We start from the raw sequence: 109,945 nt of genomic DNA, 5'->3' as shown, positions 1-109,945 counted from the left end.
CTGCTTCGTCTTACCCGACTTTAGCGGAGTGTTTCTCGCTTTCGCAATTCGGCGCATTCCGCGCTTTCCCGCTGAAAGTTCGAAGCTTTATCCGCCTCAGTCCTGGAGGACTTTATCGGATCTCGTTTTGTTGTCCAACTCGGCGAATTCTCGCTCTTATCGGATAACGACGATATCCACGCCGACACAGCACAAGACAACTGAACTACGGTTCGTCACGGCCTTGATGTCTGATCCGAAGACCCGACTGAGACTCTGAACCGAGCTGAAGCTCGAGAATGTTGGCGGCCGACTCAGGGGCCGGAAACCCGCTCGAAGACTCGAACTTGCTTCCCGCCGCACCCCGGCGACCAGATGAACATTACGCCTCCGTGACGCCCTTGCCAAATCGAGGAACGCCCCAGCGAAGGCAGTCACCTTCGCTGGGGCGTTCTCGCAGGTCAGGGGCTACTTGAGGCGTACGCCTGCGAACTTCTTCTTGCCCCGGCGCAGGACGACCCAGCCGTCACCGAGCAACTCTTTTTCGCCGAGCACGCCCTCGGCGTCCTCGACACGGACGTTGTTGACGTACGCACCGCCCTCCGAGATCGTCCGGCGGGCCTCCCCCTTGGAGGAGACGAGGCCGGCGGCGATGAAGAGGTCGACGTAGGTCGGCAGCTCCTCCCCACGCTCCAGCTCGACGGCACCGGCCTCCGTGATCGCGGCGGCCAGCGTCGTACTGCTCAGGGTGGCCAGGTCGCCGCCGCCGAAGAGCGCGGCCGCGGCCTGCTTGGCCTGCTCGGTCTCCCCTGCACCGTGGACGAGGGTGGTCATGTGGTCGGCGAGCGCCTTCTGGGCGACCCGGAGGAACGGCTTCTCCGCGTGCTGGGCCTCCAGGGCTTCGATCTCCTCGTGGGAGAGGAAGGTGAAGACACGGAGCATCTCCCCCACCTTGGCGTCCTCGACGTTGAGCCAGAACTGGTGGAAGGCGTACGGCGACATCATCGTCGGGTCGAGCCAGAGGGCGCCGCCCTCGGTCTTGCCGTACTTGGTGCCGTCGGCCTTCGTGATCAGTGGCGTCGTGAAGGCGTGGACGGTCTCGCCGGTGACCCGGCGGACCAGCTCGACACCGCCGGTGATGTTCCCCCACTGGTCCGAGCCACCGAACTGAAGGCTCACCCCGTGCGTACGGAAGAGGTTCAGGTAGTCCATGGACTGCAGGAGGATGTAGGAGAACTCGGTGTAGGAGATGCCGTCCTCGAGACGCTTCTTCACCGTGTCACGGGCGAGCATCCGGTTGACCGGGAAGTGCTTGCCGATGTCACGGAGGAAGTCGATCACCGACAACGACGCCGTCCAGTCGGCGTTGTTGACCATCGTCGCGGCGGTCTCGCCCTCGAACGAGACGAACCGCTCGATCTGGCTGCGCACCTTCCCGACCCATTCCTTGACGGTCTCGGGCGAGTTGAGCGTGCGCTCGCCCGAGTCACGGGGGTCACCGATCATGCCGGTGGCGCCACCGACCAGTACATAGGGCGTGTGGCCGGCCCGCTGCAGTCGCATCGCCATGGTGATCTGGAGCAGGTTGCCCATGTGCAGGCTCGGCGCGGTGGGGTCGAACCCGATATAGAACTTCACACTCCCGCCGGCCAGCGCTTCTCGGAGCGCGTCGCGGTCCGTCGAGTCGGCGATGAGGCCTCGCCACTCGAGGTCGTCGAGGAGTGTGGGATCGATGGACACGTGGTGCCTTTCTCAGGTCGTTCTCAGATGGTGTTTCCGGGGCCCGGAACGGGTTGTCCCGGAAGCAAGGGTAGTAGGCGATACCCCCTAGAGTTGACCACTGGCGCTCGCGACAAGATTTGAGGGGACCTGGGTGATCGCAGGGAGGTACCGGCTCGAGAGGGAGCTCGGCCGGGGAGCGATGGGGGCCGTCTGGCTCGCCACCGACGAAGTTCTGGGGCGTTCGGTCGCGCTCAAACAGCTGATCGCGCTCGACGGCGTCTCGGATGCCGCCGTCGAACGCGAGGCACAGCTCGCCGCACGGCTGGTCCACCCGAACGTCGTCGCCGTCTTCGACCTGGTGCGCGACGACGACAAGCCGTGGCTGGTGATGGAGTACGTCGAGGGGAAGACCCTCGCTCACATGGTGCGCGACGACGGGCCGCTGCCCATCGAGGACGCCGCGAGGCTGATCGGTCAGATCGCCTCCGCCCTGCGCGCCGCCCATGCCGCCGGCATCGTCCACCGGGACGTGAAGCCCGCCAACATCGTGGTCGGCCGCGCCGACCGCGCCAAGCTGACCGACTTCGGGATCGCGCGCGGCGTCGACTCCCAGACCACGCAGACCGGGCAGGTCACCGGCTCGCCGGCGTACCTGGCTCCGGAGATCGCCACCGGTGGGCGGGCCACCCCGGCCAGCGACATGTGGTCGCTGGGGGCCACGCTCTTCCAGGCGCTGACCGGCGAGCCTCCCTACGGGATCGGCGACAACGCGCTGGCGACGCTGTATCGGGTGGTGCACGAGGATCCGCCGCGTACGCCGCTGGCCGGCCGGCTCGCACCGCTGCTGGAGCACACGATGGCCTACGACCCCGCCGAGCGGTGGTCGGCCGCGGACGTCGTCGACTTCCTGGCCGGGCGGCTGGCGGCCGAGAAGCTGGCCCCGGTGGCGCTGCGTACGCAGACGCTCGCCGCGGTCGCGGCTCCCACCCCTGCGCCGGCAGCGCCTTCGGGATCGGCACAGTCGACGAGCACCCCGACCCGGCGTCGCTGGTGGCCGGTCGTGCTGGTCGCCGCTGCGGCGATGGTGCTGCTGGTCGGTGGGGCGCTGTGGGCCAACCGCGGCGAGGAGCCGGAGGCGAAGCCGAAGCCGGCCGCTTCCGGGTCGCCGCTGTCGGAGGCCGGCGACGAGGCCACCGAGGACGCGGCCGACGCCGAGGAGTCGGAGGAGGCCTCCGAGGAACCCTCGCCCAGCGAGACGGCCAGCGAGTCCCCGAGCCAGAGCCCCTCGGCCGAGGAGACCGCCGGCGCGACCGCCGAGGGGATCGACGCCTTCATCCGCAGCTATCTCGCCACCGCGCCCGCGAACCCCGACGCCGCCTTCAGCTCGATGCTCACCCCGGCGTTCCAGGCCAGCAGCGGCGGTCTCGAGGGCTACCGCGCCTGGTGGACCACCGTCGCGAGCACCAGCGTCGTCTCGGTCTCCCCCAGCGTCGACCCCCTCAAGGTGACCTACACCTACAAGTACACGATGAAGGACGGCCGCCAGGACGGCGGCACCGTGACCTTGGGGCTCGTCTACGCCGACGGGAAATACCTCATCAACAGCGAGGGCTGAGGGCCGGGACGCTCGATGGGGTCTCCCGAGATGGGCGCGAGCGCGGGGCGGCTGGAAGACCTGCCCGAGGCGGTCGTGGTCGAGCTGCGCCGAGCCGCTGCCGAGCTGTTGGGACAGGTGTCCTCGTACGCCGATGAGATGCTCGCCTACATCCTGGACCGGATCCCGGAGGCGAGCGCAGATGAGGAGATCCGTGGCCTGACGCTGGGGTCGTGCTCCTCGAATCTGGAGGCCGCGCTGTCGATGGTGCGGCACGGTATCGACGTGAGCGCCGCGTCGGCGCCGGTCACCGCACTCGAGCACGCCCGGGCCATGGCCACCCGCGGCTACAGCGTCGACGTGATGCTGCGCTTCTACCGGGTCGGCCACGCCTACTTCAGCGAACGGATCCTGACCGGGATCACCGATCTGGTGCCGGACCCGGTCCTCGCCCTTGCGGTGGTCGCGCACATGCAGCACTACGCGTTCGCCTACACGGACCGCATCGCCAGCGAGGTCGCCGCCGAGTACATCGCCGAGCTCGACCGGATCCAGACCCAGGCCCGCGCGGCCAGGACGGATGCGGTCCGCACGTTGATCGCCGGCGGACGAACGGACCTCCGCCGCGCCGAGAGCACGTTGTCCCACCGGCTCACCGGGTGGCAGACGGCCTTCGTCTGCTGGACCGACAGCGACGACGTCGATCTGGCGCGGGTGGGTGGGACGGTCGGCGCCCATCTCGGCTCACCTCATCCTCTGCTCGTCCCCGACGGTGCCCGGGCACTGTGGGGCTGGGTCTCCACCACCGGTGCTCCCGACATCGCCCCGACAGACCTCAGGCCTCTGGCCGCGAGGATCCCGGACACGGTCCGGGTCACGCTCGGTACGCCGGCGCAGGGCTCCGCCGGCTTCCGGGCCTCCCATCTCCAGGCGCAGCGCGGTCGCCGGATCATCGAGCTCGCGGGTCGCGGAGCAGCCGTCACGCCGTACGCCGAGCTGGCGCTCGTGGACACGATGAGCGGCGACCTCGACCTGACCCGTGCCTTCGTCGCGACCGAGCTCGGTGGGCTGGCGGTCGCCGGACGCCGCGAGGAGCAAGAGCGACAGGCGCTGCTCGCGGTGCTCGACGCGCAGGGCGGCCTGGCGGCCGCGGCGGCCGCTCTCGGCGTACACCGCAACACCGTGCTGCAGCGGGTTCGCCGGGCCGAGAAGCGGCGCGGTCGTCCGGCGACCGAGCGCGTTGCCGAGCTGCATGCCACGTTGCGTCTCGTCGACGTGCTGGGCCCGCTCGTGCTCGCGCCGGAGCCTGACCGGACCTAGACCGACCCGGGCCTGATCGGGATGTGCTCCGCGCACATCGACATGGGCTGGGCACCTCTCGCGGGGCTCCGCTCGTCGATCGTACGTTTCGGAGCATGTCGACGACGACGGAGCAACCCCCAGCCACCCGCCATGCGCTCCCCGACCCGGGCGAGCGGGTCCCCCCGATCTCCTGGCCCATCGTGGCGATCTTCTCCGGCGCCATCGCGGTCTTCGCGATCTCGACCTGGGCGGCCTTGGCCGAGCGGCTTCCGGTCCCGGTGACCGTCCTGCTCAGTGCGGCCGCGATCTTCGTGCTGTTCACCGTGCTGCACGATGCCGCGCACTACTCGGTCAGCACCCACCGCTGGGTCAACGTGGCCTTCGGCCGGGTGGCGATGTACTTCGTCTCGCCACTCATCTCGTTCAAGTCGTTCGCGTTCATCCACATCGAGCACCACCGCAACACCAACGACGACGACAACGACCCCGACCACTTCGTCAGTGGCGCTCCGTGGTGGCAGGTTCCGTTCCGGTTTCCGCTGATGGATCTGCCGTACCTGTCCTTCCTGGTGCGCAACGTGCGGCGGCGTCCCCGGGCCGAGGTGCTCGAGACGGTCTTCCTGATGATCACGGCGGTCGCCGTGATCGTCGCTGCGAGCCTTACCGGCCACCTGTGGACGCTGGCGGTGGTGTATCTGATCCCCGAGCGGGTCGCGATCTTCGTGCTGGCGTGGTGGTTCGACTGGTTGCCGCACCACGACCTCGAGGACACCCAGCAGGAGAACCGTTACCGCGCCACCCGCAACCGGGTCGGCTCCGAATGGGTCCTGACTCCCCTGCTCCTCTCGCAGAACTACCACCTCGTCCACCATCTGCACCCCTCGATCCCGTTCTACCGCTACGTCGCGGCCTGGCGCCGTAACGAGGAGGCCTATCTCGAGCGCGAGGCGGCGATCGGCACCGTCTTCGGCCATCAGCTCGACGCGGACGAGTACCGCGAGTGGAAGACGCTGAACGGGAAGATGGCCCGCCTCCTCCCGGTTCGGATGCCGACGCGATCCTCGGCTCGCGCCGCGGAGTTCCACCCGGTCCCCGTGGCCGGCGTCGACCGGCTGACCGACGACAGCGTGCTGATCCGCTTCGACGTGTCGGACGACCTGCGCGAGAAGTTCGCCTTCGAACCCGGTCAGCACGTCACCGTGCGTACCGACCTCGGCGGTGAGGGCGTACGTCGTAACTACTCCATCTGTTCCCCGGCCACCTCTGACGCCCTGGTGATCGCGGTCAAGCACATCCCCGGCGGAGCCTTCTCCACCTTCGCGATGGAGCAGCTCGGAGCCGGCGACACCCTCGAGCTGATGACTCCGACCGGGTCGTTCGGGACGGCGGTCGACCCGCTCCATGCCAAGAGCTACGTCGCGATCGCCGCCGGCAGCGGTATCACCCCGGTCCTCTCGATCCTGCAGACGACGCTTGCCGTCGAGACCGAGAGCCGCTTCACCCTGATCTACGGCAACCGCGACGCGGACAGCACGATGTTCCGCGACGAGCTCGACGAGCTCGAGGAGCGCTACGCCGACCGCCTCCGAATCGTTCACGTACGCTCCCGCGACCCGCAGCACCCGGCCCACCTGCGCGGCCGGATCGACCGGGCCAAGCTCGAACGCTGGCTCGGGCCGCAGCTGACCGCGGCCTCGGTGGACGAGTGGTTCCTGTGCGGACCGGTCGAGATGGTGGCCGACCTGCGCGACCTGCTCCTCGAAGGCCGCGTCCGGCCGGAGCACGTCCACGTCGAGCTCTTCCACGGCTACCCCAAACCCAAGGTCGGCGACGGCTTCGCCCCGGCCACCGTCACGCTCGGCCTGCGCGGCCGCCAGCACGAGATCTCCCTGGTTGCCGGCGACACCGTTCTCGAGGCCGCGCTGCAGGCCGGGCTGGACGCGCCGTACGCCTGCCTCGGTGGGGCCTGCGGCACCTGCCGGGCGAAGCTGGTGCAGGGATCGGTCGCCATGGAGCAGAACTTCGCCCTGTCCTCGGCCGAGGTCGAGACCGGCCACGTGCTGACCTGCCAGTCCCGCCCGACCACGCCGGAGGTCACCGTCGACTACGACGGCTGAGTCGACCGGGCCAGCGCTGCCCACGGCTAGCTGCCGTTGCGTACGGCTCCGTAGAAGTCACTCAGGCGGGTGATCAGCTCCTCGACCGAAGCCGGGGTGGGTCCTGCGGCGGGTACGTCGAGGATCCAGTCGGCGATGATGTCGAACAGGCCGCCGATCAGGCCGATCGCGATCCCGTGATCGCGCTCGGTCACGTCGGTGCCGTACCCGAGCCACAGGTCTTCGACGAAAGCTGCGGCCGCGCGGCGGTTCTCGCGGCGCTGTCGCTCGGCCGCCGGGGTGATGGCACTGCCCTGACCGAAGGTGACCTGGGCGACCCGGACGTCGTCGACGAAGACGTGCGCCAGCTCCGCGAGCAGCAGGCGGGTGCCGGTCTCCTCGTCGGGTGCTTCGGTGGCCACCGCGGCGAGCCGCGCGAAGGCCCCGTCGGTGATCTGGCGCAGCAGCGCGGCATAGAGGTCGTCGCGGCTGTCGAAGGACTCGTAGAAGGACTTGGTGGCGACGTACGCGTGCTGGCACAGCTGCTCGATCGAGGTGTTGACGAAGCCTTGCGCGGCGAACAGCTCGAGCGCCGCATCCAGCAGCGCCTGCCGGCGCTGCTCACGGCGCTGGTCGGCGTCCAGGCCGCGGATCACCCTCTGCTGCTTGCCCGTGGCCTTGCCGCTGGTGCTGTTGCGTGGCGTCACGGGACCGAGGTTAGAGCACTCTCGTCGACGTGCCCCGCCCGTGGCGGGTCAGGACAGCCAGGGCGTCGGGACGCAGCTGACTGGCCTGGCGTTCGCCGGGTCGAGCGCGTTGGTCACGAGCGCGAACACGTTCGGGTCCCAGGCGAGGCCGATGTGGCCGCTGTGGTCGAGCGCGCAGACGTCTTGGAGGACGACGTTCTTCACGTTGCTCGCCGGGGCGAGGATGCCGCTGGTGTAGGGCGTGACGGCCTCGTCGTACTTGGTGACGATGGTGGTGTAGCTGGGTCCGGGAACGCTGACGCCACCTTCGTTGAGGTCCTTCATGAACTCCGAGGCGGGCGCGAACTCGTTGCAGGCCGGGCAGCCACCGGCCTCCAGGACCGGCCGGAACCCGAGCAGGTCCGCCAGGTTCTGCAGACCCGCCAGACTCGTCCCCTTGAAGTTCGAGCCGAAGCCGACGAAGTGCTTGACCACCTCGTCGCCGCCGAGGAACTTCAGGTAGTACGCCGGCACGGTCGTCCCCTCGGAGTGCCCGGCGATGCTGACCTTCGCCGCCCCCGTCGAGGCGCGGACCTTCTCCACGAACGCGTCGAGCTCGGCCGCACTCTCGCGCATCGAGGCGAGCCCGCCGGTGAACGGGCCCCAATGGGTGGTGCCGTACGTCTTGTAGAAGACGCAGTAGCCCTTGCCCTTCAGGTGCTGGGAGAGCAGCGCCATGCCGACGTCACCACTGCTGCCCAGACCGTGCCACAGCACGACCGGCTCCGGATGCGCGGCGCTCGGTTGACAGGTCCAGTCGTTGATGCCTGACGTGGGTGCGGCGGTGGCCGGCGTGGCCACCGCGAGGCTGGCGAGAACCGCGACGAGCGCGGTTCCCAGACAAGCGACGAGTCTCTTCATGGGTCCCTCCCGGGTGGTTAAACGTGACGACGGTCACCCCGAATTGGAACATGGTTGCTGCTTTGGAACAAGAGATCTTTTCCAAAAAGGGTCGCGTCGACAACCTGCCGAGATCGAAGGGGCCGACTGGTGCCTGCGTGGTATCCACGCGGCGCCCGCTAGGATCTGCGCGGGCCGTTAGCTCAGTCGGTTAGAGCAGAGGACTCATAATCCTTGGGTCGCGGGTTCGAGCCCCGCACGGCCTACCAACGATCGGTGCGCTGGACCTCGTGCATGAGCTCGATCTTGCGGAAGCCGAACTGTCTGTTGATGCGCTGCATCACGTCGTTGGACGGGTCGGTCCAGGTGTGGATGGTGGTGCGCTCGGGGTGGTCGCGCTGGACGGCGGCGAGGGTGGCGACCTTGAGGGCGAGGCCCAGCTTGTGGCCGCGGTGGGCGGACTTGACGAAGGTGTCGTCCTGGATGGCCTCGTCGCTGCCGTGGGCCAGGAAGATGACCGAGTAGCCGACGAGCTCGCCGGTGAGGATCTCGCGGGCGGCGGCGGTGATGCGGTCGTAGGAGCGGGCGGTGCTCTTCTCGGCGGAGCGGATGCGGTCGGCGGTGTGGGCGACCGTGTCCTGCTCGGTCTTGCCGGGCATCTCCTTGCCCATCTGGTTGCGCAGGCCGACGAACTGGGCGAGCAGGTTCTCGGGGGTCCGGTCCTCCCACATCAGGATCTCGTAGCCGAGCACGTTGAAGGGCTTGTGGGGCAGCGGGAGGTCGGCGGCGAGGTGGTCCTCGCGGCGTACGGACTTGAAACCGAGCGCCCGGGCGAAGGCCAGGGACGACTTCGGGGGGATGGTCACCTCGGCGGTCGTCAGGGTGCGGCCGCTGGTGCGGCGTACGTCATCGGCGGCTCGCCACAGCTCGGTGCCGACCCCGCGCCAGCGGTGGACGGGGAGGACGTGGATGCCCAGCTCGACGACGTGGCTGCGCTCCTCCTCCTCGGGGAGATCGAGCTCGGCGATGCCGATCGTCTCGCCCTGCTCCTTCGCGGCGAGGAGGACGCGGCGGCCGTGGTCGTGCGGGGTGCGCACGGAGTTGGCGAGCGCCTCGAAGGTGCGATGCGACGCGTAGGGTCGATCGAAGGCCATCGATGCCGCCTCCACGGCGTACCAAGCCTTCAGAGCGGTGTCATCGTGGACGTCGACGGGGGCGATCACAGACACGGGCTCTATCTAACCGTGTCGGGCAAGGTCGTGGGAACTGAGGTCCCCCACCAAGCGTTGACACGTCATCTGTTCGGACCGGAGCCGCCTCAGAGCGGCCCGGGTTCCGTGGAGGGATCTTCGGGATCCGGGTCCGGCGGACCGGGCGTCTTGGTCGGCGTCGGGGTCGGCGTCGGAGTCGGGGTGGGCGTCGGCGTGGGAGTCGGTGTCGGCGTGGGCGTCGGTGTCGGCGTCTTCGACGGCTCCGGCTCCTTGGTCGGCTCGGGGTCGGGGCTCGGCGGGACGTAGGGCGCGTGGCCGGTCTCGGGGGCGTCGCCGTCGAGCCAGGCCGGCGGCGGGAACTCCTCGTAGTCGAGCCCGTCGGTCAGCGGGCCCATGATCTCGACCCAGGTGTCGGCCGGGTAGTCGGCGCCGAAGAAGGTGTCGAGCCAGCCGTCGAGGGCGCCGCTGCCCTGCCCGCGGCTGTAGGCGACAGCGGTGGAGAGCTGCGGGGTGTAGCCGACGAACCAGGCCGAGGAGACCTCGTCCTTGTCATTGGTCGCGGTGCCGGTCTTGCCCGCGGCCGGCTGGACCACCGCGTTGGCGGCCTGGCCGGTGCCGCTGGCGACGACCTGCTGCAGGGCGTAGGAGGTGTCGGCGGCGACGTCCTCGTCCATCGCCCGCCTGCTGCTCTCGGTGTCGTCGTGCTCGTAGAGGACGGTGCCGTCGGCGTCGACCACCTTCGAGACGACGAAGACGTCGTTGTGCTGGCCGCCGTTGGCGATCGTGGCGTAGGAGTTGGCCATGTTGATCGGGCTGACCGTCGAGTTGCCCAGGGTCAGCAGGAAGTTGTCGGGCTGCATGTCGCCGCCCGACTTCATCGGGATGCCCGGATAGGCGGGGTCGAGGCGGTCGCCGCGCGGGATGCCGGAGCGTACGGCCATGTCGTAGACGTCCTTGCTGCCGTTGGGCAGCGAGTCGGACATCTCGACGAAGGCGGTGTTGATCGAGTCCTCCATCGCGGTGAGGCTGCTGACGGAGCCATAGCTGTGGCCATTCGGGTCGGCGGCGCTCTGCCCGGAGTTGCGTACGGGCAGGCCGTTGAAGTCCTTGGGGCTGTTGCCGTCCCAGCTGTCCTTGAGCGAGTAGCCGGCCTTCAGAGCCGCTGCCATGGTGAACGCCTTCATCGTCGAGCCGGCCATGGTGGAGCTGCTCGAGGCCCAGTTGATCTGGGAGTCCAGGTAGTCCTGGCCGCCGTAGAAGCCGCGCAGGGCGCCGGTCTTCACGTCAACGGTGGCCGCACCGACGTGGAGCTCGTCGGAGACGTCGCCCTCGACGTAGGCCTTCTTGTCGTCAGGACGTACGTCGGTGACCGCGTCCTCGGCGGTCTTCATCGTCTTCTTGGTCAGCGTGGTGGTGATCCGGAGGCCGCCGCCGTTGATCTCGTCCTCGGTGACCAGCGGGTTGCCCTGCTCGTCCTTGAGCTTGAGGAGCTCGTCGCGGACCAGCTTGAGCGCGTGCCCCTTCTGGCCGCCGTAGCGGCTGTCGGAGCGCGGCTTCTTGAACTTCGGCAGCGAGGCCTTGGCCTTCTCGCCCTCGGCTGCGTCGACCATGTCCAGCTTGACCATCGAGTTGATGACGTAGCGGTAGCGGCCCTCCAGGTCGGCCACCGACTCCTCGCCGTTGCTCGGGTCGAGGTCGTTGGGGTCGTTGAGGATCGCGGCCAGCGCGGCGGCCTCCTGGAGGGAGAGCTTCGCGGCCGGCTTGTCGAAGTAGGCGTTCGACGCGGCCTCGATGCCGTAGGCGCCGCGGCCGAAGTAGATGGTGTTGAGGTAGCCGGCGAGGATGTCCTCCTTGGACTTCTGCCGGCTGATCTTCAGCGAGATGACCGCTTCCTTCACCTTGCGGGTGTAGGTGCGCTCCTGGGTGAGGTAGAGGTTCTTGACGTACTGCTGGGTGATCGTCGAGGCGCCGGACTGGGTGCCGCCGGTGTTGTTGTTGACCACCGCGCGCAGGATGCCCTTGACGTCGATGCCGCTGTTGGTCCAGAACGTGCGGTCCTCCGCGGCGACCGCGGCGTCCTTCATCAGCTGCGGGATCTCGTCGTAGGGCAGCGAATCGCGGTCCTGGGAGTCGGCGATGTAACGCCCGAGCTCCTCCTCGCCGCCGCGGTAGTAGACGAAGGAGGTCTCCTTCTCGTACGCGGCGTTGGCGTTGGGGATCGAGATGGCGTTGTAGGCCACGATGACGCCCAAGGCGCCGATCAGCACGCCCACCAGAATCACCGTGAGGAAGGCCTTCAGGACCTTCCTTCCCCGCTTCTTCTTCGGTGTCGGCGTGGGTGTGTAAGGCGGATTGCCCTGCCAGCTCAAGATGTCCCCTCCCGCGGTCACAAACGTTCCTAGAGTACGGCGGGCGCCCAGGCCCGACGCGATCGTCGCCTTCGTGTCCAGGACGTTTCAGCGGCGTCTCAGGTTGCCTGTGAGATGGCGGCGGGCCTCCGACCTGGGCCGGCGATGCCGTGTCTGCCCAGGTCAGAGGCCCGTTGCGGAGAACTCAGACCAGGAAGTAGAAGGTGCTGTAGTGGTCGGGTGTGAAGTAGACGTCACCCGTTGTGGTGTCGACCACGAGCCGGTAGGCCTGGCGCTGCGCACCGCACTCGCGCGGGGTCACGTCGAACTCGAGGTAGGCGTGGCCCGAGGGCAGCTCGCCCTCGTAGTTGTTGTAGGTGCCACCGGAGAAGTTGCAGGTGCCGGTCGGCGGCCAGTCGTGCCAGCCACGGTTGGACGGGTAACCCAGCGAGGCCCACACCTCGTTGGAGTCGAGGGCCTCGGCGCAGCCCTTGTGGGTGCAGCTCTCGACCCAGTCGGCCTGGGCGGCGGGGGCGAGCGCGACGCTCCCCCCGAGCAGGCTGGTGGTGGCGACGAGGGCTGCGAGGAGCAGCTTGAGCATCGTGAGCACGGAGCGGTTCTTCCCGGACATGAATCCTCCAGTGTGTGCGTTACGGACGGTTGGTAATTCTGCTACCTGAGGCGTCCGGATGGGGGCTCCGAAGGTCACGAACCGGTGAACTCTGGGGTGTGGGCGCGTCTTCAGACGAGGCCCGCCTCGCGGGCGAAGATCGCCGCCTGGACCCGCGAGGCGACGCCGAGCTTCGTCAGGACACGGGAGACATGGGTCTTCGTGGTCGCCTCGGAGATCACCAGCCGCCCGGCGATCTCGGCGTTGGACAGGCCCTGTCCCAGGGCAGCGAGCACCTCCCTCTCCCGGGGTGTGAGGTCGGCGGGAAGCGGTACGCCGGGCGTGGTCGCCGGGTCTGATCGGTCCGGCGCACCGGCGAGCTCGGCGAGCACCCGGCGGGTCACCTCGGGAGCGACCACGCCGTCGCCCGCGGCGACGTGCCGGACCGCGTCGACCAGGTCGGACGCCTCCGCCGACTTGAGTAGGAACCCGGCCGCGCCGGCGCGGAGGGCACCGAAGACGTACTCGTCCAGGTCGAAGGTCGTGAGCACTAGTACGTCGGCGAGCCCCTCCTCCACGACCTGGCGGGTAGCGGTCACGCCGTCGGTGCCGGGCATGCGTACGTCCATCAGCACGACGTCGGGGCGCAGCGCTCGCGCGTTGGCGACCGCGGTCGCTCCGTCGGCGGCCTCCCCCACCACCTCGATGTCACCGGCGGTGGCCAGCAGCATGCGCAGACCCGCGCGGATGGCGGCGTGATCGTCGGCGAGCAGGACGCGGATCATGCGTTTCCTTCCCGTGTGCCACCGGTGGCGTAAGCGGGCAGCGGCAGGACCGCCCGGACCCGCCAGCCGGGCCCGTCGGGGCCGGCCTCGAAGGTGCCGCCGAGGGCCTCGGCGCGTTCGCGCATCGACACCAGCCCGGTGCCGGTGCCGGGCTCCGCTGCCGGCTCCTGCGCGCCACCGGCGTCGGTCACCTCGACCTCGAGGGTGTCTTGGGGGATCAGGCGCAGGTGGGTCGTGCCGCCACCGTGCTTGAGCACATTGGTGAGGGACTCGCGCACGATCCGGTAGACGGCGTGGTCGACGGCGACCGGCAGCGCGAGGTCGGCACCGTCGAGAAGCCCGCCGGGATCGTCGATCCGCAGCGGCAGGCCGGCCAGCCGCGCCTGCTCCAGGACGGGGCCGAGGTTGGCGGCGCGGGATGCGGCGGTGAGGTCCTCGGCGTCGCCGGGCCCGCCGTCGGAGCGCAGGACACGGATCATCGCGCGCATGTCGTCCAGCGAGGCCAGGCTCTCCGCACGCACCGACCGCAGCGCCGCCCGGTCTCGCTCCGGGTCGTGCTCACCGGCCAGCGCCGCACCCGAGGTCAGCGCGATGGCGGACAGGTGGGAGGCGACGACGTCGTGCAGGTCCCGGGCCACGGCGGAGCGCTCGGCGCGGACCGCGTCGTGCCGCTCCGCGTCGGCCAGGCGCAGCAGCGCGGCGCTGCGTTCGCGCTCGAGCCGGGCCCTGTCGTCGGCCGCGTCGGCGAGCTCGCTGCCCTGGCGTACGTTGCTGCCCCACCACATCGGGGTGACGACGAGCGCCACGAGAGTGAGGGCGAGCACGGCGGGGGTACGTGGGTCGGAGGTGGCCGCGGCGGAGGCGATGACGGCGGCTCCGATGGCCATCGCGACGGCAACCGTCGCGACGCGCCGCGCGACCGGCGAGCCGTGCAGCTGGCCGGCGAAGAGGGCGTCCCAGAGCACCACCACCATCGCGACGCTGCCCCCGATCAGCAGGTCCGCCCCGAAGCAGAGGGCGACGACGGTCTGCACCGCGAGCGGCCGACGCCGCTTGAGCACGAGCGCCCCCGCCGCGAGGGCGAGCGGGACGAGGTGCCACCAGGTCGCCACGCTGTCCGCGTCGATGCCGAAGGGGTGCAGGCCGCGTACGCCTCCGACCTGGCCCAGCGCGTGCAGCGCGAGGCCGGCGGCGAGGACGACCACGGCATCGAGCCAGGCCAGCCGGCGGTCCGCGGCGCGAAGGCTCGTGCCACCGCCGAGAAGCGCCGCCGGCAGCTGCTGCAGCAGGGTCGGGCGGTCCACGACACCATCTCAGCACGTACGCCGCCTCCCCGGGGTCATCCGAAGGATGTATCCCCGCGCCGAAGGATCACCGGTTCGACCGACGCGCGCGAGGCCGGCCGCACGCGAGCCTCGGGGCATGGACATCGATCTCGGCCCGCTGACCGGCGACCTCGGCGGCACGGCGACGTACGTCGCACTCGCGGTGCTGGCGCTGATCGACTCGACCAGCTTCGGCACCCTGCTGATCCCGGTGTGGCTCCTGATGGCGCCGGGACGGGTGCGGCCCGGACGGATCCTGGTCTACCTGGGTGCGCTCGCCGGTTTCTACGCCTTGCTCGGCATCGCGATCCTGCTGGGTGGCTCGGCCATGGCAGACGTGCTCTCCGGGCTGCGCGACTCGCGTCCGTTCCTGTGGGCGCAGCTGCTCGTGGGGGTCGGTCTGTTCGCGTGGAGCTTCAAGCTGGACCCGCCCGGGTCGGACAGGCAACGGACCGACTCCCGCCAACCCCCGAGCCGCCTGCGCCGCTGGCGCGAGCGAGCGGTCGCCTCGGAGTCCGGCTCGGCCTCGGCACTGGCCGCACTGGCGGTGCTGGCCGGGCTGGTCGAGGCCGCGTCGATGCTCCCCTACCTCGCCGCGATCGGGGTGATCGGGACCCAGGGACCGGACTGGCCGGTCTCAGGACTGTGGGTGCTCGGCTACTGCGTGGTGATGATCGCTCCGGCGCTCCTGCTCACCGCCGTGCGCGTCTTCGCCGCTCCCCTGGTGGCACGGCCGCTGGCCCTTCTCGACGGCTGGCTGGTCAAGCACGCGGCGAGCGCGACGGCCTGGGCGGTGGGCATCGTCGGGTTCCTGCTCGCCCGGGCAGCGCTCGGGCCCCTCTTCGGCTGAGCCCCTCACTCCCAGCCGCAGTAGCCGGGCAGGAAGTCGTAGAGGGCACGCTTGTGCGCCTTGTCGAGCGGGAGGAAGTAGCTGGCGCCCTTAGGCACGTCGGGACCGCCGACGTGGACCCGGAAGAGGCTGCCGACCTTGTCGTCGGCCAGGGCGTGCGGGTCGCACCGGGCGGGCAGGGCCCGCAGCTCGAGCGTGGTCGGCTCGCCCGTCATCGGGTGCGGGGCCGACCTCGGCCAGGTGGGTGTCTCGGCGGCGAGCTGGAAGAGCACCGTGCCCTCCCAGCCGTCGAAGGTGACGTCCGGGAGGGCCTGGGTCGGGGTGAAGGTGACCGGGAGGACGAAGACGCTCTGTCTGCCCGCGCCCTCGACCCGGGGCTCGCCCACGGTGATGTCGGCGGCCTCGGTCAGGGTGCGCTCGGCGCAGTCGCGGTCGAGGAGGCGGTCGATGTTGGCGTATCTGTCCTCGGCGGTGCCGGTGCTGGTGCGCCACTCCCCCGCGTCGTCCCCGGCCTCGCCGGTCTCGCGCCAGGTGATGGTCAGGTCGGCGTCGCCGCCCTCGCCGCACTTTCCGCGGGGCATGTCGAAGTCGAAGTCCATCTCGGGGTCGACCGGTTCCGAGCCCGTCCATCGGGCCCGGAACCGGTCGCTGCTCACCTCGAGGTGCGAGACCTCGATCGAGGAGCCGGTGTCGTTGACGAGGCGTACGAACGCCTCACCAGTGTTGCGCTGGAGCCGGGTCTGGTCGACGTAGGCCGTCAGCCCCTCGGGCCAGGCCGTCTCCCGCGGCTCGCTGGTGCCGCAGGCAGCCGGCAGCGACCCGATCAGGAGACCCGCGGCCAGCGCGGCGATTCGGCGCACTGCCGCAGGCTAGCGGAGTCAGCACCTGCTCACGCTCCCTTCGTGAAGGTCCACGCCCCGGAGCCGATCCGGTAGGAGGTGATGCCGTTCTCGGTGCCGAGACGCTCCGGGGCGGCTCCGCCGGGCCCGGTGGCCAGGTAGGAGCCTGCGGGGAGGCGTACGACCGCGGTGACGTTGACCGGGACGGTGGCGCGGAGGGCGAGGGCGCCGGAGTCGCTGCGGGTCCAGGCGGAGGCGACGCGCCCGCGCTGGGTGACCACGGAACCCTTGGCGTGGGTCAGGCCGGTGGCCGGCACGCTCAGCTCGACCTCGGCGGCGCCGGGGGCGGTGGTGCGGATGCCGAGCACCGACTCGGTGACGTCGACGATGCCGCGCGAGCCCCAGCCGTGAGAGGCGCTGTTGGCCGAGCCGCTCAGCTCCCACGCCTCGGGCGTGAAGGTGCCGCCGTCGGCGAGCCAGCCGGCCCAGCCGTAGTCGTCCTCGTCGGTCAGCAGGTCGAGGACACCTGCGCCGGCCCCGGCATCGGCGAGGGCCTCGAGCAGCACGTGGGCGGTCATCGGGCCCTGCTTCATCCCCTGGGAGGCGATCTGCTCACCCAGCGCGGCGACGTCCTGCTGCGGGGCGACGCCGAAGGCGATGGCGTACGAGGTCGCGTGCTGGCCGGCGTGGGCGGACTGGGTGCCGTCGGCGAGCAGGCCGTCGACGTAGGTGCCGTCGGCCTTCCGCAGGGTCTGGTTCATCCGTGCCGCGAGCCCGTCGGCGTCGGAGCGGAGGGCTGCCACCTCCGCGGCGGGACGGTCCAGCTCCTCGCCGACCAGCGCGACCTTGCGGAGCACGTCGACGCCGAGCGCGTTGACCGTGGTCCGGGCAGCGGTGGTCATGTCGTAGCCGAAGCGGCCGTGGGCGGGCCAGTCGACGATGCCGTAGAGGTACTGGCCGGAGCCTCCGGACAGGTTGGTGACCAGGCCCTGGGTGGGACCGCTGGTGGCGATGTGGCGGCGGATGTAGCCGGCGGTGGCGGTCAGGTTGTCGTAGGCGTCCTCGAGCACGGCCTTGTCGCCGGTCTCGAGGTAGTAGCGCCAGATCCAGTCGGGGACGACCTCGGTGAAGTCGGGGATGTCCCGCTTGCCGTCGCCGTTGGGGTAGACCGCGTTGTAGCGGCCCGCGTCGTTGCCGGTGGTCCAGTAGCGCTCCTGGCTGAGCAGGAACTCCCGGATCGCCTGGCGGGACGCGACCCGCTCGCGCTGGGAGGACATCAGGCCGATCGAGATGTTGGCGGTGTCGTGCAGGAACTGGCCCTGCTCGCGCGTCGGGGTGTCGACGAAGGTCTCCTGGACGGAGTAGCGCAGCGAGCGGTCCATCAGGTCCCAGACGTCGTCGAGGGTGGCGTCCGAGCTCTCGAAGGTGGCGGCGCCGTCCTCGTCGTAGGCGGTGTGGACGACCGTCGCGGTCACGTCCTCGGCGGTGATCTCCTCGCCGGCACCGGGGACCTCGAGGTAGCGGAAGCCCAGGTGGCCGACCGCCTGGTAGTCCTGCGCACCCGCGGCCTGGGTGTAGGGGAAGGACATGTTCGTGCTCTGCGTCGAGAGGCCCGTGGTCGAGACCCGGCCGGTGTCGGCGAGCTCGTAGCCGGCCCGGATCGGGACCTGTCGGCCGGCCACGCCGTTCTCGAAGTGCACGCCCGGTCGGGCCGGGATGATCTTGCCGAAGTCGGCGACGGGGGTGCCGTCAGCGGCCCGCAGGATCCGCTCGGGGTGCACGAGCGTCTCCTCGAGCCGGGTCTGCTGGCCCTCGAGGTGGGTGAACGGCGCCACCGGATGCCGTCCGAGGACCACCGCGTCGGACCATGCCGCGTCGTCATAGCCTCGCGCGGTCCAGTCGCCGATCGCCCGGGCGGCCTGGCCGTCGAGGTGCTCGATCCACAGGCCCTCGCCGTTGCGGGTGCCGACGGTGACGTACGGACCGCGGCGGACCTTCCAGGAGCCGTCGGTGACGATCGTGGCCGTCTGGCCGTCGGCGTAGGTGAGCTCGAGCTTCAGGAGTACGCCGGGGATGCCCGCGGCGCGGCCCTGACCACCGCTGAACCAGTGCAGCTTGACGCCGAGGGCGAGGGTCTCGCCGGGCGTGACCAGGTCGGTGACGTCCGCGGCCTGGTAGTAGCCCTCGCTCGGGTAGCCGAAGTTGCTCATCCGGTCGGCCTGCTCCCCGCCGAGATAGAGCTCGGCGGTGTGGCTGGCGGCGAGGTAGCTGCGGGCACGCACGATCTTGCCCTCGGGGACCTCGACCTCGGTGCGGGCCAGAGTCCACTCGTCGCGTTCCTGGGCGGGGTTGTCGGCGGTGCCGGTTGGTCGCCGGATCCAGCTGGCGCCGGCCCAGTCGGTGTCGTCGAGACCGGTCTCGAACGCCGCGTCGGACGACCAGCGTGACGGCTGCTTGCGACGGTCCCAGGTCTTGACCCGCCAGGTGTAGCGGCTGCCGGGCTCGAGCCTCTCGCCGGCGTAGTCGATGTAGGACTGCTGCGCGGAGGACACCTTGTCGGAGTCCCAGACGATGTCGCCGGCGGCGTCACGTACCTCGATCTTGTAGGCGCTCTGCACCTCGTTGGGGTCGCGGTCCTGGGGCAGCCAGCCGAATCGTGGGGTCAGATCGGTGTTGAGGGGGCGGCTGAGGTCGTCGACGGTCAGGCCGACGGGCCGGTCGGGCGCCGTGTTGCCCGCGGCCGCCCCTGATGGGGAGGCAGCGGCCGAGAGGCTGGTGGCGACGAGGGCACTGGTGACGATCGCGGCCAGACGGAGCTTCATGGGTCCTCCGAGCGAGTTGATACGTTCTGCGACCGGGTCCGGCCGCAGCCTTCAGGTTCAGCAGACGGCGCGAAGCCGTTCGAGCTCCGGGCTCTGGCCCGAGCTCGTGCTGAGCACGTGGCAGCCGGAGGGCACGCCCTGGACCACCAGGTAGTCGCCCTCACGGGTCGCGGGCACCGGGCGCCCGTCGAGGAACACGCGGTCTCCGGACGTCGACGGCACGAAGACCTCGGCCCGGGAGTTGCCCGGGACGCTCACGCCGACGTCGGTGCCGCGCGCGGTCGTGGCGTACGCCGCACCGATACGGCCGCGCAGCGTGGGGAGCGTGACATGCGCCCAGGGGACGCCGCCGGGCTGTGGCCGGACGCGGAACTCCTCGTATCCGGGCACCAGCGGCTCGATGCCGAACATGCCCTGCGGCACGTTGTAGGCCGGTGAGGCCGCCCAGGGGTGCGACCACGTCATGTTGGACTTCAGCGAGGTGTCCCAGGCCTCGGCGGTGGCGCCGGCTCCCTTGGCGATCATGTTGAGCCAGCTGCGGAGCCCCGTGCTCGTCAGCAGCTGGTGCGCGACGTCGCCGCGGTCACCGTCGTAGAGGGCCTCCAGGACGAAGGCGGCACAGTAGACGCTGCACGCCATGCCCCGGGTGCCGATGTAGTCCGCGGCGCGTTGCGCGACCTCGCCCTGGGCGAGCCCGAACGCGGTGGCGAAGACGCTCGCCTGGAGCGCCCAGTGCTGGATCGGGGTGCCGTCGGCGTTCAGACCGTCTCGGAAGGCGCCCGTGGCCGGGTCCCACAGCCGCTCGTTGGCCGCGTTCCGGAGGCGGTCGGCGATGGCGGTGTACGTCGCCGCGTCCTTGTCGTGGCCCAGTGCCGTCGCGATCTCCGCCATGTCGCGGAACGACCGGTGGCCGATCGCGTTGATGACCGTGTTGTAGGGGCGGAAGACATAGCCGTCGCGCTCCGAGGCCGGCCAGTCGACGATGTCGCAGTCGGTGCAGGTGCCGCCGGTCAGGCCGGTGTCCTTGCGGATGAGGCCTGTCGACTGCTCGACCCACTCCAGAGGCAGCTTCTCCTGCAGGGCGGTGTAGTTGCGGGCCAGGGCCTCGGTGTCACCGGTCTGCTGCCACGAGTCGTGGAAGGCCAGGATCGTGTACATCGGCCACTCGGTCGGCCACGTCCTGCGGGTGAGCAGGTAGTCCAGGGAGTAGTTGCCCAGGGTCGGGTCGCTGGAGACGAAGAAGTTGGCCATCATCTGCAGGTAGCTGTCGGCCTCGTAGGCACCGCGTTCGCGGCTCCAGGAGTCGACGTAGAGGTCGTGGTTGGTGGCCTCGATCGTGTTGCGCGAGAGTGCCCACACGCGGTCGAGGTCGTCGTCGGCGGAGTCGAAGACCGCCTCGTCGGTGTCGAAGGGGTAGATCTGGGCGAGGGCGGGGAAGTCCTCGGCCCCCAGCCCCGTCGGGGCACCGACGACCTCGGCGTAGCGGAAGACCCGCATGCCCCAGGTCTCCAGGTGCTGCTGGCCTGCACGCAGCGTCCACCGGTCCTGGTAGGTGTTGCCGGTGCGCATGGCGTACCGCACCGTCTGGGGCGCGGAGAGCTCCTCGCCGAACCGGAGGTCGAGCACCTGGCCGGCGGTGCCGTCCAGATCCAGGGAGAGACCGCCGATCCAGGTACGTCCGTAGTCGATGAAGTAGTGGCCGGGCGCCTTCTCCACCACGCTGACCGGCTTCCTCAGCTGTTGCTCCACCTTCGCGGTGGGGGCGGCGCGGAGGTCGCCGAAGGCCGGGCGCGCCGCGGCGTCGCTCCAGCCGGAGTCGTCGAAGCCCGGCTCGGCGAAGCCCTCGGGCCACTGGGCCGACTGCAGGTTCTCCTTCGGCGCCGAGAAGAACGAGGTCCCGATGCTGCCTGCTGCGGGGAAGACCTTCGCGCCCGCCAGGGCCCGCCACCGGGGACCGCTCACCACCACGTCACGGGTGCCGTCGGCGTACTCGACGACGAGCCGGCCGAGGAAGCGCCGGTCACTGCTCGTCCAGCCGAGCACCCCGATCGCGTTGTCGGCTCCCGGCCGGAGCGCGGCGGTCACGTCGAAGCCGTCGTAGCGGGCCTCGCCGCGGATCGGCTGCGTCGGGCCGAGGCCGACGAACCGGCCGTTGAGCCATGCCTTGTAGACGTACTGCCGGCCCGGTGCGGTCGAGGATGCGGTCGCGTAGAGGGTGGCGGCTGCGATCGGCTTGTCGGGCAGGGTGAACTCGTGCCGGAGGAAGGCCCAGTCCTGCGACTCGACGCCGTAGACGCAGTTGGCGTTGGTGCCGACCTCGAGCCAGCCGCCGGCCACGGCGCCACAGGCGAAGTCGCTGCCGGCGGAGAAGTCGGTGGCGTAGAGGACCTCGCCGGAGGACGAGGTGACGCTCAGGTCGTCCCACGCGTTGCGCTCGGATCCACCGGTGCGGAAGCCGACCGTGCCGGCGGCGAAGTCGGTGAGGGTGCGGGTGTCGACGAGGGTGTCATCGAGCCAGGTGCGGATGGTCGAGCCCTCGGCCTGGATACGCAGCCGGTAGGACGTCCCGCGGACGAGCGGCGCGGGCAGCGGCACCGAGTCCAGCTGGGTGAAGGTCCCGCCGACGCGCTTGTGAGGAGCGAAGGTGTTCACCCCGTCGCCACGGAACTGCCACATGTAGTAGTTGTTCGTGTCCTGGGCGCGGAAGGCGATGGTGGCGTTCTGGGACGTGATCCGGAAGGTCGTGTCGATGGTGACGTCGCCCCAGCTGGTCGCACGCCCGGGGGTGAGCCAGATCGGCTGGGCCTGGCCCCACTCCTGGCCGGGGCCGGTGGTGAAGGTAGAGATCTTCGACCAGTCGGAGCCCTTCCCGGCCCCGTCCCATGTGCGTACGCGCCATCGATAGGTCTGCTCGGGCTCGAGCCTCGGACCGGCGTACGGCACGTTGGTGCTCGCCGAGGACGTGACACGGCCGGAGTCCCAGACACCGGCCGCGCCGATGCCCTCGCTGATCCGGGAGACCTGCACGCGGTAGGCGCTCTGCTCGGCGAAGGGAACCTGCCAGGCCAGCAGCGGCGAGCCGAGATCCTCCACGTCGCGCGGTGAGGACAGCTGCGAGACGGTGAGGTGGGTGGCTGCCGCGCCGTCGACGGCGACGGCCGGGACCGGTGCCGAGACGGCGAGAACGCTGATGACGATCGCGGCCAGGCGGAGCTTCATGGGGGTCCTCCGGAGCGTGATTGATACGTTTCACTGCTCCCCGGAGACTATGACGCCCATCACACCCAAGGGAAGGCTGATGGCCGGATCCGGTCAATCCGCCGAGACGTCGGTTTTCTGACGCCGAAGCGGCGATTATCGAGCGCGAGTGGTCTATTTCCGCTGGCAGTCCTCCTACGCAGAATCGACTCCTCGACGTCATTAATCGACGCGTCGCGGCCAAGAACTGACGCTTCGGCGTCAGGAAGTGACCTTTCGGGGTGCGACGACCAGGACGTGGAGGGTGCGGGGGCCGTGGACGCCTTCGACGCGGTCCAGCTCGATGTCGCTGGTGGCCGAGGGGCCGCTGATCCAGGTCTGGGGGCGGGCGGGGTCCAGGAGCGCGACGGCGTCGGGGACGTCGGGGACGACCTGGTCCTCGCGGACGACGCAGATGTGGGTGTCGGGGACCAGCGAGATGGCTCGGCGACCCTGGTCGGGGGCATGGTCGAGGACGATCGTGCCGGTCTCGGCGATGCCGACCCGAGCCTCGGTGACGACCGCTGCGATCCGGTCCAGCTCCGCGGCGGTGAGGCTGCCGTCGTCGACGATGGCGTCGGGGACATGGACCGACAGCCCCGGCGGGACGACCACCTGGCCGGCGGGCAGGGCCGCGGTGATGCGGCCCGGGAGCTCCTCGACACTGCAGCGCTCGACCACGGCACGATAGTCGGCCACGCGCTCGGCGAAGAGGTCCACGACCTCGGGGGTGGCGACGGGCGCGAGGTCTCTCGGTGCCGACGGTGGGGCGGGTTCGACCGCCGAGCCGGCCAGTGCCTCGCGAACCCGGGCGAGGATCTCGGTGCGTGCCTCGGTCATGCGTCTTCCTTCCGTCCGCCGTTCGTCCGTTGCCACCAGGCCCGGAAGCTCTCCCCCGGCGCGTCGGGCAGGTCGCGGGCGCCGGTCCAGGCGGCAGGTCCGAAGCGGCGCGCGAAGCGCATCCCGAGACCGGTGAGGTGCTCGAGGGCCGAGAGGCGGCGCGAGCGCCCCAGGACGTACGCCGCACCCTTCATCGCCACGGCCTCCGGCTTCGGCACGCCCTGCCGGTGGGCGTCGACCACCTGAGCGCGCTGGTCGACCAGCACGGAGGGGATGTCGATGCGTACCGGACAGACCTCGAAGCAGGCGCCGCACAGCGAGGAGGCGTAGGGCAGCGAGTCGATCTGGTCGTCGTGCCCGACCCCCTTGAGCAGCGGGTTGAGGATGGCGCCGATCGGACCGGGGTAGACCGAGCCGTACGCATGGCCGCCGGTGCGCTCGTAGACCGGGCACACGTTGAGGCAGGCCGAGCAGCGGATGCAGCGCAGCGCCTGTCGCCCGACCTCGTCGGCCAGGGCACGGGTACGGCCGTTGTCGAGCAGCACCACGTGCACCTCCTGCGGACCGTCGCCGGGGGTGACGCCGGACCACACCGAGGTGTAGGGGTTCATCCGCTCGCCGGTCGAGGACCTCGGCAGGAGCCGGAGCATCGGGTCGAGATCCTCCCAGCGGGAGACGACCTTCTCGATGCCGACCACCGAGACCAGCACCTCAGGCAGGGTCAGGCACATCCGGCCGTTGCCCTCCGACTCGACCACGACCAGGGTGCCGGTCTCGGCGACGGCGAAGTTGGCACCGGAGACCCCGACCCTGGCACGCAGGAACTTCTCGCGCAGGTGCGCGCGGGCGGCGGCGGCGAGGACGGCCGGCTCGTCGGTCAGGTCGTCGGGCGCCGGGCGGCCCGCGGCCGCCATCTTCGACCGGAAGATCTCGCGGATCTCGGCCCGGTTGCGGTGGATGGCCGGCACCAGGATGTGGCTCGGCAGGTCGTCGCCCAGCTGCACGATCAGCTCGGCCAGGTCGGTCTCCCAGGCCGCGATGCCCTCCTCGGCGAGCGCCTCGTTGAGACCGATCTCCTGGGTCACCATCGACTTGACCTTCACGACCTCCTCGGCGGCGTGCGCCTTCGCGATGCCCGCGACGATCGCGTTGGCCTCGGCGGCGTCACGGGCCCAGTGGACGGTAGCGCCGTTGGCGGTGAGGGTCTCCTCGAGGCGTACGAGCTGGGTGTCGAGGTCGAGCAGCGCACGCTCCTTGACCGCGGCACCGGTCAGGCGCAGCTCCTCCCAGTCGGGGACCTCGGCGACGACCTTGGCCCGCTTGGCGCGGATCGTGCCGGTCGCATGGGCGAGGTTGTGGCGCAGCTGGGAGTCGGCGAGGGCCTCGCGCGCGGCGGTCGGGAACGCCGGCATACCGACGAAGGTGCCACTCATCGGAGCGTCTCCTCGATCGAGCGTGCCTCGGTCGAGGCGAGGATCTCGGCGAGATGGACGGTGCGTACGCCCGAGCGCTGCCGGGAGAGCACGCCGCCGATGTGGGTCAGGCAGGAGTTGTCGCCGGCGACCACGATCTCGGCGCCGGTCTCGCGGATGTGGCGGGCCTTGTCAGCACCCATCGCGACCGAGGTGTCGGCGTTCTTGACCGCGAAGGTGCCGCCGAAGCCGCAGCACTGGTCGGCACCGGGGAGATCGACGAGGCGGATCCCGCGGACCGCCTCCAGCAGCCGCCGCGGCCGGTCCCCCACGCCCAGCATCCGCAGGGAGTGGCAGGTCGGGTGGTAGGTCACCCGGTGCGGGTAGTAGGCGCCGACGTCGGTCACGCCGAGCACGTCGACGAGGAACTCGGAGAGCTCATAGACCTTCGGGGCCACCTCGGCGACGGCCCGCTCCAGGGCCTCGTCGCCGGAGCGGCGGGCCACGATCGAGTGCTGGTGTCGCGCCGAGCCCGCGCACGACCCCGACGGCGTGACGACGGCGTCGTAGCCGGCGAAGGCGTCCACGAACGTACGCACCACCGGGACCGCCTCGTCCAGATAGCCGGTGTTGACCATCGGCTGCCCGCAGCACGTCTGCGCCTGCGGGAAGTCGACCTCGACCCCCAGCCTGCGCAGGAGGCGTACGACGGCCTTTCCTGTGCTCGGGTAGAGCGCGTCGTTGATGCACGTGACCATCAGCGCGACTCGCATCCGGCTACCTCCTTCGTGTGTCGTGCCCATCAGATCAGTCCAGCATCGATCAGTTCTCAGATGAGGCCGGTGCGTACAGCCTGCACGACCGCCTCCACGCTCGTCCCCGCTCCCAGCGAATCCGCGGCCGCCCGGAGACGGCGCCGCACGGTGCGCTCGGAGATGCCGAGCGCCCGCGCGATCCGCTCGATCGTGTAGCCCCGCGCGAACAACGCCAGCACCTCCACCTCGTCCGCGGGAAGATCGGTCGAAGGGGAAGGACGTACGCCGCCCGAGGCCACCACGGTTCACTCCTGTCTCAGCATGACGCTGCTCATCGGAAGGACTGTCAGCCGGGGTCGCGGCCGCGACACGGCGCTCACCCGGCCACCACCTTCTCGACGTAGGGCACCAGGCGCACCGGTCCGGCGAGCCCGTAGCTCTGCCTGGTCGCCACGCCGTAGACCGACGGGGTGACGGTGCGCAGCCGGTTGAGCAGCGTCGAGGCCACCTCGATCTCGATCGTGTTGGCGCCGGGGACCAGGGTGTGGCCCAGGTCGACGACCGGGTCCATCGGGTCGCACGGCGCCAGCAGCTCACCGTTGACCCGCACCCGGAAGGTGTCGTTGACCTCGCCGAGCTCCAGGTAGGCACCGTCCTGCTCGGTCCAGTCGGCGCCGAGGTCGACGCTCGTGCGGTAGCGGCCGATGCCGGAGACGTTCTCGAGGCCCGCGACCTTCGACCAGGACTGCGGCGAGGCGAGATCGCTGGTGACGACCTCCTTCGTCGTGGCGAGGTCCTGGGGGTCGGCCGGGTTCGCCGGCTTCCAGTCCTCCAGCGCGAGGGCCCAGGACTGCGGGGTCACCGGCTCGCGGACCCGGTCGACGGCGACCTTCACGGTCCGGCCGTCGGCCTTGGTGAGCTCGAAGGTGCCGGCGGTCGTCGTGCGCAACGCGACGTTGGCGCCCCGCGCCACCACGGCCTGGCCAGCGGTGGCGACGGGGAGAACAGAGCGGGCGACGCCCGCGCCCGGGGCCGCGAGTGCGACCACGGTGGACTGCCCGGGAACCAGGTCGACCCGCACCCGGACCCGGTCACCGGCACGCTCGTAGCCCGCGATCCGGACGACCTGACCCGTCCACGCGTCCAGCAGCCATGGCACCGCGGCTCGGTCGGTGGCGGTCAGCCAGACGTCCTGCTGCACCGGGTTGAGCCGCCGGTTCTCGGCGTGCCGGGCGTTGGCGAGGTAGTAGAGGTCGACCTTGCCGGTGACGCGTCGCACGTGCATCAGCGTGGAGTCGGCATGCTCGACGTCGCGTACGACACCGAGCGCGGCCAGCGCGTTGCCGACCTCGGCCTCGGGGACGGTGCGGGTGGTCGGCAGGGCTCCGATCTGGGCCATCAGCGAGCGGACCTCAGCGGTGGCCGCCTCGTCGTCGCGCCCGGCGACGGTGACCTGGGACCAGTCGCCGATCAGCACGATCGGCAGGCCCTTGCGGCCGAGCGCGAGCAGCCGCTTCGCGCCGGCGATCTCCATCGTGAACGCGTTGCTGCGCAACGAGTCGGGACCGACGACGACGGCCTTGTAGGCCGGCCCGTCGGGTGCCAGGCGGCCCTTCGCGACGTCGACGCCGTCGAGCGCGAGGAGCGAGGCGCTGACGAAGGAGTGCGACCAGCCGAGCTTGGTGCCGTTGTTGGTGATCCACTGCGGGCCGATGCCGGTCGAGGCCCAGCCCTTGTGACGCCAGAACGCGACGTCGTACTTGGGGGCGCCGGTCTGCAGCACCAGCTGGGTGCGGGCGAGGTAGGCGGCGATGCCGGGGATGTGCTGCCACTGCGGGGTGCGCGGCCCCCAGGCCTCCCCGAAGCCGATCGCGTTGTTGTAGTACGGCGAGAAGGCCGCGAAGCCCGGCCAGGTGACGTCGGGCGCCTTCGCGTACGGGAAGCCGTGGATCATCAGCTGGTTCACGCCGGCGACGAAGATGCTGTTGATCGTGAACAGCGCCTGGTTCTGGGCGGTCGGGCTGGTGCTGTTGGCGCCCCAGGTCGTGTTGTAGGCCGCGCCGTTGTAGCAGATCGCCTCGCAGGACAGGACCGTGTGGCCGGCGAGGTCGCGGCCGGCGGCCATCACCCGGTAATCGTCGAGGTTCTTGAACCCCAGGGACTCGGTCTCCGGTACGTCGACCACGGCCGCGTGCTGCATGGTGTCGGTCTCGAGGCCGTAGGGCTGGATCCGGATCCCCATGCCGAGCGTCTTCGCGAACTCCTGCATCGGGCGCAGGTGGTGGTCGCGGTAGAGGTCGGAGAGCACGATGTTGTAGTCGTCGCGGATCTCGTTGGTGCGCAGGTTGTCGGCGGTGGCGGGGTCGGCGGCCGCCATCGAGAACTGGTACTTCTCGTCCTTCTCCAGCACGAACGGCAGCCACGGCCGCAGGTCGTAGCCGTGCTTCGCCTCGAATTCCTCGAGGAGGTCTCGCGTCCAGATCGTCGCGTCGGTCTCGATCTCGAGGGAGTCCTCGAAGAGGTAGCCGCCCGCGGCCCGCAGCAGCGTACGCAGCTCGCCGTCGAGGACCCGGTCCTGCCACAGCTCGATGACCTTCTGGGCGCCACGGCTGCTGAAGTGGTCGACCACGTAGGCACGCGGCGAGGTGTGCGGGCCGGCCTCGGGCTCCTGGCCCGAGCCGCGTCGCCAGGTGGCGAGCAGGACCCAGGTGGCACCGGCCGGCTCGGCCGGCGCGGTCCAGGTGAGGTGCTCGCCCTCGACGCTCGCGCTGAGGTCGAGGTAGGAGGCCGGGTCGAGGATCGTGCTGGTGATGTTGTTGTTGCGGTCGCGTACGTAGCCGGTGACGCGGTGGGCCTGGACGGTCACCAGCTCTGCGCGGGTCACCGCCGATGCCGGCTCCACGACGGGCTCGGGGAGCGCGGCGTCGTACGACACCCCGGCACCGACCATCGCCTGTCCGTGCACCAGCTCGGTGCAGGCCGCGTCGTCGTCGGGCGTGATCGTCGGGACCGCGGCCGGCCAGGAGGGGCCGACCGTCAGGTCCACCCGTACGTCCCGTTTCGCCGCCTGCGCGAGCGCGGCCTTGACGCCGGCCACCCACGGGGCCGTCCCCCACCCGTGGGTCGCGACGTCGATGTCGATGTTGCGGGCCCGCAGGCTGTGGGTGACGTCGGCGACCTCCAGCACGCCGAAGCCGGCATCGGCGACCTGGTCGACCTCCCGCGCGATCTCGACCGGGTCGACCAGACCGTGCGGCCACCACCAGCGGAAGCCTGCGGCGGTGGCGGTTCCCGGCTTGCGGAACGCCTTGACGAAGGCGTCCGGGAGGCCGGCGGTGCCGGTCGCGGCCCCGGCAGGGGTCATGGCGGCGGTCGTGGTGACGCCGGCGGCGGCGGTGCCGAGGGTGGCGGCCGCGGTGCCGAAGAGCGCGCGGCGGCTGAGCCGGGCGTGGGAGAGGAAGTCGGTCATGGGGGTGCCTTCGGGGAGCAGGGTCAGGAGATGCGGGCCTCGGCGGCGGCCCAGTCGAGGCCGTCGCGCGGCTCGAAGCGGCGTACGTCGTAGGAACGGCGGACCAGGTCCCGCATCGCGGGCAGGTCAGGCAGGTCGGCCCCGAGAGCCCTGCCCTGGACCAGGACGTTGCCGAGTGCGGCTGCCTCGACCGGACCGGCGAGAACCGGCAGGCCGCAGGCGTCCGCGGTGAGCTGGCAGAGCAGCTCGTTCTGGGAGCCGCCGCCGACGACGTGGACGACCTCGGGAGAGGTGCCCGCGAGGGCGGCAGCGGTGCGGACGTGGCGTCGGTAGGCGACAGCGAGGCTGTCGAGGATGCAGCGGGTGATCGCGGCCGGCGAGTGCGGGATCGCCTGGTCGGACTCCGCGGCCAGCGCGGCGATCCGCTCCGGCATCGGGTCGGCCGATGTGCTCGGGAAGAGCAGCCGGGGGTCGTTGATGTCGACCACCGTACGCAGCGGCTCGAGCTCCGCCGCGCCCGCGAGCAGCGGGCGGAGCTCTGCGCCCTGGAGGCGCCGCTCGCCCCACGAGCGCAGCGACTCCGAGAGGACCCACAGGCCCATCACGTTCTTGAGGAAGCGGATGGTGCCGTCCACCCCGACCTCGTTGGTGAAGTCGGCGAGCCGGGCCTCCTCGGTCAACACCGGCCGGTCGAGCTCGAGGCCGACCAGCGACCAGGTGCCCGAGGAGATGTAGGCGAACTTCTTCGTGGTCGCCGGGACGCCGACGACCGCCGAGGCGGTGTCGTGCGAGCCCACCGCGACCACGGGTACGTCGGTGGTGACGCCCAGCTCGTCGGCGACATCGGGCAGCAGCGTGCCGAGGAGGGAGCCCGGGTCCCGAAGGGGCGGGAGGACCCCCTCGGGGATCCCGAGCTCCCGGCACAGGTCGAGCGCCCAGGCTCCCTGACGGACGTCGTAGAGCTGGGTGGTCGAGGCGTTGGTGCGCTCCGCGCCGATCGCACCGGTGAGCCAGTAGCCGAGCAGGTCCGGCAGCAGCAGCATCGTCTCGGCGGCGTCGAGGGCCGCGGTGCCGCGGGCTGCCACCAGCTGGTAGACCGTGTTGAACGGGAGCTGCTGGATGCCGGTGGTGCCGTAGAGCGTGGCCGCCCCGATCTGGGCGACGACCTTCTCCGCGATCCCCTCGACCCGGGCGTCCCGGTGGCTGAAGACCTGGCCGAGGAGCTGGCCGTCGTGGTCCAGCAGCCCGTGGTCGATGGCCCAGGAGTCGATGCCGATGCCGTGCAGCGGCCCGGTCCGGGCCACCTCGCGGATGCCGGTGAGCACCTCGCGATGGATGCCGAGCACGTCCCAGAAGAGCGAGCCACGAACGCGTACCGCCCCGTTGGGGAAACGGTGCCTCTGGTCGATCTCGACCCGGTCGCCACCGATCCGGCCGGACATGACCCGCCCGGAGGTGGCGCCCAGGTCGACCGCCGCGACCCTGACGTCGGGACTCATCGCAAGAACGCCGCCGCGACGCCCGCGTCGACGGGGACGTGCAGACCCGTGGTGTGGGTCAGGTCGGGGCCGCAGAGCACGAAGACGGCGTTGGCGATGTTTTCCGGGAGCACCTCGCGCTTGAGCAGGGTGCGCTGGGCGTAGAACTTGCCGAGCTCCTCCTCCTTGACCCCGTAGACCTCGGCCCGCTTGGCGCCCCAGCCGCCGGCGAAGATGCCGGATCCCTGGACCACGCCGTCGGGGTTGATGCCGTTGACCTTGATGCCGTGCTCACCGAGCTCGGCGGCCAGGAGGCGTACCTGGTGGGCCTGGTCGGCCTTCGCCGCGCCGTAGGCGACGTTGTTCGGCCCGGCGAAGAGCGAGTTCTTCGAGGAGATGTAGACGATGTCGCCGCCCATCTCCTGCTCGATCAGCACCTTGGCGGCGGCCTTGGAGACCAGGAACGAGCCCTTGGCCATCACGTCGTGCTGGAGGTCCCAGTCGCGCTCGGTGGTCTCCAGCAGCGACTTCGACAGCGACAGGCCGGCGTTGTTGACGACCAGGTCGACACCGCCGAAGGCGAGCACCGCGGCGTCGAACATCGCCTGCACCGCGGCCTCGTCGGAGACGTCGGCAGCAAGGCCCACGGCGACATCAGGGCCGCCGATCTCGGCCGCGGCGGCCTCGGCCTTGGCGAGGTCCAGGTCGGCGATCACGACGCAGGCACCCTCGGCGGCGAGCCGCTGGGCGGTCGCCTTGCCGATGCCGGAGGCGGCCCCGGTGACGAGCGCGACCCGGGTGGCGAGCGGCTTGGGTGCCGGCATCCGCTGGAGCTTGGCCTCCTCGAGCGCCCAGTACTCGATCCGGAACTTCTCCGACTCGTCGATCGGGGCGTACGTCGAGAGCCCCTCGGCACCGCGCATCACGTTGATCGCGTTGAGGTAGAACTCCCCCGCGACCCGTGCCGTCTGCTTGTTGCGGCCGAAGGAGAACATGCCGACGCCGGGGACCAGGACGATGAGCGGGTCCTTCCCGCGGATGGCGGGGCTGTCAGCGTCGGCGTGGCGGTCGTAGTAGGCCTGGTAGTCCTCGCGGTAGCCGACCGCGAGCTCCTTGAGGCGGGCGATGCTGTCCTCCACGGAGGCGTCGGCCGGGAGGTCGAGGACCAGCGGCTTGACCTTGGTGCGCAGGAAGTGGTCGGGGCACGAGGTGCCGAGCTCGGCCAGTCGGGGGTGCGCCTCGTGGGCCAGGAAGTCGAGGACGACCTGCGAGTCGTCGAAGTGGCCGACCATCGGCTGGTCCGCCGAGGCGATGCCCCGGATCGTGGGGGCGAGAGCCGCTGCCTTCGTACGCCGCTCCGCCTCGTCCAGGGGCGCGTAGTTCTCGAGCGCGGGGCCGAACGGCTCCGCCTTGCTGTGCTCTTCGATGTAGGCGGCCGCCGTGTCGATGATCCAGAGCGAGTTCTTCTCGGCCTCCTCCGACGTGTCGCCCCAGGCGGTGATGCCGTGGCCACCGAGGACGCAGCCGACCGCCTGCGGGTTCTCCGCCTTGATCTCGGCGATGTCGAGGCCGAGCTGGAAGCCGGGACGGCGCCACGGCACCCAGACCACCTGGTCACCGAAGATCGTGGTGGTCAGCGCCTCGCCGTCGGCGGCCGTCGCGATCGCGATGCCGGAGTCGGGGTGGAGGTGGTCGACGTGCTTGGCATCGACGAGGCCGTGCATCGCGGTGTCGATCGACGGCGCCGCGCCGCCCTTGCCGTGCAGGCAGTAGTCGAACGCGGCGACCATCTCGTCCTCACGCTCGACGCCGGGGTAGACGTCGACGAGCGCACGCATCCGGTCGAGCCGGAGCACCGCGAGGCCGCTCTCCTTCAGGGTGCCGAGGTCACCGCCGGAGCCCTTCACCCAGAGCAGCTCGACGTCCTGACCCGTCACCGGGTCGGTCGCGGTGCCCTTGGCGGAGGTGTTGCCGCCGGCGTAGTTGGTGTTCTTCGGATCCGCGCCGAGACGGTTCGAGCGCGCGATCAGGTCTTCTGCAGTGGTCATTGCTTCCCTTGTTTCTTGGTGTGGGGTCGCGTGGGGCCCGGGCGCTGTTCGTCTAGGTATGCAGCCGAGCAGTCACTTCCCACGCGGAGTTCCGCATGGGAAGTGACGGCTGGTCTGCGTACCTTGACGAACATTCAGCTCCAGCCCGCCTGGGTGCCGCCGACACGGGCGGCCTCGATCTGGTCCTGGTAGCCGCTGGCGAGGTAGGCGCGCATCGGGTCCGCGGGCAGGCCACGGCCCTCACGCCACTCGCCGAGGTCGGCGCGTACGTCGGTGTAGAAGGCGTCCATGAAGATCTCGTTGGCCAGGAGTACGTCGCCGTCCTCCTGCGCCTGGGCGAGAGCATCGGTGTCGAGGAGGAGCGCCCGTGCGGACATCTCCTGGACGTTGAGCACGGACCGGATCTGGCCCGGGATCTTCTTCTCGATGTTGTGGCACTGGTCGAGCATGAAGGCGACCCCGCCCTCCTCGACCGGCTTGAACCCGCCGCCGCGGACCACCTCGACGAGGATCCGGAAGAGCTGGAACGGGTCGGCCGCGCCGACGATCAGGTCGTCATCGGCGTAGAAGCGGCTGTTGAAGTCGAAGGAGCCGAGCTTCCCGAGCCGCAGCAACTGCATCACGATGAACTCGATGTTGGTGCCGGGCGCGTGGTGGCCGGTGTCGAGACACACGACGGCCCGCTCGCCGAGCGCGCTGACCTGGGCGAACGAGGTGCCCCAGTCGGGGACGTCGGTGTGGTAGAACGCCGGCTCGAAGAACTTGTACTCGAGCACCAGGCGCTGCTCCTCACCGAGGCGCTCGTAGATGGTCGCCAGCGACTCCGCGAGCCGGTCCTGACGGCCGCGCATGTCGGCCTGGCCCGGATAGTTGGACCCCTCGGCGAGCCAGATCTTCAGGTCGCGCGAGCCGGTCGCGTTCATCACCTCGATGCACTCGAAGTGGTGGTCGATCGCCTTCTGCCGGATCTTGGCGTCGGCATGGGTGAGCGCGCCGAGCTTGTAGTCGTCGTCCTGGAAGGTGTTGGAGTTGATCGTGCCGAGCGCGATCCCCTGGTCCTCGGCGTAGCCGCGCAGGGCCGCGTAGTCCTCGACCCTGTCCCACGGGATGTGCAGCGCGACGCTCGGCGCCAGGCCGGTGAAGCGGTGGACGGTGGCCGCGTCGGCGACCTTCTCCTCGGGGGTGCGCGGTGTGCCCGGGGTGCCGAAGACCTTGAACCGGGTCCCCGAGTTTCCGTAGGCCCACGAGGGGACCTCGATCTCGAGGGCGGCCAGGTCGCCCGAGATCTGGTCGAACGTCGTCATCGGAGAGCCTCTCTATGTGCGGTTGAAAGGTTTCAAAGCGCGCATCCGACGTTAGTGGCGCACGTCACTTGCGTCAAGAGCAGCGCGAACTTCGTTCCGTTTCAGTGCTCACCGCGAGAGGTCGGTTCCCGACCGCGAGAAGTCAGTTCTTGGCCGCGAGAAGTCAGTTCTTGGCCGCGGCCCCGTTTCGGCGCACAGGAATCGACGCCTCGAGGTCAGGAACTGACCTCTCGGCGTCGAGAACTGACTCCTCGGCGTCAGGGGGCGAGCTGGTCCTCGAGGTGGAAGACCTCCTCGAGGCGGAGGAAGCCCTCGTCGGGAGCGACACCGTCGAGGTCCTCGAAGAACTCCGCCATCTCCGCCTGCCAGCGGGCGTTGACCTCGGTGGCCGCCATCCCGGCCTGAGCAGCCTCGATGGACGGGGTCTCGACGTACCCGATGAGCAGGCCGTCGGGGCGCAGGAACAGGGAGTAGTTGTGCCACCCGGTCGCCGCGAGCGCCTGGAGCATGTCGGGCCAGACTGCCGCGTGGCGCCGCTTGTACTCCTCGATGCGATCGGGCCTGACCTGCAGCTGGAAGCAGACGCGCTCCATGACAACCTCCGATGAAACGATTTAGACACCGACGCTAGTGAGCATGTCCGACATCGGTCAATCCGGGTAGCGTCCCTCCTCGTCACAGCGCCGCCCACGGCCTATGCTGCGATTGAACGTTTCAGGAAGGAGCCCAGGTGGCGATCACCCCCGGCGCGGGTTCACCGCGCAGCGCCTCGGTCAAGGATGTCGCGGCCACCGCAGGCGTCTCCCTCGGCACGGTGTCCAACGTGCTCAACCGCCCCGACCGGGTCAGCCGGACCACGCGCGAGCGGGTCGAGCGCGCCATGGCCGACCTCGGCTTCGTGCGCAACGAGTCGGCGCGCTCGCTGCGCACCGGCAGCACCCAGTCGCTGGCCTACGTCATGCTCGACGCCGGCAACCCGTTCTTCACCGACGTGGCCCGTGGCATCGAGCTGGCCGCCGAGTCGGCCGGGCTCTCGCTGTTCCTGTGCAACAGCGACGGCCGCTCGGCCCGCGAGGGCGCCCACCTGGCCCACCTGCAGCAGCAGCGGGTCCAGGGCATCCTGATCACCCCGGTCGACCCCGACGACCCGCAGCTCGACCAGCTGATCGAGCGAGGCACCCCGGTCGTCATCGTCGACCGCACCCGGGCGGGATCGTCGTTCTGCTCCGTCGCCGTCGACGACGTCCTGGGCGGGCGGCTCGCCGTCGAGCACCTCATCGACGCGGGCCACCAGCGGGTGGCGTACGTCGGTGGGCCGGAGTCGATCGGACAGGTCCGCGACCGAGGCGAGGGAGCCCGGCAGGCCTGGGCCGAGGCCGGGCTCCCGCCCGAGGACCTGATCACGCTCTCCTGCGAGGCCCCGACCGTCGCCGCCGGCCGTGCCGCCGGCGAGCGGCTCGTCGGCCTGCCGGCCCGGCGCCGTCCCACCGCTGCCTTCTGCGCCAACGACCTGCTCGCGCTCGGACTGCTCCAGCAGACGATCTCCAGCGGCCGGACCGTGCCCGGCGACCTCGCCATCGTCGGCTACGACGACATCGAGTTCGCTGCCGCCGCGGCCGTGCCGCTCACCTCCGTCCGCCAGCCCCGCCAAGACCTCGGCCGCCGAGCCGCCGAGCTGCTCCTCGACGAGGTCGGCGACCCCGCCCACCAGCACGAGCAGGTCGTCTTCACCCCCGAGCTCGTCGCCCGCGCCTCCACCCTCGGTCGCCGCGCCTGATCGCCCGAGTCGGCGCAACTGTCCCGCAGCCGACTCCCGAGTCGGCGCTGATGTCTCACGTTCCGGCGCCCACTCGGCGCGTCTGTCCCGGTCATCGGGGCAGACGCGCCGACTCGACCGGTTCTGGCGGGACAGACGCGCCGGGTCGGCGGGGGCGGGTGAGGAGAAGCGGAGGTAGGCGTACGTCGTTGTCGGATGCCTTAGGCTCCAGGAGCGGAAGCCGAAGGAGAGTCAGTTGGCCGGAGAACGCGCAGCGACGCTGAGCGATGTCGCCCGTGAGGCAGGGGTCTCGCTGGCCACCGCGTCGCGCGCGTTGAACGGGAGCGACCGGGTGGTGCGCCCCGAGCTGCAGGAACGGGTCCTGGCCGCGGCGAACAAGCTCGGCTACACCCCCAACGCCAACGCCCAGGCGATGGCGCGCGGCTCGACCGAGACGGTCGGGCTGCTGGTGAAGGACATCTCCGACCCCTACTTCTCCACCATCGCCGGCGGCCTGGCCGACGAGGCCGAGAAGCACGGTCTGCTGGTGATGCTGTGCAACACCGGCGGCCAGCCCGAGCGCGAGCAGAAGTTCCTGGCCGCGCTGCGACGCCAGCGCAGCCGGGCGATCGTGCTGGCGGGCAGCGACACGGCCGACGTACGCCACACCGGCGAGATCGCCGACCTGCTGACGTCCTACCTGGACGGCGGGGGCCGTGCGGCCGCGATCAGCCAGCCGCGGCTGCCGGTCGACACCGTCGTGATCGACAACCACGGCGGCGCCAAGGCGCTGGCCGAGCAGCTGGTCGGCCTCGGCTACCGCCGCGCCGCGGTGCTCACCGGCCCCGAGGACCTCCTGGTCTCGGCCGAGCGCCACGCCGGCTTCGCGGAGGGGTGGCGGGAGGCGACCGGCTCGGAACCGACGTACGTCTCCGACGAGTTCAGCCGCGACGGCGGCCGCCGGGCGATGACCCGGCTGCTCGAGGAGCGCCGCAACGACGGCGCCGAGGTGGACTGCGTCTTCGCGGTCAACGACCTGATGGCGGTCGGCGCCCTGGCCGCCTGCCGGCAGGCCGGCGTCGAGGTCGGGCCCGACCTGGCCGTCGCCGGCTTCGACGACATCGCGACGCTGCGCGATGTGACCCCCGGGCTGACCACCGTACGTCTCCCCTTGGCCGAGATCGGCCGGCTCGCGCTCGAGCTCGTGCTCGGCAAGCCGTCGGCGGAGCTTCGTAAACGGTCGGTCCACGGCGAGGTCGTGCTGCGGGAGAGCACTCCCCCGCGCTCCTGACCAGCCCGACTCGGCGCAACTGTCCCAGCATCCCGTGCCGACTCGGCGCAACTGTCCCGAGGATCGGTAGCGACTCGGCGCTGCGCCATGGAACATACGCGCCGACTCGACGCTCACAGCCGAGACAGGCGCGCCGACTCGGCGGGTCGAGCACCGGCCTGACGGGACGCCCTCTTGCGACGGGCATCACATCTGTCCTACCGTATCGGAAAGCGCTTTCCCCCATCGCTCTCCAGCAGACGAGGATCGATCACATGGCCACACGACGGCTCGGCATCATCATGAACGGCGTCACCGGACGCATGGGCTACCGCCAGCACCTGGTGCGCAGCATCCTGGCGATCCAGGAGCAGGGCGGTGTCGAGCTCTCCGACGGCACCCGGATCCTGCCCGACCCGATCCTGGTCGGACGCAATGCCGAGAAGCTCCAGGACATCGCCAAGGAGCATGGCCTGGACCGTTGGACCACCGACCTCGACGAAGCCCTCGGCAACGCCGAGGACACGGTCTACTTCGACTCCCAGCTGACCAACGTCCGCGAGACCGCGATCACCAAGGCCATCGCGGCCGGCAAGCACGTCTACACCGAGAAGCCGATCGCCGACGACGTCGAGGGCTCGCTGCGCCTGGCCCGGCTGGCGGCCGAGGCGGGCGTGAAGAGCGGCGTCGTCCACGACAAGCTCTACCTGCCCGGCCTGCTGAAATTGCGCCGACTGGTCGAGTCGGGCTTCTTCGGCCGCATCCTCAGCGTGCGCGGCGAGTTCGGCTACTGGGTCTTCGAGGGCGACCTGCAGCCCGCCCAGCGGCCGAGCTGGAACTACCGCAAGGAGGACGGCGGCGGCATCACCGTCGACATGTTCCCCCACTGGAACTACGTCCTGGAGAACCTCTTCGGCAGGGTCGAGGCCGTCACCGCCAAGGTCGTGACCCACATCCCCGAGCGCTGGGACGAGAAGGGGGCGCCGTACGCAGCGACCGCCGACGACTCCGCCTACGGCATCTTCGAGCTCGAGGGCGGGATCGTCGCCCAGATCAACTCCTCCTGGGCCACCCGGGTCAACCGCGGCGAGCTCGTGGAGTTCCACGTCGACGGCACCCACGGCTCCGCCGTCGCCGGCCTGCACCACTGCGTCACCCAGGACCGCAACCTGACCCCGAAGCCGGTCTGGAACCCCGACCTCGTCGAGTCGATCCGGTTCCGCGAGCTGTGGAACGAGGTCCCTGACAACCAGCCCTTCGACAACGGCTTCAAGGCCCAGTGGGAGCAGTTCATCCGCTACGTCGAGGGTGACGGCGAGCACCCCTACGACTTCATGGCGGGCGTCCGCGGAGTGAGGCTCGCCGAGGCCGGTCTCACCTCATCGGTCGAGGGCCGCCGGATCGAGCTCGGAGAGATCCAGCTGTGACCTCCGTACGCCTCCCGCTGCCCGACGGCGGCACCGAGCGGCACACGCTCGCGGCCCCCAGAGAGTGGACGAAGCCGAGTGCGCCGTTCACCTCCCGCACCGCGTACGCCGCCGCCCACGTCGTCCCCCGCACGCTCGCCGAGAACGTGCCCGGGGCGCCCGCGGACATCGACTGGGACCGCACCGTCGCCTACCGGCACGAGCTGTGGTCCTACGGTCTCGGCGTCGCCGAGGCGATGGACACCGCCCAGCGCGGCATGGGCGTCGACTGGACCGCCGCGGCCGAGCTGATCCGCCGCTCGGCCGCCGAGGCGGCCACCGTCGGCGGCTCCATCGCCTGCGGCGCCGGCACCGACCAGCTCCTCCTGTCCGCTCTCCCCGAAGGCAGACAAGGTCTGGCCACCGTCATCGACGCCTACCGCGAGCAGATGAAGGTCGTCGCCGACACCGGCGCGACCACGATCGTGATGGCCTCGCGCGCACTCGCCCGGGTCGCCCGCAGCGCCGAGGACTACGCCGAGGTCTACGCGACCCTGCTCGACGAGGCCGAGGGCCCCGTGATCCTGCACTGGCTGGGCGACATGTTCGACCCCGCGCTGGCCGGCTACTGGGGCTCCGCCTCGGTCGCGGAGGCGACCGAGACGTTCCTCGAGGTCGTCCGGGCCCGCCCCGGCAAGGTCGACGGCGTCAAGGTCTCGCTCCTCGACGCCGAGCACGAGGTCGGGCTGCGCCGGGCGCTGCCCGAAGGCGTACGGCTCTACACGGGGGACGACTTCAACTACCCCGAGCTGATCGTCGGCGAGGGCACCGGCGAGGGCGACTTCTCGCACGCGCTGCTCGGCATCTTCGCGGCGATCTACCCGGCCGCCTCGGCCGCGCTGCAGGCGCTCGACGCCGACGACCCCGACACCGCGCGCCAGGTCCTGGAGAGCACCCAGGCGCTCGGCCGGAAGATCTTCGAGGCGCCCACCTACTACTACAAGACCGGGATCGCCTTCCTCTCCTGGCTGAACGGCCACCAGCCGGGCTTCTCGATGGCCGGCGGTCTGCACGCCGGCCGCTCGGTGCCCCATCTGGCCGAGGTGTTCCGGCTGGCCGACGCGGCCGGCCTGCTGACCAGCCCCGACCTCGCGGCCGCACGCATGCGCGCCTTCCTCACCGTGCAAGGAGTCGACCAGTGACCGACGGCATCACCGGGCTGGAACGCCTCTCGCTCAACACCAAGACGACCAACTCCTGGACCCTCGCCGAGGCCGTCGACGGTGCCGCTCGCGCCGGCATCCCCGCCCTGGGGCTGTGGCGCGACCGGGTGCACGAGGCCGGCGTGGAGAAGGCCGCCAAGCTCGTCCGCGACGCCGGTCTGCGCGTCTCCTCGCTCTGCCGCGGCGGCTTCCTGACGGCGGCCGACGAGGCCGGGATCGCCGGCGCCCTCGAGGACAACAAGCGGGCGATCGACGAGGCCGCGACGCTCGGCACCGACGCGCTGGTGATGGTCGTCGGCGGTCTCCCCGAGGGCGATGTGGATCTGGCCGGTGCCCGGGAGCGGGTCGCCGAGCGGCTCGCCGAGCTGGCACCGTACGCCCGCGACCACGGTGTGAAGCTCGTCCTGGAGCCGCTGCACCCGATGTACGTCGCCGACCGGGCGGTGCTCTCGACCCTCGGCCAGGCGCTGGACCTGGCCGCGCCGCACCCGGTCGACGCGGTCGCGGTCGTCGTGGACACCTTCCACGTCTTCTGGGACCCCGACCTCGCCGCCCAGGTGGAGCGTGCCGGCGCGGAGGGCCGGATCGCGGCGTACCAGGTCTGCGACTTCAACCTGCCGATCCCCTCCGACGCGCTGCTCGCGCGCGGGATGATGGGCGACGGGGTCATCGACTTCGCGCCGATCACCCGGATGGTCGCCGCGACCGGCTACACCGGTGACGTCGAGGTCGAGATCTTCAACGAGGCGGTCTGGGCGAGCGACCCCGACGAGGTGCTCGCCACCATGACGCAGCGCTACCGCGACCTCGTCCTCCCCCACCTGTGATGCCGGCGCGTCCGCTCGTCGTCGTCGCCTGCGACAAGTTCAAGGGCTCCCTGACCGCGCGCGAGGTCGACGAGGCGGTGGCCGCCGGGATCCTCGCGGCGAACCCCGAGACCGAGGTACGCATCGTGCCCATCGCCGACGGCGGCGACGGCACCGTCGCGGCGCTGGCCGGCGCCGGCTTCGACCTGGTGCCGGTCGAGGTGGCCGGCCCGACGCTCGAGCCGGTGGCGGCGCACTATGCCGTCCGCGGCGACCTGGCCGTCGTCGAGCTCGCCGACACCTGCGGGCTGCTCCGTCTGCCCGGCGGCCGGCTCGCCCCGCTGACCGCGTCCTCACGAGGTCTCGGTGAGGCCGTGCTGGCCGCCATCGACGGCGGCGCCCGCACGGTCGTCATCGGGCTCGGCGGCAGCGCCAGCAACGACGGCGGAGCGGGCATGCTCCGCGCCCTCGGCGCGCGCTTCCTCGACACCACCGGGGCAGAGCTCGCGGAAGGCGGAGCGGCTCTCCAGAGCCTGGCACGGATCGACCTCGATCGTCTCGACCCGCGTCTGCGGGACATCGAGATCGTGGTCGCCTGTGACGTCGACAACCCGCTCCTCGGCCCTCGCGGCGCCGTCGCCACCTTCTCGGCACAGAAGGGGGCCGGCCCGCGGGAGCAGGCCATCCTCGAGGCGTCCCTGACGACGTACGCCTCCCTCGTCTCCGACGCTCTCGGCCGCTCCGCCCAGGACGACACCCCCGGGGCCGGAGCGGCTGGGGGCGTCGGGTTCGCCGCCCTTGCGGTGCTGGGCGGACGGGTCGAGCGCGGCGTCGAGCTGCTGCTCGGCCTCGTGGGCTTCGACGAGTCGCTCGCGGGTGCCGACCTGGTCGTCACCGGCGAGGGCTCCTTCGATCACCAGACGCTGTCCGGAAAGGCTCCGATGGGTGTGCTCGAGGCGGCCAGGCGCGCCGGGATCCCGGCGACCGTGGTCTGCGGCCGCACCACCCTCTCCCCTGCCGAGGCCGAGCAGGCCGGTGCCACCGGGGTCCACGCCCTCACCGATCTGGAGCCCGACCCCGAGCGCTGCATGCAGTACGCCGCCGAGCTGCTCTCACAGCTCGGCGGCGAACTCGGGTAACACGTCGTTCGTAGGTCTATCCGGTCGTTCCCATAGGGCGAGTAGTCCTACGAACAGCGTGTTACACGTGCGCGCGACTCAGAAGTCGAAGTCGTCGATGTTCGACTCGTCGAAGACCGTCGGCTCGCCCAGGACGACGACGCCGTCGGCACCGACGGTGTATTCACCCAGGTCACCGGCCTCGAAGGTGTCGCCCTCCTTGCCCTCGATGTCGCCGGAGGCGAGCGCGTCGGCGGTGTAGGCGGCCAGGTAGCCGAGCTGCTCGGGGTCCCACAGCGCGAAGGCCTTGACGGTGCCGTCCTTGACGTACTCCCGCATCTGGTTGGGGGTGCCGAGACCGGTCAGCGCGACCTTGCCCTTGTACTGCGAGTCGGAGAGGTAGCGCGCGGCCGCGGCGATGCCGACCGTGGTCGGGCTGATGATGCCCTTGAGGTTCGGGTGGGACTGCAGCAGACCGGCGGTCTTGTCGAAGGACGTCTGGTCGTCGTCGTTGCCGTACACGGTGTCGACGAGCTTGATGTCGGGGTGGCTGGCAGCCAACTCCTCCTCCATCAGCTTGATCCACTCGTTCTGGTTGGTGGCGTTGGCCGCCGCGGAGAGGATCGCGATCTCGCCCTTGTCGCCGATCTGCTCGGCGATCAGGTCGACCTGGCTCTTGGCGATGCCGGCGGCGTCGGCCTGGCTGACGAAGACGTCGCGGAACTGCGGCTCGGTGTCGGAGTCCATCGTGACGACCTTGGTGCCGGCGTTGCGGGCCTCGTCGAGGGCGTCACCGATGGCGGTCGGGTCGTTGGCCGAGACGACCAGGGCGCCGGCGCGCTGCTGGGTCGCGGTGTTGATGAAGCTGACCTGGGAGTCGGGCGTCGACTCGGTCGGGCCGACCTGCTTCCACTCGGTGCCGATCTCCTCGGCAGCCTTCTTGCCACCTGCGTCGGATGCGTCGAAGTAGGGGTTGCCGAGATTCTTCGGGATGAAGGTGATGCTGGTGGTGTCGCCGCCATCCCCGCCATCGCTGCCGCTGTCGCTCCCGCCACCGCAGGCGGACAGGGCGAGGCCGAGGGCCGCAACGATGGCGACGGCACTGCCGGCGCGTCGGAACTTGCTGGTCATGTCTCTCACTCCGATTTCTTTGAGTTCTTCGAGGATGGTTCGTCCGAGCTCTGTTGCCGGCGATAGGTGCCGACGATGCGACCGGTCCAGCCGAGGACGCTGGCCGCGATGACCGCTGCGATGAGAAGTACGCCGGTGATGATCTGGATGAGGTTGGCGCTGAGCCCGTCCAGGCGCAGCGCGCTGCCGATGGTCCCGATCAGGACGACGCCGGCGATCACCCCGGGGATCGCGCCGCGGCCACCGAAGATGGACACCCCGCCGAGCAGCACGGCCGCGATGACCTGGAGCTCCATCCCGGTGGCGTTGTCACCGCGCGCGCTGCCGTAGCGCAGCGTGAAGTAGATGCCCGCCAGCCCCGAGACCAGCCCGCTGAGCGTGAAGAGGATCAGCTTCGTACGGTCGACGTTGACCCCGGAGAAGCGGGCCGCGTCCTTGCTGAGGCCAGCGGCGAAGATGCCGCGCCCGAAGGGCGTGAAGTGCAGGACCACGGCGAAGATCAGGATCAGGACGACCAGCGGGATCGTCATCATCGGAATCTGGGTGTCGCCGATCCGGGCCTGGACGAGGTCGCCCCAGGCGTCGGGCCAGTCGGTGATCGCGGTGGTGCCGAGCGCGCCGACCGCGATGCCGCGGAAGAGCGCCATGGTGCCGATCGTGACGGCCAGCGACGGCAGCCCGTAGCGGGTGACGAGCACCCCGTTGAGGGCACCCGCGACGGCGCAGGCGAGCAGGGCGAGCACCATCGCGGCGACCATCGGGACGCCCTCACGGTGCAGCACCCCGAACAGGACGCTGGAGAGCCCGACGACGCTCGCGACCGACAGGTCGATCTCGCCGGTGATGATGATCAGCGTCATCGGCAGCGCGATCAGCAGGATCGGCGCGATGTCGAGCACCAGGAAGTAGACCGTGATCGGGTCGGAGAAGTTGAGGATCGCGACCGAGGCGTACGTCCACACGACCACGAGCAGGGCGATGATCGCCGCGTCCCTGGTCATCAGGGTTCGCTGCCACCACGGCTTGGCGTGCGCCGCATACGTCCGCGGCTGGGCCTTCTCGGCAAGCAGACTCATGACTCTTCCCTCTCTGCGAGGAGCTTGTCGTGCTGACGGCGGGCGAAGTAACGGTCCAGGACGATCGCGCCGATGATCAGCGCACCGACGACGGCCTGCTGCCAGAAGTCGGGGATGCCCAGGACCGGGAGCGCCCGGTTGATGGTGGTGAGGAGGTACGCCCCCAGGGCCGCCCCGAGGACGGTGCCGCTGCCGCCGAAGATGGCCACGCCACCCACGACCGCGGCGCCGACGGCCTCGAGCTCGATGCCCTGACCGACACCGGAGCTGATGGTGCCGTAGCGGGAGACGTACAGGATCCCGGCGAGGCCGGCGAGCGCACCCGAGGTGGCGAACGCCTGCAGCACCCGGCGCTTGTCACGCAGGCCGTAGAGGGTGGCGGCGTCGGGGTCGGAGCCGATCGCGTAGAACTGGCGGCCGACGCGGGTGGAGCGCATCAGGTAGATGGCCACGGCCAGCAGCGCGAACGAGATCCAGGCGAGGTTGGGGATGAACAGGAACGATCCGGTGCCGAAGTCGAGCAGCCCCGGCGGGATGTCGGAGGCGTTGATCCGGTCGCTGCCGGCCCACTCGAGCATGATCCCGCGGTAGACGTAGAGAGTGCCGAGGGTGATGACCAGCGCCGGCACCTTGGCGAAGGCGACCAGCGCCCCGTTGATCAGGCCGAGCACGGCGCCCGCGGCGATGGCGATCAGCACGACCAGGATCACCGGGAGCCCGGTGTCGAGGAAGAGACGCCCGGCCAGGTACGCCGTGAGCCCGAGGGTCGAGCCGACGCTCAGGTCGACGTTGCGGGTGACGATCACCATCGCCTGGCCGATCGCCAGGCACACGAGGATCGCGGGGGTCAGGGTGAGGTCGCGCCAACCGTCCGTGCTGAACAGGAAGTTGGGGTTCACCGCCGTGGTCACCACGAGCAGCGCGATGAAGGCGACGGCGATGCCCGTCTCGCGCTGCTTCAGGAGCCAGGTCAGCCGGCTGGCTGCTCGGTGGCGTGGCTGCGGCGCGGCAGGGGCAGGCGCGTCGAGCGTGGTGGTCATGATGCCTCGCTGACGTTCAGGGTGGTGGAGTGGTGGGCGGTCGCCGCGCGCATGACGGCCTCGGGGGTCGCCTCCTCGCGGCTCAGCTCGGCCGTCTGGTGACCCTCGCTGAGGACGATCACCCGGTCGGCCATACCGAGCACCTCGGGCAGCTCGGAGGAGATCATCAAGATCCCGAGACCCTCCTGCGCGAGGGTCGAGAGCAGACGGTGGACCTCCGACTTGGTGCCCACGTCGATGCCTCGGGTCGGCTCGTCGATGATCAGCACCTTGGGCCGGGTCGAGAGCCACTTGGCCAGGACGACCTTCTGCTGGTTGCCGCCCGAGAGCGTGCCGGCCAGGGTGTCGAGCGTCGCGGCCTTGACCTCGAGCCGGGCTGCCCAGTCGGCGGCCGAGCGGTTCTCGATGCCGGTGCTGATCAGCCCGGTGCGGGCGAGCCGGCCGCTCGTCGGGAGCGTGATGTTGCGCGAGATCGGCGCATCCAGGACGAGACCGTGCTGGCGGCGGTCCTCGGGGACGAACGCCAGCCCCATCTCGATCGCGCGTCTCGGGTCACCCGCCGGGACCGGCCGGCCCTCGAGGGTGACCTCGCCGCTCTCGTAGGGGTCGACACCGAAGATCGCCTGCGCGACCTCGCTGCGCCCGGCTCCGACGAGGCCGGCGAGGCCGACGATCTCGCCCTCCCGGACGGTGAGGCTGATGTCCTGGAAGAGGCCGGTGCGGGTGAGGCCCTTGACCTCGAGCAGCGGCTTGCCGACGGTGGCCTCGAGCTTCGGGTAGAGGTCGGAGACCTCGCGCCCGACGAGCCGCTGGACGATCTCGTCCTCGGTGACCGCCGAGATGGGGTCGGTGGAGATGTAGGCGCCGTCGCGCATCACCGTGATGGTGTCGCAGAGCGCGAAGACCTCGTCGAAGCGGTGGGAGATGAAGACCACGGCGCAGCCCTGGTCGCGCAGCGTGCGCGCCACGCTCATCAGCCGCTCGACCTCGTTGCCCGAGAGGGCGGCGGTCGGCTCGTCCATGATCAGGACCTTGGCGTCCAGCGAGAGCGCCTTGGCGATCTCGATGAGCTGCTGGTCGGCGATCGAGAGGCCCTCGGTCGGACGGTCGGGCTCGATCGGGACGCCGAGCCTGGCGAAGAGCTCGACGACCTCGGTGCGCATCGCGGCGCGGTCGATCCTGCCCCAGCGGTTGGTCGGCTGGCGTCCCATGAAGATGTTCTCGGTGACCGAGAGGTCGGGGAAGAGGGTGGGCTCCTGGTAGATGACCGCGACCCCGGCCTGCTTGGCGTCGGCGGTGTTGCGGAAGTCGACCTGCTCCCCGGCGAGCAGGTAGTCGCCGGCGTCGCGGCGATAGAGCCCGGCGACGATCTTGACCAGGGTCGACTTCCCGGCTCCGTTCTCGCCCACGAGCGCGTGGATGGATCCGGCCTCGACCCGGAGGCTTCCGGACCGGAGGGCGCGTACGGGGCCGAACGACTTGGCCACGTCCCGCAGCTCCAGTGCGGCGGGTGTGTCCGGCATGGGCAACTCCTCGAATTGAAAGGTTTCAAGCCTGGTTTACGCTAGTGATGGCAATCACATACGTCAACACTCTGAGGCCGCTAATTTGAGCGAGATCCGGACTTTGTCCTCTGACCGCTTCGCCGCCCGCCCACGCCCAGGCGGGAATCCCGCCGCGTCAGACGGCGTTCAGGGCCCCATGCACGCACTCTGGGTATGGGCACATCCGCACGCGTCATCACTCAACGGACGGCTGCGCGAGGTCGGCGTGAACGCGCTCCGCGCGGCCGGCTGGAGCGTCGACGAGATCGACCTCTATCGAGAAGGTTTCAATCCACTTCTGGTGGAGCAGGGCGAGGCCGACGTACGCCGCCACCAGGAGCGGCTGCGGGAGGCCGAGTTGCTGGTCGTGCAGTTCCCGCTGTGGTGGTATTCGGTGCCGGCCATCCTCAAGGGCTGGATCGACCGGGTCTTCGAGTCGGGGTTCGCCTTCGACGTACCGGACCCGGAGACCGGCAAGCCGCTCAAGTACGGCAAGGGCGGCCTGGTCGGCAAGCGCGCACTGACCGTGGTCACCGCCGGTGACCGGGCCGCGACCCTGGGTCCGCGCGGGATCAGCGGAGACATCGAGGACGTCCTGTGGCCGCTGCTGCACGGCACGTTCTGGTACACCGGGATGGACCCGCTCCGCCCGCACCTGATCACCGACACCGACACCATCGACGCCCAGGTCATGGCGCGGATCGAGGCCGACCTGAGCGTACGTCTCGAGGGTGTGATGACGGAGCCGCGGATCGGCTACCGGCCGATGGCCGAGGAGCACTACGACCACACGATCCGGCTCCACGACTCGGTCGCGCCCGGGGAGGACGGGCTGAGCGCCCATCGCGAGGGCTGAGGTCGTGGCCTGCCGGGGCGGGGTCGCCTGCTACGGTCGTGTGGCCAGCCGCTCGGGACCCGGTCCCGGCACGGGAACCCGGTGAGAGTCCGGGACTGACGCGCAGCGGTGTGGGTGACGGACGGGACACTGTGCCACTGGGCCCTCGGGTCTGGGAAGGCGTCTCGCGCCGGTCGATCCCGAGTCCGAAGACCTGCTGGCCCTGCAGCAGACCGCTGCCGGTCAGCACGGGCGACGCGCACCAGCCCGCGACCCGCTCGAGGACCGACGTGCACCCCTCCCGCACCATCCGACCGACCCTGGCCCGTACGTTCACCGCGAGCACCATCCTGGTGCTCGGCTCCGCGCTGGCCGGCTGCGCCACCGACCAGCGCTCCGGCGCACCGCAGGCGGCCGCAGACGCGGCCGGCTTTCCGCTCACCCTGACCAACTGCGGCCGTGAGCTGACCCTCGAGGCGCCGCCCGAGCGCGTCGTCTCGCTCAACCAGGGCACCACCGAGATCCTGCTCTCGCTCGGCCTCGCCGACTCGATGGCCGGCACCGCGAGCTGGACCGACCCGGTGCTCGACACGCTCGCCGCCGACAACGAGGACGTGCCCCGGCTCGCCGAGAACGCGCCGTCCTACGAGCGCGTCCTGGAGGCCGAGCCCGACTTCGTGACGGCCTCCTTCGCCAGCACGCTGGGTGAGGGCGGGGTGACCACGCCCGAGGACCTGGAGAAGCTCGGCGTGGGCTCCTACCTCTCCCCCGCCGAGTGCCTCAAGGACAACGAGGGCGACGACGACGGCACCCGCCACGATACCCTCGAGATCGACACGATCCTCCAGGAGATCACCGACCTGGCGCGGATCTTCGGCGTCCCCGAGCGCGGCGAGGAGCTCGTCGCCGACCTGTCTCGGCGCCTGGAGGCCGCCGAGAGCCAGGCGCCCGAAGGCGAGGTGAGCGCGATGTACTGGTTCGCCAACTCCGAGTCTCCCTACCTGGCCGGCTGCTGCGGCGGCCCGGGGATCATCGGCCGCACCCTCGGCATCGAGAACGTCTTCGACGACACCACCGACGAGTGGCCGCAGATCAACTGGGAGACCGTCGCCGAGCGCAACCCCGACGTCATCGTCCTCGGCGACCTGACCCGCAAGAGCCAGACCGCCGAGACCGCCCGCGCCAAGATCGACTACCTGAGGAGCAACCCGGTCACCGCCCGGATGGACGCGGTCCGCAACGGCCGCTTCGTGACCCTCTCCGGTGCCGAGCTCAACCCCTCCATCCGCACCGTCTACGCGGTGGAGAGCACCGCCGACCAGCTCGCCGACCTCGGCCTCCGCTGATGTCGGTACGCCCCGAGCCGAGGCGTCACCCCCGTCGGCCGAAGCGTCACCCCGGTCGGCCGAATTGGCAGGGCGGTGACGCCTCGGGCGACGTAGGTGACGCTTCGGCCGACCTGGGTGACGGCTCGGCCGACCTGAGTGACGGCTCGGCCGATGTACGTGACGGCTCGACCGACCTGGGTGACGCCTCGCCCGACCTGGGTGACGGCTCGACCGACCTAGGTGACGGCTCGGCCGACCTAGGTGACGGCTCGACCGACCTAGGTGACGGCTCGACCGACGTAGGCGACGGCTCGACCGACGCGGGTGACGGCTCGGCGATCAGGATCACCGGCCTCCTGCTGGTCCTGGCTCCGCTGCTCGTGCTGGCGTCCGTCGCCGGGGCGATCACCGTCGGACCCTCGGACCTGGGGGTCGGCGACGTCTACGGCGTGGTCGCCGACCGGGTGGGCCTGGGCTCCTCCGACCTCACGCTGCTCCAGCAGAGCATCGTGTGGGACCTGCGGCTGCCGCGTACGTTGCTGGCCGGGATCTGTGGGGCGGGGCTGGCCATCTGCGGGGTGATCCTGCAGTCGCTGCTGCGCAACCCGCTCGCCGACCCGTTCGTGCTCGGCATCTCCTCGGGAGCCTCCACCGGGGCGGTCGCGGTCGTCGTGCTCGGCATCGGGTCGGGCGCGATCGGTCTCTCGACCGGGGCGTTCGCGGGCGCGCTCGTCTCGTTCGCGCTCGTGCTGCTGCTCGCCTCGCTCGCCGGCGGCACCACCGACCGGCTCGTGCTGGCCGGCATCGCCGCGACCCAGCTCTTCTCGGCGCTCACCTCGTTCATCGTGTTCACCGCGGCCGACGCCGAGCAGACGCGCGGGGTGCTCTTCTGGCTGCTCGGGTCGCTCTCCTCGGCGAGCTGGACCGACGTGCTCGTCTGCGGGGTGGTCGTGGTCGGCGGGCTGCTCTGCTGTGTCGCGGGCGCCGGCTGGCTGGACGCGTTCGCGTTCGGCAACGACGCCGCGGCCTCGCTCGGCGTCGACGTCACCCGCATCCGGGTGGTGCTCCTCGTGCTCACGGCGCTGATGACGGCCGTCATCGTCTCCACGTCCGGGGCGATCGGCTTCGTCGGGCTGGTCCTGCCGCACCTGGCGCGAGCGCTGGTCGGGGTCGGGCACCGGCTGCTGCTCCCGGCCACCGCACTGCTCGGCGCGATCTTCCTGATCTGGGTCGACACCGCGGCCCGCACGGTGATCGATCCCGAGGAGCTCCCGGTCGGGGTGGCGACCGCGCTGGTCGGCGTACCCGCGTTCGCGCTGGTGCTGATGCGAGCGCGGCGATGACGGCGCTCGAGGCCGGCCGGGTCCGCTGGGCGCCCCGTGGCCGGCTCGTGGTCGACGACGTGTCCCTCCGGGTCGAGGACGGAACCACCGTGGGGCTGCTCGGGCCCAACGGGTCCGGGAAGTCCTCGCTGATCCGGATCCTGGCCGGTCTCCGGCCGCCGGACTCCGGGGGCGTCCTCCTCGACGGCAGCCCGCTCGCCGGCATGTCCCGGCGCAGGCTGGCCCGCCGGCTCGCGGTCGTGGAGCAGGAGCCGGCGACCAGCCAGGACCTCCGCGTACGCGACGTCGTCGCCCTCGGCCGGGTCCCCCACCGCCCGGCCTGGGCACCCGACAGCGCCCAGGACCGAGGCGTCATCGAGGAGGCCGCCGCCCACGCCGGCATCGCCGACCGCCTCGACCAGCGCTTCTCGACGCTGTCGGGCGGCGAGCGGCAACGTACGCAGATCGCTCGCGCACTCACCCAGGAGCCGGAGATCCTGCTCCTGGACGAGCCGACCAACCACCTCGACGTACGTCACCAGCTCGCCCTGCTCTCACTGGTCCGCCGGATGCCCACGACATGCCTGGTCGCGCTGCACGACCTCAACCTCGCCGCCACCTACTGCGACCAGGTCTTCGTGCTCTCGGAAGGCCGTGTCGTCGCCGGCGGCCCGCCCGCACAGGTGCTCACCGAGACCCTCATCGCCGACGTCTACGGCGTGCGAGCCCGCGTGCACCACGACGAGGGCGTCCTGATCCGCTTCCTCGGCCCGGCGTGATGGTCAGCCGGGCCGAAGCTGCTCAGTCCTCCGCGTCAGACCCAGACCCACTGGAAGCTCGCGGCCGCGCGCGTCTCACAGCCGCGGTACCTGATGTCGTCGTTCCATGGCCAGGTCATGGCCTTGCTGGTGTTCGGGCCGAACAGTCCGTCCTGCTTGAGCCCGTGACGCCCCTGGGCCACCTTCACCGCCGCCTTGGTCGCGTCGCCGTAGATCCCGTCGACGTCCAGGTTGCGCCCGTAGCACTGATTCAGGGCCCGCTGCAGGGTCTTGACGGCGTTGCCCGTATGACCCGGGTTCAGGTAGCACAGCGGCGTGTTCGCGCTGTTCGAGTCGTACACCATCGCCATCCGGTAGTTGTAGTTGTGATACACCCACCCGCTCGCGCTGCCGTTGCACACGCCCGCAGCTGATGCCGGCGGCGAGCTAACGACGACGCTCGCACCGACGACCGCCAGTCCGGCAAGCGCGAAAGTGAGCTTCTTGTTCAATGATCTGAGCAACGTTCCTCCTGTGATCAAGATCGGACGGCTCAGGCTGACAGGACCGGGTGAGCTCTCAGACCCGTACCGAACCCGTAGTGCTCGGGCGCCGGCCGAGACAGAAACGACGGGACGTTCCGGTCGGTCCACCCGCGGGTGACCGATCGGAACGTCCCGTCGTATCCAGGTGGGCCTAGAGCTGTGAGTCGTAGACGCGTACGTAGTCCACGACCATGCTCTGCGGGAACTGGGTCGTGCCGTCGGGGTTGCCGGGCCAGTTGCCGCCGACCGCGACGTTGAGGATGAAGAAGAACGGCTGGTCGAAGACCCAGGGGTTGGCGCCGGTGTTGGCGGTGGTGAAGGTCTGGTAGGCGACGCCGTCGACGGACCAGGTGATCGAGCCGGGCTGCCAGTCGATGGCGAAGGTGTGGAAGGTGTCGGCGAAGGACCAGCCCTGCGGGTGCATGTACTGACCGGTGATGCCGTTGCCGCCGGAGTATCCCGGACCGTGCAGGGTTCCGTGGACCAGATGGGGCTCATAGCCGACGTTCTCCATGATGTCGATCTCGCCGGCGTTCGGCCACGGCGTGTTCGGGAACTGGCCGCCGAGCATCCAGAACGCCGGCCAGATCCCCTGGCCGCGCGGGATCTGGATCCGCGCCTCCAGGCGCCCGAACTTCGGCTGGACCTTGCCCTTGGTGGTGAGTCGGGCCGAGGTGTAGCCGCTCCCGCTCTGCCGGGCGGTGATGACCAGGTTGCCGTTGCCGTCGAGCGCGGAGTTGTCACGGGAGTCGGTGTAGGTCTGCAGCTCGTTGTTGCCCCAGCCCCCGCCGCCGGTCTCGAAGTTCCAGTTGGCGCCGTTGGGGGCACTGCCGGCGGGCCCGTCGAACTCGTCGGACCAGGTCAGGGCGGCGGCGTCGACCTCTCCGGCCCGGGTTGTGCCGCCGGCCTGGGAGTCGGGCACCGCGGCCGGCGCGGCCAGCGGGGCGACCAGGACGAGAGCCAGTGCGGCCGTCGCCGTGAGTGTGGTGCGGATGGTGCGGATCCTCGAGCTACGCATCGAAACGCTCCTTCATGGGGGTTAACTGTAAGGCGACCTTACTGTTATTTGCCCTCCGGCGGAACGGAAACGCCGGGCGACGTCCGGTCACCGCGAGAACGCGGTCGATGCGCTCTAATTGGTCCCGGAGCGGGGCCATCGGGGGCCCTGCAGGTGAGGTGATCGCATTGGCACGGGATCCGTACAGGCCACGGACGCCGATCATCGGCATGACGATGGTGTTCCTCGCGTTGGCGATCGTCGGGGTGACGGCGTACCTGCACCTCGGCTGGTGGTCGCTGATCGGCTACGCCGTCGCGGCGGTCGTCGCCGTGGTCGGCGGGTGGCTGCTGTTCAAGGACGTGCCCGAGCCACCCCACACCGGACCGGGAGCGAGCCGATGACCGACACCGACGACCAGACCGGCAGCCAGACGAGCCAGACCAGCCAGGTCAACGGCCTGACCGACGAGGACGAGGGCTACCACAAGAGCCTCAGCCCGCGGCAGCTGCAGATGATCGCCATCGGCGGCGCCATCGGCACCGGGCTGTTCCTGGGAGCGGGCGGCCGCCTCCACGAGGCCGGACCTGGCCTGTTCCTCGTCTACGCCCTGTGCGGAGTGTTCGTCTTCCTCATCCTGCGCGCGCTCGGCGAGCTCGTGCTGCACCGGCCCTCGTCGGGATCGTTCGTCTCCTACGCCCGCGAGTTCCTGGGCGAGCCGGCCGCGTTCGCCGCCGGCTGGATGTACTTCCTGAACTGGGCGATGACCTCCATCGTCGATGTCACCGCGATCGCGACGTACATGCACTTCTGGGGCACCTTCGAGGTCGTCCCACAATGGCTGATCGCGCTCGTCGCGCTCGCGGTCGTGCTCTCGATGAACCTGATCTCGGTCAAGCTCTTCGGCGAGCTGGAGTTCTGGGCGGCGCTGATCAAGGTGGTCGCGCTGCTGGCCTTCCTCGTGCTCGGGATGATCGTGCTCGCCGGAGGCGAGGACCTCAACGGCCAGGAGACCGGGATCGGCATGATCATCGACAACGGCGGGCTGTTCCCCGTCGGTGTGCTCCCGCTGGTCATCGTCATCTCCGGCGTCGTCTTCGCGTACGCAGCGGTCGAGCTCGTCGGCACCGCCGCCGGCGAGACCGCCGAGCCGGCCAAGATCATGCCCCGGGCGATCAACTCCGTCATCGCCCGGATCGCGGTGTTCTACGTGGGCTCGCTGGTGCTGCTGGCGCTGCTGCTGCCCTACACGTCCTACCGGGCCGACGAGAGCCCGTTCGTGACCTTCTTCGACCAGCTCGGGATCGCGAACTCCGGGACGATCATGAACCTCGTGGTGCTGACCGCGGCACTCTCCTCGCTCAACGCCGGCCTCTACTCCACCGGGCGCATCCTGCGGTCCATGGCGATGAGCGGGAGCGCGCCCACCTTCACCGCTCGGATGTCGAGGAACGGCGTGCCGTTCGGCGGGATCCTGCTCACCGGCAGCATCACGCTTCTCGGCGTCGGCCTCAACGCGATCGTGCCGGGCCAGGCGTTCGAGATCGTGCTGAACATGTCGGCGCTCGGCATCATCGCGTCCTGGGCGACCATCGTGATCTGCCAGATCCAGCTCTACCGGCGGTGGAAGAAGGGGCTGATGTACCGGCCCGACTTCCGGCTGTGGGGATCGCCGTGGACCGGCTACGCCACGCTCGCGTTCCTCGCCACCGTGCTCGTCCTGATGGGCTTCGACTACCCGATCGGCACCTGGACGGTCGCGACCCTGGTCATCATCATCCCGGCGCTGATGATCGGCTGGCGGGTCGTCCGCGACCGGGTCGAGCAGATCGCCCTCGAGCGCGAGGGCTACACCGGCGCGATCCCGATCAGGGCGGAGCGTCCGATCTCCGACGAGGCGACGGGCGGCCCCGGCGACGACGACGGACCGAGCAGCTGACCCTCGCGATCAGGCGACCGGACCCTCGCCGAGGGTGACGGTGGCGCTGTGGGACTCGCCGGAGGCATCGGTCCAGCCGACCGAGATCTCCTCGCCGGGCTCGTGGTCGCTCAGCACCGAGGTGATGTCCTCGATGCCGGCCACGGCGGTCCCGCCGACGGAGGTGATCGTGCTGCCCTCGGTGATCCCGGCGGCCTCGGCGGCCCCGTCCTCGACGACACCGACGACCAGCGTCGACCTGGTCGTGTCGACCTGCACCCCGAGCGCGGCGGCCGAGCCACCGATCTCGACGTCGCCCGACTCCTCCCCGGCGAGGATCTGGGCGGCGATGTCGAGCACGGTGTCGATCGGGATGGCGTAGCCGGAGATCTCGGCCGAGCCCGAGGTCGCGGCGACGTTCATCCCGATGACCTCGCCGTCCTCGTCGAGCAGCGCGCCGCCGGAGTCTCCGGAGACGACGTCGGCGTCGGTCTGGATCAGGTCGCCGAGCTCGGCGGAGGTGCCGTCCTCGTTGCTGACGGTGATCGCGGTGCTCGGGTCGGTGACCGTCCCGTCCGCGGCCGTGAGCGAGCCCTGGCCCTCGGCATTGCCGACCGAGGTGACCTCCTCACCCTGGGTGGCGGCACCCCGGTCGGTCGCGACCGTCGAGAGTCCCGAGGCGTCCTCCAGCTGCAGCACCGCGACGTCATGGACGTCGTCGTAGCCGAGGACCTTCGCGGCGTACGTCTCCCCCGTGCTCGGGTCCGTCACCGTGATCGAGGTGGCCCCCTCGACGACGTGGTGGTTGGTCACCACGATCCCGTCTCCGGTGATCGTGAGCCCCGTGCCCGCGCCCTGCGCGGTGCCGTAGTCGACCGTGGTGTTGATCAGCACGACGCCGGTCGACTCCTCCTCGGTCGCGGGCTCGGAATCGACTGTCGCGGTCGAGGTGCCGAGACCGCGCTGGTAGGGATCCGCGGTTCCGCCGTAGCCGTAGCCGCCGCTGATCCCGCCCTGGTAGCTGTCTCCGCCGTAGGTCCCGAGGGAGCCGGAGGCAGACCCCGGGCCTGACTCGGCGACGTACGTCCTGCTGGCGACCGCCGCCATGGCGAGGGCCGGTGTGGCGACCGGGATCGCGACGAGCGGGATCGCCGCGACGGCGAGAAGTGAACGGCGGATACGACGAGAACGGGACATCGAGTGCTCCTTGAGGCTGTTGATGCCTCAACACTCCGCTCGCCCGCTGTGAGGTTCCTGTGAGCAAGGCACGGGCTGGCTGGGAAAAGTCAGCGGTCCCCCCACGGGTGGTGGGGGGACCGGCCGTCAGCTCTGGCGGCGGAACCTCCCCGCCACCATCAGCCCGCCGATGATCACCAGGCCGATGCCCAGCCCGAGCAGCGCGGCGAGGAAGGTCGGTGAGCCGGTGTTGGGCAGGACCGCGCCGGCGCCCTCGTCGCCCTTGTCCCCGCCGTCGGACCCGGCGGAGCCGCCGGGGTCGGCGCCGTTCCCGGCACAGGCGACCTCGATGACGACCGCGTCCGAGGCCGGCGACGTGACCGTACGTCCGGCAGCTCCCGCGATCCCGCGAGCCGCGCCGCCCTCGGGGGCGGTGACGGTCTGGGTCGCGGTCAGGGTGTGCTCGCCGCAGCCGAGCGCGGGCAGCGTCGTCGACCAGGTGCCGTCCTCGCCGACCGGAACCGTGTCGACGTCCTTGCCGTCGACCTGGACCGTCACGTTCGCACCGGGCTGGCCGGTGCCGGCGACGTCCGGGGTCGTGTCCACGCTGTCGCCGTCCTGGGGCGAGGTGATCACCGGGGCCGCCGGGGTGACGGTGAAGTCGACCGTGGTCGCCGGGCTGGTGTTGCCCGCCGGGTCGGTCTGCACCGCCTCGACCGTGTGCTCGCCCACGGCTAGCGGGTCGGTGACCTCGAGCGACCAGGTGCCGTCCGGCCGGACGACCGCGGTGCCGACCTCTTCACCATCGATCTCGACGGTCACGGTGGCACCCGGCTCACCGGTGCCCTCGATCGTCGGCGTCGTGTCGCTGGTCGACCCGCCATCGGCCGGGGAGGTGATCTCGGGCGCCTCGGGAGCGGTCGTGTCCACGGTGATGATCACGGCGTTCGACTCCCCCGAGGTGTTGCCCAGCGGGTCGGTCGCGGTGGCGGTGATCGTGTGGTCCCCGTCCTCGAGCGGCTCGGTCGGCGTGAACGTCCAGGTGCCGTCCGGGTCCACCGTCGTCTCCCCGACCGGGTCGCCGTCGATGATGACGGTGATGGTGTCACCGGGGTTCCCGGTGCCCGCGATGGCCGGGGTGTCGTCGCCAGTGCTGTCGCCCGACTCCGGCGAGGTGATCACCGGCGCGTCCGAGGAGGCGTCGACGGTGAAGCTCACCGGCTCCGAGACCTCGGAGGTGTTGCCGGCCTCGTCTGTCTGGGTCGCCGTCACCGTGTGCTCGCCGTCGGCGAGCGGCTCGCTCGGGGTGAACGTCCAGGTGCCGTCCGGGTTCACGGTGGTCTCGCCGACGACCTCGCCGTCGATGGTGACCTCGACCGTGGCGCCCGCCTCACCGGTGCCGGTGATCGGCGGTGTCGTGTCGCTGACCGTGCTGCCGTCGGCCGGACCGGTGATCACCGGCGCCTCCGGCGCGGTCTGATCGACGGTGAAGGTGACCGGCGCCGACGGGTCCGAGACGTTGCCGGAGTCGTCGGTCGCCGTGGCGGTCGCGGTGTGCGGTCCCTCGTCGAGCGGGTCGGTGAGGATCAGGCTCCAGTTGCCGTCGCCGTCGACGGGAGCGGTGCCGACGACGGTGCCGTCGATGGTCACCTCGACGGTGCTGTTGGGCTCCGCCGTACCGCTGACGGTCGGGGTCGGGTCAGCGGTCGTGGATCCGTCGGCCGGCGAGGTGATCGCCGGCGCCTCCGGGGCCGCCGCGTCGACCGTGAAGGTGACCGGTGCGGAGGGCTCGGAGACGTTGCCGGCCGCGTCGGTCTGGGTCGCCGTCACCGTGTGCTCGCCATCGGCCAACGGCTCGGTCAACGGCAGCTCCCAGGTGCCCTCGGGGCTCACCGTGGCCTCACCCACGACTTCACCGTCGATCGTCACCTCGACCGTCGCGCCGGGCTCGCCGGTGCCGGTGATGGTCGGGGTGTTGTCCGACGTCGTGGATCCGTCGGTCGGCGAGGTGATCACCGGAGCGTCCGGTGCCGTGGTGTCGACCGTGAAGGTGACCGGTGCGGAGGGCTCGGAGACGTTGCCGGCCGCGTCGGTCTGGGTCGCCGTCACCGTGTGCTCGCCATCGGCCAACGGCTCGGTCAACGGCAGCTCCCAGGTGCCCTCGGGGCTCACCGTGGCCTCACCCACGACCTCACCGTCGATCGTCACCTCGACCGTCGCACCCGGCTCACCGGTGCCCGTGACCGTCGGGGTGCTGTCGTCGGTGACGTCGCCGTCGGCGGGTGAGGTGATCACGGGCGCGGCCGGCGCCTGGGTGTCGACCGTGAACGGGACCGGGTCGGAGGTCGGCGAGAGGTTGCCCGCCTCGTCGGTCTGGGTCGCGGTGGCCGTGTGGCCGCCGTCGGCCAGCGCGGTGGTCAGCTCCAGCGACCAGTTGCCCTGGTCGTCGACCGTGGTCGTGCCGACCGGGACGCCGTCGATGAAGACCTCGACCTCGGCGCCGGGCTCGCCGGTGCCGGTGACCGTCGGCGTGTTGTCGGCCGTGACCGAGTCCGCCTCCGGCGAGGTGATCACGGGCGCCTCCGGGGCGGCCGTGTCGATGGTGAGGATCACCGAGTTGCTCTCGGGCGAGACGTTGCCGAGGTCGTCGGTCTGCGTCGCGACGAAGGTGTACGTCCGGTCCGCGAGCTCCGGCGCGTCGAGCGTCCACGTGCCACCGGGTGCGACGGTGGTCGTGCCGATCTCGTTGTCGTCCTGGTCGTAGACCGTGATCGTGGTGCCGGGGGTACCGGTGCCCTCGATGGTCGGCGTGTTGTCGTCGGTGGTGGTGCCGCTCTCCGGGCTGGTGATGACCGGCGCCTCCTCGGAGGCGTCCACCGTGAAGGTGCTGGTCGCGGCCGGAGAGGTGTTGCCGGCGGCGTCGGTCTGCGTGGCCGTCGCGGTGTGCTCGCCCTCAGCGAAGGGCGTACCGACGTCGATGCTCCAGGCGCCATCGGCGTTGGCCGTGGTCTCGTGGTCGACCCCGTCGACGGTCAGGTTCACCGTCGCGTTCGGCTCGGCCGTACCGGTCACGGTCTGGACGTCCGGGCCGATCGTCGAGCCGTCGGCCGGACCGGTGATCACGGGCGCCTCGGGGCCGGCGGTGTCGATGGTGAAGGTGTTGGAGTCCGCCGGAGACACGTTGCCGGCCTCATCGGTCTGGACCGCCGAGACCGTGTGCTCCCCGGCGGCCAGCGCATCGGTCGTCGGCAGCGTCCAGGTGCCGTCCGCATCGACCGTGGTCGTGCCGATCACGGTCCCGTCCATGCTCACCTCGACCGTGGCACCGGGTTCGCCGGTGCCCGTGATCGTCGGGGTGCTGTCGCTGATCGAGGACCCGTCCGCGGGAGACTCGATCACCGGCGCCTCCGGCGCGGCCGTGTCGATGGTGAAGGTGTTGGAGTCCGCCGGAGACACGTTGCCGGCCTCATCGGTCTGGACCGCCGAGACGGTGTGCTCCCCGTCGGCCAGCGCGTCGGTCGTCGGCAGCGTCCAGGTGCCGTCCGCATCGACCGTGGTCGTACCGATCACGGTCCCGTCCATGCTCACCTCGACCGTGGCACCGGGTTCGCCGGTGCCCGTGATCGTCGGGGTGCTGTCGCTGATCGAGGACCCGTCCGCGGGCGACTCGATCACCGGCGCCTCCGGCGCGGTGCCGTCCTGGTCGACGTTGGGGCCGACCGTGGAGGTGGCCAGGTTGAGCTGGGCACCGGTGTCGTCGAGGAGGGTGACCTGCACGGCCGTGACGCTGTAGGGCCCGGGGCCGGTTCCGCCGACGTCGTTCTGCACGTTGACGTTGACCGCGACGACGTCGGTCAGGCTCTCCAGGACGGGAGCGAGCGTGTTCGTCGCCTGGGTCACCACCTCGTCGATCGCCTGTCCGGCCGTCGCCAGCGCGGTGTTGAGCGCGGTGTCGACCGCACCTCCGATCGCGGGCACCAGGATGTTCGTGATCGGTCCGAGCAGGGCGTCGAGCGGTGCGAGGACGCCGCTGCCGTCGGCGGTGATCGGGGTCGTACCGTCGAGAAGGTCACCGACCGTCCCGGTGTAGCCGATGTTCAGCCCGCCGAGGGTGGTGCCGAAGACCGGGTCCCGCAGCGTGGTGCTCGACGTGATCGTGATGTCGATGTAGTCGTAGGCGTTGGTGATGACGTCGTTCAGGTTGTCCTGCAGCTGGCCCAGGAGCGTCGCCACGTCGGCGGAGACCTGCTGCATCACCTCGGGGCTGAGCAGGGTCGAGTTGGGCGGAAGGTCGTTGAGGTCGATGCCACCGGCGAGGTTCACGGTGACCTGGCCCGTCAGCGGGTCGATCGTGACCAGGTCGGTCGACAGCGGGGAGCTGAGGACCTGGTCGATCTGCTCGTCGATCCGGGAGTTGACGGTGACGGTCGTGTTCGTGCTCGCGGTGCCGGTGACTCCACCGACCAGGTTGATGATCTGGTTGACGCTGCCGTTGACGGCGGTCTCGATGACATCGCTGAGACCGTTGACCTGCGTGTTGAGGTCGGCGATCGCCTGATTGGTCGTGGTGCCGATGTCACCGACGACGGGCGAGTGCAGATCGAGGGTCGCCTCGGCGATGTTGTAGTCGCGGGTGACGATCCACTCCCCCGGGTTGTCGGGGTCGGGCTCGAGCCGCGCGGATGAGTCCACCGCGCCCAGGTCGAGCGCAGCGGCGTCGAGGGCCTGGGTCTGGCCGAGCAGCGCGGTCAGATCGAGACTCGCGCTCGCGGTGCCCGTGCTGGAGCTGGAGGTCGCGTCGTCCGCGGCGGTGGCCTGCTGGGTGACGGCCTCGAGCTGGAGCAGGTCGCCCAGGCTGAGGTCGATGCCCGGGAGGGCGAGCCCGATCGTGCTCAGCGCGGTCACGTCGAGAGCGGCGTCGTCCACGGTCGGAGCGCTCGGGTCCGCACCATCGGTGTGCTGCGCCTGCGCGCCGGCGATGCCGGCGACCGTGCTCAGGTCGAGCCCGTCGAGCAGCGACCCGCTGAGGAACTGCGCCGAGGACTGCGAGGAGTCCCCTTCGTCCGCGAACGCGGCCGGGCCGGCCCCGACCGTCAACGCCACTGCGACGAGAGTCGCGAGTGTCGCTCCCCACGCGCGCGACACTCGCGACCTCGGCACCGACGAACCCATCGAACTGTGCGACGGCATAGATCCCCCAGGTAAATCACTGTGAACAGCCGCATCTCGGCTGATACGCCGCCTCCCGAACGTCGGCACCTGTACCTTTCATCAAAACAGTGATTCTTGTCACCTAAATCGGGGATAAACCTGGTCACTTGTCAAAGAAATGGTCTTTCGACCCTAGTGACCCGGCCCGCCTGAGGAGCCGACGTCGTAGATCGGCCGCAGGTCCACGGGATGCAGCGCACGTGCAAGCCCGGAATGAAAGGCCTCCGAACGGGGTACCTCTGGGCATGGCCGTACGCACCCCACAGCAGGTCGGTGATGACGCTTCCTCAGTCGCGGGCGCGGAGCGCGTCGGCACCGAGCTGAGCGATCGGATCCAGCCTGGTGACCTCGCGGGTGGCCAGGTCGACCATCACCGCGGTGTCGGCGGGTACCGGGGTCCAGCCTGGCTGCCCCAGGCCGCTGGAGACGATCTCGAGCCCGTGGTCGCTGCGGCGGTAGTCCATGGCGAAGTACTCCGTGGTGTGTCGAGGCGGGATGTCGCCCTCGTCGTCGAAGAGCTCGCGCAGCGCGCGCAGGGGCGAGTCGGCACGCGAGTTGATGTGGATCGCGAACATGTGCGTGCGGGTGAGCATCAGTGCGTTCAGGCTGCACCGCGGGAACTTCTGGACCAGCGTGGCCAGCGCCTGGGTGACGCCCTCGGCCTCGTCGCCGTACTCCTCGACGTTCTGGTGGACGAAGTGGAAGTAGCGCTCGCTGTCGGTGTCACCGCGCAGCCGCGACCGGGACTCCGGGGTCAGCAGGGCCTCGAGATCCGCGATCGGGGAGATGTGGCCGTTGTGCGCGAACGCGGCGCCGTCGGTCAGGAACGGGTGGGTGTTCTCCGGACGTACGTCGAGCCCACCGGTCGCCCAGCGAAGGTGCACGAAACCGGCATGGGAGAGCGGGGCCTCGACGAGCCGGCGATAGGTGTCATCGACGTTCGCGGAACGCGGCGAGCTCGTCGTGCAGGTGCCCTCCGGAGCGTGCCAGGCCATTCCCCACCCGTCGGAGTGCACGGAGGTGAGCGAGGTGAACGCGTCCAGGCCCTCCTCCCCGAGCAGGTCGGCCACGGCACACGGCGACTCGGTCACATATCCGAACAGGCGACACATCGTCGAGCTTCTCCTTTCAGAGGTAGGTGCAAACGTTGAACAGACACTTTTCGAGCAGTACCCATCACCAGCGCAGGACAGTCGGGGTCGAGGAGGAGCTTCTTCTCGTCGACGCCGAGACGGGCGCCCCGCGCTCGGTGGCCAGCGAGGTGCTCCGGGTGGCGAGCCGGCGCGGCGACACCGAGGTCGAGACCGACGAGGCCGGTGGTTCGCTGGGACCGGAGATGCAGGAGCAGCAGGTCGAGACCGACACTCCGCCCGAGGAGTATCTCGGGCTCCTGGAGCTCGACCTGCGACAGTGGCGCGACAAGGCTCGCGCGGCCGCGAAGGAGGCGGGCGCGCTGATCCTGGCCAGCGGTACACCCCTGCTGCCGGTGCGCCCTCGGACCTTCGACGACGAGCGCTATGCGGCGATCACGGATCGGTTCGGGCTGACCGCCAGCGAACAGCTCACCTGCGGCTGCCACGTGCACGTCTCGGTCGACTCCGACGACGAGGCCGTCGGGGCGCTCGACCGGATCCGCACCTGGCTGCCCGTGCTGCTCGCGGTGAGCGCCAACTCTCCCTACTGGCAGGGCGAGGACTCGGGCTACGCCAGCTACCGCTCCCAGGCGATGACCCGGTGGCCGACCAACGGTCCGACCGAGATCTTCGGCAGCGCCCAGGCGTACGCCGACCATCTGCGCCTGCTCGTCGAGACGGGGGTGCCGCTCGACGAGGGCATGGCGTACTTCGACGCTCGCCCGTCCCGCAGCTACCCGACGCTCGAGATCCGGGTCGCCGACGTCTGTCTCGACCCTCGCGACGCCGTGCTCGTCGCCGCGCTGTCGAGAGCGCTGGTGGATACCGGTGCCAGGGAGTGGGCCGAGGGACGGCCGCCCGAGCCCGCTTCGGTGGCCGTGCTCCGGCTCGCCATGTGGCAGGCGGGCAAGCACGGGATCACCGGTGAGCTGCTCGACCCGCAGACCCATCGACCGAGGCCGGCTCGTGAGGTGGTGGACCGCCTCCTCGAGCACATCGGCCCGGCCTTGCGTGAGACCGGCGACCTGGTGCGCGTCGAGAAGGGGCTCGACCGGGTCTTCACCAGCGGCACCGGCTCCTCGACCCAGCGCCGGATCCACACCGAGGAGGGTCGTCTTGACCGGGCCGCGGTCCGGCTGGCCGAGCTCACCTGAACTTCCCACCCTGAACAGGAGGCACCTGCTGACATGATCCGATTCGGTCACCTCGACATCGACTTCGACGATCGCGTGCTCACACCGCGTACCTGGACCGCCCGTCAGTCCGAATGGGCGGCCAAGCTCGCGGCGGAGCTGCCCGACGGGCCGATGCTCGAGCTGTGTTCCGGCGCTGGCCAGATCGGCCTGCTCGCCGCCGCGCTGACCGGCCGCCGCCTGGTCTGCGTCGATGCCGACCCGGCCGCGTGCGCGTTCACCCGGGCCAACGCCGAACGCGCCGGCCTGGCCCACCTGGTGGAGGTACGCCAGGGCAGCATGGAGCACGCACTGGACCCAGACGAGCGCTACTGGCTGGTGATCGCGGACCCGCCGTGGGTGCCGACGGCCCAGGTCGAGCGGTATCCCGAGGACCCCCGCTCGGCCATCGACGGCGGGGCCGACGGGATGCTGGTCGCCGAGAAATGCCTGGCGACGACGGCGCGGCACCTCTCCCCCGGTGGCGCCGCCGTCCTCCAGCTCGGCACCGCCGAGCAGGCCGATCGCCTGCACGAGATGGTCGAGGGCAGCGGCCTGAGGATCCAGGAGGTCCGGGACTCGCCGGGCGAAGGGGTTCTCGTGCACCTCGTCGGGGCACCGCGGCCGAGCATGTCGGACCCGGCGAACGGGTACCGGAGAGTCTGAGGGAAAGGTAGGCATAGATGCTGCCGAAGTCGCGTGGCACCCTGAGTGCCGCTGTTTTCACCGCGCTGCAGAGCGGCGCCACTGCTGACCTGGAGCCGGATCCGGAGTCGGCGGAGGATGCCCAGATCGCTCTGTGGACGCTCTACGAGCTCCACTACCGGGGCTTCGACGAGGTGGATCCCGATCTCGAGTGGGACGCGGACCTGCTGCGTCTGCGCCGCGGTCTGGAGAGGTCGTTCGAGGCCGAGCTGTGGCAGCGCTGGGCGCACAGCGGCCTCCAGGAGGATCGCGAGCTGGACATTCCCGGGCTGGTCGCCGGGCACGACGGACCCTCGTTGGCCCGGTTCGTGCAGCGCCGGGCCGAGCGGGAGCAGGTGCTCGAGATCCTCAAGCACCGCTCGCTCTACCACCTCAAGGAGGCCGACCCGACCAGCTGGGTCGTTCCCCGGCTCGATACCCGGCCCAAGGCCGCGCTGATGGAGATCCTCTTCGACGAGTACGGCGACGGTGACCCGAACCGGCTCCATCACCACCTCTTCCGCCGCGGCCTGGAGGCGGCCGGTCTGCGCACCGACCATGCCGGCTACGTCGACGAGGCGCCGGTCGAGATCCTCGAGATGAACAACGCCCTCTCGCTGTTCGGGCTCCACCGCCGACTCCGCGGAGCGGCGCTCGGCCACTTCGCCGCGTTCGAGTCGACCAGCTCGGTGCCCTCGCGGCAGCTCGCCCAGGGGCTGCGCCGGCTGGACTTCCCCGAGGAGATGGCGGCCTACTACGACGAGCACGTCGAGGCCGACTCCGTCCACGAGCAGGTGGCCGTGCGCGACGCGTGCGGCTCGTTCGTGGAGGAGAACCCGAGCGAGCGCGAGCAGGTGCTCTTCGGCGCGTTCACCTGCCTCGACCTGGAGGCACGGTACGCCCGGACGATGCTCACCGAGTGGGGTGCCTCATGACGGACTTCGAGCACGCCTCGGTGGTGCTGTGCCCGGCCGGGCCGATGCTGCTGCGCGGGAAGCACGAGATCCAGGACGCCGACGGGAAGATCCATCACACGGTTCGACCGGTCAGCGCGGTGTGCATGTGCGGCGGGTCCGCGATCAAGCCCTGGTGCGACGGTACGCACCGACTGCTGGCCGCGGCAGCGCGCGACGGCGACCGCGACGAGACCAGCGGCTGAGAGGAGACCCTGGTGGTTCGACTTCGCCGGGTCTCGACGGAGGAGCCGGGGTGGACCCGCCGCCGCGCGGGTCGCGGCTTCGTCTACCTCGACGAGGCCGGTGACCGGTTGCCGGACGACGCCATCGAGCGGATCCGGGCTCTGGCGATCCCGCCCGCCTGGGAGGACGTCTGGATCTGCCCCCGTGAGAACGGGCATCTGCAGGCCGTCGGGACCGACGCGGCCGGCCGCCGGCAATACCTCTACCACCCTGACTGGCGAGCGAAGCGTGACCAGGAGAAGTTCGAGCGGGTGCTGGAGCTCGGGGCGGTCCTGCCCCGCGTACGCGAGCGGACGGAGCGCGATCTCACCACCACCGGGATGAGCGATGCGCGGGCATCAGCGCTCGCGGTGCGCCTGCTGGACCTGGGGTGCTTCCGCATCGGCAGCGACGCCTACGCCGACGAGAACGGTGGCTTCGGCCTGACGACGCTGGAGCGTCGCCACGTACGCAAGCGGGGCGACTGCTACGTCTTCGCCTTCACCGGGAAGTCCGGCGTCGAGCACGCCATCAGCATCGACGACCCGCTCTCGATGGAGGCGATCGCGCAGCTGCGACGCCGGCGCGCCGGTTTCGAGGAGCTCCTGGCCTACCGGCAGGGCCGGCGGTGGCAGCGGCTGACGCCGGCCATGGTCAACGACTACATGCGCGAGATCAGCGGGCTGGCGGTGTCGGCGAAGGACTTCAGGACCTGGCACGCCACCGTGCTCGCGGCGCTCGCGCTGGCCGAGGACCCGCACGCCGCCGGGCGCTCGACCCCGACCGCCAGGTCCCGCCGCAAGCAGCAGGTCGCCGCGATCAAGGAGGTCGCGGAGTATCTCGGGAACACGCCGGCGGTCGCACGCAGCTCCTACGTCGACCCGCGGGTGCTCGAGCTGCACGAGCAGGGGCGCACGATCCGGGTCCGCGAGGCCGTGAGCAAGGACCCGCAGCGGCGCCAAGCCGCGGCCGAGCGCGCGGTCCTGCGCCTGCTGAGGCAGGACGACGCCTGAGCGTCCCTCAGCCCTCGACGCCGGTGGCCTCGTGCGAGGAGCCGACCGGCTTGCTCTCGGGTGACCCGCGCTGCCTGAGGTAGATCGCGAGGACGGCCATCGAGCCGACCGCGAGGAACTCGGACTGCCAGTTCTGCAGGGTGCGCGCCCAGAAGTCCGCGTTGCCCAGGTAGGAGACCCACGGGATCGGGTCGCGCAGCTGTCGCAGCCGGGACTCGTTGTACGTCGCCCACCCGGCCACCGACTGGACCAGCCAGGACATCAGGAAGATGGAGCCCATGACGATCCCGAGCGACCGGGAGTAGAGCGCGGTCCGCAGGCCACCGACCCGGGCCAGCCGGGGAGAGTCGGACCGGGCGAACGCGCCGATCTTCTGCTTCTCGTCGGACTCCTGCCCGGCGTCCTTGAGCGGCTTGGACTCCGGGGAGCCTCGTTGCACCAACCAGACGGTCAGGACGACGTAGAGCAGGAACTGGAGGTACTCGCTCTGCCAGTTCTCCGTCACGTCCACGGCGAAGCTCGACGAGGTGAGGTAGGCGCCCAGCGAGAGCTGATGCAGGCCGTCCGCGAACAGCTCGTCGTTGAGCTGGTGCCAGCCGGCGAACGCCTGGCCGACGAGGCTGCCCAGGAAGAGCGCCCCGAAGACCAGGCTGAGCGAGTTCTCCTTGAGGAACCGGCGCATCGAGGCCCCTCACCCGTGCCTCAGCGCGAGGACGAACGTGTAGAGCAGCCCGATCCCGATGACCGCCAGATAGGTGACGTACATGAGTCGCATCTCAGCCTCCGTGCAGGGCGCAGTCGTAGGGCTTGGGTTGCTGCGGCGTGCAGCCGGCGGCGTGCAGATGCCAGCCGTCGGCGAACCGGGTCAGGAACAGGGTCTCGCCCTGGTAGCGCACCTCGGCCATGGTGCCGAAGACGTCCACGCCGTCGGGCTCGCCCGGGGCGGGCAGGGTCTCCTCGGCCAGCGCCCCGTCGCAGGGCTTCCCGGCCGCGGACTCCAGCTCGGAGCGCGTCTCCGGAGCCAGCAGCGCGCACGCCCGGCCCCAGTCGTGGGCGGCGGCCGCCGCCTGGAAGGCGGCGGCCGTCTCGCGTACCGCGTCGTCCTGCCCCGAGCCGCATCCGGTGAGGACCATCGGAAGGAGCAGGACCAGCGTCGTGGACCACCACCGCATGCGAAGCCCTCAGCCGTGGGCGGCCTGCGCCGCTCCCGTCTCCGTGTTCTGGCCGCTGGTCTTCAGCTGACCGCCCTGGTCCTCCAGGTGGGCGCGTACGAACCAGTGGAAGAGCTCGAGCTGCTCGGTCTGGCCGATCAGGATGTCCTGGGTGACCAGGTCGATGTCATCGAGGGTCTTGATCGCCTCTCGGTAGGAGCCGATCACGCCCTGGTAGGTGACGTCGAGCGCGGCGAGGTGCTCCTGGGTGGTGGCCCGGCCGATGCTGTAGTCGTCCCACTCCCGCTCCTTGACCAGCGCACCCGGGGTGCCTCGCGGGGCACCACCCAGGGTCGCGATGCGCTCGGCGAGCGCATCGGCCATGGCGCGTACCGCGTCGACCTGGGGGTCGATCATCTGGTGGACGGCGATGAAGTGGGGTCCCACCACGTTCCAGTGCACGTGCTTGAGGGTGAGCTGGAGGTCGTTGGTGGCATGAAGACGGGACTGCAGAAGATCGATGGTCGTCCGCGCAGCGTCCTCGTCCAGGCCTGGGATCGTGTAGTGCAGCGTTTCGGTCGTCATGCCGCGATCGGTACCCATAGCCGCCCGATTCATACCAGTACACGGGTGCGAATAAACTTGGCCACGTGCCCGCACTCCTCAGTTCGCCGTCTCGTGTCTACCGGATCGTCGCCACCGCCGAGGCGGTGACCTGGACCGGACTCCTCGGCGGCATGTTCCTGAAGTACGTCACCGAGACGACCGAGCTGGGCGTCAGCATCTTCGGGATGCTGCACGGGATCGTGTTCATCACCTACTGCGTGACCACCGTCGCGATCGCGGTCGACCAGCGCTGGTCCTTCGGCCGCCTGGTCGCCGGCCTCGCCTCCTCGATCCCGCCGCTCCTCACCCTCTGGTTCGAGCGGTACGCCGAGCGCCGCGGTCTCCTCGCCCCGGCGTGGCGCCTCATCGAGGAATCTCCGGCCCGCCCACTCGAGCGCCCGCTCGCCTGGCTCCTCCGCAACCCCGTACGCGGCCTGGCCACCGGCCTCGCCAGCGTCGCCGCCCTGACCGTCGTCGCCCTCGTTGCCGGGCCGCCGGTCGGCTGACCGAAGGCGTCACTCCGCCGTGCAGCGGGTCCGGCCCTGTGAATCGTTCACAGGGCCGGACCCACCCGCCTAGGGACGTACGAGCATCCGGTCGATGCTGATCCCCCGACCCGAGTCCGAGTCGTTGCCCTTGCCTGTCGCCACGATGGTCAGCGTGTGTTCACCGGCTCCGAGGGCGGGGCTGGACCAGATCAGCTGATTGCCGATGCGGGTGCGGCCGTAGAAGTCGGCGGTGCCGACCTCGACCCCGTCGACGAGCACGGTGGCGATGCCCTGGTTGGAGGCTCGCATCCCGTACACCTCGACGGACGAGCCGGCGAACCTGAAGTCGACCGAGTCGCCTGCGACCGTCGTCGAGGTCACCGAGGAGTGGTAGAGGCCGGTCCGATTGATGCAGCCGGGGCAGCTCAACCAGCCCTCGCCCTGATAGTCGAGGCGGCCTTGGCCGGTGCCCTCGCTCTGGTCGTCCACCGAGCTCCGTCCTCCGTTCCCGCGAACCACCTCGACACGGTCGACCGAGACTCCGCCGCCCACGCTTCGAGAGCCGGAGGGAACCTCGAAGCGGAGGGTGTGCGCCCCGTCCACCAGCACAGGGGTCCGCCACTCGACCTCACGCTTGCCGCCATAGGGCAGCATGACGGGCTCGTTCCCGTCGATCGAGACCTTCGCGCTCCCGGGACGGGCACCGGACAGACCGGCGAGCGTGGCCTGGGTCCCGTCGAACTCGAGCTCGAAGGAGCCGCGGTGGCGGCTGACGTCGATCGTCTTGACCGGCTGCAGCGGGGCGACCGTGAGGTCGGCGAACTGCACCGCGGAGTAGTCGCCCGAGAGCCCGACCATGCCGGAGGTCCAGGTGTCGTCGGTGACCTCGCCGACCCGGGTGCCGTCGATCGACGCGGTGATCACCTCGTCGGCGAACGACAGGTCGAGGTCGTGCCAACCCACGCCGGTGGCACCGGTCGTTCCGCTGGTCAGCTCCAACCACGACTTCCCACCAGGTACGCCACGGCCCAGTGACCAGGTCCCGTCGGCGTCCAGGCTCAGCCCGTAGCCGTTCGGCACCGGCGCCATCGCGTCGTTCGAGACGCGGCCGAGCACCTGGGCCGTACCTCCCTCGGGCACGTACGCCTCGACCGAGGCGGTGTAGTCGGACCAGTTCAGGTCGCCGAGGATCCCGGCCGGCTGCTTCCAGGCGGCCCAGGAGATCGCGGGCTGCGGGGAGACCTGGGTCAGGCACGTTCCCTTGCGGCCGCCCTGGCACGGCCGCTCCTCGTAGGCGCCCTCCATCTGGGAGAAGTAGGGCGTCTGACCGCTCGCTCCGCCGTCCGCGAGGGTGTTGCGATACGGGAACGGGAAGGCGGACTCGTGCCAGCCCTCGGCGGTGCCGAAACCCTTGGCCGTCGTGGTCGTGACGGTGACAACCGCGTTCGCCGGCACGGTCACGGCGTACGTGCCGTCCTGGTTCCTGCGCAGGTCGGGCTGGCGGACCAACCGGTCCTCGGCCGTCGAGCGCCAGACGTGCAGGTCACGCGCCTTCAGTCCGCCCTCGACCGAGAGCGTGACCGTGCGGGGCGCGGCAGCACCGATGGTCTCGATCACGGTGCTCCAGTCACCGCCCGACGGTGCCTTGCGCGTGACGAAGCTGCCCTGTGCCGTGTCGGCTGCGTCGAGGTAGCCCGAGGAGGTGTCGAGGTACTGCCAGCCGGGCTCGGCGAACCTCGTCGTCTGCGCGACCGCCCAGATCGCCGACTGCACCTGATAGGCGCCCGACCACGGGGTGTTCGCCCGCATCAGACCGGCGTCGGAGATGCTCAGACCGTCGTAGTAGGACGTGATCAGGTTCCAGAAGTTGACCCCGGTGATGCGACCGTCGATGTAGGCGTGGTTGATCAGCGACGGGACCGAGGCGGACGATCCGCCCGCGCCCCACTCGGCCGACCAGGGTCCACCCTCGGAGATCCACAGTGGCTTGCCCAACGCCTGGGCGGTCGCCGAGCTGGGACCGCGCGAATAGTGGTTGCCGAGCAGGCCGACCGCGTCGAAGAGCTCGGGGTCGTCGGTCATGTCGACGGCGATCGGCCACTCGCCCTTGCGTGCAGCCTCGTCGGAGGCGATGATCCGCACGTCCGCGTAGCCGGCCGCGTCGAGGGCGGCGCGGTAGTCCTTGATCCACTGGACCTCGTACTCGCGCTCGTTGCGTACGCCGACGTTGTCGATGGTCAGGTCGTGCTCACGGGCGCAGTCGAGCCAGTCGATGAAGTAGTCGATCGTGTCCTGCGAGTAGTACTCGCCGTCGCCGAGCCAGCCCGGGGCGCCCCAGGCGAGGCCGCCCAGCTTGATCTTGGGGTTGCGCTTGACCGCCTCGCGCATGAGCCACCATGAGTAGCCGGCGTGACAGCTGACCTCACCGCGAACGTGCTCATGGCTCGACTCGGAGCCGTCGGTCGTGTTGGTGTCGCCGCCGATCTCGACCTTGAGCATCTCCAGCGAGGCGCCGTAGCCGGGCTTGAAGAGGTAGTCGAGGATCTCAGCACGTTCCTCGCGCGGGTAGTCGAGCAGCAGCCGGGATGTCGCCCCGCCCCCGGAGGTCGCCCCTACGCCGTCATAGGTACGTCCCGCGCTCTCGCCGTCGACAGCGATGGTGACGGGCTCGGCCGAGCTCGCCGTGGCGGCGACAGAGGCGGCGACCGGGGCGGCCGCGGCGGTCCCACCGACCAGGGCGGTCCCGGCCAGGAGCGCCGCGGCCGTGACCGACGCCATCGAGAGTCGGCGTCGACGGTTCTGCCTTCGTTCTGGTGGCCCGGAGGGCTCCGGGGCATGGGTGACTCGCATCGTGGTTGCTCCTTGCATCTCAGTGCTTTCCGGGATGGGCTGGTCGTGGATCGTCTTCGGGCGAGATCTGGCTAGAGGCACACCTCGGTACGGCCCGCGCCCACAGTGGTTCTGCGCGGGGCGCCGCCGCCGAATACCTGCAGGCTTGTCGAGGCGTCCGCGTTCACCTCGAAGCAGCCGCGCCGCGCGGAGGGCACGAAGTCGCGCACCACCAGCCGCCCGCCGACGGCCTGGAAGACCTTGCGACCGTCCTGTCGCAGCTCGGTGCGCGCCGGGCTCACCGTCGCGGCGTACGAATGCCCGGCCACCCGCACGTCGTCGACGGTGTTGCGGCCTTCCAGCGCGTGCGATCCGAACGTGACCGCCCCGGGCCGGCCCCACGCGTCCTCGGCCACCAACTCGTGCACCGCCATCAGCGGCATCACGCTCGACCAGGTGTAGTAGCGCCAAGCGCTGTCCACGGCCGCCGAGCTGATGGCCTGTCCCGGCTCCGGGTCGAAGTACTCGGGGAACCAGCCGTCCTCGTCCCAGCTGTCCAGCCACATCGTGGTGCTCTTCTGGGCGAGCTCACCGGCCGCCTCGTCGAGGCCGTACCGTTTGAGGCCGTCATAGACCGTGGCGTTCATGGGCGGCCACACGGCTCCGCGCCACTGCTCGCAGGAGTTCTCCTGGCCCCAGCCGATGTAGTAGCGGTAGCCGGTCGAGGCGTTCGGTCGGTCCAGGCCGTTCGCGCAATACTCCGGTGCGCTCCGGCTGATGCTCGGCACGGCGTACTCGCCCCAGAACTTCTCGGGGTCGAGCAGATTCTCCCGCACGGTCCGCTCCGCCCGCTCGTCGGTGGCCAGTCCCCCGAAGAGCGGGTAGAAGATCGTCGGCGTGATGACCCGGCCCCAGCGGCCGTCGAGGTGGCGGTCGAGGTAGATGCCCTGTTCCTGGTTCCACAGGGTCTTGTTGGCGGCCTTCTTCACTTTGTCGAACAACGCCTGGTAACGGCGCGCGTCGTCGTGGTGGCCCAGGGCGTCGGCCAGTTCGGCCATCGACTGCGCCATGAGGGCGTAGTACGAGGTCAGCGCCACGTCGGTGAGGTCGGTGTTGTCCCGCTCGTCGCCGCTGCCGCCGTCCTTCGGCACCCGGTGGGCGGCAGCATAGAGCGGCAGGTCGTCCAGGCCCAGGTGGTTGCCGACCTTGCTCGGATCGGGGTCATAGGGCGCTTCCAAGAGGCCATCGCCGTCGACGTCCCACTCGGGCAGCTTCGCGATGAAGCCGGCCAGCTCGGGGTAGGCCTGCTCCACGAGCTCCCGGTCACCGGTCGCTGCGTAGATCCGCTTGACGGCGTAGGCGTGCATCGGTCCGGAGTGGAGCTGGTCGTAGCGCGGGCCGCCGGCGTCGAAGATGTCCTTCTCGTGCTGCCTGGCCAGCTCGGGGTCGACGGTGAGCGCGATGATCGCGTCCCACGCGGAGTCCCAGCCGGTGAAGATGTTGTCGTTCTCCGCACCGCCGCGTCCCCAGCCCCACACCAGGAACCTGTTGCGGTGCGTCTCGTCGTAGTTGGCGTTGAGCGCGATGGCGCTGCGCATCGCCGTCGCGGACCGCCCGACAGGCCCGCTGCCGCTGAGCGTGCCGTGGTCGGCGCGGGCCTCGGCGCGGTCGAGCGTCGCGAGGATCTCGCCACGGGGTGCGGCGGCTGCTGCCCGCGAGGCACCTGAGACCGACGTCGTGAAGGTGATGGTCTCGTCCGCGTCGAGCGAGTAACGCAGCGCCGCGGCGGCCTCGCCCGGCTCTGCCGGCTCGCCCTCCATCGCGGCGACCAGGTCGTCCATCGAGGCGTACGCCCCACCGTCGTCGGGTCGCTGCGTGGGTGTCAGTGCGAAGTGCCCGGTCAGATCGGGGTCGTCGAGGCCCTGGCTCGAGGCGCGGATGCCGTCGCCGGTGACGCGGTAGCTGCTCGCCTCGCTCCACGGGGGCGCCGTCTCGAGAAACACGGTCGTGTCGTCCTCGAGCGCGGTGACCGAGCCCACCAGGGTGTTGGGTGCCGTGCGCGCGAACCTGATGACGATCGTCTGCTCGTCCCGGCGGACCTGCTCGTACTTCGCCTCCAGACCAGGCAGGAGATCCCGAGCCTCCCGCACCTGGTCCGGCGACCAGGCATCAGGGTTGGCGAGGATCTCGCGCAGCGCGCCGAGCCGTTCCGGCGTGATCGTCCGGTCATCGCTGCTGATCCGCACCTCGTAGTACGAGCCGTCGGTGGTCACGGGTCCGACGTCCGCGACGTGCGCCAGCAGACCCTGGTTCTCCCGGATCAGCCGGTTGCCCGACGTCAGCAGGTTCACCCGCAGGGCGAACCTGCTCTCCCCTTCCCCGACAAACAGTGCGCCGTTGTCGTCCCGCTCGGTGTAGCCGGGCATGGCGAAGGGGCGCTCGAGCGCGCGGCCGCCCCGGTCGGTCTGGTCCGCAGACACGGCGGCCGGAACGCTGCCGGCCGTATCTACTGCCCTATCCACTGCCGCCGCACCCGACCCTGCGGCCACCGACGCCGCTACAACGCTCGCGACGCCGGCGGTAAGGGCGAGCCGCCTACGCCCGACTTTCACATCACTCCGAGTGTTCATGCCTACTCCTTTGTGAGCGCTAACATTCGCGCCCGGAACAGAGTAGTAAGACATATGACGAGTGACAAGTGTCACATGATGTTCTGTGCCGACCCGGCGGTCGCCCCGGCGTGGCGGCTTACCTCACAGGACCCGGCCCAGCGCCCCGGACCGCCCTCGGCCCGGTCAGATCGCGGCGTCTGCGATCTCGACCTCACCGCTGCGTACGACCTCGCCGCAGGCCTTGCAGGCCAGCACGGGGTGGAACTCCGCGCCGCAGGAGTGATCGAACCTGACCGGCGGACCGTCCTCACCGGCAAGGTGACGGTCGCCGAACTCGCGCATCGTGGCGATGATCGGCGCGAGCGAGCGTCCGAGGTCGGTCAGGTGGTATTCGAACCTCGGCGGACGCTGCTCGTACTGGACCCGCGTCACCAGCCCGTGCGCCTCGAGCCTGCGGAGGCGATCGGTGAGGATGTCGCGCGGTCCGCCCGTGAACCGGGCGATCTCCTCGAACCGGTGACTTCCGAGAAACAGCTCACGCACGACGAGCAGGGTCCATTTGGAGCCGACGAGCTCGAGCGTCCGCGCGACCGAGCACTCACGTACCTGCGTCATCATGAGTTCGATCCTAATCGAGTTGGAAAACCAAACCAACCCGAGTACGTTGGAAAAACCAACTCAGGCGGCACCCCGCCCTCGACACAGGAGAACCACATGCCCACTCTCGCGAACGCGGTCGTCCTGGTGACCGGAGCGAACGGCGGCCTCGGCACCCACTTCGTCCACCAGGCGCTGGAGCGCGGCGCCGCCAAGGTGTACGCGGCCGCCCGCACTCCCCGCGAGTGGAGCGATCCCCGCATCGTGCCGCTGCGACTCGACGTGACCGACCACGACTCGGTCGCCGAGGCGGCCGCGGTGGCGGGAGACGTCACGGTCCTCATCAACAACGCAGGCAGCTCGAACGGCGCCAGCGTGACCGGTGACCTGAGCGCCGCCCGCGACCTCTTCGAGACCAACTTCTGGGGAGCCCTCGACGTCACCAACACCTTCCTGCCGGCGCTGCGCGCCGGCCGCGGAGTCGTGGTCAACGTGCTCTCGGTGCTGAGCTGGTACGGCATCGGGGACGGTTACAGCGCCACCAAGGCCGCGCTGTGGTCGGCGACCAACACCCAGCGTCTCGCGCTGGCGGGCGACGGCGTCCACGTCGCGGCCCTGCACCTGGGATACACGGACACCCCGATGACGGTCCGCATCACGGAGCCGAAGAACGACCCGGCCGACGTGGTCCGCAGCGCCTACGACGGCCTCGAGGGTGATGCGTACGAGATCCTGGCCGACCAGGTGAGCGCCGACGTCAAGGCGGGTCTCGCTCAGCCGATCGAGGTCCTCTACCCCCAGCTGAGCCGCTGATGACCCGCGACTTCGAGGCCTTCTACCTGCCGACCGGCGACGACGGTGTCTTCGAGTCGACCCCGGCGACGGCCAGCCCCTGGGACCACTCGCTGCAGCACGGCGGCCCTCCTGCGGCCCTGCTGGCCCGCGCCGTCGAATCGGTGCGTACGGACCCAGGGCTGTCGATCGCCCGGTTCACGGCCGACATGCTCGGCGGGATCCCGCAGGGCACCATGCGCGTGGAGGCGCACGTGGTCCGGCCGGGCCGCCGCGTCGAGCTCGTCGAGGCCTCGCTCTGGGCCGGTGACCAGCTCGCCGTCAAGGCGAGCGCCTGGCTGATCCGGGCCACACCGGGCTCGACCCGCGAACACTGGCGTCCGGCGGAGAAGGTGCCCGACCTTCCGTCGGCCTCCTCCGAGCGCTTCTTCGAGGGGGTCAGCCCGGACTGGGGCTACGGCCGCGCCCTCGACTGGCGGTTCGTCAGCGGGGGCTACGAGCCCGGGCCGGCGACGGTCTGGGCGCGCCTGCGCGTCCCGCTGGTCGCCGGCGAGCAGACCTCCCCCGTGCAGCGTCTCCTCACCCTCGCCGACTCCACCAACGGCCTGTCCGGCTCCTTGCCGATGAGCTCGTGGTACTTCATCCCCCCGACCGTGACCGTCACCGTCGAGCGACCGCCCGTGAGCGAGTGGATGCTGCTCGACGCCCGCAGCACCATCGGCCCGGACGGGATCGGCCTGGCCCAGGGAAACATGTCCGACGAGCACGGCACGTTCGCCGTCGTCACGCAACCGCTGATGGTTGCACCTCGCTGATCACCCAACCACTCGAACACGAAGGAGAACCACCATGCCGAACGCCGTGATCCTCGACGCCGTCCGTACGCCTGTGGCCAAGGGCAAGCCCGGCGGCGCCTACGCCGAGATCCATGCCGTCGACCTCCATTCCCGCGCCCTCGCCGCGCTGGTCGACCGCACCGGCATCGACCCGGCCGTCGTCGACGACGTGATCAGCGGCGCGGTCGGACAGGTCGGTGAGCAGTCGGGCAACACCGCACGCTGGGCCCTGCTGGGTGCCGGGTTCCCCGAGTCGGTGCCCGGCGTCACGGTCGACCGGCAGTGCGGCAGCTCGCAGCAGGCGCTCCACTTCGCCGCGCAGGGCGTGATCGCCGGCGCCTATGACGTAGCCATCGCCTCCGGCGTGGAGTCCATGAGCCGGATCCCGATGGGCTCGCAGTTCCTGGGCAAGGACTTCGCCGGCCCCCAGGTGAACGCTCGCTACGACGGCGGTCTGGTCCCGCAAGGCATCTCGGCAGAGCTGATCGCCGACAAGTGGGACCTGTCCCGCACGGAGCTGGACGAGTTCGCGGCCGAGTCGCACCAGCGGGCCGCGACGGCGTGGAAGAACGGACACTTCGACTCGCAGGTCACCTACGTGAACGACCTGCGCACCGACGAGACGATCCGCCCGGCGTCCACGACCGAGTCGCTCGCGGGTCTTCGGCCGGCCTTCAGGAACGAGGACTCCGTGGCCCGGTTCCCCGACATCGACTGGCGCGTCACGGCCGGCAACAGCTCGCCCATCAACGACGGTTCGGCCGCCATCCTGGTCGCCTCGGAGGAGGCCGCGGCGCGACTCGGCCTGACCCCGAGGGCACGGGTCCACTCGTTCGCCGTCGCCGGCGACGACCCGATCTTCATGCTCACCGGCATCATCCCCGCGACCCAGAAGGTGCTGGCCCGCGCCGGCCTCTCCATCGACGACATCGACGTTTTCGAGGTCAACGAGGCGTTCGCCTCCGTCGTGCTCGCCTGGCAGCGGGAGACCGGCGCGGACCTCGCCAAGGTCAACATCAACGGCGGGGCGATCGCGATCGGACACCCGCTGGGCGGCTCCGGCGCCCGGCTGATGACCACGTTGCTGAACAACCTGGAGCAGACCGGCGGCCGCTACGGCCTGCAGGTCATGTGCGAGGCCGGCGGCCTGGCGAACGCCACGATCATCGAGCGGATCTGACCCCATGACCCAGAACACGACCTCCGAGCCGACCCGAGCGGTGCGTGAACGCACCTACTCGTGGACCGACCCCCAGCTCTACGCCACCGCCGCCCGGGAGCTCGACGGGATCGACTTCTTCGAGCAGCTCGGAGACGGAGAGCTCGACCCGCCGCCGATCAACGCGACCCTCGGCATGAGCCTGGTCGAGGTCGGCGACGGGCGGGCCGTCTTCGAGCTCACCCCCGAGGAGTGGCACTACAACCCGATCGGCACCGTGCACGGTGGCATCCTGGCGACCCTCGCGGACTCGGCCCTCGGCTGTGCGGTCCACACCAAGCTGAAGGCGGGCACCGGCTACACCTCGCTCGACCTGACCATCAAGTTCACCCGCGCGGCCACGCTGGACAGCGGCACCCTCACCTGCGAAGGCCGTGTCGTGACCATCGGACGCCGCACCGCGACCGCCGAGGCCGAGATCACCGACAAGACCGGCCGCGTCATCGGCCACGCCGTCGCGACCTGCCTCATCATGGCGGGGAGCTGACCGCCTCCCGTCGCAGTGCGTCACTTGTCGGCGTGCTGATCCAGCTCGCGTCGTAGGGCCTGCTTGTCCTTGTCGCCGACGGGGATGTCCGCGTTGGCGGCCTGGCGGCGCATCTCGTCGCGGGTGATGTCCTGGGGCATCTCGCCGAGGTGCTCCTGCCTGCTCTTCAAGAAGGCCTTCCCCAGCTCGGCACGACGGGCGTCGTCGAGCCTGTCGCGGATGCCCGGCAGCACAGTGCTCTCCTCCTCCTCGACATGGTGGCTGACCGCCTCGACCACCTCGCGCAGCTTGTCGGCGTACGCCGTCGAGTAGGGGTCGCACTCGCTGAGCTCGGCGAGGAGGCGGTCTGCCAGCAGGTGCTCCTCCTGGCTGTGCGCGACGTCCTCGGCCTCGCCCGCCTCGTCGCGGGCGACCGGATAGACCTCGGCCTCCTCGGCGCGGCTGTGCGCGGCCAGGAGCGTCACCAGGACCGGGGTCAGCCCGGCTCGTACCTCTGGTTCTCGCTCGAGCTTCTCGAACAGGCTCTCCACCTCGCGGTGGTCCTGCATGATCAGGTCGGTCACGTCTTCGGACACGGCAGTTTCTCCTCTGCGGTGAAGGGATCCAGCCCTGCACCGGTACCCGCGAAAGGTCCGGATCAGCCTCAGTCAGGGGGCTCTTCGACGATGTGTACGGCCGCTTCCTCGGCCGAGGCGCCGGCGCCGTCGATGCCTTCGTCATGCCCGATGAGCCTGCCCTCATCGTCCTCGCGCACACCCTGATCGGGGCTGGTGAGCCGACCGGCACGGGCCTCGCCCACCTCCCCGGTCACCGGCCCGTCCAAGATGTCGGCGTCAGCCTCGGCCTCGGCCTCCTCCCAGACCTCCGGCTCCTCCTGAGCCCGCCGCTCGTCGATGGTCTCGCCCTCGATCTCCTCCCGCGGCGTCACACCCTTCGCGGTGACGCCCCGCGGCCGCTCGGGCGGCGAGTAGCCCTCGTCCAGGACGTCGTCGACACCACGGTCGTCAAGCGTGTCCTCTGGCTGAAGCTGCTCTTCACTCATGACTCGACCGGTAACCGACGACCGGACCGACATGCACCGAAGCCGTTCCCACTTCGGCGTCAGGCGGGACCGCCCTCGCCGCTGTGGGCGGCCAGCAGGTCGACGTCGACCTCCTCCTGGTGCGAGATCTTCTCCGTGACGAGCTCGGTCTGCTCCTGGGTGAGGGTCACCCCCGCCTCGTGCAGCGCCTTGACCAGCTCGTCGCGGATGGTCCCCTCGGGTGCGGTCTCCTGCCAGGCGGTGACTCGTTCGACCACCCCTCGAAGAGCCTGCACGCGGGCGGCGTCCTGGTTCATCTCAGTCATCCGCTCGCGGTACCCGGCCACGCCGAGGACATGCGAGGACCGCTCCCGGGCTCATCGTCCGTCCACGGACCCCTGCTCCGAGGCGGCGAGCCTGCCGAAGGAGGACCGATGGAACACGAGCGGCTGCCCCTGGGCGTGCTCGACGGAACGGACCTGCAGCAGGACGATCGTGTGGTCACCCGCCTCCACCTCGCGATACACGGTCGTGTCGAACCGTGCCAGGCCTTCCGTGAGGGTGAGCGCGCCCGCCTCGGTCTCGCTGACCCGCACGCCGTCGAAACGAGACTCGACCGGTCCGGCCAGCTGACGACAGACGTCGCCATGGTGCTCGGCCAGGACGGTGACCCCGAGGTGCGCGGCCCGCCGTAGGTCGGGCCAGGTCTTCGAGGTCCGTGCGATCGAGAAGGACACCAGCGGTGGGTCGAGACTCACCGACGTGAAGGACGACGCGGCGAGGCCGACGAGGTCGCCGTCGACGACGGCGGCGACCGCGACCACGCCGGTGGGGAAGACGCCGAACGCTCTGCGCAGCGCCGCCGGGTCGAGGTCCTGGTTCGTGGTCAGTGGAGTGGCCGACACGGGGGCCTCAGGCCTCGGTGACGATCTCGGGCAGCTCCGACCCGAGCTTGAGCGACTCCAGGAAGAGCACGATCGTCGCGGCCACCGAACGGTGGGTGACGTCGTTGAGGATGTCGTGGCGCCCTCCGACGACGGCACGTCGCCGGGCGGTGGGCAGACCTGCGTACGCCTCGAACGCCTGCCGGGGCGACGTGACCGGGTCCGCCGAGCCGTGGATCACCAGGACCGGCTTCGCCGTGGCGGGCAGGTCCAGGTCGGCCCACTCACTGGGCAGCGGCGCGGCCAGGCCACCACGCTCGAAGGCAGCGTCGTCCCCGATCACCTGCCGGTGCACGGGGCAGGCGCTGCGAGCCTCGATCTCCTCCTCCCAGTCCTCGACCCGCGCCGAGTCCGGCAGGACGAGGCCGGCGATCACGGCAGCGTCGACGTCGACGTCGTCGACGAGGGTGGCGGCGAGGGTGGCCCCCGAGTCCGCGCCGACGAGGACCTTCGGTGAGGGCAGGAGCTCGTCGGCGAGGATCGCCTCGACCGCGGCCCGGCTGCCCGCCAGGTCGTCGAGATCGACCTCCACCAGACGCACCTTGTAGGCGTCGGCCGAGAGGCGCCGGCCGAAACGCTGGTAGGACGTGGCGGTCTCACCGCGGCCGGGCAGCAGGACGAGGGTGCCGCGGGCCTTGCTGCCCACGGGCTCGTCCCAGGTCGCGGGGCGGGTGTTGCTGGTGATGGTCATCGTGATGCTCCTGTCAGGGAAGTTCTGGCGTGGGTGGCGAAGGCGCTGATCCGTTCGCGGAGTCCCGGGACGGCGACGGACCGGGCGAGCGCAGCCAGCGAACCGTCGGGCTCCGGGGTGCGGCTCTGAGCGAGGAGACCCGGCCGGGCGACCGGGGAAACCTGCTGCCAGCGGCGTACGACCTCGTCGGCCGCCTGCGACGGCGTGTCGGTCAGGGTGGTGAGCAGACCGATGCCGGCTGCCTCGGCGGCGCGGACCGGGCTGTTTCCGTCCAGCGCACGGTGCGCGCCGGCGACCCGGGTCAGGCGACGAGCGCCGAGGACGACTCCGAACCCGGCGCCGGGGAAGCGGAAGGACGCCTGGGCGTTTCCGATGCGGTGGTCGCAGGCGAGGGCGAGGTCCGCGCCTGCCCCGACGGCGGCTCCCTCGACCACGGCGATGGTGAGGAAGGGCATCGACGCGAGACGCTCGAGGAGAAGGCCGATCCTCAGGAACCGGAGGGCGAGGGACCCGTCCGTCTCCTCCTGGAGGCCACCCAGGTCGAACCCGGAGGCGAAGTGCCGGTCGTTGCCGCGTACGACGAGGGCGTCCGGTTGCTCCGCCTCAGCCTGGTCGAGGGCACCGTGAAAGGCCTCGACCAGGTCGACGCCGAGCGCGTTCGCCACCTCGGGCCGGTTCAGCCGGATCGTCCAGACCGGACCTCGGGTGACCTGGAGGCTCATCGCGCGCCCCACTCCGCCAGCACCTCGTCGGTGTGGTGCCCGAGGGAGGGCGCGCCCCGGTCAAGACGGGCGTCCAGGCCGCTGATCCGGGCGGGGTAGACGACGGTCGGAGTCGGTCCGGCGACCGGGATGTCGAGCTCCTGGACGAGCCCGGTCGCCTCGACATGAGGATCGGCGAGGATCTCCCCGACGGTGTTGACCGGTCCGCACGGCACGCCTCGGGCACGCAGCTCGGCGACCCAGTGGTCGCGCTTCTCGGTGGCGAAGCGCTCCTGGAGGATCACCTCCAGCTCGTGCTGATGGGAGACCCGGTCGAGCTGGGTGACGAAGCGCGCGTCGGTGACGAGGTCGGGCCTGCCGACGACGTCGGTGACGGCGGCCCAGAGCCGGTCGTTGCCCGCCGCGACCGTGAAGTCGGCGTCCTGGGCGCTGAATCCCTGGTAGGGCGCGTTGCGCGGATGGGCGGTGCCGAGCCGCCGGGGTTCCTCCCTCGACCCCCAGTACTCGCTGGTCTGGAGCGCCGAGACGCCCAGGAGGCAGTCGAGCATGGGGCAGTCCACCCGGACCGATCGGCCGGTGCCGCGGGTCTGCGGCAGGAGCGCCGCGATCGTGTAGGCGGCGTAGAGGCCGGCGGTGAAGTCGCCGACCGGGACACCCGCCTTCACCGGGGAGGCGTCCGGATGGCCGGTGACGCTCATCAGCCCGGACATGCCCTGGATGACGACGTCGTAGGCGCCGTCGTTGAGATACGGGCTGGTCAGGCCGTATCCGGAGATCGAGCAGTACACGAGCCCCGGGTGAGCGTCGCTGACCTGGTCGTAGCCGAGACCGAGCCGGTCCAGGACGCCGGGACGGTAGTTCTCGACGACGACGTCGGCCGCGGCGATCAGGCCCTGGACGTGGACCAGCTGCTCGGGATCCTTCAGGTCGGCGACGACCGAGCGCTTGTTGCGGTTGACCGAGGCGAAGTTGTGACTGAACCTCTCCTCCCCCGCGTCGGTGGCCACCGACGCGAACGGCGGCCACCCCCGCATCTGGTCACCGCTCGGCGGCTCGACCTTGACCACGTCCGCGCCGAGGTCGGCCAAGAGCATGCCCGCGAACGGGCCGGCGGCGACATGGGTCAGCTCCACCACGCGTACGCCTTCCAGGGGGCGTCGCAACGGCGCCGGTGGACTCTTCTCGTACGTCATCTCTGCTCTCGTGTCCCGCGGCTCAGACCGCGACGACCCGAGCCCGGGCCGCGCGGTGCGCGAGCTCCTGGCGCACGAGCGGGAGCAGGTCCTTGCCGTAGTCGATGGCGTCCTGGAGCGGGTCGTAGCCGCGGATGAGGACGGTGTTCACGCCGATCTCGACGTAGTCGAGGATGGCCGCGGCGACCGTCTCGGGCGAGCCGACCAGGGCGGTGGAGTTGCCGCCACCACCCACGGCCTTGGAGGTGGGGGTCCACAGGCAACGGTCGTGCAGGTCACTCTGGGCCGCGGCCTCGAGGAGGCGGCGGGAGCCGGCGTTCTCCGGCGCCTGGCCCTGGGGGTGGAGCTTGTTGACCTTCTCCTTGAAGGCGGTCCCCACCGCTCCGTTGATGGTGTCGAGGATCCCGTGGGCCCGCTCCCACGCCTCCGCATCGGTCTTCCCGAGGATCGGCCGGAACGAGACCGACACGCGTGGCCGGGTCGCGCGCCCCGCCTCGGCCGCCTTCGCGCTGATCGTCTCGATCTGCTCGCCGGTCGGCGCGAGCGGCTCGCCCCACAGCATGTAGGTGTCGGCGTGCTTGGCCCCCACGACGTACGCCGCCGGCGAGCTGCCGCCGAAGAAGAGCTCCAGGTGGCGGTCCTCGTAGGGGAAGACCTGCGGGGTGAACCCCTCGAAGCGGTAGTAGTCGCCCTCGAAGTCGCGCGGTCCCCTGGTGTCCCAGGAGGAGCGGAGGATCTGGAGGTACTCGTCGGTGCGGGCGTAGCGCTCGTCGTGCGGGAGGTAGTCGCCCTCGCGGCGCTGCTCGATGTTGCTGGAGCCGGTGACGATGTTGAGCGCGACCCGGCCCTTGCTGAAGTGGTCCAGCGTGGTGAAGGTGCGCGAGGCGAGCGTCGGGTGCACGACGCCGGGCCGGTGGGCGATCAATAGGCCGAGCCGTTCGGTGGTGGCGGCGGCGAAGGCGGCGACCTGGGTGCCTTCCGACCAGCCGGAGCCGTAGCCGATCAGGACGCGGTCGAAGCCGCCGTCCTCGTGTGCCCTGGCGAAGCGGGCGGTGTAGTCGGCATCGATGACGGTGCCGTCGGAGGGCCGGATCTCGGAGGCGTCGGCGGTGCCGATCATGCCGAGGATCTCGACGTCGGTGTAGTCGGCGGGTGTGGTCATGGCGAGTGCCTTTCGTCAGCCGGCCGGAGCCGGGTGGAGGGTGCTGGAGCTGCGCACCCGGATCTGCTCGATCCAGGTGCCGGCGAGATGGCAGGCGGCGGCTCGGTCGCCGTCGTCCTGGACGGCTCCCAGGTCGGGCTGGGCATGGCAGGCGTCGTGGGCGAAGCGGCAACGTGCGGCGAACACGCAGTCCTCTCCCCCGGCGGGCCACGGGTCGGCCTCCGCGTCGCGCCGCAGGTCGGCCGGACGCAGCCGATCCTCATGGGCGACCGAGGGCGCCGAGGCGGTGAGCAGGCCGGTGTAGGGGTGCGCGGGGTCGGTGAGCACGTCCTCGACCGGTCCGATCTCGACCAGGCGGCTGCGGTAGAAGACGGCGATCCGGTCGGCGATCCCGGCCAGGGAGGACAGGTCGTGGGCGATGATCACCACCGCGAGGCCGAGCTCCCGGCGCAGTCTGTCGAGCAGGCTGAGCACGAGGTTGCGGTTGGAGACGTCCAGCGCGCTGACCGGCTCGTCGCAGAAGAGCAGCTTCGGGCGGGTGACGATGGCGCGGGCCAGGGAGACCCGCTGGCGCTGCCCGCCGGAGAGCTGGCGCGGGAGACGGTCCCGCACGGAGTCCGGCTCCAGACCGACCAGGTCCAGCGCCTCGTCGACACGCTCACGGCGCGCCGCCCGGTCGAGCCGGCCGGCCACGGCGAGCGGCTCGCCGACGAGCTGGTCGACGGTGAGGTCCGGGTCGAGGGAGCGCAGCGGGTCCTGGAAGACGAGCTGGATCTCGCCGCGGCGACGGAAGCGGCGCAGGGCAGCGCCCTGGAGGCCGCCGACGTCGGTGCCGTCGAAGGTGATGCTCCCGGACGCCGGGGCGACCAGTCCGACCGTCGCCCGGGCGAGGGTCGTCTTCCCGGACCCGGTCTCGCCGACGATCCCGACGATCTCGCCGGCACGGACGTCGATCGACACGTCGCGCAGCGCGGCGCCGGTGCCGAGGTTGGTGCCTCTGCGCGGCGGGGCGTAGGTCACCGACAGGCCGGTGACGGACAACAACGGGGTGCTCATGCCGATGCCTCCACCCGGTCCTGGACGGTGCCCTCGAGGTGCGAGGTGGACTCCTGGTCGAGCTCGTCGAGTTCGTCCAGACGTACGCAGCGTGCCGATCTGCCGGGTGCGAAGCTGCTCTCCGCGACCGGACCGCTCGTGCACGCGTCGGTGCTGAACCGGCAGCGCGGCGCGAACCGGCATCCGGGCATCCTCTCCCCGGCGGCGGGCGGCTGGCCCGGGATCACCTCGAGGCTCCGACGGCTCCAGTCCCCGATCGAGGCGACCGACAGCAGCGCGCGGGTGTAGGGGTGGCGTGGGTCCTCGAGCACCTCGGAGGTGGTGCCGCTCTCGACGATCTCGCCGCCGTACATGACGAGCACCCGGTCGCAGGTCTCCGCCACGACGGCGAGGTCGTGGGTGACCAGCAGGAGGGAGAGCTCGTGGGTGCGGCGCAGACGCGCGATGAGCTCGAGGATCTCCGCCTGCACGACCGTGTCGAGGGCGGTGGTCGCCTCGTCGGCGATGAGGAGCTCCGGCTCACAGGCGACCGCGATCGCGATCAGCACCCGCTGGAGCATCCCGCCGGAGAGCTGGTGGGGGTACTGGTGGAAGACGTCCTCGGCGTTGTGCAGCCCGACCTCACCGAAGAGGCTGATCGCCTTCTCGTTGGCCTCGCGCCGAGAGAGGCCGGCCCGCACCCGAAGCTGCTCGACGAGCTGGTGGCCGACGGTGATGCCGGGGTTGAGGTAGGAGCCCGGGTCCTGGAAGACCGCGCCGATCCGGGTGCCGCGGACCTGGTCCCACACCTGGCGCTTCGCGTGGGTCAGGTCGACGGACCCCTCGCCCTCCCCGAGGACGATCCGGCCGGCATCGATCTCGCCGGTCTCGGGGAGCAGCCCGAGGATCGAGCGGCAGGTCAGCGTCTTCCCGCTCCCGGACTCTCCGACGAGGCCGACGGCCTCGCCGCGGTCGATGCCGAAGGACACCTCACGCACAGCGACGAGATGGTCGCCGACGCTGACCTGGAGCCCCTCGACATCGAGGGTCCGGCCTCCGGTCCCGTCGACCGGTTTCCGCACATCAGGCAGCGACATCGGCCGCCTCCTTTCGAAGAGCGCGTGCGACGATCCCCGGCCGGCGGCGACGCTGGGTGCCGGCGTCGCGGATGCCGTCGGCGAGCAGGTTCAGGGACCCGACGGTCGCCATCATCATCAGCGCGGGGAAGATCGGCGCCCAGCTCTGCTGGGCGAGATAGCCGAGGTCAGCCGAGAGCATGCCGCCCCACGTCGGCGCCGGCGGCTGGACGCCGATGCCGAGGAAGGACAGCGACGCGACCACGAGCAGGCTGGCGCCGGTGGCATGGGCCGCGGTCACCGCCACGTTCGGCAGGACCTTGCTCCAGATGTGGGTGCGCAGCGTCCACCACTGGCTCGCGCCCATCAGCTCGGCCGCCTCGACGTACTGGGTGCGGCGCAGGCCCAGCGCGACGGCCCGGGTCACCCGGAAGAACATCGGGCTGACCAGGATCCCGATGGCCACCATCGCCTGCTGGAGCCCGTTGCCGATGGTGCCTGCCACCGCGATGGCGAAGACGGTGAAGGGCAGGATCATCAGCGTGTCCGCGACCCGCAGCGAGATCCACTCGCCGACGCGCCCCATCCACGCGGAGAACAGCCCGCTCGGCACGCCGATGAGAGCCGCGATGACGACCGCCTCCAGGGCACCGACCACGGAGAGCCGGGTGCCGGCCAGGAGCCGCGAGAGTACGTCGCGGCCGACGTAGTCGGTGCCGAGCAGGTGCTCGGCGGAGGGACCTTCCAGGACGCGGTCGGAGTACTGGCGCAACGGGTCGTGAGGGGCGAGGGCGCCCCCGAAGACCACCAGGAACGCGACGACGGCGAGGACGACGAAGGCGAACCGGCTGCTCGGTTGTGCCCACAGGGCCTTGAGCGTCCTCACGCCGTCCCGCCCTTCCCGCTCGCCCGGCGCGCGGCCGGATCCAGCGCGGTCTGGGCGACGTTCACGACGAGGCTGGCGACCACGACCACCAGGGCGGTGACCAGGAGGGTGCCGAGCACGACCGGCACGTCGCCCTTCTCCGAGGCGTCCAGCGCGAGCTGGGCGATCCCGGGGAGGCCGAAGAGCTTCTCGGTCATGACCGCGCCCCCGATGACCAGCGGGATCGCCAGCCCGATGACGGCGAGCGTGGGCGCGGCGGCGTTGCGCAGCACGTGGCCGAAGAGCACCCGACGGCGCGTGTATCCGCGCATCTCGGCGCCGATGGCGTAGTTCTCGCGCAGCGCGCCGACCAGTGACGTACGCAGCTGGCGGGCGATCGAGGCGGCCACGTCGAGACTCAGCGCCAGCGAGGGCAGGACCGCGAACCGCAGCCACTCGCTCGGAGACTCCGCGAACGGGACGTATCCGCCGGCGGGGAGCAGCTGCAGGTTCACCGCGAACAGCACGATCAGGGCCATGCCGATCACGAACGGCGGGAGCGTGCCGAGCAGCGAGCAGACCAGGGTGACGGCTCGGTCGAAGAGGCCGCCGTTGCTCAGCGCGGCCCCGATGCCGGCCGAGCCACCGATGAGGATCGCCAGGAGGATCGCGAACACGGCGATCGAGAGGTCGACCGGGAGCGCCTGGGCGATGCTGTCGCTGACCGGGACGGTGGTGTACCAGGAGACCCCGAGGTCGCCCTGGACGGCGTGGGTGACCCAGTCGACGTACCGCACGACCAGGGGCCGGTCGAGCCCGAACTGGTGGTCGAGCCGGGCGATGTCCGCGGCCGTCGCGGTCTCGCCCAGCACCGCCGCGGCGGGGTTGGTCTTCGCCATCGCGCCGAGCGCGAAGGTGATCACCGAGGCCAGGAACAGGACGAACACGGTGATCCCGACCAGGTTGAGGATCCGCCGACCCCACCCGGCGACCGAGGCCGACGTACGCCGCGCCGGCCCGGCCACCCCCTCGACCGCACCGGGAGGTGCTGCCACCTCGGCCACGCTCACGAGGTCGTCACTCCTTCGAAGCGCTGCAGGCTCGGCAGCGGAGCGAGCTCGGAGACGCCCTTGCGGATGATCACCCGCGGCGCGTTGTAGAGGAAGGTGTTGGGGAAGTTGGTGATGGCGATCCGGGTCGCCTCCTGGAGCACGGCGGGGTAGCTCGGATCGTCGGTCGGCGTGGAGCGCACCTTCTTCAGCTGGGCCTCGAGAGCAGGGTTGGTCTTGCGGGCCGGGTTCATCAGCCCCTCCTTGCCGAAGAGCACCTGGAAGGCCTGGACCGGGGACTCACGACCGGCGAAGCCGTCGTACGCCAACGCCTGCTGGTGCTCGATGTAGACGATCTGGGTGTGCTGGGTCTGCGGGATCGTCTTGATCGTGAGGTCGATCCCGATCTCCTTGAGCTGGGCCTGGATCAGCTCCACGGCGGCGGTGGCGCTGCCGCTGCTGGTGAACTCGCCCGTGACCGGAGCCGTGTAGCCGGCGTCCGCGAGGATCTTCTTGGCCTTCTCCGGGTTGTACTCGTAGATGCCCTCGAGCTCGGGGTTGTAGCCGACGTACCCCTTCGGGAAGAGCTGGTAGTTCACGTCGCCGACATCGAAGTTGGCGACCTTCTTGATCTTCTCCCGGTCGATGCCGAACTTGAGCGCCTCGACCACGGCCGGGTCGTCGAACGGCTTCTTCGCGGCGTGGACGTCCAGGCAGCTCACGAACATCGAGTCGAGGATCTGGACGTCGAGACCGGCCTTCTCGGCCTGCTCGACCTGGGCCCCACCGATGCGGGCGATGTTGTACTGACCGGACTGGACGCCGGCGACGGCCGTGGCCGGGTCCGGCTGCGGGTAGAGGTGGAACTCCCCGACCTCGATCTGGTCGGCGAGCTGGTAGTGGTCGTTCTTGACCAGCTCGGCGTGGTCGTTCTGCACGTACTTGGTCAGCGAGAACGGACCCGACCCGGCGGGCTTGGTCGCCAGCGAGGCAGCGTCCTTCTCGAAGACGGCGGGGTTGACGACCATGCCGGTCTTGCCCGCGAACAGCGCCGGGATCTGATAGTCGACCTCGCTCAGGTCGATGACCACATCGAGGTCGCCGCTCGCGGTGACCTTCGTGATGCCGACCATCTGCGGGGCGATGAGAGACCCCTTGGTCGTACGTCCGTACTCGATCGACTTCGCGACCGCGGTCGCATCGAGCGCGGAGCCGTCGCTGAACTTCAGGCCCTGCTTGAGCGTGAAGGTGACCTGGGTCCCGGCGTCGTTGTAGGTCCACTTCTCCGCCAGCCACGGCACCGGGTTGCCCTCCTCATCGAGCCCGGTGACGGCCTCGTAGACCAGCGAGAGCATCTGTACGTCGGAGCCCGCCGAGGAGGTCACCGGGTCCCAGGTGGTGGGCAGCTGCCAGGCCCAGGTGATCCGGTCGGCGCCGGACTCACCCGCGCTGGAGGAGCCACAGGCCTCCAGGGCGAAGACCAACGAGGCACCGAGGCCGATGCCCAGCAGGCCGCGGCGGCTGAGCCTGGGATTGATGGTGGTGCTGATGCCGCCGTGGGCGGGCGCCGTGTGGGCCATGGGTGTTCGTCCTTAGGTGCGGGGTTGATGGGCATACCCGAGAGGTCTGGTGGCTGGGTGTGCGTCAGCCGGCCGCGGTCAGGCGCCGAGCGGCGGTGTGCCGGTTCTCCGGGATCGGCAGGCCGAGGTTGCCGCGCAGCGTGGTGGCCTCGTAGTCGCGACGGAAGACGCCTCGCTCCTGGAGGATCGGGACCACCTCCTCGACGATGCGCCGGAAGTTGCCGGGGTGGTCGACGCCGATGTTGAAGCCGTCGCAGGCTCGGGCCTCCCACCACTCCTGGAGCTTGGTGGCGACGGTCGCCGGGCTGCCGACGAACTCGCTCTTGCGAAAGATCCGGTTGGCCTCCACGGCCTGGCGCAGGGTCCAGCCGTTCTCACGGGCTCGCTGGGTGATCTTCTGCGCCTGGGTGTAGAACGAGCGCTCCCCGTGCACGAGGGCTTCGACGGGGAACGGCGCGTCGAGGTCGTACCGGCGGAAGTCGTGCCACCCGAACGGGCGGCCGAACTCGGCCAGCGCCTCGTCGAAACCGTGGTCGCGCTCGTGGTCGGCCGCCTCGATCTCGCGGGCCTCCTCGTCGGTGTCGCCGACGACGACCTTGACCCCGGGGAGGATCACGATCTCCTCCGGGTCGCGGCCGAACCCCTTCGCACGCGTCTTGATGTCGTCGTAGAACGCCTTCCCGCTCGGGATGTCCGGGGCGTGGGTGAAGATCCCCTCCCCTACCGAGGCGCCGAGGTCGCGGCCCTGGTCGGAGTCGCCGGCCTGGAAGATCACCGGATGCCCCTGCGGGCTGCGCTGGAGGTTGAGCGGACCCGCGACCTTGAAGTAGGTGCCCTCATGGTTGAGGACGTGCTGCTTGTCGGGGTCGAGGAACCGGCCGGTCTCCCGGTCACGCGGGAACGCATCGTCCTCGTAGGAGTCCCACAGCGCGCGGGCCAGCTCGACGTACTCCTGGGCCCGGCCGTAGCGGGTGTCGTAGTCGTAGTGCTCCTCGAGGCCGTAGTTGGTGGCGGTGCCGGCGTCGCCGGTGGTGACCACGTTCCAGCCGGCCCGGCCGCGGCTGATCAGATCGAGGGAGGCCAGGCGGCGGACGAGGTTGAAGGGGCTGTTGAAGCTCGTCGTGCCGGTGCCGACCAGGCCGAGGTTGCTCGTGTGGGTCGCGACCGCGGACAGCAGCGTGAAGGGCTCGAGCCGGTTGAGGTAGTGGGGCGGGCTGTGCGGGGTGATGAACTGGCTGTCGACGATGAACATCAGGTCGAAGCGGCCCGCCTCGGCCAGCTTCGCGATCTGGATGAACCAGTCGATGTTCACGCTGGCGTCGCCGGGGATCTCCGGGTCGAGCCACAGTCGGTGCTGCCCGGGCCCGCCGGTTCCGTACGGGACGGCACCGAGCTTGATGGTTCGTCGAGACATGTACGTCCCCTTCCGGGCATCGGCGTGTGCTGGCTGCGATCACCGACCCAAGCCGGTGTTTGTCTATCAGTCTGATCGACAAATGGGGCATGGTCTAACGACGTTTCACAATGACGACACATCACGAACGCTCATCGAAAGTGCAGTAGCCTGATGGACATGGGACGGAATCTGGACATCGCGCCGCTGCGCAGCCTGGTGGCCGTCGCGGACTTCGGCGGGTTCCAGCGCGCCGCGACCGCGCTGCACCTGACCCAGGGTGCCGTCAGCCAGCACGTACGGCGCCTGGAGACGACCCTGGGGACCACGCTCGTCGAGCGGCACGGGCGAGGCTCCCGCTTCACCTCCGACGGTGAGCTGCTGCTCAGTCAGGCGCGACAGATCCTGACGCTGCACGACGAGACGGTCCGCCGGTTCGAGACCGACGTCGAGAGCGAGGGCGTGATCAGCGTCACCCTCGGTTCGACCGAGCATGCCGCCGCCCAGCTGCTGCCGTTCCTCTCCGCGGCGCTGGAGCAGTCGGTGCCGAAACGCGAGTTCCGGTTCCGGATCGACCGGGGTCACCGGCTGCGGGAGGGCCTGACCTCAGGCGACATCGACCTGGCACTGCTGCTCAACGCCTCGAAGGACCCGACCGCGATCCACATCGGCGATCTCGACCTGACCTGGTTCTCCTCCCCCGGATGGCAGCGCCCCACCGAGACGGACCCGATCGCACTCGTCGCCTTCGACGACCCGTGCGCCCTGCGGACCCGAGCCGTCGAGACGCTCAGCGCGAACGGCCTGCCCTCCGTCGTCGGCGCCGAGGCGATCCAGCTCGCCGGGGTCCAGGCAGCAGTAGCCGCTGGACTCGGTGTCGCCCTCATGGCCACCATGGGTGAGACGCCCGAAGGCCTGGTCGTACGCGACGACCTCCCCGCGCCCGCACCGCTTCCGCTCTACGTCTGCGCCCGCGCCGGCCTGCCCGGTGACATCGGTGCGCAGGTCGCCGCCGTCCTCCGCCCCGCACTCGCCAAGCCGACCCCCGAGACCCCGACCCTCAAGCTAGCCAAGGGAGCATGATGCCCGCCGTCCACGTGCCCGCCGGATCCTCCGACGAAGAGTTCATCCGTACGCCCAGCGGTGTCCTCGTCCCCGCCGAGATCGACCCGTTCCACCGACACCTGCACCACATCGCCCCCAGCGCGCTGATCGAGGAGACGACGCAGACCGTCGGGATGCGCCGCGCCGAGGCGATCAGCGGCAAGACCGTCGGCGCACGCAACCTGTGGATGGGCCAGACCCACGTGCCTGCCTCCACCGCCTCGGCCAACCACCACCACGGCGACTCCGAGACCGCGATCTACATCGTCTCCGGCAACCCGGTCTTCGTCTTCCTCGACACCGACGGCGACGAGCCCGTCGAGACCCGCGTCGAGACCTCGCCCGGCGACTACGTCTTCGTCCCGCCGTGGGTCCCGCACCGCGAGGAGAACCCCGATCCGGACTCCGAGGCCGTCGTCGTCATCGCCCGCACCACCCAGGAGGCCATCGTGGTCAACCTCGAAGGTCTGGACTGGTCCGAGGTTCACCCGAAGCGACGGACCGAGGCGCCCAGACCGTGACCGATTAGGTGACCGAGCGGCGTCGAAGAGAGCACGTCGACGACCTTGCCGAGATTCCAGCCGTGCTTGGTCTGGACCGGGCCGAACACTCTGGCCACTGCCGTCTTCCACTCGATGTGGCCCGCTCAGGGGACGAGGAGGTCGACGTGGGGCACCTTCGAATTCAGCCGCAGAGCGCCGCCGGAGCCCGGGTTGCCATTTTTTGTGATCACATCCGGGATACGCTTGAGCCATGCCTTTACCTCGCATCGAACTGAGCGGACGCGTCGGCGATCAGGTGTTCACGGCCATGCAGTCAGCGATCCTCAGTGGCGAGCTCGCGGTCGGTGACCGACTGCGCATCCGTGACCTCGCCGAGGAGCTCGGCACCAGCGTGATGCCGGTGCGGGAGGCGATCCGCCGGCTCGAGGAGATCGGGTTGGCCGAGTCACTTCCCTATCGCGGAGCAGTCGTGCGGGGCTTCACCCATACCGAGCTCCTGGAGCTCTACTCGACTCGTCGCCTCCTGGAGATCGAGGCGACCCGGCTGGGTGCGGCCCAGGTCTCCGACGAGGACCTGGCCTCGATGCGGAAGGAGTACGCCGCGATGGAGGCCGCCGTCGCCGGCGGCGACGCGTTGGAGTACCTCGACAGCGACGAGCGCTTCCTCGCGACCCTCTATCGAGCTGGCGGCAACTCAGTCCTGGTCGAGCTCATCCAGGGGCTGTGGAACCGCTGCCGGACCTACAAGATCCTCGGTGCCCGGCAGGCGCTCGACACGGCGCATCCCGCCGAGCTCCTGACCTGGCAGGAGCAGCTCCTGGACGCAGCTTCCGACCACGACGGGAAGCGGGCCTCGGCCATCACCGCCAAGTCTCTGGACGCGGCCATCGACCGCATCCGGGCATCGATGGACGACGCCTGAGGAACCTGCCGAACCGCCCCTGATCACCGAGAGGGCCCCACGCCACCGGCGTGGGGCCCTCTCGTCGTTCTGCGAAGGAGATGTGCGTCACCTCTTGTGTGATCTGTGATCACAAGCGTATGGTCTGGGTCACACCACCACCGAAAGAGGAGTCATCATGAAGGACGCCGTTGTCGTCGGGGCCGGGCTCGCCGGCCTCTCCGCCGCCTGGCGGCTGCGCCACACCGACGTGCTCGTGCTCGAGGCCGACGACCGCGTCGGCGGGCGGATCCGCTCCGAGCGCCGCGGCGCCTACTGGCTGAACTGGGGCGGTCACGTCTTCGCCGGACACGACTCCTCCACCGACGAGCTGCTGACCGAGGTCGGCGTCGAGGCGACCGACATCCCGGGGTCGCTGCAGGCGCTGTCGATGAACGGCAAGTTCCTGCGCAAGGGGCACATCGCGACGTACCCGTTCCGGATCCCGATGCCGCTGTCCGCCCGCGTGGCGACGATGACCGCCGGCTCGAAGGTCGTCGCCGGGGTAGCCCGCTACACCCGCGTCGTACGCAAACGGGCCGGTGAGACCGGCGCCGAGCGACAGCAGCGCATCTACGACTTCGCCAACGGCCGTTCGTTCGACGACCTCGTCGGCGACCTGCCCGAGGACGCCGCGGCACTCTTCAAGACCACCGTGACCCGCTCGGCCGGCAACATGGACCAGATCTCCGAGGGCGCGGGTATCGGCTACTTCAGCCTCGTCCTCGGCTTCGGCCAAGGCCTGAGCCGCGGCATCGTCGGTGGGCCGTCCACCCTGACCGGCGCTCTCGCGGACGCGCTCGGCGACCGGCTGCAGCTCGGCGCCGCGGTCCACGAGGTCGTGCAGAAGAAGGACTCGGTCGTGGTGCGCTACCGCCAGGACGGGGTCGACCGGGAGGTCGAGGCCCGCACGGTCGTGCTGGCCACCACCGCCGACGTCTCCCACCGGGTCGCCGTCGACCTCGACACCGACGTGCGCGACGCGCTCGGCCAGATCAAGTACGGCCCCCATGTCAGCACCGCGTTCCTCACCGACGAGACCTCGGCCCGCCCCTGGGACGACATCTACGCGATCGCCGCCCCCAAGCGATCCTTCGCCATCGCCCTCAACCAGGCCAGCATCGTCCGCGGCCGCGAGGGCGCCGGCGAGCGCCGGCCGGGTGGCAGCTTCATGACCTTCTCCCCCGCCGCGCTCGGCGCGGCCCTTCTCGACAAGTCCGACGAGGAGGTCGCCCGGATCCATCTCGCCGACCTCGAGCAGGTCCTCGACCACCCGGGCTTCTCCGAGTCCGTCGTGGAGGCGCAGACCCACCGCTGGCGGGTCGCCTCACCGTACTGCTTCCCGGGGCGCGCCAAGCTCCAGCCCACCCTGCTGCGCGGCGGCGGCCGGGTGTTCCTCGCCGGCGACTACCTCGGGACTCTCTACACCGAGACCGCCATCACCTCGGGCTTCTCCGCCGCCCAGAACGCCTCCGACCTGCTGGCCGACGACGGCCGGCGCCTCATCACGACCGCCCACCCCACCACCGAAGGAACCCTCGCATGACCACCGAGCTCCACGGCGTACTGACCGCCCTCACCACCCCGTTCAACCACGACGAGTCGATCGACGTCCCCACCCTGCGCAAGGTCGTCGACCGCTCGATCGACGCCGGCGTCAACGGCGTCGTCGCCGCCGGCTCCACCGGCGAGGTCGGCTCGCTCTCCACCGACGAGCGGCTCCTGCTGGTCGACACCGTCATCGAGCAGACCGCCGGCCGGGTGCCGGTCGTCGCCCAGACCGGCGCGACCACCACCGCGGAGGCGATCCGACTCTCGCAGGCCGCCCAGCGGAGCGGCGCCGACGTGCTCATGCTCCTGACGCCGTTCTACGAGCCGCTGTCGGAGGCCGAGACGGTCAGCTACATCAAGGACGTCGCCGGCGCCGTCGACATCCCGGTCATGCTCTACAACATCCCGCCGGTGACCGGCGTCAACCTCGCCCCCGACACCGTGCGTGCACTGGCGACCGAGGTCGACAACATCCGTTACATCAAGGACTCCAGCGCCAACTGGGAGCAGGCTCTGACCCTGATCCACGACCACAGCGACGTCATCGGCACCATCGTCGGCTGGGACGTCTACACCTACAGCGCCCTCGCCGAAGGCGCCGTTGCGGTGATGGCCGGCGCCGCCAACGTCGTACCGGACGAGATCGTCACCGTCACCCGGCTCATCGCCGAAGGCAACCTCACCGACGCCCTGACCGAGTGGAAGCGGGTCTACCCCGTCATCTCGCACCTCTTCGCCACCGGCTTCATCCCTGGCATCAAGGCCGGCCTCGAGCTCCAGGGCATCCCGGTCGGCCTCCCCCGCCGCCCGCTCGCGCCGCTCGCCGCCGAGGACGTCGAGGGTCTCCGCGCGCTGTTGAAGGCGCTCGGCAAGGAGGTCGTCTGACATGGACGAGGTGACCGCATTCCTGGTGAGCATCGCCGACCTCCTCTGGTCGGCACCCATGGCGTACGTCGTCCTCGGGCTCGGCGCGCTCGGGACCATCGCGATGAAGGGCGTGCAGTTCCGGCGGATGCCGGACATGATCCGCCAGCTGCGCGAGAACAGCCATGCCTCGGGCGGCCTCTCCTCCTACCAGGCCCTCGTGATGGCCCTGGCCAGCCGGGTCGGCGTCGGCAGCATCGCCGGCGTCGCGACCGCGATCGGTGCGGGAGGTCCGGGCGCGCTGCTCTGGATGGCCGCGACCGGGCTCGTCGGGTGCACGGTCGGCTACGCCGAGGCGACGCTCTCCCAGACCTTCAAGCGCCGGGTCGAGGACGAGGACCGCCGCCAGGCCAACGAGGACATCGGCGGCATGCCGTACTACATCAAGTACGGCCTCAGGCTCCCGAAGGTCGGCGCGCTGGTCGCGCTGCTCGGCCTGATCGGCTACGGCTTCCTCTTCCCGGGCTTCCAGGTCAGCACCATCGCGGCCAGCTCGAACCGCGCGTTCGGGATCCCCGCGATCGTCCCCGCGCTGCTGGTCACCGCCATGATCGCCGCCGTGATCTTCGGTGGCACCCACCGCATCGTCAAGGTCACCCAGGTGCTCGTGCCCTTCCTCGCCGTGGGCTACCTGATCCTGGCGCTCGCCGTCATCGCCGTGAACATCGAGGCCGTCCCCGAGGCGATCTCGCTGATCGTCCACTCGGCGTTCGGGCAGGAGCCGATGCTCGCCGGCATGGCCGGTGCCGCCGTCGCCTGGGGCGTCCGCCGCGCCGTCTTCGCCTCGTCCAACGGCCTCGGCGAGGCAACCTTCGCCGCCGCGGCGGCACGCACCTCGCACCCGGGCAAGCAGGGCCTCGTGCAGACCTTCAGCATCTACATCGACGTGCTGCTCATCTGCATGGCGACCGGCCTGATGATCGTCGTCTCCGGCTCCTACAACGTCACCGATGCCTCGGGCACCGTCAGGATCGACAACCTGGGCGACATACCCGTCGGGCCCAACTGGGTCCAGGCCTCCATCGACACGCTCGCCCATGGCTGGGGTGCCGGGTTCGTGGCGATCGCCGTGCTGCTCTTCGGCTTCGCCTGCCTGCTCGCCTACTTCTACGTCGCCAGCTCGAACCTCCTCTACCTGCTCGACGGCAAGACCTCGCCGATCTGGTCGCGGGTGCTGAAGTTCGGAACCCTTGCCATCGTCTTCCTCGGCGGGATCGTGCCGACCGAGATGATCTGGGCCATCGGCGACATCGGCCTCGGCCTGATCACCTGGGTCAACCTCGCCTGCCTCGCCCTCCTCGCCCCGCTCGTCTACCGCATCTACCGCGACTACGAGCGCCAGCGCAGCCAAGGTCTCGACCCCGTCTTCGACCCCCAGGCACTCGGCATCAAGGGCGCCGACTTCTGGGAGACCGGCGACAAGGTCGGAGCCGGCACGACCTCTCGGTCGCGAGGCTGACGACGCTCCGCTGACCGCTCGTCACCCCTGGGCATCACGCATCGCGTGATGCCCAGGAGGTCGACCTCACCGCCCTGAACAAACCCGAACAGGCCCGAGCCGGACGCCTGATCCGCCCACCGATTCGAGGAACCCACCATGACCACCTCTCAGACCATCGTGCGCATCCGTCGAGGCGACAGTGTGCTCATCTCCACCTCTGACCTTCCGCCGCAGGGCCACTTCATCGGCGGGACCTTCCACGCGAGCGACGATGTCGATGCGTTCGAGGTGATCGACCCCTCGACCGAAGAGCTGATCACGCGTACTCCCAACGGCAGCGCCGCCGAGGTCGACGCGGCCGTCGCCGCGGCCCGCGCGGCGAAGGACGCCTGGGCGGCTCTCGTCCCGAAACAGCGCTCCGAGATCCTGTACGCGATCGCGGACCGCCTCGCTCAGAACGCGGATCTCCTCGTCAGGCTCGAGGCCGCGAACACCGGCAAGCCCCTCGCGGTCGCGCAGGAGGACATCGACGGGACGGTCGATGCCTTCCGCTTCATGGCAGGCGCGGCGCGCGCCACCACCTCCATGGCAGCAGGCGACTACGTGGATGAGCACCTCTCGTTGATCCTTCGCGAGCCTCTCGGCGTCATCGGCGTCGTGACCCCTTGGAACTATCCCCTGCTCATGGCTGCCTGGAAGCTCGCCCCCATCCTCGCCGCCGGCAACACCGTGGTCATCAAGCCGTCCGAGCAGACGCCTCTGACCACCCTGAAGCTCGCCGAGCTCGTCGCCGATCTCCTGCCCGCCGGTGTGCTCAACGTCGTGACCGGTCTGGGCCCCGTCGTCGGCGCCAGGCTCGCCGCCCACCCGGACATCGACATGATCGCCCTGACCGGATCGGTGAACAGCGGACGCGCGGTGGCACGTGGCGCCGCGGAGACGCTGAAGCGGGTTCACCTGGAGCTCGGCGGGAAGGCACCCGTCGTCATCTTCGACGACGCCGACCTGACTCAGGCCGCCACGTCGCTGCGGGTCGCGAGCTTCTGGAACTCCGGCCAGGAGTGCGGTGCGGCCTGTCGGGTACTCGTGCACGAGTCGGTGGCCGACGAGTTCGTCAGCCGCTTCGTGGGCGAGGTCGAGGAGATCGTCGTCGGCGAGCCGAGTGCAGGCGTCGACGTCGAGGTCGGCCCGCTCGTCTCGAAGGCACACTTCGACCGAGTCACCGGGTTTCTCCAGCGGGCCGCCGACGCGGGGATCCGAGCAGCCGTCGGCGGCACGACGGCCCCAGGACCTGGCTACTTCATCGCTCCGACCGTCCTGGTGGACGTGCCCGAGGGCGCCGAGTGCGCCAGCGAGGAGATCTTCGGCCCGGTCGTCACCATCGAGACCTTCTCCGACGAGGACGAGGCGATCCGCAGGGCCAATTCGCATCCCCTCGGTCTCTCCGCGTCGGTGTGGACCGAGAACGGACGCCGAGGCCACGACGTCGCAGCCCGGCTCGACGCAGGAACCGTCTGGGTCAACGCACATCTCGTGCTCGCCAGCGAAGTCCCCTGGGGCGGCTTCAAGGGATCCGGATACGGCCGCGACCTGTCGATCTACGCACTCGACGACTACTCACGCACCAAGCACGTCATGCACAACCACAGCCGTTAGGAGTCTTCTCGCGGGGCGACACCTGCCGCCCCGCGAGAAGAGATGGCCCGGCAACCCTCGAGCCACCGACGCAGCGACTCATCGCCTTGCAGGGCCGGCATGGTCAAGACCCGATCGGTGGGTTCATGCGGGCCGTGCCTCAATCGAGGAACGCCGTGGCCTCGATCTCCACGAAGAACTCGGGCGTGAAGAGCGCCTGGACGCCGATGATCGTGATCGGCGGAGTCGGCGCGGACAGACCGTCCTGTTCCTGCGCTCGCGCGATGCCGGCCAGCACCTCGTCCCACATCTGCGGCACCCAGTCGACGATGTAGAAGGTCAGCCGAGCGAGGTCCTCGACACCACCTCCCGCACCCTTGACGCCGATGATGATGTTCTGCAGCGCCGCGTGGACCTGGCCGGCGAGGTCGGGCGCGGCCGGTTTGAAGTCCGGCGTGACGCCGGCCTGCCCGGCCAGCAAGATCTGCCGAGACCCGGTGCCGACGGCGACCGGTGCGTAGTCGTTCTGCTGCAACAGTCCGGCCGGGTGAAGGAGTTCGACGCTCATTTCGATCTTGTTCCTGTCTGCGAAGGCCGCCTTCGTCCCGAAGGCGTCGTCCTGTCCGCGACGGTTGGCGCGGGCTTCTCTATCACTGATAGAGAAGCCCGCGGGAGGTGGAACTATTCCCGTGGCCCCGCCGAGACGAGCGCGTCCAGGACGAACGCGACATGCTGACGACGAAGTCGTTCCTTCTCGGTCTCGGCTATGAGCGCCATCGGCGTGTCGAGCAGCACCGCCGCGAGACCGTGGCAGGCCGCCCACACGTGCAGCGCCGTGTCGCCCGACGAGGCTTCCTCGCGCGCAGGGGCCAGGCCGGCGACCGCCTGCTGAAGGATCTCGAACGCTGCATATCCGGACCGGCCACGCGCGGACACATGGGGATGCTGCAGCTCCTCCGTGGAGGAGCTCGACAGGACGGCACGGAACAGCCCCGGATGGTCACGCGCGAAGTGGAGGTAGGCCAGGCACACGGCCGCGAGCGCATCCTCGGGAGCCGGGACGTTCTCGGAAGCCTCGGCGAGGGCGGTCGCCAGGTCCGCCGTAGCGCGCCTGCCCACCGCGAGCATCAGGTCCGCGCGGTTCTTGAAGTGCCAGTACGCCGTCGCGGCGGAGACGCCGGCCCGTCGCTGAACCTCACGCACGGAGACCGAGTCGGGACCAGACGCTGCCGTGAGCTCGTAGGCGATGTCGAGGAGACGATCGGCCAGGTCGTGCGTCGAGGGATTCACCACCCCTCCATTGTGTGCGCAGACGCCGCGCGATCGTGCGCTGGTCCCGTCATCCGCCTGTCCGGACGAGGCACCGCCCGCGCATCGCACGCGATCACGCGGGTGGTGCCCTGAAGGCGGTCCGTCACAGGCGGCGGGAATCCCGGATTCGCATGCCTACTCAGCCACCCACGAGCTCCCGGTAGGCGCGGTCCCACTTCTCGTAGTTCTCGAGCATCTCGTCCTCGGGGACGGGGATCGTCTCGACGCCCTCCAGCGGATCCCCTTCCTGCGGGACCGAGGTCGAGCGGAAGTCCGCAGCGATGAAGGGCTGCCCCTCGCTGAGCAGGAAGTCGGTGAAGAGCAACGCAGCCGCCGGGTGCTTGGCGGTGGCCATCAGACCGACACCGTTGGGGCGGGTCACGACCGGGGCCACGTGCTCATCGCCGTTCTTCCACGCCACGGGGGCCTTGTCCTCGCCGGCCAGGCCGTCGATCGTGTGGGAGTAGCTGGACAGGACGACGTGCAGCTTGCCGGCGGCGAGCATGTCTCCCATCGTGCTGTGCCCCTTCTCCACGGAGGCGTTGGCCGCGATGTCCTTCCACATCTTGTCGACCTCGTCCTGGCTCTTTCCCTGATCGAAGTAGTAGTCGGAGACGGCAGCGAACCAGTCGACATCACCGATCTCGAGCGCGACCTTGCCGTCCCACCTCGGGTCGGCGAAGTCCGCGATCTCCTCGGGGATCTCCGAGGAGTCGACCTTCTCGGTGTTCCAGCCGACGACGAAGGCGTTGAACCGGTCGGCGGTCCACCCCTCGAGCTGCCCCTCCGGGCGTACGGCGTCGCGGTACTCGCTCTTGTAGTCGTACAGGAAGCCCTCCTGCGCCAAGATGTTGAGCTCGCCGGAGTTGGTCTCGACGAGGTCGGTGCTCACGTTCCCCGAGTTGCCTTCCGTCGTCAGTCGCTGCAGCACCGTCTCGGAGTTGCCACGGGTGGGCGCGACCTCGATGTCGTACTTCTTCTCGAAGGCCTCGACCAGCGAGTCCATGTCGGTGTTGGACGTGTAGAGGACGAGCTTGCCCTCCTTCTCGGCCATCTCGACGAGCTTGTCGGTGCGCTCCTGCCCCGAGAGCGCGTTGATCTCGTCGTACACCTCCTGGGCATGGGCGTCCACCTCCGGGCCGCCCGCGCTCGCGGTCGGCGACCCGCCACACGCCGTCAGCACCATCGCGGCCGCCAGTGCGGAGGCAGCCAGTGGGGTCTTCGTCTTCATCTCATCTCCTGGGGGAACGTGCGACGAACCTTTTGGGTTGATGGTATAACCATTAAAGTGATTGCTATCACATTTAGCCCGACGCCGGAAGAGGAGTGAGCGTGCCCGACCAAGACATCGACACGAACGAGACGGTGTGGCGCGAGCCGACCGAGAACCACAGGGCCGGGTTCGGGGACTTCCAGAAGCAGCCGACGCCGTACGACACGTTCATGGAGTCCGAGGGCGTACCGATCTTCCGCGGCCTCGGAGTGCGGACCGTCCTGGACCTGCCCAGGCAGGACTGGGAACGCAAGGGCGGCCGCGGCAGCTACATCCAGACCTACGGCACCGAGACCAAGTGGGGTCACTTCGTCGTCGAGGTCCCCGCCGGCGGCGCATTGAACCCCGAGAAGCACATGTTCGAGGAGATCTACCTCGCCGTCGAGGGCCGCGGGACCTGCGAGGTCTGGCAGGAGGGAGACGTGAACAAGCACGTCTTCGAGTGGCAGCGGGGGTCGATGTTCTCGATTCCGATGAACGCCTGGTTCCGCATCGTCAACGCCACCTCGAGGCCCGCCGTCCTGATGGCCGGCAACACCGCGCCCAACGTGCTCAACCAGCTCAACAACGTCGAGGCGGTCTGGAACAACCCGTTCGTCTTCCGCGACCGGTTCAGCGGGGCCGACGACTTCTTCACCTACCGCGAGGACGTCGAGCCCGACCCGGTACGCGGGCTCGCGATGCGACGCACCAACTTCATCCCCGACGTCATCGACTGCGACCTGCCCCTCGACAACCGCCGCTCCCCCGGCTACCGGCGGGTCGAGCCGTACATGACCGACAACCAGTTCTACTACTGGATCGGCCAGCACGAGAACGGCCGCTACTCGAAGGCGCACGCACACACCTCGGCGGCGATCCTGATCTGTCTCAAGGGCCACGGATACACCTACACCTGGCCCGAGCACCTCGGCCCGACGCCGTGGGCCGACGGCAACGAGGACCAGGTCCAGCGCCTCGACTACGAGCGGTTCGGATTCATCACCGCGGCGCCCGGCGGGCAGCGGTGGTACCACCAGCACTTCAGCGCCTCCAAGGAGCCGTTCCGCCTCAGCGCCTGGTTCGGCCCGCACAACCCGGGCCGTGACCCGGGTGCCCCGGGGACCAAGCACACCGACTACACCGCCCGCGAGCTGCACGAGGGCGGCACCTCGATCGCGTACTGGATGGAGGACCCGCACATCCGCAGCGAGTACGAGGCGACGCTGGAGAAGAACGGGGTTGAGCTCAGGATGGATCCGTCGTGGTACGAGAAGCCGGTCGATGTCGAGTGGGACGCCACGACGCGACGGATGGCCGATGGCATTCAGTGAGCCCGCGGCGCCGACGCCGATCGACCACGGCGGCGGCCGGATCTTCACCAGTGGCGGGCGCAGCCTGGTGCTGGAGGACGACGAGATCCGGCTCGTCAGCGTCGGCGTCGACATCGGCTCGTCCACGACCCACATGGTGCTGTCCCGGATCGTGCTGGAGCGCCGGGACAACCGCTACCTGGTGACCCAGCGGGAGGTGACGCACGAGTCGGAGGTCCTTCTCACTCCCTATCGCACCGGCGACACCGCCGATGACACCCTCGACGGGGACGCTCTTCGCGACTTCTTCGACAAGCAGTACACCCTCGCCGGCGTGCGCCCGGACGAGATCGACACCGGCGCCCTGATCATGACCGGCGTCGCGGTGCGGAGGCGGAACTCGCGCATCATCGCCGAGGTGTTCTCGCAGGTAGCGGGGCGGTTCGTGGCAGTCAGTGCGGGCGACGCACTGGAGACGCGGCTGGCCGCGTTCGGGTCCGGCGCGGTGGCGCGCTCCGAGCGTCACCACCAGCGCACGATCAACATCGACATCGGCGGCGGTACGTCCAAGATCGCCGTGTGCCAGGACGGCGAGGTGCGGGCGCTGACCGCGATCGACGTCGGCGCACGCATCCTCGCCTTCGACACCGAGGGCCGCGTCACCCGCATCGAGGAAGCGGCCCGCCGGCTCGCGGGCGAGGCCGGTCTCGAGCTGGCGATCGGCGAGGTGCCCGACTCCGCAGGTCTGGCGCGGCTGGTCGAGCTGATGGCCGACCATCTCTACGCCGCCATGCAGGCAGGCCCGCCGCCCGACGCGACCGCGCGGCTGCTGCGCCTGGAGCCGCTCCCGGCGGGCCCGGTGCCGGACGCCGTCTCGTTCTCCGGCGGCGTGGCCGAGTACGTCTACGGGCGCGACGCTCGCGACCACGGCGATCTCGGCCCGCGCCTGGCGCACGCCGTCCGGCAGCGGGTGGAGGGCTGGGGTCCCGAGCTCCAGGTGGCCGAGCAGGGCATCCGGGCCACCGTCGTCGGCGCCTCGCAGTACACCGTGCAGGTCAGCGGCACCACGATCTTCGTCGAGCCCGCCTCGCTGCTGCCGCTGCGCAACGTACCCGTGCTCACGCCGCAGCTGCCGCTGAGCAGCGAGCTGCTCGACGCCGACGAGATCGCTGCGGCCGTACGCGAGGCGCCGCGGCAGTTCGACACGATGACGCCGGGCCAGCCCGTCGCGCTGTGCTACCGCTGGGAGGGCTCGGCCACGTTCGGCCGGCTCGACGCGTTCTGCCGCGGCATCGTCGCGGGCCTGGCCGAGCACACCGCCGGCGGGCTCCCACTGGTCCTGGCCGGCGAGGGCGACGTCGGCGGGCTGGTCGGCATCCACATCGACGAGGAGCTGGGCCTGTCCCTCCCGGTGGTCTCCATCGACGGGCTCACTCTCCAGGCCTTCGACTTCATCGACATCGGCGAGCTGCTGGCCGCCTCGGGTGCCGTGCCGGTCGTGATCAAGTCACTGGTCTTCCCGGCCACGGCGGCACTGGGTCGCGACGGGGCCTCACCCGCCTGAGCGTCACTCGCTGACCGGCACCTGCACGCTCACGCGGAGCTTGGCGGCGAACGCGGTGAGCGCGGCCCGCAGGTCGAGCTCGCGGTGGCGGCGTACGCGAACCTCGCCCGGCTGGATCATCAGTGGGCTGGCAGCGTCCTGGGTGTAGAGCTGGTTCATGGTCTCCTCCGTTTTCCGGCCCGGATCTCAGGCACCCGAAAACGGTAACCCCGCAATGGTCTTACCAATAGATCGATGGCGACGTGTGCTTGCTCACGTCGCCGAGCTCAGTCGAGCATCCGGTCGCCGAAGACCAGCGACTTGATGGTCACCGGGACGGTGCCTGACGGCTGACGGACGCGACCCAGGTCGACGTAGTCGAAGTCGCGCAGCTGCAGCCCGTCCAGGACGAGCAGACCGCCGGTGACACCGAGCTCGTCACGCAGGATCCGACCGAGGGTGAGACCGATGTCGGCGTCGAGGACCAGGTAGCTCGCGCAGCCGTGCTCGAGCCGGGCCTCCAGACCGTCGCGAACCCCTTCGGCCAGAGCGCGCAGCCGGGGGTACGCCGGGGCACCGTGCCAGGTCAGGGCCAGCGCGATGTCGTCGTCGAGGCCGACTCCGAAGGCGGCCAGGTGATCGCGGATCGCGGCCGCGATCGCGACGGCGGCGACCGGTGACGTCGAGTCCTCGGTCAGCGGGTAGGACGGGGCGACGACCTGGAGGTTGCGCCGCGGGAGCATGGTCTCGGCGTCCTCGCGGTGGGTGCTGATGCCGCTGAGCTGGACGGTGTACTCCGAGGCCCCGAGGACGGTCGCCCGGATCCGCTCGGCCGCCGGCAGCAGGCGTACGCCGGTGGCGTCGACCCGCTCGCGCAGAGATGCGCCGAGGCGGCGACCGAGGTCGCCGAAGTCGCGGGTCTCGGTGCCGTAGACGTACTCCCCCACGCCGCCGGAGAAGACCAGCCCGTCCACCGTGGCCAGGTCGACGGGGAGCGGGTCGGTGAGCCACAGGTCGGGGTCGCCCGCGCCGCCGATCAGCGCGAGCACGGCATCGGCCATCTCTTCGGCCACCGCGGTCAGGCCGGCCTCGTCCACCTGGCCACCCGGCTCCAGAGGGACCCCGGCGGCGGCGCCGTGGCGGCGGCCGGCCGGCTCCAGGCGGGTGATCCGGCCGGCGTCGTGGGCGAGCAGCCGCCCGCCCACGTGCAGCGCCGCGGTGGCCAGCACCCGGCCGTCCTCGACCAGGCTCAGCTTGGTCGTGCCACCACCGATGTCGACGTTGAGCAGCCGGGTGCCGAGATCGTGGGAGGTCCGCACCGCCCCCGAGCCGTACGCCGCGAGCATGGCCTCCATGTGGTGGCCGGCCGTGGCACAGACCAGGTCTCCGGCCCGCTCGGCGACCACCGTCCCGATCGCCTCGGAGTTCTCCCGGCGCAGCGCCTCGCCGGTCAGGATCACCACCCCGGTGTCGATCTCCTCGGGGCTCAGCCCCGCCTGCCCGTACGCCTTGTCGAGCAGCTCGCCGAGCTCGGCGGCGTCGATGGTGAGGTCGGCGGCATACGGGGTGAGGTAGAGCTCGGACTGGTAGAGCGTGTCCCGCTCGACCACGATGTAGCGGCTGGTCAGGTCCTCACCCTTGCGCCGCAGGACCAGGCGGGAGAAGGCGACCTGGGTCCCGGCGGACCCGATGTCCACCCCCACGCTGAGCATCTCGACGTTGTCCCGCTGCCAGATCGGATTGTCCGCGAAGGCAGCGGCCAGATCGCGGGCGTCGAGCTCGTGGTCGTGCCCATGTCCATGACCGTGCTGATGCTCAGCGTGAGGGTGGTGGTTCATCGGGTCGCTCTCACTCCCCCTGCTTCGGCGGGAGGTCGGCGAGCTCGGCCTCGTACGCAGCGTCCATCTGCGGGGTCAGACCGTTCTCGGCCAGCGCCTTGGAGAAGGTGTCACGCACGAGCGGCGACTCGTCGGCGTAGTCGATCTGGTCGCCACCGATGCGCCGGCTGATCCACGCCTTCGGGACACCCTGGGCGTTGCGGATGGAGACCACCTCGTGCTTGAACGCGAGGTACCGGGCCGGCTCGGAGCCGGTGTTGAAGTGCTGGTGGTACCACATGTTCGGCGGCACGATCATCGAGCCGGCCTTCCACTCATAGCGCTTCGGCTCCTCGCCCTCGGGCCACATCAGCGAGTAGCCCTCCCCCGAGAGGATGATGACGTGGGCGCCCGGTCCGTGCCGGTGGCCCTTCTTGTACGTCGCGGGCGGGAACTGCGAGATGTGGCTGTTCATCGAGCCGCGCGCCATCGAGAACCGGATGTGGCCGCCGCCGGCGCCGCGCTCCTTGGCGTGGATCAGCGGGAGGCTGACCGAGTCCCACACGAAGTTGGTCTTCAGCAGCAGGCCGTCCTGCTCGTCCTTGTTGTCGAAGTAGTCCGGCTCGCCGTTGAACCGCGACGGGAAGTCGTAGGAGGTGTTGAAGACGAACTCGGGGTCGTCGTACATGTTGATGATCGGCGGGGCGTTGGTCGAGGACACGAAGCGGGCCACCTCGGTGCCGGAGCCGTTGAAGTGCTGGTGAACCGTGTTCAGGGGGATCGCGAAGATCGACCCGGGGCCCCACTCGAAGGTCACCTTGCTGCCCGCGTCGTTCCACACCGAGGTCGAGCCGTGGCCCGAAAGCACCAGGATCATCTCCTCGAAGAGCTGACGCTGGGGCTCGAGCGCGCCGCCGGCCGGGATCTCGGCGACGTAGCAGTCGTTGGAGGTCCGGGAGGCCTCGTGGTTGATGAAGACACCACGGCCGCCACGGCGGGCCCACGGCTTGAGCTCGACGGTCTTGAGGTCCTCGACGTAATGGGCGGCGATGATGTCCAGGCCCTCGTCAGCGACCCACCGGACGTACGGGCTGTCCTTCTCGGTCTTGAACTTCTTCGCCAGATCGTCGGAGACGATTGCGTCCTTGGCCACTGTCATTCCTCTTTCACTTCGGTGGATGGATCAAGCGTTGGGTGGATCAGGCTTGTTGGGGTTCGGGGGCCTTCGCCCCCACGTACTCACGGACGACGTTGGCGCGCGGGAAGAAGCCCAGGGCGTACGCGGCCGTCAGGATCCCGCCCGCGGTGAGTGCCGTGGCCGGGCCGAGCGAAGCCGCGACCTTGCCCATCAGCGCGTCCCCGAGAGCAGGACCACCGCGTGAGGCCATCTGGTAGATCGAGCTGACCCGGCCACGCACCTCGTCGGGCGTCTCCAGCTGGACGGCCGCATGCCGGATGGTGGTCGTGACCGCGTCGAAGGCGCCGAGCAGGAGGCAGGCCGGCAACGCGACCCAGAACAGCCCGGCATGCGCGAGCAGGATCGCCGCTCCGCCGTACATGACGGTCGCCGCCAGCAGGATCCGGCCGAGCCGGTCGCTTCTGGAGACGAGCTTGAAGATCGTGTACGAGGCCAGCAACGCGCCGGCCGAGGGAGCCGCCGCCAGGACGCCGTAGCCGGACGGGCCGACGTGCAGGATCTCGGTGGCCACCGCCGGCAGCAGCACCCGATACGCGCTGAACAGGGTCGCGGACAGGTCCAGCGACATCAGCATCCAGATGATCGTGCGGCCCTTGATGTAGGCCACGCCCTCCTTCATCTGATGAAGGATCGACTCGTGCTTCGGCGAGCCCGGCAGGCGGGGCACTTTGATGAACGCCAGCACGACCACCATCGCGCAGTAGGACAGTGCGTCGAAGCCGTACATCAGCTCCGGGCCACCCAGCGCGATGAGCAGGCCGCCCAGGCCCGGGCCGACCAGGACGGCCAGCTCGCGGGAGGGGTTGAGCAGGGCGAACGCCTGCGGCAGCTGCTCGCGCGGCACCATCGCCGGGATGAGCGCCTGCCGGGTCGGTGAGTCGAAGGTCGCCGCAGCGGTCAGCAGGATGACCGCCAGGTAGATGAGCCAGACGCTCACCGTGCCGGTGGCGGTCAGGATCGTCAGCCCCACCGCGACCACCATGGCGAGCGCCTGCGCGGCCTGCAGCAGCCTGCGGCGGTCCAGCCGGTCGGCGTAGACACCGCCGACCGGCGAGAGCACCAGCAGTGCGACCGCCTGGGCGGCACCCACGAGACCGGTCTGCGCGTAGGACCCCGTCAGCTGGTAGACGTGGTACAGGACGGCAGCGATGGTCCCGCGGGTGCCGATCTCCGAGAGGATGACCCCACCCCAGTAGAGGTTGAAGCCGCGGTGACGGAGGACCTCAGGAAGCGCCAAGACAGTCTCAGTCGACCGGGACGAGGGAGATCTTGTCCGCCTCCAGATGGAGGTACACCTCGGTGCCCGGCGCCACCGAGACCGAGGGCACCGTACGCGCCCGGATCTCGGTCTTGCCGATCCCGACGACGTGGTCGACCGCGTCGCCCAGGAACGCGCGCGTGGCGACCTTGCCCCGCCAGACGTTCTCCGCGAGGGCCGGACGCTCGATCGAGATCCCGACCGCCTCCGGCCGGATCGAGGCGACGACCCGGGTGCCGGTGGGCACCGAGGCGGTGCTGGCCAGGTTGAGGGTGCCCTCGTTGGTCTCGACGGTGTACGCCTCACCGGCGCGGTGGGAGACAGTCGCCTCGATGAAGTTCGAGGTGCCGATGAACTCCGCGACGAACTGGCTGTTCGGGTTCTCGTAGATCTCGCGCGGCTTGCCCAGCTGCATCACCTCACCGGCCCTCATGACCGCGATGTTGCTCGAGAGCGAGAGCGCCTCCACCTGGTCGTGGGTGACGTAGATCGAGGTGATCCCGAGATCGCGCTGGAGCCGCTTGAGCTCGAAGCGCAGCGACTCGCGCAGCTTGGCGTCCAGGTTGGACAACGGCTCGTCGAGGAGCAGCAGCTCGGGCTCGATGATGATGCCGCGGCCCAGCGCCAGGCGCTGCTGCTGCCCACCGGACAGCTTGGTCGCCTGACGGTCGGCGTACTGCCGCAGCTCGAGCGTCTCGAGCACCCGGTTGACCCGGTTCTCGATCTCCTTCTTGCTGGGGCGCTTGCTGCGCGGCATGACCTGCAGCGGGAACGCGACGTTGTCGAAGACGGTCATGTGCGGCCAGATCGCGTACGACTGGAAGACCATCCCGAGGCCGCGCTGGTTGGCCGGCACGTTGACGGTCTTGGCACCGCCGCCCGCGGCGAAGAAGGTCTTGCCGGCGACGGTGATCCTGCCGCTGTCCGGCTTCTCGAGGCCGGCGATCGAGCGCAGGGTCGTGGTCTTGCCGCAGCCCGAGGGGCCGAGCAGGGTGAACATCTCCCCCTGCTTGACCTCGAAGCTGACGTCGTTGATGGCGAAGACGCTGTTCGCCGTCTTCTCCTTGGTCTTCTCGCCGGGGAAGCTCTTGACGAGGCTGGTGATTTCCAACATGAGTGTGTTTTCCTCTCAGAACCGGTCGGGTCAGTCCTGCTGGAGGCCGACCTTGGCCCCGAGCTTGTAGGCGATGGATACGAGGACGACCAGCGTCGCCACCATGAGCACACCGATCGCGGAGACGACCGCCATGGAGCCGTTCTCCCACTCCTCCCAGATCACGATGCCCAGCACCTCGCTGCCCGAGGTGTAGAGCAGGATCGAGCTGGAGAGCTCGCGGAAGGAGACGACCAGGATGTAGATCCAGCCCGAGAGCAGGCCCGGCATCAGCAGCGGGAGCAGGACCCTGCGGAACGTCTGCCACCAGGTGGCACCGCTCATGTAGGCGGACTCCTCCAGCTCCGCACCGATCTGATGCTGGGAGGTGGCCGCATAGCGCATGCCGTACGGCATGTAGCGGGTGAAGTAGGCGATGCCCAGCAGCCACAGCGTGCCGTACACCCCGATCGGGAAGTTCAGGTACGTGACCAGGAGGGCCACGCCCATGATCAGACCGGGGATGGTCAGCGGAACGAAGGTGAAGGCGTCGATCAGCTGCCGCCCGGGGATCCTGGTCCGCACCGTGATCCACGAGGCGACGGCCATGAACGCCATCACCACCGTCGCCGAGCCGACGCCGAGGATCAGGGAGTTCTTCAGCGCCCGCAGCACCGTCGGGTTCTCGAGCACGTCGCGGAAGTTGTCGAGCGTGAACGTCCGGAACGCGTCCATCGACGGCAGCTGGTAGTAGGGCTGGAAGGAGCAGTACAGCAGGACCAGCAGCGGCAGCACCACGGCGATCAGGAAGTAGGCGATCACGACGGCGCCGGCGATCGGACGGTACTTCCCCAGCTCGATCGGACGCGGCCGGAAGGCCTTGCCGGTCACGGTCTGGTAGCTCTTGGAGCCCCGGCCGATCAGGTTGGAGAAGGTGACCCCGATCAGCGCCAGTGCCAGCAGTCCGACCGCGAGCGCGCCGGCCGTGTCATACCCGATCGGCCAGCCGCGCAGCTCGAAGTAGATCTGGCTGGTGAAGACGTAGATGTTGGCCGGTACGCCCAGCAGCGCCGGGACCTCGAAGCTCTCCAGGCTCCGGACCGTCATGATCAGCATCGCGCCGACGATCGCGGGCAGGATCAGCGGGAGGGTGATCCGGCGGATGATGGTGGCCCGGGAGGCGCCCGACATCAACGCGGACTCCTCGAGCGAGGGGTCCATCGCCCGGAACGCCGCGACCATCAGCAGGAACACGATCGGCGAGAGGTGCAGCCCCTCGACCCAGATCATCCCCCACACGCTCTCGATGTTGAAGAAGCCCTCACCGATGAACGGCAGCTTCTCCAGGTAGCGGTTGAGCAGGCCGATGTCGGTGTCGGCGAGCAGGATCCAGGAGACCGTGTAGAGGATCCCGGGAATGACCAGCGGGATGATCGAGGACGCGAAGAACAGCGACTTGAAC

The 109,945-nt window shown here is 70.1% G+C and carries 93 protein-coding genes, 1 tRNA gene and 1 riboswitch (1 of these 95 only partly in view); of the genes, 36 read left to right on the top strand and 58 right to left on the bottom strand.

Annotated features, from left to right (window positions below; genetic code table 11):
• Positions 1-447 precede the first annotated feature (447 nt).
• On the bottom strand, positions 448-1,719 hold the full coding sequence (gene tyrS, locus ACZ6WN_RS24130; protein WP_465868282.1) for a tyrosine--tRNA ligase: 1,272 nt from the start codon (positions 1,717-1,719) through the stop codon (positions 448-450).
• 133 nt (positions 1,720-1,852) lie between these two features.
• On the opposite strand from tyrS, the gene ACZ6WN_RS24125 reads away from it, so the two are divergent.
• The 3 genes from ACZ6WN_RS24125 (at position 1,853) to ACZ6WN_RS24115 (ending at position 6,714) form a co-directional block, all read left to right on the top strand.
• Entirely contained in the window at positions 1,853-3,316 is a 1,464-nt protein-coding gene (locus ACZ6WN_RS24125; RefSeq protein ID WP_465868280.1) for a serine/threonine-protein kinase, read from the top strand.
• Positions 3,317-3,331: 15 nt separating this feature from the next.
• Complete coding sequence (locus ACZ6WN_RS24120) at positions 3,332-4,615, top strand: RsbRD N-terminal domain-containing protein (protein ID WP_465868278.1); 1,284 nt, start codon at positions 3,332-3,334, stop codon at positions 4,613-4,615.
• A 95-nt stretch (positions 4,616-4,710) separates the two neighbouring features.
• Positions 4,711-6,714 carry a fatty acid desaturase gene (locus ACZ6WN_RS24115; protein WP_465868277.1) on the top strand — a complete coding sequence of 668 codons (2,004 nt, stop codon included), beginning with the start codon at positions 4,711-4,713 and terminating at the stop codon, positions 6,712-6,714.
• Between the two features lie 26 nt (positions 6,715-6,740).
• Here ACZ6WN_RS24115 and ACZ6WN_RS24110 read toward each other — a convergent pair whose 3' ends face one another.
• Positions 6,741-7,400: a TetR/AcrR family transcriptional regulator gene (locus ACZ6WN_RS24110; protein ID WP_465868275.1), complete on the bottom strand. Its 660-nt coding sequence runs from the start codon at positions 7,398-7,400 to the stop codon at positions 6,741-6,743.
• Positions 7,401-7,448: 48 nt separating this feature from the next.
• On the bottom strand, positions 7,449-8,300 hold the full coding sequence (locus tag ACZ6WN_RS24105; protein ID WP_465868274.1) for an esterase/lipase family protein: 852 nt from the start codon (positions 8,298-8,300) through the stop codon (positions 7,449-7,451).
• Positions 8,301-8,471: 171 nt separating this feature from the next.
• On the opposite strand from ACZ6WN_RS24105, the gene ACZ6WN_RS24100 reads away from it, so the two are divergent.
• Positions 8,472-8,548: transfer RNA gene (locus tag ACZ6WN_RS24100), tRNA-Ile, on the top strand.
• Here ACZ6WN_RS24100 and ACZ6WN_RS24095 read toward each other — a convergent pair.
• The 5 genes from ACZ6WN_RS24095 to ACZ6WN_RS24075 form a co-directional block, all read right to left on the bottom strand.
• Positions 8,543-9,508, bottom strand: a complete 966-nt coding sequence (locus ACZ6WN_RS24095; RefSeq protein WP_465868272.1) for a GNAT family N-acetyltransferase — start codon at positions 9,506-9,508, stop codon at positions 8,543-8,545. The two genes, ACZ6WN_RS24100 and ACZ6WN_RS24095, sit on opposite strands and share 6 nt — an antisense overlap.
• A gap of 89 nt (positions 9,509-9,597) precedes the next feature.
• A complete protein-coding gene (locus tag ACZ6WN_RS24090; RefSeq protein WP_465868270.1) occupies positions 9,598-11,763 on the bottom strand; it encodes a transglycosylase domain-containing protein in 2,166 nt (721 codons plus the stop codon).
• A 280-nt stretch (positions 11,764-12,043) separates the two neighbouring features.
• Positions 12,044-12,469: a ribonuclease domain-containing protein gene (locus tag ACZ6WN_RS24085; RefSeq protein ID WP_465868268.1), complete on the bottom strand. Its 426-nt coding sequence runs from the start codon at positions 12,467-12,469 to the stop codon at positions 12,044-12,046.
• 110 nt (positions 12,470-12,579) lie between these two features.
• Complete coding sequence (locus ACZ6WN_RS24080) at positions 12,580-13,233, bottom strand: response regulator (protein WP_465868266.1); 654 nt, start codon at positions 13,231-13,233, stop codon at positions 12,580-12,582.
• Complete coding sequence (locus ACZ6WN_RS24075; protein ID WP_465868264.1) at positions 13,230-14,537, bottom strand: sensor histidine kinase; 1,308 nt, start codon at positions 14,535-14,537, stop codon at positions 13,230-13,232. The genes ACZ6WN_RS24080 and ACZ6WN_RS24075 overlap by 4 nt, the downstream gene beginning before the upstream one ends.
• Before the next feature lie 118 nt (positions 14,538-14,655).
• Between ACZ6WN_RS24075 and ACZ6WN_RS24070 the strand changes: the two genes are divergently transcribed.
• Positions 14,656-15,408, top strand: coding sequence for a GAP family protein (locus tag ACZ6WN_RS24070; RefSeq protein ID WP_465868262.1), 753 nt, complete (start codon positions 14,656-14,658; stop codon positions 15,406-15,408).
• Positions 15,409-15,413: 5 nt separating this feature from the next.
• Here ACZ6WN_RS24070 and ACZ6WN_RS24065 read toward each other — a convergent pair whose 3' ends face one another.
• The 12 genes from ACZ6WN_RS24065 to ACZ6WN_RS24010 form a co-directional block, all read right to left on the bottom strand.
• Positions 15,414-16,268: a hypothetical protein gene (locus ACZ6WN_RS24065; protein WP_465868261.1), complete on the bottom strand. Its 855-nt coding sequence runs from the start codon at positions 16,266-16,268 to the stop codon at positions 15,414-15,416.
• 29 nt (positions 16,269-16,297) lie between these two features.
• Positions 16,298-19,069: a family 78 glycoside hydrolase catalytic domain gene (locus tag ACZ6WN_RS24060; protein WP_465868259.1), complete on the bottom strand. Its 2,772-nt coding sequence runs from the start codon at positions 19,067-19,069 to the stop codon at positions 16,298-16,300.
• A gap of 57 nt (positions 19,070-19,126) precedes the next feature.
• On the bottom strand, positions 19,127-22,288 hold the full coding sequence (locus ACZ6WN_RS24055; RefSeq protein ID WP_465868257.1) for a family 78 glycoside hydrolase catalytic domain: 3,162 nt from the start codon (positions 22,286-22,288) through the stop codon (positions 19,127-19,129).
• A gap of 240 nt (positions 22,289-22,528) precedes the next feature.
• The gene (locus ACZ6WN_RS24050) at positions 22,529-23,146 is read right to left on the bottom strand and encodes a LutC/YkgG family protein (RefSeq protein ID WP_465868255.1); all 618 of its coding nucleotides are present in this window, start codon (positions 23,144-23,146) and stop codon (positions 22,529-22,531) included.
• Positions 23,143-24,579 (bottom strand): lactate utilization protein B, encoded by a 1,437-nt coding sequence (locus ACZ6WN_RS24045; RefSeq protein ID WP_465868254.1) that lies wholly within the window; start codon positions 24,577-24,579, stop codon positions 23,143-23,145. The genes ACZ6WN_RS24050 and ACZ6WN_RS24045 overlap by 4 nt, the downstream gene beginning before the upstream one ends.
• Positions 24,576-25,361, bottom strand: coding sequence for a (Fe-S)-binding protein (locus ACZ6WN_RS24040; RefSeq protein ID WP_465868252.1), 786 nt, complete (start codon positions 25,359-25,361; stop codon positions 24,576-24,578). The genes ACZ6WN_RS24045 and ACZ6WN_RS24040 overlap by 4 nt, the downstream gene beginning before the upstream one ends.
• 26 nt (positions 25,362-25,387) lie before the next feature.
• On the bottom strand, positions 25,388-25,615 hold the full coding sequence (locus ACZ6WN_RS24035) for a response regulator transcription factor (protein WP_465868250.1): 228 nt from the start codon (positions 25,613-25,615) through the stop codon (positions 25,388-25,390).
• Positions 25,616-25,689: 74 nt separating this feature from the next.
• Complete coding sequence (locus tag ACZ6WN_RS24030) at positions 25,690-28,782, bottom strand: glycosyl hydrolase (RefSeq protein ID WP_465868249.1); 3,093 nt, start codon at positions 28,780-28,782, stop codon at positions 25,690-25,692.
• Between the two features lie 23 nt (positions 28,783-28,805).
• Complete coding sequence (locus tag ACZ6WN_RS24025) at positions 28,806-30,281, bottom strand: rhamnulokinase (protein ID WP_465868248.1); 1,476 nt, start codon at positions 30,279-30,281, stop codon at positions 28,806-28,808.
• Positions 30,278-32,308 (bottom strand): bifunctional aldolase/short-chain dehydrogenase, encoded by a 2,031-nt coding sequence (locus tag ACZ6WN_RS24020; RefSeq protein ID WP_465868246.1) that lies wholly within the window; start codon positions 32,306-32,308, stop codon positions 30,278-30,280. The genes ACZ6WN_RS24025 and ACZ6WN_RS24020 overlap by 4 nt, the downstream gene beginning before the upstream one ends.
• Positions 32,309-32,442: 134 nt before the next feature.
• Entirely contained in the window at positions 32,443-33,612 is a 1,170-nt protein-coding gene (gene rhaI, locus ACZ6WN_RS24015) for an L-rhamnose isomerase (RefSeq protein ID WP_465868245.1), read from the bottom strand.
• 257 nt (positions 33,613-33,869) lie between these two features.
• Complete coding sequence (locus tag ACZ6WN_RS24010; protein ID WP_465868243.1) at positions 33,870-34,205, bottom strand: L-rhamnose mutarotase; 336 nt, start codon at positions 34,203-34,205, stop codon at positions 33,870-33,872.
• A gap of 137 nt (positions 34,206-34,342) precedes the next feature.
• On the opposite strand from ACZ6WN_RS24010, the gene ACZ6WN_RS24005 reads away from it, so the two are divergent.
• From ACZ6WN_RS24005 to ACZ6WN_RS23980, 6 genes are all read left to right on the top strand, one after another.
• Positions 34,343-35,389 (top strand): LacI family DNA-binding transcriptional regulator, encoded by a 1,047-nt coding sequence (locus ACZ6WN_RS24005; RefSeq protein WP_465868242.1) that lies wholly within the window; start codon positions 34,343-34,345, stop codon positions 35,387-35,389.
• A 235-nt stretch (positions 35,390-35,624) separates the two neighbouring features.
• Positions 35,625-36,659, top strand: coding sequence for a LacI family DNA-binding transcriptional regulator (locus ACZ6WN_RS24000; protein ID WP_465868241.1), 1,035 nt, complete (start codon positions 35,625-35,627; stop codon positions 36,657-36,659).
• A 254-nt stretch (positions 36,660-36,913) separates the two neighbouring features.
• A complete protein-coding gene (locus ACZ6WN_RS23995; RefSeq protein ID WP_465868239.1) occupies positions 36,914-38,065 on the top strand; it encodes a Gfo/Idh/MocA family protein in 1,152 nt (383 codons plus the stop codon).
• Positions 38,062-39,246: a dihydrodipicolinate synthase family protein gene (locus ACZ6WN_RS23990; protein ID WP_465868237.1), complete on the top strand. Its 1,185-nt coding sequence runs from the start codon at positions 38,062-38,064 to the stop codon at positions 39,244-39,246. The genes ACZ6WN_RS23995 and ACZ6WN_RS23990 overlap by 4 nt, the downstream gene beginning before the upstream one ends.
• A complete protein-coding gene (locus ACZ6WN_RS23985) occupies positions 39,243-40,094 on the top strand; it encodes a sugar phosphate isomerase/epimerase family protein (RefSeq protein WP_465868235.1) in 852 nt (283 codons plus the stop codon). The genes ACZ6WN_RS23990 and ACZ6WN_RS23985 overlap by 4 nt, the downstream gene beginning before the upstream one ends.
• Complete coding sequence (locus ACZ6WN_RS23980) at positions 40,094-41,212, top strand: glycerate kinase (protein ID WP_465868233.1); 1,119 nt, start codon at positions 40,094-40,096, stop codon at positions 41,210-41,212. The genes ACZ6WN_RS23985 and ACZ6WN_RS23980 overlap by 1 nt, the downstream gene beginning before the upstream one ends.
• A 78-nt stretch (positions 41,213-41,290) precedes the next feature.
• Here the strand turns inward: ACZ6WN_RS23980 and rhaS are convergent, their stop codons facing one another.
• The 4 genes from rhaS to ACZ6WN_RS23960 are packed head-to-tail and all read right to left on the bottom strand — an operon-like array spanning position 41,291 to position 45,961.
• Entirely contained in the window at positions 41,291-42,322 is a 1,032-nt protein-coding gene (gene rhaS / locus ACZ6WN_RS23975; RefSeq protein ID WP_465868232.1) for a rhamnose ABC transporter substrate-binding protein, read from the bottom strand.
• Positions 42,323-42,327: 5 nt separating this feature from the next.
• The gene (locus ACZ6WN_RS23970; protein WP_465868230.1) at positions 42,328-43,398 is read right to left on the bottom strand and encodes an ABC transporter permease; all 1,071 of its coding nucleotides are present in this window, start codon (positions 43,396-43,398) and stop codon (positions 42,328-42,330) included.
• Positions 43,395-44,438, bottom strand: a complete 1,044-nt coding sequence (locus tag ACZ6WN_RS23965; RefSeq protein ID WP_465868228.1) for an ABC transporter permease — start codon at positions 44,436-44,438, stop codon at positions 43,395-43,397. Before ACZ6WN_RS23965 ends, ACZ6WN_RS23970 begins: the two co-directional genes overlap by 4 nt.
• A complete protein-coding gene (locus ACZ6WN_RS23960) occupies positions 44,435-45,961 on the bottom strand; it encodes a sugar ABC transporter ATP-binding protein (RefSeq protein ID WP_465868226.1) in 1,527 nt (508 codons plus the stop codon). The genes ACZ6WN_RS23965 and ACZ6WN_RS23960 overlap by 4 nt, the downstream gene beginning before the upstream one ends.
• Positions 45,962-46,139: 178 nt before the next feature.
• Between ACZ6WN_RS23960 and ACZ6WN_RS23955 the strand changes: the two genes are divergently transcribed.
• The 4 genes from ACZ6WN_RS23955 to ACZ6WN_RS23940 all read left to right on the top strand — a co-directional run bounded on the left by ACZ6WN_RS23955 (position 46,140) and on the right by ACZ6WN_RS23940 (position 50,246).
• On the top strand, positions 46,140-46,838 hold the full coding sequence (locus ACZ6WN_RS23955) for an NAD(P)H-dependent oxidoreductase (RefSeq protein WP_465868225.1): 699 nt from the start codon (positions 46,140-46,142) through the stop codon (positions 46,836-46,838).
• Positions 46,839-46,866: 28 nt separating this feature from the next.
• Positions 46,867-47,053: riboswitch (cobalamin riboswitch) on the top strand.
• 54 nt (positions 47,054-47,107) lie between these two features.
• Positions 47,108-48,163 carry an ABC transporter substrate-binding protein gene (locus tag ACZ6WN_RS23950; protein WP_465868223.1) on the top strand — a complete coding sequence of 352 codons (1,056 nt, stop codon included), beginning with the start codon at positions 47,108-47,110 and terminating at the stop codon, positions 48,161-48,163.
• A complete protein-coding gene (locus ACZ6WN_RS23945; protein WP_465868222.1) occupies positions 48,163-49,488 on the top strand; it encodes a FecCD family ABC transporter permease in 1,326 nt (441 codons plus the stop codon). The genes ACZ6WN_RS23950 and ACZ6WN_RS23945 overlap by 1 nt, the downstream gene beginning before the upstream one ends.
• Positions 49,485-50,246 carry an ABC transporter ATP-binding protein gene (locus ACZ6WN_RS23940; RefSeq protein WP_465868220.1) on the top strand — a complete coding sequence of 254 codons (762 nt, stop codon included), beginning with the start codon at positions 49,485-49,487 and terminating at the stop codon, positions 50,244-50,246. Before ACZ6WN_RS23945 ends, ACZ6WN_RS23940 begins: the two co-directional genes overlap by 4 nt.
• A gap of 35 nt (positions 50,247-50,281) precedes the next feature.
• Here the strand turns inward: ACZ6WN_RS23940 and ACZ6WN_RS23935 are convergent, their stop codons facing one another.
• Both ACZ6WN_RS23935 and ACZ6WN_RS23930 read right to left on the bottom strand, forming a co-directional pair.
• The gene (locus ACZ6WN_RS23935) at positions 50,282-50,737 is read right to left on the bottom strand and encodes a peptidoglycan-binding domain-containing protein (protein WP_378732816.1); all 456 of its coding nucleotides are present in this window, start codon (positions 50,735-50,737) and stop codon (positions 50,282-50,284) included.
• Between the two features lie 184 nt (positions 50,738-50,921).
• The gene (locus ACZ6WN_RS23930; protein ID WP_465868217.1) at positions 50,922-51,788 is read right to left on the bottom strand and encodes a glycoside hydrolase family 16 protein; all 867 of its coding nucleotides are present in this window, start codon (positions 51,786-51,788) and stop codon (positions 50,922-50,924) included.
• Between the two features lie 209 nt (positions 51,789-51,997).
• Here ACZ6WN_RS23930 and ACZ6WN_RS23925 point away from each other — a divergent pair, with 209 nt between their 5' ends.
• Both ACZ6WN_RS23925 and ACZ6WN_RS23920 read left to right on the top strand, forming a co-directional pair.
• Complete coding sequence (locus ACZ6WN_RS23925) at positions 51,998-52,171, top strand: hypothetical protein (RefSeq protein ID WP_465868215.1); 174 nt, start codon at positions 51,998-52,000, stop codon at positions 52,169-52,171.
• The gene (locus ACZ6WN_RS23920; RefSeq protein ID WP_465868213.1) at positions 52,168-53,706 is read left to right on the top strand and encodes an amino acid permease; all 1,539 of its coding nucleotides are present in this window, start codon (positions 52,168-52,170) and stop codon (positions 53,704-53,706) included. Before ACZ6WN_RS23925 ends, ACZ6WN_RS23920 begins: the two co-directional genes overlap by 4 nt.
• Positions 53,707-53,715: 9 nt before the next feature.
• Here the strand turns inward: ACZ6WN_RS23920 and ACZ6WN_RS23915 are convergent, their stop codons facing one another.
• The 3 genes from ACZ6WN_RS23915 to ACZ6WN_RS23905 all read right to left on the bottom strand — a co-directional run bounded on the left by ACZ6WN_RS23915 (position 53,716) and on the right by ACZ6WN_RS23905 (position 61,184).
• On the bottom strand, positions 53,716-54,882 hold the full coding sequence (locus tag ACZ6WN_RS23915; protein ID WP_465868211.1) for a S1C family serine protease: 1,167 nt from the start codon (positions 54,880-54,882) through the stop codon (positions 53,716-53,718).
• Between the two features lie 126 nt (positions 54,883-55,008).
• The gene (locus ACZ6WN_RS23910; protein ID WP_465868209.1) at positions 55,009-59,964 is read right to left on the bottom strand and encodes an Ig-like domain-containing protein; all 4,956 of its coding nucleotides are present in this window, start codon (positions 59,962-59,964) and stop codon (positions 55,009-55,011) included.
• Positions 59,965-60,359: 395 nt separating this feature from the next.
• Positions 60,360-61,184, bottom strand: a complete 825-nt coding sequence (locus ACZ6WN_RS23905) for a class II glutamine amidotransferase (protein WP_465868207.1) — start codon at positions 61,182-61,184, stop codon at positions 60,360-60,362.
• Between the two features lie 35 nt (positions 61,185-61,219).
• Here ACZ6WN_RS23905 and ACZ6WN_RS23900 point away from each other — a divergent pair, with 35 nt between their 5' ends.
• The 5 genes from ACZ6WN_RS23900 to ACZ6WN_RS23880 are packed head-to-tail and all read left to right on the top strand — an operon-like array spanning position 61,220 to position 65,252.
• Positions 61,220-62,359, top strand: coding sequence for a carboxylate-amine ligase (locus ACZ6WN_RS23900; protein WP_465868205.1), 1,140 nt, complete (start codon positions 61,220-61,222; stop codon positions 62,357-62,359).
• Positions 62,360-62,392: 33 nt separating this feature from the next.
• A complete protein-coding gene (locus ACZ6WN_RS23895) occupies positions 62,393-63,043 on the top strand; it encodes a methyltransferase domain-containing protein (RefSeq protein WP_465868203.1) in 651 nt (216 codons plus the stop codon).
• Positions 63,044-63,060: 17 nt separating this feature from the next.
• Complete coding sequence (locus ACZ6WN_RS23890) at positions 63,061-63,996, top strand: iron-containing redox enzyme family protein (protein WP_465868201.1); 936 nt, start codon at positions 63,061-63,063, stop codon at positions 63,994-63,996.
• Positions 63,993-64,220, top strand: a complete 228-nt coding sequence (locus tag ACZ6WN_RS23885) for a CDGSH iron-sulfur domain-containing protein (RefSeq protein ID WP_465868199.1) — start codon at positions 63,993-63,995, stop codon at positions 64,218-64,220. Before ACZ6WN_RS23890 ends, ACZ6WN_RS23885 begins: the two co-directional genes overlap by 4 nt.
• Before the next feature lie 12 nt (positions 64,221-64,232).
• Positions 64,233-65,252: a DNA topoisomerase IB gene (locus ACZ6WN_RS23880; RefSeq protein WP_465868197.1), complete on the top strand. Its 1,020-nt coding sequence runs from the start codon at positions 64,233-64,235 to the stop codon at positions 65,250-65,252.
• Between the two features lie 7 nt (positions 65,253-65,259).
• On the opposite strand, the gene ACZ6WN_RS23875 is transcribed toward ACZ6WN_RS23880, so the two are convergent.
• From ACZ6WN_RS23875 to ACZ6WN_RS23865, 3 genes are all read right to left on the bottom strand, one after another.
• Positions 65,260-65,934, bottom strand: a complete 675-nt coding sequence (locus ACZ6WN_RS23875) for a DUF6766 family protein (protein WP_465868195.1) — start codon at positions 65,932-65,934, stop codon at positions 65,260-65,262.
• Between the two features lie 94 nt (positions 65,935-66,028).
• On the bottom strand, positions 66,029-66,424 hold the full coding sequence (locus ACZ6WN_RS23870) for a hypothetical protein (RefSeq protein ID WP_465868193.1): 396 nt from the start codon (positions 66,422-66,424) through the stop codon (positions 66,029-66,031).
• 9 nt (positions 66,425-66,433) lie between these two features.
• Complete coding sequence (locus ACZ6WN_RS23865; protein ID WP_465868191.1) at positions 66,434-66,988, bottom strand: Dps family protein; 555 nt, start codon at positions 66,986-66,988, stop codon at positions 66,434-66,436.
• 65 nt (positions 66,989-67,053) lie between these two features.
• On the opposite strand from ACZ6WN_RS23865, the gene ACZ6WN_RS23860 reads away from it, so the two are divergent.
• Positions 67,054-67,515, top strand: a complete 462-nt coding sequence (locus tag ACZ6WN_RS23860) for a DUF3817 domain-containing protein (RefSeq protein ID WP_465868189.1) — start codon at positions 67,054-67,056, stop codon at positions 67,513-67,515.
• Between the two features lie 69 nt (positions 67,516-67,584).
• On the opposite strand, the gene ACZ6WN_RS23855 is transcribed toward ACZ6WN_RS23860, so the two are convergent.
• The 3 genes from ACZ6WN_RS23855 to ACZ6WN_RS23845 all read right to left on the bottom strand — a co-directional run bounded on the left by ACZ6WN_RS23855 (position 67,585) and on the right by ACZ6WN_RS23845 (position 73,556).
• On the bottom strand, positions 67,585-70,347 hold the full coding sequence (locus ACZ6WN_RS23855; RefSeq protein ID WP_465868187.1) for a hypothetical protein: 2,763 nt from the start codon (positions 70,345-70,347) through the stop codon (positions 67,585-67,587).
• 71 nt (positions 70,348-70,418) lie between these two features.
• Positions 70,419-72,806 carry an amylo-alpha-1,6-glucosidase gene (locus tag ACZ6WN_RS23850; RefSeq protein ID WP_465868185.1) on the bottom strand — a complete coding sequence of 796 codons (2,388 nt, stop codon included), beginning with the start codon at positions 72,804-72,806 and terminating at the stop codon, positions 70,419-70,421.
• A gap of 315 nt (positions 72,807-73,121) precedes the next feature.
• Positions 73,122-73,556 (bottom strand): winged helix-turn-helix transcriptional regulator, encoded by a 435-nt coding sequence (locus ACZ6WN_RS23845; protein WP_465868183.1) that lies wholly within the window; start codon positions 73,554-73,556, stop codon positions 73,122-73,124.
• Positions 73,557-73,652: 96 nt separating this feature from the next.
• On the opposite strand from ACZ6WN_RS23845, the gene ACZ6WN_RS23840 reads away from it, so the two are divergent.
• The 4 genes from ACZ6WN_RS23840 to ACZ6WN_RS23825 are packed head-to-tail and all read left to right on the top strand — an operon-like array spanning position 73,653 to position 76,869.
• Positions 73,653-74,348, top strand: a complete 696-nt coding sequence (locus ACZ6WN_RS23840) for an SDR family oxidoreductase (protein ID WP_465868181.1) — start codon at positions 73,653-73,655, stop codon at positions 74,346-74,348.
• Positions 74,348-75,142, top strand: a complete 795-nt coding sequence (locus ACZ6WN_RS23835; protein WP_465868179.1) for a thioesterase family protein — start codon at positions 74,348-74,350, stop codon at positions 75,140-75,142. Before ACZ6WN_RS23840 ends, ACZ6WN_RS23835 begins: the two co-directional genes overlap by 1 nt.
• 34 nt (positions 75,143-75,176) lie before the next feature.
• A complete protein-coding gene (locus ACZ6WN_RS23830) occupies positions 75,177-76,343 on the top strand; it encodes an acetyl-CoA C-acyltransferase (RefSeq protein WP_465868177.1) in 1,167 nt (388 codons plus the stop codon).
• A 4-nt stretch (positions 76,344-76,347) separates the two neighbouring features.
• Entirely contained in the window at positions 76,348-76,869 is a 522-nt protein-coding gene (locus tag ACZ6WN_RS23825) for a PaaI family thioesterase (RefSeq protein ID WP_465868175.1), read from the top strand.
• 20 nt (positions 76,870-76,889) lie between these two features.
• On the opposite strand, the gene ACZ6WN_RS23820 is transcribed toward ACZ6WN_RS23825, so the two are convergent.
• The 14 genes from ACZ6WN_RS23820 to ACZ6WN_RS23755 all read right to left on the bottom strand — a co-directional run bounded on the left by ACZ6WN_RS23820 (position 76,890) and on the right by ACZ6WN_RS23755 (position 89,621).
• Complete coding sequence (locus ACZ6WN_RS23820) at positions 76,890-77,444, bottom strand: hemerythrin domain-containing protein (RefSeq protein WP_465868173.1); 555 nt, start codon at positions 77,442-77,444, stop codon at positions 76,890-76,892.
• A 68-nt stretch (positions 77,445-77,512) separates the two neighbouring features.
• On the bottom strand, positions 77,513-77,911 hold the full coding sequence (locus ACZ6WN_RS23815) for a DUF5709 domain-containing protein (protein WP_465868171.1): 399 nt from the start codon (positions 77,909-77,911) through the stop codon (positions 77,513-77,515).
• Between the two features lie 59 nt (positions 77,912-77,970).
• Positions 77,971-78,216 carry a hypothetical protein gene (locus ACZ6WN_RS23810; protein ID WP_465868170.1) on the bottom strand — a complete coding sequence of 82 codons (246 nt, stop codon included), beginning with the start codon at positions 78,214-78,216 and terminating at the stop codon, positions 77,971-77,973.
• Positions 78,217-78,267: 51 nt separating this feature from the next.
• Entirely contained in the window at positions 78,268-78,795 is a 528-nt protein-coding gene (locus ACZ6WN_RS23805; protein WP_465868168.1) for a flavin reductase family protein, read from the bottom strand.
• A gap of 7 nt (positions 78,796-78,802) precedes the next feature.
• Positions 78,803-79,525 (bottom strand): alpha/beta hydrolase, encoded by a 723-nt coding sequence (locus ACZ6WN_RS23800; RefSeq protein ID WP_465868166.1) that lies wholly within the window; start codon positions 79,523-79,525, stop codon positions 78,803-78,805.
• A complete protein-coding gene (locus ACZ6WN_RS23795) occupies positions 79,522-80,247 on the bottom strand; it encodes an enoyl-CoA hydratase/isomerase family protein (RefSeq protein ID WP_465868164.1) in 726 nt (241 codons plus the stop codon). Before ACZ6WN_RS23795 ends, ACZ6WN_RS23800 begins: the two co-directional genes overlap by 4 nt.
• A complete protein-coding gene (locus tag ACZ6WN_RS23790) occupies positions 80,244-81,440 on the bottom strand; it encodes a CaiB/BaiF CoA transferase family protein (RefSeq protein ID WP_465868162.1) in 1,197 nt (398 codons plus the stop codon). The genes ACZ6WN_RS23795 and ACZ6WN_RS23790 overlap by 4 nt, the downstream gene beginning before the upstream one ends.
• Before the next feature lie 22 nt (positions 81,441-81,462).
• Positions 81,463-82,602: an LLM class flavin-dependent oxidoreductase gene (locus tag ACZ6WN_RS23785; protein WP_465868160.1), complete on the bottom strand. Its 1,140-nt coding sequence runs from the start codon at positions 82,600-82,602 to the stop codon at positions 81,463-81,465.
• Between the two features lie 15 nt (positions 82,603-82,617).
• The gene (locus ACZ6WN_RS23780; RefSeq protein WP_465868158.1) at positions 82,618-83,658 is read right to left on the bottom strand and encodes an ABC transporter ATP-binding protein; all 1,041 of its coding nucleotides are present in this window, start codon (positions 83,656-83,658) and stop codon (positions 82,618-82,620) included.
• A complete protein-coding gene (locus ACZ6WN_RS23775) occupies positions 83,655-84,734 on the bottom strand; it encodes an ABC transporter ATP-binding protein (protein ID WP_465868157.1) in 1,080 nt (359 codons plus the stop codon). Before ACZ6WN_RS23775 ends, ACZ6WN_RS23780 begins: the two co-directional genes overlap by 4 nt.
• Complete coding sequence (locus ACZ6WN_RS23770) at positions 84,721-85,599, bottom strand: ABC transporter permease (protein ID WP_465868155.1); 879 nt, start codon at positions 85,597-85,599, stop codon at positions 84,721-84,723. The genes ACZ6WN_RS23775 and ACZ6WN_RS23770 overlap by 14 nt, the downstream gene beginning before the upstream one ends.
• Entirely contained in the window at positions 85,596-86,648 is a 1,053-nt protein-coding gene (locus ACZ6WN_RS23765; protein WP_465868153.1) for an ABC transporter permease, read from the bottom strand. The genes ACZ6WN_RS23770 and ACZ6WN_RS23765 overlap by 4 nt, the downstream gene beginning before the upstream one ends.
• The gene (locus tag ACZ6WN_RS23760; RefSeq protein WP_465868152.1) at positions 86,645-88,207 is read right to left on the bottom strand and encodes an ABC transporter substrate-binding protein; all 1,563 of its coding nucleotides are present in this window, start codon (positions 88,205-88,207) and stop codon (positions 86,645-86,647) included. Before ACZ6WN_RS23760 ends, ACZ6WN_RS23765 begins: the two co-directional genes overlap by 4 nt.
• Positions 88,208-88,271: 64 nt before the next feature.
• A complete protein-coding gene (locus ACZ6WN_RS23755) occupies positions 88,272-89,621 on the bottom strand; it encodes an LLM class flavin-dependent oxidoreductase (RefSeq protein WP_465868150.1) in 1,350 nt (449 codons plus the stop codon).
• 159 nt (positions 89,622-89,780) lie between these two features.
• Here ACZ6WN_RS23755 and ACZ6WN_RS23750 point away from each other — a divergent pair, with 159 nt between their 5' ends.
• The 7 genes from ACZ6WN_RS23750 to ACZ6WN_RS23720 all read left to right on the top strand — a co-directional run bounded on the left by ACZ6WN_RS23750 (position 89,781) and on the right by ACZ6WN_RS23720 (position 97,719).
• The gene (locus ACZ6WN_RS23750; RefSeq protein ID WP_465868148.1) at positions 89,781-90,683 is read left to right on the top strand and encodes a LysR family transcriptional regulator; all 903 of its coding nucleotides are present in this window, start codon (positions 89,781-89,783) and stop codon (positions 90,681-90,683) included.
• Positions 90,683-91,225: a cupin domain-containing protein gene (locus ACZ6WN_RS23745; protein WP_465868146.1), complete on the top strand. Its 543-nt coding sequence runs from the start codon at positions 90,683-90,685 to the stop codon at positions 91,223-91,225. The genes ACZ6WN_RS23750 and ACZ6WN_RS23745 overlap by 1 nt, the downstream gene beginning before the upstream one ends.
• A gap of 232 nt (positions 91,226-91,457) precedes the next feature.
• The gene (locus ACZ6WN_RS23740) at positions 91,458-92,129 is read left to right on the top strand and encodes a GntR family transcriptional regulator (protein ID WP_465868144.1); all 672 of its coding nucleotides are present in this window, start codon (positions 91,458-91,460) and stop codon (positions 92,127-92,129) included.
• 157 nt (positions 92,130-92,286) lie between these two features.
• The gene (locus ACZ6WN_RS23735) at positions 92,287-93,693 is read left to right on the top strand and encodes a protoporphyrinogen/coproporphyrinogen oxidase (protein WP_465868142.1); all 1,407 of its coding nucleotides are present in this window, start codon (positions 92,287-92,289) and stop codon (positions 93,691-93,693) included.
• On the top strand, positions 93,690-94,583 hold the full coding sequence (gene dapA / locus ACZ6WN_RS23730) for a 4-hydroxy-tetrahydrodipicolinate synthase (RefSeq protein WP_465868140.1): 894 nt from the start codon (positions 93,690-93,692) through the stop codon (positions 94,581-94,583). Before ACZ6WN_RS23735 ends, dapA begins: the two co-directional genes overlap by 4 nt.
• 1 nt (position 94,584) lies before the next feature.
• Positions 94,585-96,081 (top strand): alanine/glycine:cation symporter family protein, encoded by a 1,497-nt coding sequence (locus ACZ6WN_RS23725; RefSeq protein WP_465868138.1) that lies wholly within the window; start codon positions 94,585-94,587, stop codon positions 96,079-96,081.
• 138 nt (positions 96,082-96,219) lie between these two features.
• Positions 96,220-97,719, top strand: a complete 1,500-nt coding sequence (locus ACZ6WN_RS23720; RefSeq protein ID WP_465868136.1) for an aldehyde dehydrogenase family protein — start codon at positions 96,220-96,222, stop codon at positions 97,717-97,719.
• A 139-nt stretch (positions 97,720-97,858) separates the two neighbouring features.
• On the opposite strand, the gene ACZ6WN_RS23715 is transcribed toward ACZ6WN_RS23720, so the two are convergent.
• The 3 genes from ACZ6WN_RS23715 to ACZ6WN_RS23705 all read right to left on the bottom strand — a co-directional run bounded on the left by ACZ6WN_RS23715 (position 97,859) and on the right by ACZ6WN_RS23705 (position 100,240).
• Complete coding sequence (locus ACZ6WN_RS23715) at positions 97,859-98,266, bottom strand: RidA family protein (protein WP_465868134.1); 408 nt, start codon at positions 98,264-98,266, stop codon at positions 97,859-97,861.
• Positions 98,267-98,379: 113 nt separating this feature from the next.
• Positions 98,380-98,988, bottom strand: a complete 609-nt coding sequence (locus tag ACZ6WN_RS23710) for a TetR/AcrR family transcriptional regulator (RefSeq protein WP_465868132.1) — start codon at positions 98,986-98,988, stop codon at positions 98,380-98,382.
• 160 nt (positions 98,989-99,148) lie between these two features.
• Positions 99,149-100,240, bottom strand: coding sequence for an ABC transporter substrate-binding protein (locus ACZ6WN_RS23705; protein ID WP_465868130.1), 1,092 nt, complete (start codon positions 100,238-100,240; stop codon positions 99,149-99,151).
• Positions 100,241-100,341: 101 nt separating this feature from the next.
• Here ACZ6WN_RS23705 and ACZ6WN_RS23700 point away from each other — a divergent pair, with 101 nt between their 5' ends.
• Together ACZ6WN_RS23700 and ACZ6WN_RS23695 are read left to right on the top strand one after the other, a co-directional pair.
• Positions 100,342-101,595 (top strand): cupin domain-containing protein, encoded by a 1,254-nt coding sequence (locus tag ACZ6WN_RS23700; RefSeq protein WP_465868129.1) that lies wholly within the window; start codon positions 100,342-100,344, stop codon positions 101,593-101,595.
• Positions 101,582-103,138: an ethanolamine ammonia-lyase reactivating factor EutA gene (locus tag ACZ6WN_RS23695; RefSeq protein WP_465868127.1), complete on the top strand. Its 1,557-nt coding sequence runs from the start codon at positions 101,582-101,584 to the stop codon at positions 103,136-103,138. Before ACZ6WN_RS23700 ends, ACZ6WN_RS23695 begins: the two co-directional genes overlap by 14 nt.
• Before the next feature lie 3 nt (positions 103,139-103,141).
• Here ACZ6WN_RS23695 and ACZ6WN_RS23690 read toward each other — a convergent pair whose 3' ends face one another.
• The 6 genes from ACZ6WN_RS23690 to ACZ6WN_RS23665 form a co-directional block, all read right to left on the bottom strand.
• The gene (locus tag ACZ6WN_RS23690) at positions 103,142-103,297 is read right to left on the bottom strand and encodes a hypothetical protein (protein ID WP_357335614.1); all 156 of its coding nucleotides are present in this window, start codon (positions 103,295-103,297) and stop codon (positions 103,142-103,144) included.
• 107 nt (positions 103,298-103,404) lie between these two features.
• Positions 103,405-104,955, bottom strand: coding sequence for an ethanolamine ammonia-lyase reactivating factor EutA (locus ACZ6WN_RS23685; protein ID WP_465868125.1), 1,551 nt, complete (start codon positions 104,953-104,955; stop codon positions 103,405-103,407).
• Positions 104,956-104,965: 10 nt separating this feature from the next.
• Entirely contained in the window at positions 104,966-106,087 is a 1,122-nt protein-coding gene (locus ACZ6WN_RS23680; protein ID WP_357335616.1) for a cupin domain-containing protein, read from the bottom strand.
• A 46-nt stretch (positions 106,088-106,133) separates the two neighbouring features.
• Entirely contained in the window at positions 106,134-107,369 is a 1,236-nt protein-coding gene (locus ACZ6WN_RS23675; protein WP_465868122.1) for an MFS transporter, read from the bottom strand.
• 7 nt (positions 107,370-107,376) lie between these two features.
• On the bottom strand, positions 107,377-108,504 hold the full coding sequence (locus tag ACZ6WN_RS23670; RefSeq protein WP_465868120.1) for an ABC transporter ATP-binding protein: 1,128 nt from the start codon (positions 108,502-108,504) through the stop codon (positions 107,377-107,379).
• A gap of 30 nt (positions 108,505-108,534) precedes the next feature.
• Positions 108,535-109,945 carry the 3' portion of an ABC transporter permease gene (locus ACZ6WN_RS23665; RefSeq protein ID WP_465868118.1) on the bottom strand. 365 nt of this gene lie beyond the right edge of the window, so the window shows 1,411 of its 1,776 coding nt (coding positions 366-1,776); its start codon lies off the right edge, out of view; the stop codon is at positions 108,535-108,537.

It is taken from the genome of Nocardioides sp. NPDC054178 (assembly GCF_055585005.1).
This window is presented reverse-complemented; position numbering and strand designations above follow the sequence as displayed.

What these genes read in the sequence shown, in the direction of transcription:
- ACZ6WN_RS24120 (WP_465868278.1), top strand. Translation starts at nt 3,332, where the DNA reads ATGGGGTCTCCCGAGATGGGCGCGAGCGCGGGGCGGCTGGAAGACCTG.
- ACZ6WN_RS24115 (WP_465868277.1), top strand. Translation starts at nt 4,711, where the DNA reads ATGTCGACGACGACGGAGCAACCCCCAGCCACCCGCCATGCGCTCCCC.
- ACZ6WN_RS24105 (WP_465868274.1), bottom strand. Translation starts at nt 8,300, where the DNA reads ATGAAGAGACTCGTCGCTTGTCTGGGAACCGCGCTCGTCGCGGTTCTC.
- ACZ6WN_RS24085 (WP_465868268.1), bottom strand. Translation starts at nt 12,469, where the DNA reads ATGTCCGGGAAGAACCGCTCCGTGCTCACGATGCTCAAGCTGCTCCTC.
- ACZ6WN_RS24080 (WP_465868266.1), bottom strand. Translation starts at nt 13,233, where the DNA reads ATGATCCGCGTCCTGCTCGCCGACGATCACGCCGCCATCCGCGCGGGT.
- ACZ6WN_RS24070 (WP_465868262.1), top strand. Translation starts at nt 14,656, where the DNA reads ATGGACATCGATCTCGGCCCGCTGACCGGCGACCTCGGCGGCACGGCG.
- ACZ6WN_RS24060 (WP_465868259.1), bottom strand. Translation starts at nt 19,069, where the DNA reads ATGAAGCTCCGTCTGGCCGCGATCGTCACCAGTGCCCTCGTCGCCACC.
- ACZ6WN_RS24055 (WP_465868257.1), bottom strand. Translation starts at nt 22,288, where the DNA reads ATGAAGCTCCGCCTGGCCGCGATCGTCATCAGCGTTCTCGCCGTCTCG.
- ACZ6WN_RS24050 (WP_465868255.1), bottom strand. Translation starts at nt 23,146, where the DNA reads ATGACCGAGGCACGCACCGAGATCCTCGCCCGGGTTCGCGAGGCACTG.
- ACZ6WN_RS24045 (WP_465868254.1), bottom strand. Translation starts at nt 24,579, where the DNA reads ATGAGTGGCACCTTCGTCGGTATGCCGGCGTTCCCGACCGCCGCGCGC.
- ACZ6WN_RS24040 (WP_465868252.1), bottom strand. Translation starts at nt 25,361, where the DNA reads ATGGGCACGACACACGAAGGAGGTAGCCGGATGCGAGTCGCGCTGATG.
- ACZ6WN_RS24030 (WP_465868249.1), bottom strand. Translation starts at nt 28,782, where the DNA reads ATGACCGACTTCCTCTCCCACGCCCGGCTCAGCCGCCGCGCGCTCTTC.
- ACZ6WN_RS24025 (WP_465868248.1), bottom strand. Translation starts at nt 30,281, where the DNA reads ATGAGTCCCGACGTCAGGGTCGCGGCGGTCGACCTGGGCGCCACCTCC.
- ACZ6WN_RS24020 (WP_465868246.1), bottom strand. Translation starts at nt 32,308, where the DNA reads ATGACCACTGCAGAAGACCTGATCGCGCGCTCGAACCGTCTCGGCGCG.
- rhaI (WP_465868245.1), bottom strand. Translation starts at nt 33,612, where the DNA reads ATGACGACGTTCGACCAGATCTCGGGCGACCTGGCCGCCCTCGAGATC.
- ACZ6WN_RS24010 (WP_465868243.1), bottom strand. Translation starts at nt 34,205, where the DNA reads ATGGAGCGCGTCTGCTTCCAGCTGCAGGTCAGGCCCGATCGCATCGAG.
- ACZ6WN_RS23995 (WP_465868239.1), top strand. Translation starts at nt 36,914, where the DNA reads ATGGCCACACGACGGCTCGGCATCATCATGAACGGCGTCACCGGACGC.
- ACZ6WN_RS23980 (WP_465868233.1), top strand. Translation starts at nt 40,094, where the DNA reads ATGCCGGCGCGTCCGCTCGTCGTCGTCGCCTGCGACAAGTTCAAGGGC.
- rhaS (WP_465868232.1), bottom strand. Translation starts at nt 42,322, where the DNA reads ATGACCAGCAAGTTCCGACGCGCCGGCAGTGCCGTCGCCATCGTTGCG.
- ACZ6WN_RS23970 (WP_465868230.1), bottom strand. Translation starts at nt 43,398, where the DNA reads ATGAGTCTGCTTGCCGAGAAGGCCCAGCCGCGGACGTATGCGGCGCAC.
- ACZ6WN_RS23965 (WP_465868228.1), bottom strand. Translation starts at nt 44,438, where the DNA reads ATGACCACCACGCTCGACGCGCCTGCCCCTGCCGCGCCGCAGCCACGC.
- ACZ6WN_RS23960 (WP_465868226.1), bottom strand. Translation starts at nt 45,961, where the DNA reads ATGCCGGACACACCCGCCGCACTGGAGCTGCGGGACGTGGCCAAGTCG.
- ACZ6WN_RS23955 (WP_465868225.1), top strand. Translation starts at nt 46,140, where the DNA reads ATGCACGCACTCTGGGTATGGGCACATCCGCACGCGTCATCACTCAAC.
- ACZ6WN_RS23945 (WP_465868222.1), top strand. Translation starts at nt 48,163, where the DNA reads ATGTCGGTACGCCCCGAGCCGAGGCGTCACCCCCGTCGGCCGAAGCGT.
- ACZ6WN_RS23940 (WP_465868220.1), top strand. Translation starts at nt 49,485, where the DNA reads ATGACGGCGCTCGAGGCCGGCCGGGTCCGCTGGGCGCCCCGTGGCCGG.
- ACZ6WN_RS23930 (WP_465868217.1), bottom strand. Translation starts at nt 51,788, where the DNA reads ATGCGTAGCTCGAGGATCCGCACCATCCGCACCACACTCACGGCGACG.
- ACZ6WN_RS23925 (WP_465868215.1), top strand. Translation starts at nt 51,998, where the DNA reads ATGACGATGGTGTTCCTCGCGTTGGCGATCGTCGGGGTGACGGCGTAC.
- ACZ6WN_RS23920 (WP_465868213.1), top strand. Translation starts at nt 52,168, where the DNA reads ATGACCGACACCGACGACCAGACCGGCAGCCAGACGAGCCAGACCAGC.
- ACZ6WN_RS23915 (WP_465868211.1), bottom strand. Translation starts at nt 54,882, where the DNA reads ATGTCCCGTTCTCGTCGTATCCGCCGTTCACTTCTCGCCGTCGCGGCG.
- ACZ6WN_RS23905 (WP_465868207.1), bottom strand. Translation starts at nt 61,184, where the DNA reads ATGTGTCGCCTGTTCGGATATGTGACCGAGTCGCCGTGTGCCGTGGCC.
- ACZ6WN_RS23895 (WP_465868203.1), top strand. Translation starts at nt 62,393, where the DNA reads ATGATCCGATTCGGTCACCTCGACATCGACTTCGACGATCGCGTGCTC.
- ACZ6WN_RS23890 (WP_465868201.1), top strand. Translation starts at nt 63,061, where the DNA reads ATGCTGCCGAAGTCGCGTGGCACCCTGAGTGCCGCTGTTTTCACCGCG.
- ACZ6WN_RS23885 (WP_465868199.1), top strand. Translation starts at nt 63,993, where the DNA reads ATGACGGACTTCGAGCACGCCTCGGTGGTGCTGTGCCCGGCCGGGCCG.
- ACZ6WN_RS23875 (WP_465868195.1), bottom strand. Translation starts at nt 65,934, where the DNA reads ATGCGCCGGTTCCTCAAGGAGAACTCGCTCAGCCTGGTCTTCGGGGCG.
- ACZ6WN_RS23870 (WP_465868193.1), bottom strand. Translation starts at nt 66,424, where the DNA reads ATGCGGTGGTGGTCCACGACGCTGGTCCTGCTCCTTCCGATGGTCCTC.
- ACZ6WN_RS23865 (WP_465868191.1), bottom strand. Translation starts at nt 66,988, where the DNA reads ATGACGACCGAAACGCTGCACTACACGATCCCAGGCCTGGACGAGGAC.
- ACZ6WN_RS23855 (WP_465868187.1), bottom strand. Translation starts at nt 70,347, where the DNA reads ATGCGAGTCACCCATGCCCCGGAGCCCTCCGGGCCACCAGAACGAAGG.
- ACZ6WN_RS23845 (WP_465868183.1), bottom strand. Translation starts at nt 73,556, where the DNA reads ATGATGACGCAGGTACGTGAGTGCTCGGTCGCGCGGACGCTCGAGCTC.
- ACZ6WN_RS23840 (WP_465868181.1), top strand. Translation starts at nt 73,653, where the DNA reads ATGCCCACTCTCGCGAACGCGGTCGTCCTGGTGACCGGAGCGAACGGC.
- ACZ6WN_RS23835 (WP_465868179.1), top strand. Translation starts at nt 74,348, where the DNA reads ATGACCCGCGACTTCGAGGCCTTCTACCTGCCGACCGGCGACGACGGT.
- ACZ6WN_RS23830 (WP_465868177.1), top strand. Translation starts at nt 75,177, where the DNA reads ATGCCGAACGCCGTGATCCTCGACGCCGTCCGTACGCCTGTGGCCAAG.
- ACZ6WN_RS23825 (WP_465868175.1), top strand. Translation starts at nt 76,348, where the DNA reads ATGACCCAGAACACGACCTCCGAGCCGACCCGAGCGGTGCGTGAACGC.
- ACZ6WN_RS23815 (WP_465868171.1), bottom strand. Translation starts at nt 77,911, where the DNA reads ATGAGTGAAGAGCAGCTTCAGCCAGAGGACACGCTTGACGACCGTGGT.
- ACZ6WN_RS23810 (WP_465868170.1), bottom strand. Translation starts at nt 78,216, where the DNA reads ATGACTGAGATGAACCAGGACGCCGCCCGCGTGCAGGCTCTTCGAGGG.
- ACZ6WN_RS23800 (WP_465868166.1), bottom strand. Translation starts at nt 79,525, where the DNA reads ATGACCATCACCAGCAACACCCGCCCCGCGACCTGGGACGAGCCCGTG.
- ACZ6WN_RS23795 (WP_465868164.1), bottom strand. Translation starts at nt 80,247, where the DNA reads ATGAGCCTCCAGGTCACCCGAGGTCCGGTCTGGACGATCCGGCTGAAC.
- ACZ6WN_RS23790 (WP_465868162.1), bottom strand. Translation starts at nt 81,440, where the DNA reads ATGACGTACGAGAAGAGTCCACCGGCGCCGTTGCGACGCCCCCTGGAA.
- ACZ6WN_RS23785 (WP_465868160.1), bottom strand. Translation starts at nt 82,602, where the DNA reads ATGACCACACCCGCCGACTACACCGACGTCGAGATCCTCGGCATGATC.
- ACZ6WN_RS23780 (WP_465868158.1), bottom strand. Translation starts at nt 83,658, where the DNA reads ATGAGCACCCCGTTGTTGTCCGTCACCGGCCTGTCGGTGACCTACGCC.
- ACZ6WN_RS23775 (WP_465868157.1), bottom strand. Translation starts at nt 84,734, where the DNA reads ATGTCGCTGCCTGATGTGCGGAAACCGGTCGACGGGACCGGAGGCCGG.
- ACZ6WN_RS23760 (WP_465868152.1), bottom strand. Translation starts at nt 88,207, where the DNA reads ATGGCCCACACGGCGCCCGCCCACGGCGGCATCAGCACCACCATCAAT.
- ACZ6WN_RS23755 (WP_465868150.1), bottom strand. Translation starts at nt 89,621, where the DNA reads ATGTCTCGACGAACCATCAAGCTCGGTGCCGTCCCGTACGGAACCGGC.
- ACZ6WN_RS23750 (WP_465868148.1), top strand. Translation starts at nt 89,781, where the DNA reads ATGGGACGGAATCTGGACATCGCGCCGCTGCGCAGCCTGGTGGCCGTC.
- ACZ6WN_RS23745 (WP_465868146.1), top strand. Translation starts at nt 90,683, where the DNA reads ATGCCCGCCGTCCACGTGCCCGCCGGATCCTCCGACGAAGAGTTCATC.
- ACZ6WN_RS23740 (WP_465868144.1), top strand. Translation starts at nt 91,458, where the DNA reads ATGCCTTTACCTCGCATCGAACTGAGCGGACGCGTCGGCGATCAGGTG.
- ACZ6WN_RS23735 (WP_465868142.1), top strand. Translation starts at nt 92,287, where the DNA reads ATGAAGGACGCCGTTGTCGTCGGGGCCGGGCTCGCCGGCCTCTCCGCC.
- dapA (WP_465868140.1), top strand. Translation starts at nt 93,690, where the DNA reads ATGACCACCGAGCTCCACGGCGTACTGACCGCCCTCACCACCCCGTTC.
- ACZ6WN_RS23725 (WP_465868138.1), top strand. Translation starts at nt 94,585, where the DNA reads ATGGACGAGGTGACCGCATTCCTGGTGAGCATCGCCGACCTCCTCTGG.
- ACZ6WN_RS23720 (WP_465868136.1), top strand. Translation starts at nt 96,220, where the DNA reads ATGACCACCTCTCAGACCATCGTGCGCATCCGTCGAGGCGACAGTGTG.
- ACZ6WN_RS23715 (WP_465868134.1), bottom strand. Translation starts at nt 98,266, where the DNA reads ATGAGCGTCGAACTCCTTCACCCGGCCGGACTGTTGCAGCAGAACGAC.
- ACZ6WN_RS23705 (WP_465868130.1), bottom strand. Translation starts at nt 100,240, where the DNA reads ATGAAGACGAAGACCCCACTGGCTGCCTCCGCACTGGCGGCCGCGATG.
- ACZ6WN_RS23695 (WP_465868127.1), top strand. Translation starts at nt 101,582, where the DNA reads ATGGCATTCAGTGAGCCCGCGGCGCCGACGCCGATCGACCACGGCGGC.
- ACZ6WN_RS23690 (WP_357335614.1), bottom strand. Translation starts at nt 103,297, where the DNA reads ATGAACCAGCTCTACACCCAGGACGCTGCCAGCCCACTGATGATCCAG.
- ACZ6WN_RS23685 (WP_465868125.1), bottom strand. Translation starts at nt 104,955, where the DNA reads ATGAACCACCACCCTCACGCTGAGCATCAGCACGGTCATGGACATGGG.
- ACZ6WN_RS23670 (WP_465868120.1), bottom strand. Translation starts at nt 108,504, where the DNA reads ATGTTGGAAATCACCAGCCTCGTCAAGAGCTTCCCCGGCGAGAAGACC.